Genomic DNA, 115,343 nt, shown 5'->3' with positions numbered 1-115,343 from the left:
GCCATCGCTGTACGTAAACAGTACACTTCACCGATCCGACGAAGCCCAAAAATCCATCGACTCCGTTTTATCCATCGCCGAAGCGGCCCGTCAGGCGGGTACTACCATTTTTGTTACGAATCCGAGCCCGATCCAATGGGGTACTGAGAAAGACAAAACCGATGCGGATCTGACCGAACAGGCCAAAAATCTTGACCGATTAGGCGCTGAACTTCGTAAGCGCGGTATCACGCTAGCGTACCATACCCATGCCCCCGAGCATCGACAGGCTGCCCGCGAATTTCACCATATGCTACTGGCAACAGACCCAAAAAACGTGTCGCTCTGTTTAGATGCCCATTGGGTGTATCGTGGTTCTGGCAATTCGCAGGTAGCACTTTTTGATGTAGTCAAATTATATGGAAAGCGAATTGTAGAAATCCACATCCGGCAATCGCGCGATGGCATCTGGCAGGAAACGTTTGGTGATGGCGATATTGATTACCGGCGTCTGACTGCCGATCTCAAAGCCTTGAATGTTCGCCCACTGCTGGTGCTGGAGCAATGTCTGGAAAAAGGCTCGCCTAACACCATGGGCCCCGTTGATGCACACAAACAGGATATGGTTTATGCCAAAGAGGTATTCTCGGGATTGATCGGATAATGAAACAAAGAGGTTAATTGACGGTTATTCATGCTGATAGCTGCCCAACAGCTACTCTGTAACTACCAACATAATTAAACTCACGTTAGCATTATGCAACCCAATATTGGCCTCGAAGAAGATGTGCTGAAACAGGACAACACCTTACTTAATGATTTCCTGTCGGACTTGCACGTCCTATATATCAAAACCCGAAAATATCACTGGAATGTGGCTGGGCCGAATTTCATGGAATATCACAAATTCTTTGAAAGTCAGTATAAAGCCATTGAAGCCGAAATCGACGAAGTAGCTGAACGTATTCGTCAGTTAGGCGGAAAGCCCCTGGCTACGATGGCCGAATTCCTGCATAACACCAGCCTGAAAGAAGATACGGGTACACCCAAGAGCACGGCTGACATGTTCAAAAACCTGCTCTCCGACCACGAGCAAATTATCCGTGAACTTCGCGACGATGTCGATAAATGCGCCGATGAACTAAACGACGCAGGTACGGCTGACTTTCTAACTAAATCCATGGAAGATCACGAAGCCATGGCCTGGATGCTACGGAAGTACCTTTCGTAATGAATAATTGACAATGTATAATGCCTAATTGAGGAGTTCTGCTTTTTTCATTATACATTGTACATTGTCAATTATTTTTACTCGTGCCCAAATCGCTTTCTCTCCGCTCTGGTCTTGGTAGTGTTCTGTTCTGGTCGGTTATTTCAGCCGCATTCATTGGCCCTGGAACCGTAACCACTTGTGCCATGGCGGGTTCTCGTTTTGGCTTAAACCTTCTTTGGGCGCTTACATTCTCTACGGTTGGCACCATTCTTTTGCAGGAAGCTGCTGCCCGAATCACAATTGCCTCAGGTCTGAGTCTGGGCGAATTAATAACGCAGACCTATGGTGCTCAGGTTCGATGGCTTATGCTATTGCTGTTTGGTGCAGTGGCCCTTGGCTGTGCTGCCTATCAGGCAGGCAACATCCTTGGAGCAGTATCAGGGTTAGTCATGCTGACCAGGGGTTCTGCCCAACTGATGACCGCTCTGGTTGGCCTGGTATGTATTCTCTTACTTTGGCAGGGCTCAACCCGACTTATTGCGAATGTACTTGGGCTAATTGTTTTTGCCATGGGGGCAGCATTCGTCTATGTGGCACTGAATTCAGCAAACAGTGTCGACATCGTGGCCAAAGCACTCCTTACCCCAACACTTCCTCCGCAATCCACAGTTCTCGTCATTGGATTGATTGGTACGACGATTGTTCCCTATAATTTATTTCTTGGTTCAGGTCTTGGGCAACGTCAGTCGCTGGTCGAAATGCGATTAGGCATCAGCTTAGCCGTACTGATTGGCGGAATCATTTCAATGGCCATTTTAATAGCCGGCACTTTAGTAACCGGCGATTTTTCGTTTCAGGTAGTTGCTCAGGAACTTGGCAGTCGGTTAGGAAAATGGGCAGGTCTCTTATTCGCGTTTGGGTTATTTGCTGCGGGGTTTACCTCATGCCTTACGGCTCCTCTGGCAGCAGCGGTTACTGCCAAAAGTCTGCTTGGCTGGTCAGAATCGTCGTTATCCTACCGAATTGTGTGGTTAACGGTTATGGCAGTTGGCTTAACATTTGGCTTATTAGGTGTTAAACCAGTTCCCGTCATTATTCTGGCTCAGGCGGCAAATGGTCTGTTGTTACCTATCGTTACGACCTTCTTATTGATTGCGGTTAATAATAAAACTATACTTTCGCCCCAATACCGTAATGCTCTATGGCAAAATATAGCCATGCTCATCGTCGTTGCAGTGACTACATTTCTGGGTATTCGTAATCTCTGGCTAGCCTTTCAATAGCAAAGGGGAAAGGGTCAGGGGCATAGGGTAAAATTATCTTTACCTATGCCCCTGACCCTTTCCCCTTTGCTATTCTATTACTTTTTCTTCTTCACCTCACGCTCCAACTGCTCGATTCGCTTTTGCTGCTCAATCAGCCGGAGAGTCATTTCTTCGTTTTGCTTCACCAGCGTAGAAAGTAAGGTGGTCAGATCAACACCTTGTTTGACCATTTCAGTAGCACTGGGTACACCCGGTAGATGCTTGTTCTGCTGAATGTATTTTTCTACCTCGGTCAATGAGGGGAGTTTATATGATGGGGCAAACACATAATCGGCCCATTGGTTTTCCGACGACGGTTGTACGCGCATCGCCGTAGCCGACAAATGCGCCCCTAAGGTCACATCTCCTTTATCGTCAACTGTCAGGAACTTAGCCGCCGTTGCATTAGTAACAGGCGAGTTGGCCGTCATATTCGTTAACCGGAGCCCACTACGTCCATCAGTACCCGCCGTTAACTCCAGCCGGTTTTGTGGTGTCGAAGTGCCAATACCGACATTGACGTTATTTCCCAATACCATGGCATTGCTGGTCAGCACACGGGCGTTAGCGCCTATGGCCGTAGCATTCGATAAGCCAACGCCTACCCCAACGGCATTAGCGCCGATCAATGTATTGTCCTGACCATTGATAGCATCAACACCCGAATTGGGGCCAATAAACAGGTTGCGATTACCCCGCTGGCTACCCTGACCGGAATTATACCCGATGAATACATTATCGCTTCCGTCGGTATTGAGTTTACCCGCTTCGTAGCCGACAAACGTATTGTGACTACCGACTGTATTGGGAAAACCCGCTTTATAACCAAAGTAGGTGTTATACGAACCTGTCGTATTGCCCTGCCCTGCCTGACTACCCATAAACGTGTTATACGTGCCTGACCCACCAACAACGGCAGACGTACTTTGCCCGATGATCAGATTATAGGTACCATTTGGCGATTGAAAACTAACAACCTGGTTGTCAGGCGTAACTACCTGACTCTGAGCATAACCATCTGTCAAAAGGCCAGACGTGATCAGGAATAAAGCGAGTGTAGAAAATTTCATAGTAAAAATGGCTACGGAAATACGGAGTAAATATAGCAAAAATCATTCCGAATTATTGCAACCAATTCCCTATAAATGAATGCTTTAAAGGGGCCAAAATCTACTATTCGGTCGTTAAGTGACTACTTTCAAAATTGGGCCTTTAGTTAGCAGGATTAGATTTATCCAATGATGCGTTGGCAAAGAAGTATAGGCCAGTCAGTTGGCTTTGTAATAGAGCGTTTTCTTTGCGGTTTTCAGATCCGTAATCAATACCTTCCCATTCTCCACATAATACCTAGCAGAGGGGACGTCCTGCATCTGTCCGTTTACCTTCAGCCGAAGACAGAACAGATTCCCTTTGGTAAACCACCGTGCTCCAGCCGCTGCCAGTTGAGCGTATACCTGTGAGTTGCCACTACCTGATGATTGCACGGAAACACCAGACCCACTCGCATATCCTGACGAGCCTCCATCGCCCAATGTACCGTCGGCGTTTAATAGTACTGTCGATGAAGTACTGCCATAAAACCCGCCATCGGTAATCCCTCCTCCATAATTTGTTTCCAAACGCCAGGCGCCAATCAGATTAGGATCGCGGTAGAGTCCATCGGCTTTCCCGACTGGAGTTGGCATGGCTGGCTTTGGTGAACTCGATGATAAACCTGCTTTGACATTACTATCTGTACGCGTAAGCATTCCAGACATCAATGCTGTACCATTCTGGCCTACGGCAAACAAAAGCTGATTGTCCTGGAGCTGAGTTTCGAACTGGAATATGGTACCATCGGTCGGATACGTAGCCGTTCCCTGAGCCTGTACTCCTTCAACGGTTCCTTTTAGTACATATTGATCCTGCTTACCACCCGACTGTACACGCAGTTCACCCGTTAGTTGCTTAGCCAAAATGCGAAATGTAATAACGCTTTGCAAATTGGCCGATGGCGCATTGGGTGACGACAATACGCCCGACCAGTTACCCGCAAGGGTCTGACTCAGCACCAGATGACTGATCAACAACATTGATCCAAGAACTCCCAAAGCAAAAACGCGCATGGTATTGAACAGAATTAAGCCTTTCTGAATGTAACGAATTTGCGGTTTTTAATTCAATCACTTAGAAGTACTTACGGGTGTTTTATCTAACGGCAACAATTCGAAAACAATAACTTCGACAAACAAAAATGCATCAGGTTGCCCTAATGCATTTTTTAATCAGAATTAGCATCATCCTTATTCGGTTCGTAAGCTTTTGACCGGATTTACCAAGGCCGCTTTAATTGCCTGATAACTGACCGTCAGAACAGCCACGGCTATGGCCAGTCCACCCGCCAGCGCAAAGAACCACCATTCCACCTCAATCTTGTAGGCAAAGTCCCGAAGCCATTGACTCATGACATATCCGGCAATAGGCGATGCAATCAGCAGAGCGAGTAAAATTAGCTTCAGGTAATTAGTCAGTAACAGCGTAACAATGCTGGTGACGGAAGCACCCAGCACTTTTCTGACCCCAATTTCCTTGGTACGCTGATGGGTCGTAAAAGCCGCCAGCCCGAACAGCCCCAGACAGGCAATAAACACCGCCAAACCCGCAAAAATACTAACTAACTGCCCAATCCGCTGATCAGCCTGATACATCGTATTAAATCGTTCGTTCAAGAAAGAGTACGCAAACGGATTGTCAGTCTCGGCCTTCCACCGCTGTTCAACGGTCGATAGCAGGCTCGGTATGTCGTCTGTTCGGATGCGTAAGGCCAACTGGCCATTGTCGCCACCGTAAAACAACAGTAACGGAGCTATACGCTGGTGCATGGATTCGAAATGAAAGTCTTTCACCACACCAATGACCGTGTATGTCCGTTTACTTCCTTCGGTACCATCGCCCACCGTCGAAAGCTGTTTTCCAATAGGCGAGCTTTTAAATCCATATTCCCGGACGGCAGCCTCATTCAGCAGAACGGCCGATTTATCGGATGGATAGGCTTTCGAAAAGTTGCGTCCCTGCGCCAAACGAATACCTAACGTAGACAGGTAATCGTCATCAACGAAATAGCTTTTTGTACGATACGTTCCACTTCGTGTTCCATCCTGAATCTGAATCCCGTCTACACTCTGACTCGACGATCCGGCGGGCAAAAATCCGGCCTTCGATACCTGCACAACGGACGACAATTTGGCCAGTTCATCTTTAAAGGCATTGATCTTTGGGCCGAGAACCTGGGTATCGTGCAACACCAGCACCTGCTCTTTGTCGAAACCCACCTTCTTATTTTGCATAAATCGCAGTTGCTGGTTAGCGACAATGGTAGCAATAATCATTGCTATCGACACCACAAACTGAAGGATCACTAACGCATTGCGCAGCCACCCGCTCCGTAAGCTAACCTGCATTCTGCCATTGAGCACCGTAATGGGCTTAAATGAAGACAGCACAAAAGCCGGGTAGCTACCGGCCAACAGACCAATCACCAGACAGGCCAGTACCGCTCCACCAAGCATCTTTACATTGGCAATGGCACCAAGCGTAAACTGTTTCCCTGCCAGTTCATTGAAACCCGGCAATAACAGCAACACAAGTCCCATCGCCAAGACCAGTGCCAGAAAGGTAAGCAGCACCGATTCGGACAGGAACTGACTAACTAACTGCTTTCGAATGGAACCCAGTACTTTACGAATACCCACCTCTTTGGAGCGCCCCGCCGACCCGACGGTGGATAGATTCATGAAATTGATACAGGCCAGCAATAGGATAAATAACGCGATCACCGAAAAGATATAAACGTATTTGATGTCGCTGTTGGCCTCTAATTCATCATCCAGGTTGGAGTGCAAATGAATGGACGTGATGGGCTGAAAGATAAAGCCAAACTGGTTTCCCTTTTGCAGGAACTCGGAAAGTGTCATCCCAAAGAACTCCTTAATTTCGGAGGCCATGTATTTGCTGACAAACCCCCGACTAATGGCTTCCACCTGTTGGATCGAGTACCCTTCCCGAAGTCGCACATAGGTGTAGGCACCGCTGGCTAACCACTTAGGGCCTGTTTTGACAGACTGTAACGAGCCAAACATGTCGTAATGAAAATGCGTGTTTGACGGAACATCTTCACATACACCTGTTATCCGAAAAACGCCCAGGTTACCCATCGACAGTGTTTTCCCGATGGGATCGGTTTGACCGAAATACTTTCGGGCGATGGTTTCCGTCAGGACGAGTGTATTGGGTTCAGTGAGTGTACTGGCCCGATGGCCTTTGAGCATAGGAAGGTTGAAAACGGAGAAGAAATTCGAGTCAACGAAGGCCACATTTCCTTCTTTAATGATGGTATTGCCGTGCTTGACCAGGAACGCCCCTTCCCTTCGCATACGAGTGACGGCCTCTACACCTGGGCAGTCGCGCAGGAGAGCTTGCCCGGCGGGTCCGCATGCATAAGCCAGTTTAATATCCTTATCATCCATTCGGCCGTACAAAGTCATTCGGTATAGTCGATCGGCATGGTTATGGTAGCGGTCATAGCTCAGCTCGTGCACTACGAACAAAACAATCAGCAGACACGTTGCCAGCCCGACCGCTAAGCCGACAATATTAATAGCCGTAAACGCCTTGTGCCGCCATAAGTTGCGGAATGCGATGGTCAGATAGTTTGAGAGCATATCAGTAAGCAGAGGTTTAGGATACTCATTGTAATGGGTTCTGGAAGGACTGGGAGATTGTCGTTTCGCGAAAAAAGGTGTTAAGCAATTCAGTACCCCCCAGATATAGGCGCGTCGGGCGCGGGCAAGACCGATCTGGGCTACCTGTTTATGAAAGGTTTCGTGTAAGTCGCCCTGCACATACTCCAGCAAGTGGGGAGCGACAAACCATTCCAACAATTTATCTACCCAACGGGGCGGTGAGTGTCGGTCAGGTTTTTGGGGAATAGGCTTTCTACGCATGGGTTTACAAAAAGCTTACAGTCCCAGAAGTTGGAGTTTACCTTGAGGAATAGCCTCCCAAAGTCGGGTTCGCATCTGCTGAATCTCCAGCAATACCCTTCCTCCCTCGGCTGTCAGGCTAAACAACCGTTTGCTGCGCCCCCCTCGCTCGGCTGTTGCTCCACCCACTGAGGAAATGAGAAACCCTTTTTCTTCGAGCCGATACAGAGTTGTATGCACCGCACTGATGGTAAAGCTTCGACCGGTTTGTTGCTGGAGTTGCTCCATAACCGGCACACCATACACATCCTCAGCACTGGCGGCTACCACCAGAAGCACCAATTCTTCCAACTCGCCTAATACAGTCTTTTTCATACAGTACCTTTATAATACCATTAGATACAATATCTTAAATCAAATATAGGGCCAGAGTCCAAAAAGACCATTTTGACAACGTAGAAGCATATTGAGTTAAAAACTGTTGTCCAGAAACGGACGAATACGTGTCCATGACTGGACATGGACTACGGGCAGCATCACAACAACGGTAACCAGAATAAGCCGTTTGTCAAAAAACTAATTGTGTTTTAACGATAACAAATTAGCTTCATCTGTATTTTTACAGCAACCAATGCTTTACCTGGGTTTAATCACGTACCCCTATGAAGCCACTCTACATAATCCGCACTCAGTACATTGTTGTCCTGGGCTTATTGGCTGCCGTTTTAAGCAGTTGTTCGCCAACCCTGACAACCACCTATCAGCTTGAACCTGTATCCGGTGAGGTGGCCCGAATCGATGGGCGGCTGGTAACAAAAGCCGAGCAAAATGGCGTAAGCGTGGTCGCTTCGTTCGAAAAGGAGGATTTAGAGTACGTAGCCCTCGACATCGAACTTAAAAATCATACCGATCATCCGATTGATATCAATCCAGCCGATTTTCATTTTACAGCAATGAACTCGGTGAAGGATACGCTAACGGATCCGCTTAATCCTGCTATACTCCTGGCCCGCTCGGCCGCCGATCCGTCTTATGAAGTAGGGCGCATGAATTACAAGCGCAAAGAAGAAACGAAGCGACTGAAACGTGCCAAACTCGTCAACACGCTCCTGATGGTAGCAGTCATTGCGGCCGATGCGTCATCGTCCAGCAACAGCCGTAGCTATAGTGAATACCTCAGAAATCGAACGCTCAGCAATCTGGCTTACCAATCGCTGGCCGTGAAGCGGGTAATAAACTACGGTAACTTCGCAAACCGGATGCAGCGCTATGATTATGAGGAATATCGTTGGCGCGAACTAGCTTTACGGGCCGGTACCCTTCCCGCTGGTGAATCAGTTAGGGGTTTTGTCTATCTCCCCAAAGTGCCAAACGCCAGTTATCTGGCCATCAATTACACTATTCCCGATCAATCAACAGTGCCCTTACTCTTCAAACAAGAACTCGTCCAGCAACGGAAAAGTCCCAGGAGAAGGTAAAAACGGTTTTCGGTTTTACTATCACAGTAACTATGCTTACCTACGAAGAAGCCAGGGAGATAGCCTCAGCTTACATCCAAACGCTTAATGAGAACCAGGTAGACTATGATCCAGTATATATAGCCTATCTTCAACGAAATGATCCTGACTATACGCAACCAAAACCTATTGCAGTCTTAACGCGTAGTCAGGAAGAATCATTTGGTTGGATATTCTTCTATCAGTCAAAGGAGTTTATCGAAACCGGGAATATTCGCTACGCGTTCGGAGGAAACTCGCCTATTATTGTCAATAAACAGACGGGCGAGCTATCGAAAACAGGAACAGCCCATCCTATAGAATACTATATCGAACAATATAAGATCAAAAATGGCCTTGATTAACACATTAGTAGCAGGTGACAGCTTTTTCCCGTAAAGCAATCAACCTGTGTCATACCGTTTTTACCAATCATCGTCGTCGTCTTCAAACGCTTGTTGAGCCCGCTTTAGCTCCTGAAGGGCTTTTTGATTTTGTTGTTTCTGAGCCAGGGCAATGCCTTTTTCGTATAATTCAGCCGCGTAGTCACGCTCATCCCGCTCGGCGTATAACGCTGCTGCATGGTAGTAAGTAGGCAGGTACTCCGGGTGATTCGCCAGCAGTTGATCGAAATAAACACGAGCTTCGTCGGGCCGATCATTCAGATATTCCATGGCCAGTGCATAAACATTGAACGGCTCGTCCGGTTCTTCTGCTATAAATTGCTTTAATTGCTCAATACGTATGTCATTCATCCGTTCAAGAAAAATAGTATGCAAGCATACTATTTTTTAAGGTTAGATTAGTATTTTTGAACCGTAAAAGTAGTCAGGATTGCCCGTCGGTGTTATCAAAATAGCACTTGACGACTAACAACGAACGACGATTCACTCTTAAAACCCCAGAAAGCATGAAAATACTAGTGTGTGTGACGAGTGTCCCCGACACCACTACCAAGATTGCCTTCACCGATAACAACACAAAATTAAACAAGGCAGGCGTCACCTTCATTACCGGCCCTTACGACGATTACGCGCTGGCGCGGGCGGTTGAACTGAAAGAGAAAACCGGTGCTACGATCACGGTTTTGAATGTTGGTGAAGCCGACGCAGAGCCCGTTATCCGTAAATGCCTGGCCATTGGTGCCGACGATGCCATCCGGGTCAATGCCGAGCCAACCGATGCCTATTTTGTCGCCGAACAAATTGCAGCTATCGCTAAAGATGCCAACTACGACCTGATTCTGATGGGTCGTGAATCTATCGACTTCAATGGTGGTCAGGTGCATGGTATCGTAGGTGAAATGCTGGGTATTCCTTCCATTTCGCCGGTCATGTTGCTCGACCTGGACGGTGACACCGCTAAAATCACCCGCGAGATCGAAGGTGGGAAAGAAAGTCTGGAAGCCAAATTACCCCTTGTGCTCGGCTGTCAGGAGCCAATTGCCGAATGGAAAATCCCAAACATGCGGGGTATTATGACCGCCCGCACCAAACCACTTAAAGTAGTCGAGCCATCCGGTACCGACAAACTCACAACCGTGGCCAGTTACGAACTTCCCGCCCCTCGCGGAGCTGTCAAGATGATTCCTGCCGAAGAGGCCGAAAAACTCATCCAACTGCTACACACCGAAGCCAAAGTAATTTAATTGTCATTACTAGTCATTAGTTGGTCAGAAGTAGTCATTTGATTGCTTTTACCTCCAACTTAATGACAATGAATGGCTATGTATGACCCTTTAATGACGTTCAAATTATGTCAGTCCTCATATTTGCAGAATTAGACGAAGGTAAAATCAAGAAATCCGCCCTGGAAGCCATCTTTTACGGCGCTAAAGTCGCTCAAATGCTGGGCACATCAGCAACCGCTATTGTGATTGGTCAGGCAAGCGACGATGAACTGGCTACGGCTGGTCGTTTTGGGGCTACTACTGTCCTGTATGCCAGTAATGCCAAGCTGATCGAACCCAATGGGATGGCCTATGCTACGGTCGTTGCTCAGGCTGCCCAGCAGGAAGGCAGTAAAGTGATTGTATTAGCCAAGTCATCACTGGGCGATGCCATGACCGCCCGGCTGGCTGGTAAATTGAAAGCTGGACTAGCCGCCAATGTGGTTGAGCTTCCCGATCTGTCGAACGGTTTTCGGGTAAAAAGCAGTATCTACACCGGGAAAGCCTTTGCGTATAACGATCTAAAAGCCGACGTTAAAATTCTGGCGATCAAGAAAAATACGATCACTCCTGAAGAAACGGACGCTTCGGCAGCGGTGAAAGCATTTGCACCAGCGTTGAATGATGCCGACTTCGCCATTTCGACCAAAGGCACCGATAAATCCTCGGGCGACATCCTGCTACCCGAAGCTGATCTGGTGGTTTCGGCAGGCCGGGGAATGAAAGGTCCGGAAAACTGGGGCATTGTTGAAGACCTGGCCAACGCCCTTCATGCCGCTACGGCCTGTTCAAAACCGGTTTCAGATCTGGACTGGCGGCCTCACTCAGAGCACGTCGGACAAACAGGACTTAAGATCAGCCCAAATCTGTATATCGCCTGTGGTATATCCGGTGCTATACAACATCTTGCGGGTGTAAACTCCTCGAAGGTAATTGTTGTTATCAACAAGGACCCAGATGCCCCGTTCTTCAAATCGGCAGATTACGGGATTGTCGGCGATGTATTCGACATTATCCCCCGCCTTACGAAGGCCGTGCAGGCTCTGTAGTCATCAGGTTATTAGTCAATAGTCGTCAGTAAATAAGAAAAACAATTATTACTGGCGACTATTGACTAATAACTGACGACTAAAATTTGTTAAATTTACGCCGTGGATAAGATTAAGCTGGAAATATTAGGACTCTCGCCCAGTCAGTCGCAATCGGGCTCGTTTGCGCTGGTCTTAGGTGAAGAATATGGCAATCGGCGGTTGCCTATAATCATTGGCATGTTCGAAGCACAGGCCATTGCTATTGAAATTGAAAAGATCGTTCCGAACCGTCCTATGACGCATGATTTGTTCAAGCAGTTTGCTGAACAATTTAAGTTTACGGTTCGTGAGATCGTCATTTCAGATTTACGGGAAGGAATATTCTTCGCGAAAATCGTTTGCTTCGATGGTGTACGTGAGTCGGTTATTGACGCCCGTCCTTCTGATGCCATCGCCATCGGGATTCGATTCGATGTACCCATTTATACCAACGAATCGATCTTATCGGAAGCGGGTATTACGGCCAGCGGCAATGATGAAGAGGAAGAGCAGGAAGAGCTGGTGCGTTCATCGAACCGCCCTTCTACCCGGTCGTTTGGCGATCAGTTGAAAAATGCCTCTTCGGAAGAATTACAGCGTATGCTGGAAGAAGCGCTTGGCAACGAAGAATATGAGCGCGCTGCCAAAATTCGCGACGAAATGAGTAAGCGCAATTAAGTAAGTTATTCACCAATATAACGGCCATCCGAAACGAAAAGGAATTGGCTACCAATAAAAAAGGTTCGGCCAGCAGCATATACTACTGGCCGAACCTTTTTCCATTAACATTTCTCTATCGCTTTTAAATTCAGCTAATCCAATCCCGTGTCAGTGAGAACACAGACACCTGTGCGACAGCAATGATCACCCTCCGGGTAGGTGTCTGTGAGGACACAGACATTGGAAATGATCAATCGTTAAATTGGTAACACACCGGGCTATTGGCCTTGTATGATTAATTGGAAACGAGTTTCAGAATTTTACCACCACTGTGATCACAGAGGTAAAGTTCGGATTTCTGATCTTCGCCAAAGGCTGAGATCGATCCCGCTTTGGAAACGAGTTCCTGATTGTCGGTTGCTTTGTTACCATTCATGGTCAACGCCCAAACACGCCCACTTGCGTAATCAGCATAAATATATTTGCCCTTTAACGCTGTATTAGTGGGTCCTCGATACACGTATCCTCCCGTGATTGATACGTCGCCTTTATCCCGACCATACTGGTATACAGGGGGAATCAGTTCAGCCGGATCGACATTATTTCCAGCAGCTTTATAATCTTTACCAGCCTCTTTGACTCGCCAGCCATAGTTTCCTCCTTTCGTCACGAGGTCAATTTCTTCGTAGGTATTCTGGCCAACATCACCAACCCATAAGCGCCCCTGATCGTCGAAGCTGATTCGCCAAGGGTTCCGCAGCCCATAGGCATAAATTTCTTCCCGGTAGCCACTACTGTTACCTGTAAATGGATTATCCGCCGGAATACCATAAGTCCCTTTGGCAGTACCATTGACATCTACGCGAAGGATTTTCCCTAACCAGCTAGTCCGATTCTGTGCATTATTATGCGGGTCGCCCCCACTACCTCCATCACCCGTAGAAACATACAAATAACCATCAGGGCCGAACAGCACTTTTCCGCCATTGTGATTATCGTAGGGTTGCGAAAACCGGAACAGAATCACTTCAGAAGCGGGGTCGACTTCTGAGGCATTGGCCGATGAAGCTTTAAACCGACTAACAATCGTTTCGAGGGGATTTCGTTTGGTGTAGTTGACGAAGAAATAACCGTTTTCCTTAAACTTCGGATGAAAGGCCAACCCTAGCAGCCCCATTTCACCACCAGAAGATACTTTCGAACGAATGTCGAGGTAAGTTCCTGCTGTAGTGGCATTTGGGTCGTTGTCGAAAACACGAATGCGACCTTCCTGTTCAATCACAAACACCCGGTTTGTCCCATCATTCGCATGGGTGAATTCAACCGGAGAATTGAAGGTAATTTTTGGAAAAGCGTTAACGACTTTGGCAGCCACTACCCCGGTTCCGGTTAAACCAGAATCGGACGCTAATGCGTCAACTTCCCGAGCAGGTTGGCAGGCAGAGGCTATCAGCCAGGCAACACCTGATGTAGCCACCAATGAGATCATTAACGCGATGATTGCTTTGCTTATCATTAAAATCCATTCCATTTATTTAGAGATTTAGCTTGCAAAAAAGGGTCCAACTAATGGAGTTGGATTTTCCGGCCCGTATTTTGTGCAAAAGCAGGTATATACCTATGCTTGAATCACTCCCTATAGCGTTCAAGAGTAAACACCTTGTGAAGTCTTTCCCCACTATGGGGCACAGATTCTACTTATTTTTTAAAGTAAAGTAAACCGAATCCCATAAATTGCCAATAAATTTTGCTCGTTTCGACGCGAACGTCTAGAACTTCTGAATGGTTTTACAGCTAAAGACAACCTCATGACTACGGCAACAAATACCTTTCTCGATCATTTACATGCCCAACGTTCTCAGTACCGCTACAAACTCCCGTCACGACCCGACGCCGGTCGGTTTATTGACCAGTTAATGCGGCTATTGTTTCCCGTTACGCAGGATTGCAAGTCGGTTTCTCAACATGTTGAAGAGACATATCAGGCGTTGCATGACCAACTGATCAAGTTATTATGCCCGCTGGAAAAGAACTTATCGGCCAGCCCGGAAGCCATTACCGACCAATTTTTCGATCGGTTACCCGCTATTTACGACGACTTATTGCTCGATGCCCATTCCATTGCCGATAACGATCCTGCTTCGATTGGAGTTGAAGAAGTAGTAGCTGTTTACCCTGGTTTTTATGCGATTGCCGTTTACCGAATTGCCCATGAACTACTGAAACAAGAGGTTCCCTTACTACCCCGAATGCTCACCGAATACGCCCATGGCCAAACGGGAATCGACATTCATCCTGGTGCTCAGATCGGTCGGTCATTCTTCATTGATCATGGCACGGGGGTCGTTATTGGCGAAACAACAGTGATTGGGGATAATGTAAAAATCTATCAGGGGGTTACGCTGGGGGCAACCTACGTGGCCAAAAACATGGCGCAGAAAAAACGGCATCCAACTATCCAGAACAACGTGGTGATTTATGCCAATGCCACCATTCTGGGTGGACATACTGTGGTCGGCCACGATTCGGTTATTGGTGGTAACGTCTGGCTTACCAGTAGCGTCGAACCGCACTCGCTCGTGTTTCACCAACATCAAACCGAAGTCCGCCTGAAATCGCTGGAAACACACGAACCGATCAATTTTGTGATTTAACTGCCTATGAAAGCTACTACCATCCTCGATACCATTGGTCAAACGCCCCACGTTCGGATTAATCGCCTGTTTCCGGGCTATGAAGTATGGACAAAACTGGAACGGGCCAATCCCGGTGCCAGCATAAAAGACCGGATTGCACTGGCCATGATCGAGGATGCCGAAGCACAGGGGCTACTCAGAAGTGGCAGTACGATCATTGAACCGACTTCGGGTAATACGGGTATTGGTCTGGCTATGGTGGCGGCCGTGAAAGGCTATAAGATCATTCTGGTCATGCCCGAATCGATGAGTATCGAACGGCGGAAAATTATGGCGGCTTATGGCGCTGAGTTTGATCTAACCCCCCGCGAAAAAGGCATGCGCGGAGCCATTGAACGAGCCCACGATCTGGTAGCTCTAACACCCGGTGCCTGGATGCCGCAACAGTTCGAGAACCCAGCCAATATTGATGTCCACGTGCGTACAACAGCCCAGGAAATACTGGCCGATTTCCCAGCCGGTTTCGATGTATTGATTACCGGCGTGGGTACGGGTGGGCATATTACAGCGGTAGGTGAGGTTTTGAAACAAAAATTCCCATCCCTGAAAGTCTACGCCGTTGAACCCGAACTGTCGCCCGTTATCAGTGGAGGAGCCCCTGGCCCCCACCCTATTCAGGGGATTGGTGCGGGGTTTATTCCGCAAAATCTGCACCCTGAAGTGCTGGATGGAACCATTCAGGTAAGTAAAGACGAAGCCTTCGAGATGGCCCGTCGGTCGGCCAGAGAAGAAGGTGTTTTTGTTGGTATTTCGTCGGGAGCATCGCTGGCGGCTGTTGCTAAAAAACTTCCCGATATTCCTACAGGGAGCCGTATTTTGACTTTTTGTTACGATACCGGGGAACGGTATCTGTCTATCGAAGGGTTGTATTAGTGGGATGGATTCAGTATATTACTGTTTTCTCAACTCCATTTACTACACCTTTTATGACTCAACAATCGTCTTCTTTTCGACTGATTAAAGATTCTATTTTTATTATAGCCGGGGTACTCAGTGCCGGACTAGGTATCAAAGGCTTTCTTACGTCAAGCCATTTTATCGACGGAGGGGTTACTGGTATTTCGATGCTCCTGGCTACCTTATTCAAGGTTCCTTTACCCATCTGGCTGCTCTTAATCAATCTGCCTTTTATTGGATTAGCCTACCGACAGTTTGGCCGACAGTTTGCCTTCAGAAGCATACTTGCGATTGCGGGGCTATCGATAAGTCTGGCTGTTATTCCTTTTCCCGACGTCACCCCTGATCTTCTTCTGACCGCCGTTTTTGGGGGGTTCTTCATTGGGGCTGGCATCGGCCTGACCATTCGGGGTGGTGCTGTTCTGGACGGTACTGAAATAGCCGCTCTTCTCATCAGCCGAGGTAGCCCCATACTGAAGGTCAGCGATGTTATTCTGGTTCTTAATGTGCTCATATTCGGAGCAGCCGCTTTCTTTTTAGGTGTTAGCCCAGCCCTGTATTCGATGATCACCTATTTTGCGGCTTCCAAAACTGTTGACTTTGTTATTCACGGTATTGAAGAATACACGGCCGTACTGATTGTTTCCAAACAGTATGAGCCCATTCGGATGCGAATTATTGAAAAAGGGTGGGGAATAACCATACTGAAAGGGCAGGGAGGCTATGGTAAACATGGTAGTCACTTACATACCGATAGTGTATTATATACGGTAGTGACCCGCCTGGAAATTAGCCGGTTACGTTCTATAATTCTAGAAATTGACCCAAACGCCTTTATTATTCAGCACAGCGTCGACGACGTAGCGGGTGGAAAAGTAAAAAGTCTGCCACTGCATTAGTCAAAAACGCCTTCACCATTAATACCCATTTTAGGCCGCTTGTGGAGTATTGCCTTGTTGGTTGAGCATTTTCCGATCTTTTTATCAAATCGGATTATCTCAGCAACCTAAACAATCTTCATCATGGCGTTTTATGTACGCGCTTGCTTATTTTTCATTGTACTTCTGGGCGGAAATTATATCGCCCTGGCCAAAAAAGATCCTGTATTGACGGGAATCGTACGCGACCCGGCGGGGTCAACAGTCGAATTTGCTACAGTTGCCTTACACCGGGCTGCTGATTCGGTCGTTGTCAAAACCGAATTCAGCGATGCATCGGGCTCTTTTCATTTCGATCACTTACCCGCCGGAACCTATTTCGTATCGGCTTCACAGGTTGGTTTCGACCGGGCTCAAACGGCCTCTTTTGTCATTGCCTCTGACGATAAATCGCTTGCCCCACTCCTACTGAAGCCCAGCAGCAAAACCCAAATTAAAGAAGTAACCGTACAGGCTCGTAAACCACTTTTTGAGCGGGAAACCGACCGAATTATCGTTAACGTCGATGGCAGCCCTTTGAGTGCCGGAGCTACTTCCCTCGAAGTTCTTAGTCGTTCGCCGGGTGTTACAGTCGATCAGAACGATAACCTGTCCTTACGGGGCAAACAGGGTGTACTGGTGTTGATTGATGGGAAACGTGTACCCATGACCGGCACCGAACTGGCCGAAATGTTACGGGGCCTACCCGCCAATTCGGTCGATAAAATTGAGCTGATTACCAATCCTCCTGCCAAATACGATGCGGCTGGTAGCGCCGGTATCATTTCCATTAAACTGAAGAAAGATAGCCGTCAAGGCACCAACGGAAGTGTGAATGTCAGCTATGGCTATGGCCAATACGGCAAACTAACGAGTGGTATTTCGCTCAATCACCGCCACAAAAAAGTGAACCTGTTTGGCAGTTTCAACCATAATGATCGGTATGTCTATACTCGCCTGACTGTCCATCGTGACTTCTTTCAGAACAACTTGTTTGCTGGCAGCAGCGATCAGGACAACATCGGCAAAACGCGCTATATCTCGGATACCTACCGGGCTGGGATGGATTATACGCTGTCGAAGCGGACACTAATGGGCGTAGTCGTTAATGGGCTGATCATGAACGCCGAAGCGCATATCCCGAACGTCACTCAGACGTATGATGAGCGGGCTAATCTACAATCCAGCTACCAGTCGGCCAATCGCCGGACCCTGTCGACACCCAATACAGCGGTGAACATGAACCTGAAACACAGCTTTGATTCAACGGGTCGCCGGGAGTTAACTGCTGATGCTGATTTTGCCCATTACGAAACGCATCGACTGCAAAATCTGGCCACCACGTTTACTATTCCTATACGACCAGCCACTATCCTCGATGGCAATCTGAACGGCGACCTCAACATCAGTTCGGCTAAAGTTGATTATATCCATACTCTCAAAAACAAGACCCGTCTGGAAGCGGGCATCAAAACGAGCTGGGTTCACTCGGATAATAATGTGCTATTCACAAATACCAGCGAAGGCAAGAGCGTTATCGATACGGGCAAGAGCAACCAGTTCCGCTACGACGAAAACATCAATGCAGCGTATATTAACTTCAGCCGCACCATCAAAAAGACCTCTATCCAGGCTGGCCTACGGGGTGAACAAACCAATGCAACTGGCTTGCAATTGGTTGGCAACGATGGTTTTGAGCGGAATTATTTTCAACTGTTTCCTAGTGTATTTATTAAACAGACGCTATCGAAAAGTCACGACCTGGGCATTTCGCTCAGCCGCCGAATCGACCGGCCAACCTATAACCAGTTGAATCCGTTCCGGGCCTATATCGATGCCACGACTTATTTCTCCGGCAATCCATCGCTGTATCCTCAGTCGAGCTATAACATTGAACTGACGCATACCTTTAAGCAGAAATTTATCACCTCATTCAGCTATAGCCGCACCGATCAACCCATTATCAGCGTGGTTCAACCAGCGCCAGAGGGTAATCGGCAAGTTGTTTCCACGTTTCAAAATTTAACCCGTTCGGATTATTACGGCCTTACGTTAACCATTCCTGTCCAGCCAACGAGCTGGTGGACTATGGACAATAACATAGTGGCCTATTACAACAAGTTTGTGGGTGATCTGGCAGGTACTTCGCTCAATACAGGCCTACCGGCTTACAGCATCAATGTGGCGAATACCTTAACGCTCGGAAAAGGCTGGACGGCCGATCTAGGCGGTTTCTATCAGTCGCACCAATTATATGGCTTCTTTGATATTCGTCCGCAGGGACAACTCAATGTCGGTCTGCAAAAAGCCATGTGGGGTAAAAAGGGAATCCTGAAGATGAACATGACGGATATTTTCTACACCAGTCCATTCCGGGCCACATCGACCTACAACAACTATATTGAGTTGATCAACCAGCGTCAGGATACACGGGTCGCTACTATCTCGTTCTCGTATCGTTTCGGCAGCGATACAGTAGCCCCATCTCGTCGTCGGACGGGCGGTGCAGAAGACGAAAAACGTCGGGCAGGAAGCGCATCCTAATTGTTTTCGGTTTACAGTTTCAGGGTTCAAGTTTTAGAGCATACTTGCACTGAAAACTTGAACCCTGAAACTGTAAACTTGAAATAGCTTTTATAAACTACTGGCAAATTGCTCAATGGTAGTTGTTGGTTTACCCAACTCATCCCAGGTTTTTTGAGCCTCAAACACTTCAGGATAGTGATTCAGCGCTTCTGTAATGTGCCAGCCATAATCAGCCTGTGCTGAAAAGTGGCGTCCAAGTTTCATTAAGAAAGAGGGGGTAGTTAACACGCTGAGTTTTTCTTTTTTGTATGCCTGCACAAAACGTTCAGCCGCTTCGTCCTGTGTGATTGCTTCCGGCCCCTGAATTATATATTCCTGATTCTGACCATCCTGTGCGATCTGAAATGCGCTGGCTACCTGTTCACCATAATCGCTGGCGGCTATGTACATGGGCTTCACCGAAGATCGCCCAACCAACAGGATAAACCGTCTCGCCCGCTGGGTTTCGTTCAGCGAATCCATGAAGCAGGATGGATAGAAAATACTATAGGGGATTCCCGAAGCTTTGATCAGTTCAACCGCTTTCTGCTTTATGTCAAATACCCACCAGCGAAACCCATTTATACCCTGATAGCGAATGATGATCGACGAGAGGTACCCAATACGTCGAACTCCTGCCGATTGAGCAGCCTGAATCAGATTACGTAGTCCTTCAGCTTCGGTATGAAAATCGGCTTGTTTTTCGGTCTGCCTGATGGATAGATTTAAATAAACGGCATCCATGCCCAATAACGCGTCACGCAGCGCATCCACGTTTCGTAAATCGCCCGAAACGACATCGGTATGTGGGAATAAAGCTTTGGCTTTGGCAACATGGCGGGCAATTAGCCGAACAACAAAACCCATACGAATCAGTTCATGCGTGACCGGCTGGCCCAGCATGCCGGTAGCACCCACAATGGCAATGCGCATATATTCTCAGGCGGGCAAAAACTCGCTAGTGTTATCCAGGAAATTGGCCATCCACTGCTTCGTGCCCCCGCACCACAGTGAATCTGTTTACTTACCGTAAATCACGCACAAACCGGCGCATCGTTTCGCGATACACCTGTTCCGACTGCTCAAGAGGCTGTTCATTTTTCAGCAGCATCGCCAGAGTAATCATCCCGTGCGAAACCGACCACCACTGAAAATAAAGCCGCCGGATGCTCTCCTCAGATTTGGGAATAAATGAAAAGATCGTTTTGCATACAATGCGACTGACTGCCTGCATGGCTTCGGACTGGCAAACGGGCAATGAGCACAAAGCTCCGTCCAGGTTGTACATCACCTGATAGATTTCGGGCTGCTGCCGGGCAAACTCCCACTGCACAAGCGATATTTCGAACAGACGTTTTTCGGGATCTCGATAGAGGGTCAGGATGCGGTCGTACTCCTGATACAAGTGGCGGAAACCTTCGTTGCGGATTTCATCCAACAGCACATCTTTGCTGTCGAAGTACTCATAAACTATGGGGGCACTGTACTCAATGGCGTCGGCGATTTTTCGAATCGAAACAGCTTGCCACCCTTCCCGACGTGCGATAGCTTTAGCCGTTTTCAAAATGCCGGAGCGCGTCTGCTCACGGCTACGCGGCTTACGCTCAATTATTTCCATAAAAGCAGGTTAGTAAAAGTAATCTCAGTTAACGGTGTTAATTGATTGAAAACTACGGATTAATGTTGGTAATGTCTAACATTAATTAATATTTTCTAAAAAAACACCGTTATTCTTCAAATTCAGCGAAAAAGCTATCAAGATCTCCCCTCTAACAATTATTAGTAACTTAGTATAAACAATAATTCATTTTAGAGCTATTCATGTCTACTTTTCAGCTAATAACCATACAGCTTCATCGCCAAGGGCAAACGGCTCCCCTGTTACGGTTCCGTAACATGCCAGTATACTGAAGCCTGCTTCTGTAAACAAATGTTGTAGTTGAGCGAGCGTGTAGATATAATGTTGCGCCAACCGGGTTTGTATAGTTCCCCCTTTTACATAGGTCAGATGTGAATCGATTCGGCTCTCCAGTGGTACATATTCATTATCGGCCAGAAACAGGATTGGTTCGCCATCGGCAGTCTCAACGGGCAGCCAGTTTCGGCTCTGATAATCGGGTAATACAGACTCAGCGACCATTTCAGAATGAGCCAGAAAACGCCCACCTGGTTTCAGCGAATTGGCGATCCGGGTTAGAAAAGTCACCATATCAGCCTGGTTGAAAAAGCTAAAACTATTGCCCAGACAATACGCAGCATCAACTGTATTTGCGTTACCCAACCTGCTCTCTGGTACTGTCAAAAAGTCATCCGCGATTGCTGTAACAGGCAGTTTTTCTGCTTTAGCCATCGCGTTTAGTTCGGCGATATACTCCTGCGAAATATCGACGCCGGTAATGTGAGCCCCCATACGAGCAAGTGGCAAGGCATGACGGCCATAGCCGCAAAACACATCCAGGAGACGATCGCCAGGCCCAAATTCCAACGTGTCGACCAATAGTTCGAGGTCAAGCTGTGTTTGTTCATCGGTTTGTGCTGCTTTCCAGGCTTCCTGAGGTAATCCGTGAAAAAAGTTATGGTACCAGGCCATGTAATGAATGATGAATGATGAATTATTCAGTAGTCCGATTTTAAAATTGAGGCAAATCAAAATAGACCAAATGCCATCTATAATCAAAGAGGCTGTTTAAAGTCTATTTTACCGCTAGATAATATAATAACAGACAACTTCTTGAGTATGAGAAGAAGATTATAATTATTATTTAATTGCGGCAAAGCTACTTTAACTCGTACTTAGTAGCTTACAATTTGTTTTATGTTTCAGGTTTAACCTGAAACCACCTATTAAGCTCAACTACTTTTACCTTAACACTAAACCCTTCTATGAAATCATACTGGGGCATCGACCTTGGCGGAACTAAAATTGAAGGTGTAGTCTTATCTGCACCTTCGCCCGACGCTGTTCTCATTCGAAAGCGTATTGATACCGAAGCACAGCACGGGTATGATCATATCCTGAATCAGGTCGTTGGCCTTATTGATATGCTCAAAGCCGAAACCGGATTACAACCCGAACGAATCGGTTTCTCTACACCCGGCACATTCGATCCGGCGCGGCAGGCTATGAAAAACTGCAATACGACGTCGCTGAATGGCAAGCCGATGAAGCAGGATTTATCCCGCCTGCTCGGTTTGCCGATCGAAATAGCCAACGACGCCAACTGCCTGGCCCTGGCCGAAGCTACTATGGGCATTGTACCCGAAGTTGTGCCTAATTACCAAAGTGTGTTCGGAGTCATTATGGGAACGGGCGTTGGCGGGGGCATCGTGGTGCGTAGCAAGCATAGTAAACCCTACGGGCGCCCGTTTGTCCTCAATGGCTTTCAGGGGCTGGGTGGCGAATGGGGACACAATACGCTCGAAGAAAAAGGATATAACTGCTACTGCGGTAAGCGGGGGTGTGTCGAACAGGTAATTTCGGGGCCAGCTCTTCAGCATTATTACCAGCAGATTAGTGGCGAGCAACGAACCATGCAGGAAATCATGGAGCGGTATCAACAGGGCAATGACCTGGTAGCGAGCCAAACCATCAACCGCCTGCTCGAATATTTTGGCCGTGCCATTTCGGTCATTGTCAACGTCATCGACCCCGATGTCATTGTGATTGGCGGTGGCGTCGGCAATGTAGATTTACTCTATACGCAAGGGGTGGAGCGTGCCCGTAAATATGTGTTCAACAGCGGAGACCTGAACACGCATTTCCTGAAACCCAAACTAGGCGACAGCGCCGGCGTTTTCGGTGCAGCGATGTTATAGAAGCAAAGGGGTAAGGGCCTTGGGCAGAGGGTTAATTAAAAAGCTAACCCTCTGCCCAAGGCCCTTACCCCTTTGCTAGTTTATCTCGGCCTTCCACCACCCCGGTTTCCGCCCTGAGCTGGTTGTTGCTGCTGTTGGCCAGCGTCACCGCCTTCGCCTGCTTTCAGGTCGTCATTGTCGACGGAGCGGCCGCGCTTACGCTGTGGCTGATCGAAGCTCAGCTTGCCGAACTTATAGCTGAAATTAGCCCGAATACCGGCGTTGTACAGACTAGTGGTACTGCTCTGCGCAAACAGGGGCGATGAGGATTCAGACCGGATCGTAAACGGCATGTTGAAGAAATTCTCTGCCGCAATACCGAAGCTTCCTCGTTTATCTTTCAGGTCTTTCTTCACGCCAAGGCTGTAGAAAGCAAACCCGCCCTGATACCCCTGCAGTTGAATTTGCTTACCTCGTATAAATCCAAACCCTTGCATTCCCCAGCCATTTTTCAGTGTCACACTCGTAAAGAAACGACCCGTCACAACCCAGCCCGAGTTGGTTGCATTGTAGGCAGGCAGTGAGTTGTTGTTGGTCAGGTAGGCGTAATACAGATCAACCCCACCCCCAAGCTGCCATTTTGAAAAAAGGGTTGCATTTCCAAAAATGTTCGTCCCATAGGCAGATTCGCGCCCGATGTTCAGGTACGTTGTCTGAATCGCCTGCGAGAGCGTTGGGTTCGTCACCTGCCCTAAGCCTGTTGTAATCGTATCCCGAACGCTGGTAATCGAGTTGTTGGTCTGGCGAGCAAATAAGGCCACATTCAGGTAAACACTTTTCACGTACGCACTCCCGCTCAACTCCAAATTATCGGTCAACTCCGGCGACAGGTACGGGTTCCCTTTGGTGATGTTGGTCGGGTTGGACGTATTGACGTTTGGGTTCAGAAACTGAATACCGGGCCGCTGCAATCGCCGGTTATAGGCCAGTTTAATGGTCTTCCCCCCTTTCAGGCTCTTCGAGATATTTACACTGGGGACAAAATTATTATAGCTCGGTATGCCCAGGTCCTGTCCGGCTTTCACGCTCTGATCACCCGTCTGATTCTGGCTGTAGTTGGCGTTGATGGTTGTATGCTCGTAACGCGTTCCGGCCTTGATGGTATACTTGTTTTTGGTCGTTATTGTGTACGACACGTAGCCTGCTCCAATGGTCTGATCGTAGTTCAGCGTATTGGCCGTGCGGGTTGGATCAGGAACGAAACCGCCCGAACCGGCTGCGACATTGTAGCTATAAGCGCTTTCGACCTGCCGGAAAATACCCTTACCGCCAAACTCGATCAGTTGATTTTTGCCGATAGGCGTCTGATAATCGCCCTGCACCGTACTCTCCTGATTATAACTATTGTTCAGGTTTTGCAGCCGGGAGGCAATGGTCGAAAAATCCGGCGAACTCATAATATCGGCCGTAAAATCGTTGTTCCGGTTATTCCGACTGTATTGGGTCGAAAAGCTAAGCTCCTGCTGTGGTTTAAATGTTTTCGTATAATCGATGTTGGCGTCGACTGTACCGGATAAATCTTTGGTCAGTACATTCCGATCCGACACGACGGGGAAGTAGGCCGTTGGCGAAACCGTGCGGGTGATAAAGTTATCCTGATTGATGTAGTTGTTGCGGGCACCGTACCGTAGGCTGGCCGTAATCGCACTGTTTTTGCTGATGTCGTAATCCCAACCCAACGTATACTGCCCAAACAAGCCGTGGTTGCGGGTGTCGGCCGATTGTTCGGTTGTCGTCGTGCCGTTACTGCCGAACGTTTTCTGTGAATTCGCGAAACTCCCGACCACATTGTAATTGGCCCGTCCGAAGCCGCTCAGGCTGAATCCCATTTTGCCCGTCCGCAAATTCCCATTCAATCCCAGGTTGGCTCCCCGGTTACCAGCACCCGTATCCAGATTGAGCGTAAAGCCCTGAAGCGTATTTTTCTTGGTGATGATATTGATAATACCCGCCGATCCTTCAGCATCATACTTGGCTGAGGGAGAGGTAATAACTTCAACGGTCTTGATCATATCAGCTGGAATCTGCTTCAACGCATCGGCTACGCTGCTGGCAACAATTGTACTCGGCTTGTTATTGATCAATACTCGCACGTTGCTGCTTCCCCGCAGACTCACGTTTCCATCCAGATCGACCGATAGCAGGGGTACTTTCCGCATCACATCGGTCGCGTCGCCCCCTTTGGCCGTAATGTCCTTATCAGCATTATACACCAGCCGATCTACTTTTTCCTCAACCAGCGATGCCTGCCCAACCACTTCCACTTCCTTCAGTGTCCGCACATCGGGCGATAATTTTACGGCTCCCAGATCGACATCGCCTTTGCGGTTTAGTTTGACGCTGGACAGGGTTTTGTTGCGATACCCTACGAACGAAATCAGGAGTTGAAAGTCGCCTTCCGGCAGTTTGTTGAGCGTAAATTTCCCCTTATCGTCGGCCACAGTCCCGTCGATGGTCTTTTTAGACTTTGAATCGATCAGCGCTATACTGGCAAATTCAACCGGCTTACCCGTTGTAGAATCAGTAATGACGCCAGTTAATTTGGCATTGCCTCGTGGTGAGGTATCGCTCGATGTGCCTGGGATGGCGGCTGGTCGTTGTTGTTGGCCACCGCCGGGTAAAGCCGGAAACTGAGCCCTGGCACCGGCTGACAGCGTAAGTAAAGTAACACTTACAAAAAGAGAACGTAATACGTTTTTCATAGACAGATTGTATTCGAGTAACTAATAAAGCAGATGAGTGTATAGTAGGCTCCGTTTCAAAACCGGCCCCAAAGACAACCCGATTGAGCAAATTGGCCGCAAAATTCCTGAAAAAATCTAATTTCCACCAATACACCGCTCAGTTGACAAGTGCCCGTGATCTATGCCGCAAACAATTCAGGATGATTTTTCAATTCTGAATAAGTACTAGGCGCAAGCACTTCCGGTACATCACTTGGCTCTGTACGGGATGTGATTCGTTTGCTGATGCTATAGCTATGCAGGTTACTAACCGGATACTGTTTGTTCAGCAACGCCAGGGCTTCCCGTTCGGTCAAGTCATCATGCAACCATATCTGTTCGTCTTTGGCCGACAACAAACAGGGCATCCGTTTTTTTGAGTTATGAATAGCCGCCAGTAAGGGATTGGCATCGGTCGTTAGCAGCGTATATGTGCGGATGAGTTCGCCCGTTTCGGGGTCGGGCCATTCGTCCCAAAGGCCCGCTATGGAGACGATTTTCTGTGCCGTCGAGTTGATGTAAAACGGAAATTTCTTACTGCCGATCGTATGCCATTCATAAAACCCTGTTACGGGAATCAGGCATCGTTTTCCAGACTGAGCTGCCGAACGGAACGACGGTTTTTCATAAACCGTTTCGGAGCGGGCGTTTAATGTTCGTGTGCGAATTTCATCGGCATCATCTGGCGTTTTGGTCCAGTGCGGTACCAACCCCCAACGCATCGATTGAAACCGTTCCGGCTCCTGATGGGTCAGGATAGGCCAGTCGGGAAACTGGTAGGCGTTGGCATGATAAACAGGCTGGAAGTCAGAAGCCTGGGGCAATTTCGCTTCGTACCGTTCTTCCAGTTCAGGCCCTTTTACAATCAGCGATTTATGGTAACACATCGGTTCGTCGGGTTTATCAAAAAACGGCTATCAGTATTCAAAAGAATCAAATCGATCGAATAAAGCTCTTATTAAATGTCCGTATCAGATAAACAAATAAATTGACGTTCAGGTTACCTCAATGCGAACAGATTCCGTGATTTCTTTAGATTCTGAGGATTGAGGACTTGTTTCGTTAAACCAACCTTCTCAGACCACTGAATTAATAGCCTTGCCAACTTATGAGTCAAGCTCCTGACGCCGACAAAACCGTACAACCTATTACGTCGAATAACCTTACCGATCTTGAAAATGCCTGCTGGCATCAGCTTGCCTCTGGTGCTGACCAGGAACAGGATGGCTTTAAAACAATGACCGTGGCTACCTGTACGAATCGGGGAGCCGATGCGCGGGTTGTCGTGCTTCGCCGGGTCGACACCACTCATAAGTATGTCTGGTTTCATACCGATGCCCGAACTGAAAAAGTCCTTCAGCTCGAAGCCTTTCCAACAGCTACGCTACTTTTTTGGGATAAAAAGCGTCATGTGCAACTTCGCCTGGCGGTAGAAACCCGGCTCCATACCGACGACTACATAGCGGATGAACAATGGGAGTCGGCCACTGAGCGTGAACGAAAACTTTACTTTTCCGAGCACGTTCCGGGTACAGAGTTGTCAGAACCATACCCCGGCTATCCCGATGATGTTTCTGAAAAGGTACTTTCGGAAGAAGCCAGCCAGGCCGCCCGTAAAAATTTCGCGGTTATCGAATGCCGGACCCTGGCGATGGAGTACCTGTACCTAAGCCCTGAAGGCCAGATACGGGCTCGTTTTCAGTACGAACCCGAATCCAGAATGACCTGGCTGGCTCCCTGAGGTTTAGTAAGCAACTGCCAGCCCAGGTACGCAATCGGAATAAAAAGTAACAAATCGGCTACGTGTGCAATGACGTCAATCCGCGAAATGCGGCTGACCGGAAATGCGATTGCACCAGCGCATAGTAACAAACCGACCCACACAGGCACGAGCCTCTTTCGCGTAAGTTGGATACCAAGCACCAATAAACTTAGTGGGAATAGCGGCCCCGCCATAAACATGGTTATGTTGAAGCTTACCGAATGAATAGCGGCTTCGCGAAGCAATGTCTCCTTCGAAATCCCAAAAACCTGGGCGTAAATGCCCCGCATGCCAAAATTATTACCGCTGATTGCGCCGAATTGAGCAATCAGCGCCCCCCAACTGGCATAGGTCGGCATCGTGTGCTTCAATTTCGCAAATAGCCCCGTTAACGCGGGTATCCAGAACACTGTGGCGACAACCAGCAGTGTGCCCCCGATAATGGTGTATTCGCCATCCTGCCAGTAAAAAGTCGATACCAGAAATAACAGGGGAGCCAGAATCATCGAAATTCCCCAAACGCGCTGCTCCGACGGCGTTCCATTTGTGTGTGTCATCCTTTGTTCTATTTAGTCGTTGTTACAATGCGGTAATAAACCAGAAAGCCCAGTGCCGCCGACACCATGATGACCCCATAATTCAGGCTCGACTCGGGTGGAACGGGTAGAAAATGAACGACGATCAGCCCAATACCTGAGAATAATAGAATCAGCCCCCATTTAAGGCTTTCGGATGGCGCGTCGTGTTCCTGTTCCATTTGTTTGTGCGTTTGTTCGGTCCACTGCCCTAACTCAAGCAGCCGCCGTCGTAACAGATAGGTAGTGAGTGGGCGTAAGGTCAGGTAAATACCAATTGCCATTGAGAGAATGACGTAAGCAGCCTGCAAACCATATTCTTTTTCCATTGGAGCGTCGGTAATGTTTGCCCATGTGACAGCACGACGTTTCGGAATGTTGCAGTTGCTGAAAAATTTTTTGAAACTGCAACATTTCCTGGAAAGGCGTTGTCTCATAGGCCAATGAATGACGAACAGGCATTAGTACGGCAGATTTTGCAAGGCAACGTGCGAGCCTACCAAACGTTGGTCGAGCGGTATCAGCGGCTGGTGCTGCATATGGTTCGTCGTATTGTTCAGCAACCGGCCGATGTAGAGGATGTCTGTCAGGAGGTGTTCACCAAAGTCTATCAGCACCTACCGAGTTATCAATTTGATGCGAAGCTTTCGACCTGGATTGCCACCATCGCGTACCGAACTGGCATTAATTATTTGAAGAAGTATAAGAAAGAAGGGCTTTATTCGGTCGATGACCTGTCGGCAGAGTTGGACGTCGATTCAGGCTTACCCACGCCGGAAGAACTGCTGCTCCACGACGATTGGCGAACGTTTCTGCACCGTCAGATCGACAAGTTGCCGGTGCATTACCGAACCATCCTGACGTTGTATCACCTGGATGAGCTTTCGTACGAAGAAATCGGCCAGGTGACTAACCTACCCGAGGGAACGGTCAAAAACTACCTGTTTCGAGCTCGAAAGCTGTTAAAAATTGCCTTAGAACAGTATCAAATCCGCGAATCAAACCAATGAATTCGTTAACCGACCAGCAACTTCAGGAACTTCTCGACGCACAGTTTCGCCGACGCGACAAAACCACGCCCTTACCAGCGGATGAGGAAGATGTTCGGATTTACCAACGACTGTTCGAGGAATTGGCCAGTGAACCCCCTCAACTATCGCTGAGCTATTCATTTGCTGCCAACGTAACGCGACAAATTCAGAAGCAGGCATTGGATCGTAGCGAACGACGTACTTTTGTCCTATACGGCCTAAGTGTCTTATTCCTTATCGGTGCCGCAATTGGCGTATTAACGGCCGCTTCTGATCATGCCGTCCGTGAATTAACAGGAACATTCGCCCGGCTTGGCCTGCCCATGCTGCTAACTTTATTGGGACTCGGTCTGATCCAATGGGCTGATTATCGTCTGGTTAAGCGAGAAAGAACGTCGACACTGATTTTTTCGAAGGAGCGAACAAGCTAGTGCCAACTGTCGTTATATTTGCGACAACTGACGCGACCCTGTATGAGTACAACGACCATCAATCACTATTTTGGCGCTAAAAATGCTCCTCCCATTCAATCTATTTTTGATTTGATCGAATTGAGTCGGCGCGGATTGTCCAAAAAAGCCGTCGCTACGATGGCTCGCCATCTGGGGCTTACCCAATCTGACTTATTTATCATTCTCCATATTTCGGCCCGTACCTGGCAACGCTACACCGATGAAAAACTCCTCCCGCAGGACGTCACCGAAAAAGCGTTACAACTGGCCAATCTCTATAAATACGGGGAAGAGATATTTGGAGCCACCTGGAAATTTAACGGGTGGATGAACCATCCCAGTCCATTTTTTGGCGGCAAAAAACCAATCGAGCTACTCGATACGCAGTTTGGTTTCCAGGCCGTTCGTGACGAGCTTACCCGAATCGACTGGGGGGTATTGGCCTGATGGAGGTTTATCGATTAGCCAACGCCCGACGTGCCGACGACCTGACCGGAACAGGGGCTCGCTTAACGGGTGGACGCTGGAATTTTGTCGGAACCCCGGTTTTGTATACAGCAAGTTCCAGAGCTTTAGCCACGTTAGAAGTGCTGGTCCATAGCCCGGTATCCTACGTTCCCGACCAGTATCAAATGCTCACCCTGCTGGTTCCTGAAGATTCGCTGCAAAGTGTTCCGCTGGATAGCCTTCCCGAGGGCTGGAACGGACTGACGCCACCCGATGCCATCAAAACGATCACGCAAAACTGGATACTCGACCATCGCTTTCTGCTGCTCAAAGTCCCTTCGGCCGTTGTAGCCGGGGAATACAATATCCTGATTAATCCAACTCACCTACGTGCATCAGAAGTGGTCATTTTGGATAAGCGCCCTTATCAATTTGACCACTTCTGATGCGCCCATAGCCATTATACCTCATTAGTTGTTATAGCTACAGTACTACAAAAACGAGAGCTATGGCATCAACAAATCGCGCATTCAATTACGACCTCGACTACCGAACCCTGAATCTGCGGGAACATCCTGAGCATTACCGCGTGGGCAAAGGCGAGCAGGGCGTTTTGCTGGTTAGGCCATACAAGGAAGAAATATTACCCTTCTGGAAATTCAAAACGCCTGATATCGCCCGTGAGTCGTCGGAAAAGATCTACCAGCTTTTTCTGGGCTATAAGCAAAACGGGGACTTCATCGGTATGGACATGGCTCGCAAGTTTCTACAGATGGGCTATACCCGATCAAGGCGTTACGCTAACCACGCCAGCGGACAAAAATACGACGGTCCCGTACCCGATGATCAGAAAGGGCGGTCGGGCGCTCATGGCCGTGCACAGCTACCCCGCGATGAAGACCCCGTGAAAGCCGAATCAGCCCGAATATTTTACGGAAAATATCTGGAAGCCCGCGAAGACCCCGACTACAAAAAGCTAAAAAAAGAGTGGCAGGAAAAGTATGGGTAGACGTTTACTTCACCAGTTCTTTCTGATAAAGTCCCACTAAGGTGTCGACAGCATAGTCGATTTCGTCGGCTGTATTATACTTACCGAACGAAAAGCGGACATAGCCGCGATCGGGGTCTATTCCCGGTAAAGCGGCCAACACATGCGAACCTACGTTGGAGCCGCTCGAACAGGCAGAACCACCCGAAGCCGAAATCCGGGCAATATCCAGGCTAAACAGAAGCATATCGCTGATGTCAGATGCAGGCAGGCTAACGTTCAACACCGTATACAAACTGTTGTCAACATCGCCCGAATCGCCATTAAACTGTACCTCAGGCATTTGGGTTCGCAGCCGTTCAATCATCCGGCGTTTCAGGCCCGTAATGTGCTGTTTATGAGCATCCATATCCCGATAGGCAATCTCCAGCGCTTTGGCCAGCCCCACAATACCATAGACATTCTCGGTGCCCCCCCGCATGTTGCGCTCCTGCGCTCCTCCGTACACAAATGGATGGATTTTCACCCGGTCGGCATTTACATACAGAAAGCCTACGCCTTTGGGTCCGTGGAACTTATGTCCCGCTCCAACGATAAAATCGACAGGTAGTTGTTGCAGGTCATGCCGGAAATGGCCCATTGTCTGAACCGTATCGGAGTGAAAAATAGCATCGTATTGCCGACACAACTCTCCTACCCGATTCAAATTCAACAGATTGCCAATTTCATTATTGCCATGCATCAGCGAAACCAGAGAGCGAGAATTTGACCGCAACAGTTCATTCAGATGGTCCAGATCAATATGTCCTTGGGCATCAATATTGACCAGGCTAAGCTGAATAGTCCCCTGTTCGTCCAGGTGTTGTAAGGTATGCAAAACGGCGTGATGCTCCAGGGGCGAGGTGATGGCATGTTTCAGGCCATAGGTTTCGATACTGCTTCGGATAGCCGTGTTATCGGCTTCGGTTCCACCCGACGTAAAGAAAATTTCTGCGGGCGATGTGTTCAACAAGGATGCTACCGTTTTACGCGCTTTCTCAATGGCTGTCCGTACGGTACGTCCGTGACTATGAATGGATGAGGGATTACCAAACTGCTCGGTCATCAGGGGCAACATGGCCTCAAGCACTTCAGGATCAAGCCGGGTAGTAGCAGCATTATCTAAATAAACAGCAGTGGTGGGTGTCATTGGTAAGCTTGTTTGTCGATTCTGCAAAGGTACGGGTTTTTAATGATCGAATGAGTGAAAGAGTGTACTTAGGGAGATTCGCTCTTTCACTCATTCATTCTTTCGCTCTTTAATAACTGCGTTATTTGTATCGTTCTGTAATTACCACTATTTGCATACCTATGGATATTTCACAGGCTGCCGGGCTTATGTATGCCGAATTATCGACCTGGATACGTACGGCCATCCGCTATATGCCCAAACTGGCTGTTGCCATTTTACTGTTGGTATTTTTCACATTTCTATCCCGCTGGATGAGTCGGTGGGTAGTCCGTGGACTGGACCGAGTCAGCAACAACGTATCGCTCATTAACCTAACCGGTGCCGTTATGCGAGTCATCGTCATGGCTGTTGGGTTGTTTGTGGCGTTGGGAGTGTTAGGACTGGATAAAACCGTAACCTCATTACTGGCGGGTGCGGGTGTCATTGCCTTGGCCATTGGGTTCGCCTTTCAGGACCTGACTACCAATTTTATATCGGGCGCCATGATTGCGCTGGCCCGACCCATCCAGGTTGGCGATAAGGTCGAAACGAACGGTTATACTGGCAAAGTGCTGGACATTAAACTGCGCTCTATAGTAATTGACAATGGCGAAGGGCAAACGGTCGAGATACCGAGTAAAGATGTTTTTCAAAAACCGATCACCAATTTTTCACGGATCGGTCTTCGACGAGTTGAAGTAGCAGCCGGTATCTCCTACCTCGATGACATGACGAAAGCGCAACAATTGGCTAAGTCAGCCGTTTCGGCCCTTCCATTCATCTTGTCGTCGCATCCGGTCGAATTCCATTATCGTCATTTTGCCGATGCCAACATTCAGTTTGTGGTTTGGTTCTGGATTAATCCTGCTCTAACAAACCCGCAGACGGCTATAAGTGAAGCAATGATTGCCGTCAAACGCGAATTTGATAAGAACCATATCCTGATGGTATTTGCCGCTCAAACCTTCGATTTGAAGCAGAAGCTAGCACAACTTGATACAGCAAACCGATCAGATGGACCAGCCTAAGCAGACTTAAAACACTTCTCCCAGATTCAGAAATACGCCCTGCGAACCGCCGATACCGAAGCCATAGTCGAAGGCAAAATTGAGGTTTGAATGCTTGTTCACTTTTATGCGTAATCCAACGCCCCAACCGGGCAGGAGCTTTCCAAACTGAGCTGTATTCGGGTAATCGCTGTAGGTCTGCATATTGGCAAAGACTACACCACCCAGTAAACCATTATTCAGAAGAACAGCCCGGTATTCGGTTTCCAGGTAGATTAGATTTCGGCCTCTGAAACGCCCTTGTGCGTACCCACGGCCCAGATTCGCATGGGTATCCCAGCCGCTACTGGGCAGATCCAGATACGGAGCCTGTCCCCCAAAGCTTAGCCAGTCTACATTCCAGAACGCCAGAATATGCCGCGCATCCGATGTTAGGGGGATATATTTCCGAAAATCGGCCAGCACCGATTGCCAGTTTTGATCACTGCCTAACAAGCGTAGGTTGGGGCGAACCGTCAGACTGGCAAATAATCCATTCTGCGGATTATTGGGATTTCGTCGGTTCGTGTATTGCAGCGTAAACGTCGGCCCCGACGACACCGACCGGCCTGTATTTCCATATTGCTGAAAATCATTATTCAATTGGGGCGTTTTGTTCTCCTCCTTTATGTTCCAGTGATAATCAAGTGCATAGCCAATACCCACCGAAAAATTAGGCACTACCTGACGCAAAACTGATTGATATAGACGCAGATACGAGTACTCAAGATGGTCGTCCACATCCGAACGGGAGTCGTCGCCCAATCCGAAATTATCGGCGGAGTAATTGTAGTATCGCCAGTCAGTCAGAATGTTGTAGCGATTGTCTTTCGTCCACAGATTCGCTTCAATAGGAATGATTACCTGCTGATACTGGGTGTACTGAGGTGTTGAATAAATGACCGAAACGTTTTGCTGAGGATCGGCACTGGTAAACGACAGATTGGCATTCAGACCAACCGCAAAACCCGTTTGCAGGGCATACGCTAGTTCAGGAAAAAAAGATGGGTGAAAACCTGGTTTCTGACTTTCGGCTGACCGATGACCTTTTCTATTGATAAACCCGTAATAGACATCCCATATATCTGCCGATGAGTCGGGTTTTGAAACTACTTGTCGATTAGCGGAGTCAGCACGAACATAATCCGCCTGAGCGTTACTGGTAAGTTGCAAGCCTAAGATCCATAACGAACTTAAGCAAAGCGAACGCAGGTAAAAAAGTCTAGGGCTGCCAATCGGCTTGGTCATATTGTCAAACAGGTTAATCATCACTAGTAACGTGTTGACTAACCCATTCGCTTAGCATTCCGTTCATTTATTCCGCTGGAGACTTAGCCCGGACGATTACAGGACTGTCGACAATACCTGTTTTAGTTTATCGAAGCTTCCGGCACCTTGCAGATTCGCCACGACTTTCCCGGTTTTGTCTATGACCACAAACGTTGGTATAGTTGTGATGTGGTATTTGTTATGAAAGCCATACGCATTTGCGATCGGCTTAAAGGGGAGTGATTTGCTCAGCGAACTATCTTCCCCTCGTTGTTCGCTGTTCAAAACCCCTAAAACTACCGGTTTCGTCTTTGCTTGAAACAATTGTAGGGCTTCCGCAAAATCAGTCGCCTGCTTATCATTCCAGACAGATTTGTCCAGACTGACCCAAAAACTCAACACGACCACGTTGCCCTGCAAATCACCTGATCGGTAGGTTTTTCCATCCGTATCGGTCATCACAAAGGGGGCAATGACCTGACCGGCTTTGGGTTGTTTGGCCGGGTCACGATCGCGGAACCGATGCGTTTCATGTTCTTCGGGCGTAGCTGGTCGCATCGTATAGGTGCTCGGCTGACCATACTCATCATAATTGGGCACCAGATGATACGCAAACGGATCGGCTTTAGCCAATTCATTGTATTCGCTGATGGTCATACGCTGACCCGTCTCCTGATTGGTAATGGGTGTAGGCTCGTTCTGTGACTTATTCAGCCGGATAATCTTTTTTTGAACGCCTACCTGAGCCTGGCAGATTGTACTTAGAGTTAACAGGCTAGCAGCCAGAAGAGCTTGTTTGCAAAGAGCCATATGAATTAGAGCTAAAAACTACATCTCTAATGGAGTATCCATGAGGCAATAGCTCCCGATTTTTTGAGACGTTACCTACAAACTATCAAATTTCGGGCCACTATAAACTCATGATCCATTTCCTGTACTTACTCATCATTACGAATTAGAAGCAACCTAATAATCAACCGGTTAAAAGTGTGTTAAATCATATTAACACAACCACATGTAACGTTTTAAAAAGACAATCTAATCTGCACACTTATGAAACTCTGGATCATTACGGGTATCCTGCTTGTATCAATCTATAGCTCTTACGGACAAGCCAATCGGCCAGCATCTTATCCGCGTAGCTATCCGGTGATTGTCGCTCATCCACCGGCCTATATTATTCCGATTGTTTACCAGCTTCACGATGGTATTGGGCGGTTAGGCGATGGTTCGTTGCTGCAAGGCCGGTTTCTCTATAACAGAGGCAGCATGTTTACATTCTACCAGAACGGCCACACCAAAGGGGTTAAAATACCCTTCTTTCAGTTTGAGGAATTAACACTGGCTGGTGCCGATACATCGGTTCTGCCCCGATCGGACTCAACAACCTTTGCCCGGGTTAAGACCCGCTTATATCGGCGACTGACGATTGGCAAAATTGCCCTTTATGATCAGATATATGCGATCAACGAAGATAAAGGCAAGATTGGCGATTACTTATTTGTGTGGGATGAAAACGGCAAACTTAAACGGTTGCGAAATCTGGAAGCTGTTAATCAATGGTTTTATAACACCTGCCAGCAAAATCACTGGCCTAACCCGGATGTTTTTCTGAGCAAAACCGAAATCATCAAGCGGCTGGCTGTGCTTGACCCAAAACCATAATAAGGATAGAACGCTGATTCTTATGACGATTATGATTCATACAGATCATAACCATCATAAGAATCAGCGTTCTATCATGAAATCAATCCTTTTTGTACTGCTGAATAATTTTGTACAACGCTTTCTGCTTTTCCAGTTCCGGGAAAAATTCAAACAGTTGAACGTGCCCGTCGTAGTCGAGCGATAAGGCCGCTTCGAGTTGAATAAGCGCTTCACGATAATGGCCTGCATGAATCAGATACACCGCTGATCGGTAATACAGATCGGGCTCGGTGGGCATGTCGTTGATGCCCGACTGAATAATATCGTTGGCCCGAAGGAAATCGCCCTGATCAAACGGCACCAGCGACCAGGTTAAATAAACATCCGGATTTTCAGAATCGACTTCGGCCGCTTTTTCAAACGCTTCGACGCTCGAAATCACATTCCCAACTTTGTATTCGGTCTCGGCCACGGCAATGTAATACTCACCGTTCTGATCATTCAGTTTAATCGCCTTTTGCAGGAACGGCAACGCTTCGTACCACTTACCCGATTCGCTCAGACAAACGCCGATACCGTACCAGGCTTCATCCCACATAGCATCGAGCTTTATGGCCTCCCGATACTCCTTGATGGCTTCGGGCAACCGATCCTGTTTTTCCAGACTGGCGCCCAGATGGCAGAAGGTATCAGCCGTTGGCTCTTCGTATTTTAGTGTCTCCCGATAGCAGTGTTCAGCCTTTTCGAATAAGCCCAGATTCATGTACGTATTACCCAGATTGAAATGGGCCGACGCAAAATCGTCCTTGATCAGAACGGCATAATCGTAGGCTTCGGCCGCATCGACATAACGCCCCAGTTTGCTGTAGGCAATGCCCATATTATACCAGGCATTGTACGAATAGGGATCAGTGTCGATCAATTGCTGATAATAGCTCAGGCTATTTTCCAGTTCGCCGGTCACGTCCAGGCAAAAGGCCAGTTCGTAGAGGGCGTTTTCGTTGTTGATGTTAAGGGCGATCGACTTTTTGTACTGCTTGATGGCTTCGTCGTATTTCCCCCAGTTCTGGTAGCTCTGGCCCAACTGAAACAGGATGTCGTCCTTATCTTCAGCCCGGTCGAGTAGTTCTTCCAGTACCTGGATCGACTCTTCGTACCGTCCCGCCATGTTGAGGACTGAGCCCTGCATGAACGGCACATCTAGGTCGCCGGGATTAAACAACGAAGCCCGTTCCAGTAACTCCAGCGATTCATCGAATCGTTGGTAATTAGCCAGAATCTGGGCTTTATCGAGCATCAACTCCAGCGCATAGGGAAAGTTCTCCAGACCTGATTCGGCAGCTTTAAATGCCTTGTCTAAATCGCCCTGATTGAGGTAGTGCTCAATCATTTGCTCATAGACATCCAGATCGAAAAACAGGCTTTGCTGTTGGTCCAGCATCTGCTCAAAACGCCGGATAGATTCTTTTATATCGCCTTCTCGTTCTTCGAACTCTTGCTCCATGTATAAATAATTTACGACCGGGCAGCCGGTGCTGGTTTGATTTACGAGTTGCGATGTATAAATCATGATAAAATCACAATTCGTAAATCGTACACCATAAATCAGGATAGGGGCCGCATCAACCAGTGCGATTTATCCTTTGGCAGTGAAATATATATCCAAAAAAGCGAAACTGCAACCCCCTGGCAGAGAAATTTAGCAGCTACTCAGGGTGTGTTAAAAGCATCTGCCACACGCTTCAACGTCTCACTTAATGGTCTATATTGAAAACGAAGCACTTGCTCAATTTTCCGTCCATCATACTGGTAATGCGAACTCGCCGACCGTGCTGTTTCGCGTGTAATCAACGGGCTTTTTCCCGTCAGCCACGCCCGCACAGCCTCTAACGGCCAGAGCACACGGGTCAACGCGGGTGGCACTCGCAGGGTTGGCGGACGCTTACCCAGTACGGCAGCTATCTGTTCTAACAACGAACGATACGGAATGGTGCCTGCATTGAGAATGAAACGCTCGGCAGCTATATCAGACTGCATCAACTGGACCAACGAATTAGCCACATCCAGCACGTCGACGTAATTTACCAGACCAGCCGGATAAAACGGTTTCTCGTCATATACGTATTTGATGAGCTGCAAACTACTCCGGCTCCAGTCACCGGCTCCCAATACGACCGACGGATTCACCATAACGGCCGTTAGCCCTTCGGCAACACCCCGCCAAACCTCCAGTTCGGCTCGGTATTTGGTTTTAGCATAGACTGAATTGTTCGGCGAATCTTCCCATTTCTGGCTTTCATTAATCAATAACGGAACCTGTGAATTGTCACTATGCGTAATGGGCCGTCCGATAGCGGCCACCGAGCTTACATACCCCAGTTTGCGCACACCTGCCTTCAGACAGACATTCACGATGTTGGCCGTGCCCTCAACATTAATACGCTCCATCTGATCCCGATCTTTCGGAACAAAGGAGACAATGGCAGCCGCATGAATTACATCTAAATCACCGGATTCTACCCCGGACAGAATAGCCGCTTCAAGCGACGGAATATCCAGCACATCGCCTTCGTGCCAGGTAAGTTGGTCGGCGACATCGGCCAGCATGCCATACCCGCTCGATGGTCGGTACAGGACCGAAACCTTATACCCATCGGCCAGATAACGCCGGACAATGTGCGAGCCAATAAAGCCGGTGGCACCGGTAACAAAGACAGGATTAGGTAACGATGAATTCATTCAGGATGCGTTCAAGTGTCAGAAAGCCGGGTGCTTTTTGAGCGTGAAGGTCGGCAAGAAGTTGGAGGTAGTTGGGATCTGTTTCGATAGCTTGACTTTTCAGTTTTACTCCCAATTGCTTAATATCAGTACTAAATCCATAATCAGTTACCCGTATTTTTACCTGAACGGCATTCCAAAGCAGGAAAGTTTCAATGGCTTTATCAATGATAATCAAGTATTGATTTGACCCAGGTTTCTGTTTTAAACAGACTTTGTTACCTTCTTCTAACGTCTCAAACGCCCGCAAATATCTCGGTTTATGTTTGTCATTGTCCACAATTCCCAACAAAAGAGTAGCGTCAGACTTTACATTTTCCAGAGACTTTGACACCTCATTTATACCAGCGGAATGCTCAATCAGTTGGCTATTCTGAACAAAATAATTAATGAGTGTGGTGTCTGCATGGCATTCAGGATACAGTCGAATTCGCTCAGGCATTGGTTTCAAACCTTCTAAGGTTGAAGAAAACGTTTGTGCTATAATCCAGGATGTCGGTAAATTCCTCCTCTGTCAATGGCCGCACATACGTCTGGTAATCTTTATAATAGGTGATAAAGACGTTCAGGTCTTTATAATCCATCTTTTCGATAAACGGATGAAGCATATAGGGACTATGGGTTGAGATAAAATACTGATTATCCTCATCATAAATCATTCGATAAGCCATTTCCTGTGTGTACGGCGGAAACGAATGGACTTCGGGTTCTTCAAAAACAATTACTGAGTTTTTATTGGATTCAATGGCGGTAATGTAAAACATGAACCGCCGGAAGGTATCAGCAATGGAGAAGTAAGGATATTGTTTTACACGGGGGCCTTCTTTTTTTTGAAGTACAAAATTCTGGTCATGGTCTGATAATACAAACTCTAAATTCTGATCTTGAAAGAGCGAAGCAAATTCTTGCCATAAATCAGAATCTCGGTTAATTACAGCATAGAGATTACCACCATGAGGAGGAAGCAAGTATTGGCTGAATGTACTTTTAAAACTGTCTAATTGCTTAAAATCATACTTCTTTATTGGACTAGTTCGATAAGTCTCAAATTGATCTCTTTCGCCACGATTATTAAATATGCCTGCAGACAAGGTACGAACACTACCATTGTTATTTAAATAGAAACTCCTATAGTTTGAATTTCCACTCTCTCTCCTCAAATCATATCCATCTTCAGTAGTATTTTCCCCCAAATCAAAGCGATCAAGCAAAGCATTAATCTTATCTGTGAGTATCGCGATTGATTCCTCTGAATTATTATCTCTAAATAAATCCCTTATCTCATTATAGCGAAGAGCTCCATTCAAATATTTTTCATCATCATAGCTAGCACCCAGTAGCCCCAACGCTTCCAAAATATTCGACTTACCTACGTTGGGTTTACCGATAAAAACATTTACCCGCTTGCAATCGAACCGCAGATCTTTGATGGACTTGAAGTTTTTGATTTCGACCCAGTTGAGGAAATTATTCGTATTAGGGGTATTGTTATCCATAATAGTTCGGCTGTACTGATTGTGTAAACATAACAACGTTCGGACCTGAATTGCTAATTTTGCGAAAATTAGTCGATAGTCGATAACTACTGTTGACTGACGACAATTGACTGACGACTCTATAATGCTAGAAAATCCACAACGCTATACCGTTACGGCGGCCCTGATTTACGCCAACGGTCCGATTCATATCGGTCATATTGCCGGTTGCTACCTGCCCGCCGACATTTATGTGCGCTACTTACGCTCAACGGGGAAAGATGTCGCCTTTATCAGCGGCACCGACGAACACGGCGTCCCCATCACTATTAAGGCGAAAAAAGAAGGTATTACGCCCCAGGAAGTAGTCGACAAGTACTATGTCCAGATCAAGAAAGCATTTGAGGACTTTGGGATCTCGTTCGACATTTATTCGCGCACTTCGAATCAGATTCATCACGAAACCTCGCAGGAAATCTTCCTGAATATTTACAACAACGGTGATTTTGATGAGGAAGTAACGGAACAGTACTATGATGAAGTTGCCGGGCAGTTTCTGGCCGACCGATACATTGTGGGTACTTGTCCTGTTTGCGGGAATCCCAATGCCTATGGCGACCAGTGCGAACGTTGCGGCACAGCCCTCAGCCCTACCGAACTGATTGAACCGCACTCGATGCTTTCCGGCTCAAAGCCAATCTTAAAGGCCACTAAAAACTGGTTTCTGCCTTTAGATCGGATGCAGCCGACGATTGAGGAATACGTCAATAGCCATACCGAGTGGAAAACCAATGTATTCGGCCAATGTCAGTCGTGGCTGAAAGAAGGATTGCGTCCCCGCGCCATGACCCGTGATCTCGACTGGGGTATCAAAGTCCCTCTTCCTGATTCGGAAGGAAAAGTGTTGTATGTGTGGTTCGATGCACCCATCGGCTACATTTCCATGACGAAGGAATGGGCCACCGAACAGGGTCGCGACTGGGAACTGTACTGGCGCGACAAAGACACCAAACTGGTTCATTTCATCGGCAAGGACAACATTGTATTCCACTGCATCATTTTCCCGGCGATGCTGATGGCCGAGGGCAGCTACATTCTGGCGGACAACGTACCGGCTAACGAGTTTATGAACCTCGAAGGCGACAAAATCAGTACATCGCGGAACTGGGCCGTGTGGCTGCACGAGTACCTGGAAGAGCTGCCAGGCAAGCAGGATGTACTTCGGTACGTACTGGCAGCCAATGCCCCCGAAACCAAAGACAGTGAGTTTACCTGGAAAGATTTTCAGGCCCGTAACAACTCCGAACTGGTTGGTATTCTGGGCAACTTCGTGAACCGGGCAGTCGTGTTGACGCACAAAATGGCTGATGGACGTGTGCCGGTATTGGGTTCTCTCACAGAATACGATCAGCAAGTGTTGGATGAACTGGCTCAGTTCCCGGATCGCATTGGCCAGTCGATATGCAATTACCGATTCCGGGAAGCGCTGGGATACCTAATGGATTTGGCCCGGTTAGGTAATAAATACCTGGCTGAAACCGAACCATGGAAAGCTATCAAAACGGACCAACAGCGTGCCCATACCATTTTGAACATTGCCCTTCAGATTACCGCCAATCTGAGTATTGTTTGTGAACCGTTTCTGCCATTTACAGCTGAAAAAATTCGCAGTCAACTGGCTATTACCGATGATTTTACCTGGATAAATGCCGGACGGGCTGATTTGCTGGTTGAAGGGCATGCCCTCGGACAGGCTCCGGCTGGCCCTGCCGATCTGCTCTTTGCCAAAATCGAAGACGACGAGATCAATAAACAAATTCAAAAGTTACTGAATGCCAAACGCATGAATGAATTAGCAACAAAAGAAGTCCCACAGCTCCGGTCCGAAATCACGTACGATGACTTTGCCAAAATGGACATCCGAATTGGCACCATCACTGAAGCGGAGCGGGTTCCCAAAAGCGATAAACTGCTGAAACTGAAAGTTGATGATGGGTTGGGCGGACGCCAGATTCTGAGCGGTATTGCCAAACATTTTACCCCGGAAGAAGTCATTGGCAAGCAGGTGACATTTCTGGCCAATCTGGTTCCCCGTAAAATGATGGGGCTGGAGTCGCAGGGAATGATCCTGATGGCCGAAGACCGCGATGGTAAACTGTCGCTTATTACACCGGGAGAAGCTGTCTGGAATGGCGGCACGGTGAGCTAATCGTTAACCCGTTATACTAAAGTCTTATAAAAGCCGGAAAAAATTCATTTTCCGGCTTTTTTTTATAAACCATTTGTTAATTCACCTGTTGCAATAAAGCCTACACATAATACATTTGTTAAAATAGCCACCATCTATGGAAACCCCCGAGAAGCGGACTACCCCCGAACAGGCACTTTTCTGGTTCTTAAAACGGCAGGAGCGAAAGAAACAAAAGCAGGAACAATTTCAGAAAGATTGTGAATCAGGCAAAATAGACGAAGTACTACAGAATGGAAAACCGGTCAATTAGTGAGTATACGTTCTATCAGGGCGACGACACGACCTATTATTTCATTACAGACGATGGGCGACGGTATTCGGTAGCCTTTGAGTTACAGCCTTTTTTCGAAGATTCCGATTTCCTATTTGCCGAACGCACGTACGAGGTCTTTCTGACCATGCAAAAGTCAGGTCCACCGTACAACACCGATCCTAAAATTGGGGCAACGTTTACGGCTATCGTTCGGAGCTTTACGAAAAAAGACCCTTTTCGGCTTGTATTTTTCACCTGTGACACGGCCGATAAACGACATCTGGCCCGTTACAAACGTCTGAATGCCTGGCTTCGCGATTACAACCAGGGCAATTATCTCAAACTAGAAGACAGTATCTCCTACCCAGTTATCCACAAGCTCTTTCTGATCACGCTTTTACTGCGCAACGACAATTCATACGGGGGCGATGTATTGGCCGCCTTCGTACGACTAAATGCTCACCTACGCACTCAGAAGTAGTTTATTCGGAACTTTACGCAGAAAAAGGCTGTGCCAAGGTTTGAAACCGTGGCACAGCCTTTTTCTGCGTAAAGCCAACCCAGTTTACCCTTTAATAGCGTGATCGGTTTTAACATCCTGGCCCGACCATATCTTTTTGGCGGTCCAGTCTGTTGACGGTGATGACCAGAAGGAATCAGATGCCGGTAAGCCCAGTGGTAAAAACGCTACTGAGCAGAGATACAGGCTTCCCGTTGAAATATAGGTTTCACCGATACCTGGCTGATGTCCGCAGAGGCCAATTTGCAACCATCCTTTGGCGTCGAAGGTGTTGGGCGCATCCATGGTCCGTTTAATGACTGCCGTCAGCGCCGAACGTACTTGCGCAGGTGTCAGTTCGGACGGTAAATTTTTCTGCAAGGCAATCTGGGCCAGCAACTGAAAAGCGCCACATCGATAGGCCAGCGAACGGCCAAACGCAGCAAACGAACCATCGGAGGCAATGAGTCGCTCCTGCACGATAGCGTATCGTTGCGCTCTGACCAGTAGCGATTCATACAGCGGCTTCTCTGCTTTACCGGCGTTAACAAGTACCTGTACGGCGTCGAGCAACATGGGCTGTATTACATAGCTGTTGTAATAATCCCAGTGAAAATCAGGCCCATCGCCGTAGGTTCCATCGCCTTTGTACCAGGCCTGATGCTGCCGAATGGCATAATCCATCCGCAATTCATCGCCCGAACCGGTGTATTTCAACAGAGCGGCTTCGACCATTGCGCTGAACAGTAACCAGTTGTTATACCCCGGCTTAATAACCCGACTGGCTTGTAACGCCTTTATAACATTGGCCTGTTCATCGGCACTTAATGCCTTCCAAAGTTTCGGAGAACGCACGAGTCCGTGGGCCAGAAATGCCGCATCCACCAGAGGTTGACCGCCTTTGGTAAAATTGAGGTAATCGGGCGATTGAGGATTAACCCCGTTGGCAATGGCTTTTTTGGCCAGTTCCAGATAGCGTAGCCGAAGCTTACCTTCCGCTGAATCATCGGCATCTAGTTCCAGCCACGGAGCCAGTCCGGTTAGAGTTCGCCCGAGCGCTTCCAGATGTGATACGGCCTTCCGTCCTTCTTCCTGCCCCGGTGCCGATTCGACAGGCATTATCGCTTTTAGTCGATTCTGCGCCAAAGCTGACAGTACCGGTTCCGCCACTTTCAACAGGGTTTGCAGCCAATAAGTACGGTCGTCGGTAGCGCTGACTTCTGATGAATGAGTGCGTTTAGTGAAGCGATCAAAGGGTAGACTAATTGGGAAAGCAGCCGCTAACTGGGCAAAGGTCCGTCGATTCATTGAATTAACTGGTCAGGGGTAGTCAGGAATGGTCAGATGTTGTCAGGCGTTGTCAAGTGTGATCAGGATTTGTAAAGCCATACCTGACCATTCTTGACTACCCCTGACCACAAATTTATACTATCGGTTTCCACCCTTTCTCGTATTCGCGGCCCCATAATTTCTGAGCTTCTTTATCGTGCAGAATATGGCCGTTGGTCGGGTCAGTATGGATAATGCTTCCTGTACGCTGGGCAATATTGGCTAAGTGACACAGCAACACAGATTTATGTCCCTGCGCAATATCGGCATTAGGCTTGGCTTTACCCCGGATACTTTCCAGGAAATTGTCCAGATGATAGGCATCCAGCCGCTCCCCACCGGGGCTCACTGCATTGGTCGATGAACCGCTCGTCGGCGCATCCCCTTTTACATCTTTCACCACTTTACCCGCCAAATCCAGTATCTGATAATCTGGCCCACTTTCTGGAGCCGACAATACGCCTTTATCGCCGTAGATGGTAAACCCTCGACCGCTTTTTTCGGGGCCAAATGCCTGACAACTTAGCCCTTCCCAGGTAATGGTGGCTTTATCGCCAAACTCAAACGTGGCCAGCTGGGTATCCGGCGTTTGCCAATCATCGCCTGTATAGGCATATCGCCCACCCGCCGAGGTTACTTTTGTTGGGAAGTCCAGGCCCATCAACCATCGACAGCAATCAATTTCGTGGGTACCGTTATTGCAGGCTTCGCCCGTTCCCCAGTTCCAGAACCAGTGCCAGTTGTAATGAACGAGATTATCCTGATAGTCTTTTCGGGGAGCTGGCCCCTGCCATAAATCCCAGTTGAGAGTCGATGGCACTTGAATCACTTTCCCTTTCCCGATGGGTTTCCGGTTGTTGTAATACCAGGCGCGGGCAAAATAAGGTCGTCCGATGGCGCCATCACGAATATCTTGGGCAGCCTGTTGGAGCGTTGGCCACGACCGACGCTGGCTACCCATCTGCACGATCCGATTATGGTTACGGGCTGCTTCGAGGAGCCACTCCCCTTCCTGCGGGTTATGTCCACATGGTTTTTCGACGTACACATGCTTCCCTGCCGAACAGGCCAGAATACCCGCCGGAGCATGCCAATGATCGGGCGCAGCAATGGCTACGGCATCCAGATCTTTCTGTTCCAGTAATTTTCGAAGGTCTTTAATCACCGTAGGCTTACGGGTCTGACCCGCTTTTTCAACGGCTTTCAATCCATTGGCGATGGCACCATCTTCGACATCGCAGATATAGCCCACTTCGGCACCCGGCAATTTTGAAAAAATACCCGCCAGCCAGCTCCCCCGCGAGTGGACACCAATCAGGCCAATGTTAATTTTCTCGCTGGGTGCATTACGGCCAAAAATAGGAAATGGCAAAATCTGTGTCGCCAATCCGGCCACAGCGGTATTCTGAACAAATCGTCGGCGGTTCATGATAAGAGAGCTTCTGGTTTAGTACCGTAAAGCGATGGAGTGTCCTGGTTTTACTGATTCCTGCTTTTAGGATTCAATTTGGGAAACGTTCATCCAGAAATTCCTGTTACTTCTTTTAAACTCGCCTTTTTCATTTTCCTGTGAACGAAGAACAAAAGAGCGGTCGGATTTTCGACTGGGTTATTCTCCGACGTTTGTACGCATTTGTTAAGCCGTATCAAGCTCGATTTTACTTTCTGATTGGCATCATTATGACGGCAGCTTGTCTGTCTCCGCTGATTCCGTTGCTGATCCGCTATACAATCGACAATATCATTGCTGTTGGCAACTACCACCGACTCAATCAGATGCTTTTCGTGATGATTGGCGTATTGATTATGCAGGCTATTGTGCAGTTCTCCAATACGTATCTGTCGGGCTGGCTGGGGCAATATGTGATTCGGGATATTCGGACGCAGCTTTACCGAAAAATCCTTCATCTCCGCCTGAAGTTCTTCGACAACACTCCCATTGGCCGACTCGTCACCCGCGCTATTTCGGACGTTGAAACCCTGGCCGATGTGTTTAGCGAAGGCATGGCCGCCATTGCGGGCGACATATTACAGTTGATCCTCATAATTGGCGTCATGTTCTATACAGATTGGCGGCTGGCAGCTATTAGTCTGTCAACTATCCCGCTGATGTTGTTCAGTACCTACGTTTTTAAGGAAAAGATCAAAAAGTCGTTCAATGAAGTACGTACGGCGGTGGCTAACCTGAACTCATTTGTTCAGGAGCACATTACAGGGATGAACATCGTTCAGATTTTCGGTAGCGAAAAAATTGAAGCCGAAAAGTTTCGCGCCATCAATGCCGAACACCGGAATGCCAATATCCGATCAATCCTGTACTACTCAATCTATTACCCCGTTGCCGATATTATCTCGGCGGTAGCGGTTGGGCTGGTGGTTTGGTACGGGGCTACGCAGATTATCCATTCCGATGTTACGTTTGGCACCGTCACGGCCTTTGTAATGTTCATCAACCTGTTTTTCCGCCCTATCCGCATGTTGGCCGACCGTTTCAACACACTTCAGATGGGTATCGTCAGCACCGACCGGATTCTGAAACTGCTGGATAGCGACGAGTTTACGGCGAACGACGGTACGTATGCACCTGACACGATTCGGGGGGATGTTGAATTCAGAAACGTCTGGTTCGCTTACAACAACGAGGACTGGGTGTTGCGCGACATTTCTTTCCGGGTTAAAGCGGGCGAAACGGTTGCTTTTGTTGGTGCAACCGGTGCCGGTAAGTCGTCCATCATTAACCTGCTCAGTCGCTTTTACGACATAAACAAGGGCGAGATCACCGTTGATGGCATTGATGTTCATAGCTACGAACTTGGTCATCTTCGCCGGAATATTGGGGTCGTATTACAGGATGTCTTCCTGTTTTCCGATACCATCGAAAACAACATCACGCTGGGCGATAAATCGATCAGCCACGAAAAAATAGTGGAAGCGGCCAAACTGGTTGGGGTTCATGAATTCATCGAACGACTGCCGGGCGGGTATCAGTACAATGTGATGGAACGCGGCTCAACGCTTTCGGTTGGTCAGCGGCAATTGATTTCGTTTGTGCGCGCCATGGTGCAAGACCCCAGAATTATTGTTCTTGATGAAGCCACCTCGTCGGTCGACACCGAAACCGAAGAAATGATTCAGAATGCAATTAGCAAACTGATGAAGGGCCGAACCGCCATCGTCATTGCCCACCGCCTGTCGACCATCCAGAAGGCCAACAACATTATCGTTGTCGATAAAGGTCGGATTGTTGAACAGGGTAATCACGAAGAGTTGCTCCAGCACGAAGGTTTTTATGCCAACCTGTACCGAATGCAATACAAGGAAGTTGTGTAGTACGTTTGCGTTTTTTGTGTAGTTGAGAAAAGCTACTTAACGTATTCCAACGCCTGTTACAACCAAAACTACTCCAAAACGGAAACGGAAAATACCAGATTATCTGGTCTATGAGGTTATGGACGGGAAGCCCATTTATTATCGGGGCTACCAGTCTGTACTCAACAAAACCAAAACCTTGGAGGACATTACAGGTTGCAGCTCCCTTCAGGCTGAATTAGTCAGCTATTTGCTGTCAATTATCTATCCATTTATTGATCGCAAAAAATATCGGGTTTATACCAACGAAATTGGTAGTCATATCGATACCGGAAATAACCTATCGAACGACATTGCCATCTACGACTAAACTGTATTGACAGCCGATAAAGTCAATAAAAAGTACCCTAATGTACCACCCAAAATTGCGATTGAAATCGACACCGAAGCGGATGTTTCTGAGTTGACAGAATTTGGCTACATCTATAAGAAGTCAAAAAAACTACTCGACTTTGGCGTAGAACGTATCACCTGGATTATGATTGGCACGAAAACCGTCATCGTAATGGAGCCAAATCGTGACTGGCAGGTACGCGAATGGGATACCGACATCGAATTGATGGACGGGCATACATTCAACATTGCCCGCTACCTGGACGAAGAAGGCATTGTGGTTGACGAGTAAGCCAGTGATTTAGTTTTCAAAAAGGGCCTTTTCTTCGTCAGGTCCTGTTCCTGCGCTCCCTTCCGTAATAACGTCATGGCCTGAAACATTGGGCTTAGCTCCAGTCGGGCCGGGGCCACTTCCATCCAGCGCATAAGCAATAGAGTCCGCTAAATCATCAGGAGCAATTTTCGCCGACTGAGTGGTTTCTGACGTAGCCTGATCGGTTTCAACAGGTTTTGGATAGTCCTCACCAGTCTGTTGATTGATAATTTCCTCATCGGCGTTAGGATCGTTGTCCATTACCGAAGGCACCGTGTTAACGGGCCGCTGACTCGAAGCACCGCCGTTCAGGTCACTGGAATTTGGCATGAAGTGTCGCATAGTTGTCGATGAGTTCAGTTCTCACCTATAACCTGCAAACAGGCTCATCTGTTTATTAAATCAGCTATTCTTCGCCTAATTTACTCACCAGAATCTTATCGATCCGGCTTTTGTCCATATCCATAATCTCGAATCGGTAACCGTGCCAGACAAACGATTCTCCCGTTTTGGGAATATCTTTCAGGATATGTAGCGCAAACCCACCGAGCGTATCAAAACCGGTCAGTTCCCGTTTGGTTTGGGCATTGATGTTGATTGAGAAATACGATAGAAAATCCTCAAAAGGCAACTGCGCATCGATCAGAAAGGTCCCGTCTTCGCGTTTCCGAATTTCGTAATCGGAATTAACATCGTCATTGATGTCGCCCACCAGTACATCCAGAATATCATTCAGGGTGATAACACCAAGAACCCCACCGTATTCATCGACAATGATGCCAACATACTGCCGTCGTTCGCGGAAGCGTTCCAGCACCTGATACGCCCGGTTGTTTTCGGGTACAAACAGGGCGTCCCGTTTGATGTCGTTCAGGTGCATCAGTTCGGTATCCAGATCTTTCCCCAAAAAATCTTTGGAATAAATCAGACCAACTACATCATCGACACCGCCATTACAAAGCGGATATACCGAGTGTTTGTATTCCAGAACTTTCGCCCTGTTTTCGGCCAGTTCGTCTTCCAGATCAAGGTAAACAATTTCCTGCCGATTTGTCATCAGTGAGGTAATTTTACGGTCGCCAAGCTGGAATACGTTCTGAACAATTTCCTGTTCGATTTCTTCGATAGCTCCCCCGGAGGTCCCTTCCTGAATCAGGCTTTTGATTTCCTCCTCCGTAACAGCACTCTCATTCGGCTTGATGTTCAACAGCTTAAGCAACAAATCGCTGGAAACTGTGAGGAGTGCAATAAATGGAGAGGTCAGCTTCGACAGCAGTATCATCGGTCCAGCCATCGTTTTGGCAATCCCTTCCGGATTTGACAGGCCAATGCGTTTGGGAACCAGCTCACCAAATACCAGCGACAGATAGGTTAGCAACAGTAGCACCAGCACCACGGCAATGGAATGTGCATAGGGCACTAAAAATGGGACCTGAACCACAAAATTCTGAACATCATCCGTCAGTTTGTCGCCCGAAAAAATACCAAGTAAAATACCGATCAGTGTAATCCCAATCTGCACCGTCGACAAAAATCGATTGGGAGAGTTCGACAGATCGAGCGCCACCTGCGCCCGACGATCACCGTTTTTGGCAGCGGTTTCTAATTTAGACTTGCGCGAAGAAACTAAGGCAATTTCCGACATCGAGAACACACCGTTCAGGATGGTCAGTAGCAGAATTATAAGGAGTTCCACGAAGGAAGAAGGTTGTCCTGTTGCAAAAATATAGAAACTGAACTGGTTTGCAACTGTTTCACCCATACGACGGACCGTCCATTTTACTACTTTTACGGTTTGAACCGCCTATGCTCTGATGATTGTTTTCATTAATGACCAACCTATTCGGCTCATCGGCCCCAAAGCCGCTGCTCATTTAACCGGCTCAACGTCGGCTTCCCAACCGGCTTTTACGGATTATGACGAGATCGTCGATGCTCGTTTAGAGGTACTTAAAGCCGATGCCCTTCATGGACACCTGTTGGTACTAAACGCCAATCCAGCAACGGTAAGTAAGCTTCTGTCACTGCTCCAGCGATCAGAAACCAGTAATTTGCTGTCTGTCACGCTGGGTTGTCTGGACAAAGATGCCTGTGAAGAAGCGATGAAAAAACCGTTTAAAGTGATTAAAGCAGCCGGTGGCGTTGTCTACAAAGACGATAAAATACTGCTGATGTTCCGGCGGGGTGTCTGGGATTTACCGAAAGGAAAACTAGACCCAGGCGAATCATCGAAAGAAGGGGCCGTTCGTGAGGTAGAAGAAGAAACCGGCGTGGAGGTAGCCGTTGGCGAACGGATCTGCACCACCTGGCACACCTACACGCTAAATGGTAGCCGGATTCTGAAACGTACCCGCTGGTATCGGATGGTCGCTCTCGACGATAGCCGCATGACGCCCCAGGAAGATGAAGACATCGAAAAATTAGCCTGGCTCAACTGGCGCGAAACCAAACTGGCCCTCACCAACTCGTTTAGCTCCATCCGCTACGTCATCGACGAAGCCGGGAAAGGGCAAAAAGTAGAGTAAGTAAAAGGAGCGAGGAGTTAGGAGTGAGAATGGCTGGCGCATCAAGATAGAGTATGCGCCAGCCATTCTCACTCCTAACTCCTCGCTCCTTTTACTTACTCTACTTTACCAGATGAAGGTCATCCAGCGGGTAGGGTAAAAATTCATTTACATGCTGCCCGTAGCGATGCAGATCCCGAATAATGCTTGAACTGATGGGAGCCAAATGGGGAGATGTAATCAGGAAAACCGTTTCAACTCCTTCGTAAACGTATCGGTTTACCTGAGAGATGCCATTTTCGTATTCGAAGTCGGTTGTATTGCGGAGGCCACGAAGCAAAAATCGAGCGCCAACGTCACGAGCTACATGGGCCGTTAGACCGTCATAGCTGATCACTCGTACAGCCGGTTCGCTCGAAAATGCTCCCTCAATCAGGCGAATCATCTGATCAAGCGGGAAATAGCGATCCTTGTGGGCGTTACGACCAATCCCAATCACAATCTCATCGAACAATCGTAAGCCACGCAGTACAATATCTTCATGGCCTTTTGTGAATGGGTCAAACGAGCCTGGAAATAAAGCGATTCGTTTCATAAAGAGCGAAAGAGCGAAAGAGCGAAAGAATGAAAACTGCTCCGAGCTTTTATTCGCTCTACCGCTCTTTCACTCTTTCGCTCTTTCATTCACTTAGTAAACCTAATCCGTATAAACTTAGATAGCGGTGATTGGGTAAGTCGTCAAATTCGTTGACCAGGGTTAATCCAGGTGGCACCTGTCCAAACGTAAGGTTAGGTAGAAAACGGCTCAGCTCCGTATAGGCTTCTGAAAAAGGAGTAATCTCGCCATATAACGATAAATTACTTACATCGGTAGGTAATTCCTGTTCATCAAGTACATAAAGGATATAATACGCCAGGTCCTGCACATTTTTATACCCGAATCGATTGCAATACCGCAACTGATGGTCTTTTCGGCATAGTATAGTCACAAACTCGTCTTCGAAATACAGGTAAACCGTATTAGGTGTCAGCGAATGTCGATCCAGATCGGCAGTAGCCTGCACCAGCGCACTAGTTTGATGCACGAACGTTAACGGCTGAAGCGGGTACATTTCTGAAAAAAAATCGGCCAGTGGATGCTCCAGGCTAAAGACGGTTAAAAATCCTTCGCTCGCATGCAGATAAGCCTGGGCAAATTCGTGAGCAGGCAATTCGCTCCCCCGCATCAATGCCAGATAACTACTCGCGTATTCTTTCCGGTACAACTGCTGGGGCACCAGGGTAAACGATGGCGAATTAATCCCAATCCGAATCTCCTGCCACGGACTTCCCGACAGGACGTTATGGTCCCGAAAAATATCAGGCAACACATTGGTCAGCAGGCGGTCTGTCAACAAGGATGGGAACGTATAATCTTCAAGGTACAATACCTGTCCCCGGCCATTTTGTACCAATACCTGAAATCGGTCTCTCCCAACCTCCAGGCATAGTATGGACTGGTCGGTACGTCGGGGGTCGAACGAATCGGCACGAATAGTTACAGTTGGCGCAAGGGTCACAGTAAGTTGCACAAATTCAGAAAACTAAGCGGTAAAAAATGAATCAATAAATTGTTAACGCTATTAACTAGCAGAATTCAGCAGTCATTGTAAATACCCCCTTAATTGGAATACGTCGTCCATTGACTGGCAATATTGGAATAATTGATGAACCTCTTCAGCCCGATACTGTTTTATTTCGTCAAAGGTCATCCATTTCACTTCGTCAATAATCTGTTCGTCCGGACTCATTTCGGGATCAAGTCCTTGCTGGAGGGTGCCTCCTTTAACCGTAACGTCGAAAAACAACTCAACCGCATGAAGGGGTGGCTGCAGAAATTCGTTAACAAAGAGCATGCCGCCAATGTCAGCATCGAGCCCTGTTTCTTCCAAAATTTCCCGAACCAGGGCTTCAGGAGCCGTTTCATTAAACTGTACTCCCCCTCCCGGAGGACACCAGAACATATTGGCTGGTCCAATGCCCCGATGACGAACCATCAGCAAACGATCGCCTTCGCGGCATAGTCCACAAACCCGAAACCGAAGTTGATTCCCATATAACGTCTGCACCTCCTGGCGGGACAATTCTACCTGCGTCATCCTCTGTTTACTATTTGGGGACGCAAAGGTAGAAATTTTTAAGTATTAGGAGTTAGGAGTTAGGAGTGAGAATGGCGGACGCAAACTATTGCTTTCGCGTCAGCCATTCTCGCTCCTAACTCCTCGCTCCTAATACTATCTTCAATACGTTCCCGATATATAGCTTTCCAGAGAATCAATCCGGGTTTTCTGATCCCGAATAATGGCCGTCACCACGTCGTTGATGGATATAATTCCTATCAGCTCATCCTGATCCATAACGGGCAGGTGACGAATATGCTTGTCCGACATGATTTGCATACACTGCTCTAAACTCTGATCGGGACCAATGGTGATCACATTGGCCGTCATTACGTCGGCAATGGTGGTATCATCCGAATGGCGACCTTTCAGGATGATCTTACGGGCATAATCCCGTTCCGAAAATATTCCGGTAAGCGCCCCTTTATCGACAACCAGCACAGCCCCGATGTTCTTCTCGGCCATGAGCTCCAATGCGGACAGTACTGTTTGATCTGAGGAAACGGAATAAAGGGCGTTGATTGACTTACCCTGAAGAATTTGACGTATTTTCATTTGAGTTAGAAGGATTTAGTGGTGGGTGAAGATAAAAAAAAAGGCGGAAGGAGAAAAGGCGGGAGGGCTTAAGAATTAAAAAATGATAAAAATCAGTTACTCTTTCCTTTTTTTCTCTCCTTCCTTTCCTCCCTTTTCACCGCTCTTATCGCTTTCTTCTTTCCTCCTTTTTTTGTAACTTAGAAGCATGAACGAAACCCAAACAGCCGCTCAGTTACTGGCTAAACGTTTCCCTTTTAAGCCCACTGCTGGCCAGCTCCAGTTTTTCGAACAGATTGGTGCATTCATTGCCAAAGAAGAATACGAACATTATCGCGACTGTTTTTTGCTACGTGGTTACGCCGGTACGGGTAAGACAACGCTGGTCGGAACGCTCATTAAAGTACTCCCCCGATTTGGCTATAAATCTGTTCTATTAGCCCCGACCGGGCGAGCAGCTAAAGTGATGACCAACTATGCCAAGAAACCAGCCCAAACCATCCACCGGAAAATCTACCGGCAGGTAGCTGATCCGGGATCGGGTGTACTGGCCTTTCAGCGGCAGAAAAATTATCACGAAGACACGCTCTTCATTGTCGATGAGGCCTCTATGATTTCGGATGAAGCTGAATTTGGTGGTAAAGGGCTTCTGACCGATCTGATCGATTTTGTTTTTGAAAGCCCCGGCAATAAGCTGATGCTGGTCGGCGACACTGCTCAGTTGCCTCCCATTGGTCAGGAATTAAGCCCCGCCCTCGACCGCAGTTTTTTGTCCAGTTCCTTCGACATGACGGTATATGAACAGGAATTAACGGAGGTAATGCGACAGGACGAAGAATCGGGCATTCTCTACAATGCTACGAACCTCCGAATGCTTCTCGACGGTACCCTTTCACCTACACCAAAGGCGGTTGGTTTCGATGCTTTATTAAGCGATAAACCAACCAATTCATCAACCGAAATACCCGCTATTCAACTGAACGTTCGCTCGTTTAGCGACATTTACAAAATGCCGTTGACCAAGCTGGAAGATGGCGTTCGGTATGCCTATGATAAGTACGGACGGGAAAATACCGCCATTATTTGCCGGTCGAACAAAACAGCGGTCCAGTATAACCAGTTTGTAAGACGGATGATCGACCAATGCGAAGAAGAGCTGGATGCAGGGGATATGCTTATGATTGCCCGAAACAACTACACCATTCTGGACGAAGACTCACCCGCCGGGTTTCTGGCCAATGGGGAGTTTGTCGAGGTGCAAAAGATTCGGAATAAAGAAGAGATTCACGGCTTTCGATTCGCTACGGTTTCGCTACACATGGTTGACTATGAAGACCAGCCCGATTTTGAAGCCAAAATCATACTCGATACCCTCTATTCGCCATCACCGTCGCTCTCCTCCGAGCAGTACAAAAGTTTGTATGAAAGTGTGATGAAGGATTATTTTTATATCAAAAGCAAAAAAGAGCGGACCGAAGCCATCCGGCGCGACCCGTATCTGAATGCGTTGCAGGTAAAATTTGCCTATGCCCTCACCTGCCATAAAGCGCAGGGCGGTCAATGGAGTGCGGTATTTATCGATCAGGGCTTTTTACCCGATGGTCAGGTCAATGACGATTTCGTTCGGTGGCTGTACACAGGTTTAACCCGAGCAACCGATGAAGCGTTTCTGATGAATTTTAGTCCACAGTTTTTTACATAAATGAGAAAGGAAGGAAAGGAGAAGACGAATGGTATATTAATAGCCGCTTTTTCCTTCTCGCCCCCTTCCTCCCTCTCCTCCTTTTCCTATGTCCCTCGAATGGATCATGAGCGCCTGTATTGGCGTTGGTTTGGCGGCTTGTTGTGGTTTTCGGGTCTTTGTTCCGCTACTGATTGCCAGTATTGGCACAAAGTTTGGGCTTGTTGGCACCGTACATGGCTTTGAGTGGATCGGCCAGTGGCCTGCCTTACTCGGCTTGACCGTAGCTACCGTGTTTGAAATAGGAGCCTATTATATTCCCTGGCTCGACAATGCCCTCGACACCCTCGCAACGCCCACATCGATCATTGCTGGCACGCTGCTTAGTACGTCATTTTTGCACATCGACAATCCAGTGCTGCACTGGGGACTTGGCCTGATGCTTGGCGGTAGTTCGGCCGGTATTATTCAGGCTGGAACCAGCTTACTCCGTCTTGGCTCTACGGCTACTACGGGGGGTGTTGCCAATCCGTTGGTGGCAACGGGTGAGAATGTAGCCTCTGTGGGACTATCATTATTCACGATCTTCCTGCCCCTTATTGCCATTGTTCTTATTGGCGTCGTGTTGCTGTTTGTGCTTGGCCGGTTAATTGCGCGTCGTAAAATATGGCTTACGCGTCCTGCTAAACAGGGTAGTAACTCAATTACCAAGATGCCTCGCAGTAGTAACGGACGGGTATAAACTAGTTTAGGGTTTATCGGTAGCTGACGCTTCATTGGCCACCGGTAAACCCTAAACTGTAAATTACCGACTGTATTACAAACCAGCTACAGTACGTTTCACAAACGCAGTCAGTTCAGCGCCTGTGAGCATATTTTGCGACAGTAGCGCCAGATCATAGACCTGTTTCACCAGTGCTTTCTGGGCATCGGCATCGGTCTCTGCCAATATCCTCGAGGTAATCGGATGGTTTGCATTCACAACGACATTATAGGTCACCGGCAGGTTTCCGTAGAACGACTGTTCGCCCGACAGAGCCGCCATATCTTTCATACGACGCATAAATTCGGGGAAGGTAATCGTAACCGGCAGTTCATCAACGGGCTGGGCTTCGACACTCACATTGAGCATTTTATTGTTCAGCACCTCATCGAACGTTTCCTTTAATTTCGTCTGATCGGCTTCCGACAGAACACTTTCGTTGTTCAATCCTTTGTCGATCAGTTTGTCGAGCGTATCGGCATCCACGCGTTGGAAATGAACTTTTTCGAGTTTCTGCTCCAGCGCATTGATGAAGTGTGCATCGATCACGTTGTCCAATTGCAGCACATCATAGCCCCGACGTGTAGCCGACTCAACGTAGGCATGCTGTTGCTTGGTATCGGTCGTGTACAGCATCACCAACGTTCCGTTCTTGTCGGTCTGGTTAGCCTGAATTTTCTCCCGATATTCGTCCAGGGTGGCATACGCACCTTCTGTATTCTTCAGCAGAACGAACGACTTGGCTTTGTCCCAGAACTTATCGTCGCTTAGAATACCATATTTGATAAACAGGCCAATGTCATCGAATTTCTCCTCGAACGCTGTCCGGTCGTTATTGAACAACTCGTTCAGCTTATCAGCGACTTTACGCGTGATATAACCGTTGATTTTCTTCACATTGGCATCGGCCTGAAGGAAGCTTCGCGACACGTTGAGCGGAATATCCGGCGAGTCGATAACGCCGTGCAGCATCATCAGGAAGTCGGGCACCACGTCCTTCACCTCATCGGTAATAAACACCTGACGGCTGTAGAGCTGGATTTTTTCGCGCTGGAACCGCAGTTCGTTCTTGATTCGTGGGAAGTACAGAATCCCGGTCAGGTTGAACGGATAGTCGACATTCAAATGAATCCAGAATAGGGGTTCTTCGCTCATTGGGTACAATTCGCGGTAGAACGATTTGTAATCCTCGTCGGTCAGTTCCGAAGGTGATTTTGTCCAGATCGGAGCCGTGTTGTTGACAACTTTTTCGTCGAACTCAACTGAAATAGGCAGGAATCGGGCGTATTTATCCAGAATGCCCTGCAACCGGCCTTTACTCAAAAACTCTTCCGAATCGGGGGCAATGTGCAGGATGATGTCGGTGCCACGTTCAGCCCGTTCGGCAGGGGTCAGTTCAAACTCGGTTGAGCCATCGCATACCCAGCGAGCCGCTTCAGACCCGTCGCGGTATGATTTGGTAACGATCTCAACTTTCTCCGCCACCATAAAGGCCGAATAAAACCCTAATCCAAAATGGCCGATGATTTGCCCTTTGTCGTCGGTTTTATCTTTGTATTTTTCCAGGAAATCCGTCGCCCCAGAGAACGCAATCTGGTTGATATACTTTTTGATTTCATCGGCCGTCATACCGATACCGTTATCGCTGACGGTGATGGTTTTGGCTTCTTCATCCAGCGAGACCGTCACTTTCAAATCGCCCAGTTCACCGCCAAATTCACCAAATGACGCCAACTGACGCAGTTTTTGGGTTGCATCAACGGCGTTGGAAACAAGCTCGCGCAGGAAAATTTCGTGGTCGGAATAAAGGAATTTCTTGATAATCGGGAAGATATTCTCTGTATGTATTGAAATCTGCCCTTTCTCGCTTTGTACGGCTTCCATAAATAGATAGTTAGCTATGAATATGGTCTTATAATCTAGCTGCCCAATCTTCAAATCCTGTTCCAGTCTGGCCAACTCTGACAGATTGACAGATTTTACAGACTATGTTGCAACGCTTTCCGACTTTATGGAATCCATTCTGTAGTCACACGAACGTTTTATGAAAGTCGTTACCTTCTTGCTACTCCTTCTTTTCTTTAGCTGTCGTTCAGATGATACCCCACCGGAACCTGAACGCATTGAGACAGCCGATCTCTACGAAAATCAACTGTTTGTTGACGGCTGTGATAGCCACGTTCGTATCTATAGTTATTCCTCCCAGGCAACAGCCAGTTGGTTTAAGCCAAGTTTGGCTACTCAATTTATTCTCGATAAAGCCCTGAAAGATCTCCCTGCCAACCCAACTTCATCGGATCGTGCGGCCATCGTCCGTTTTATCGAAACAGGGAAGCAGGTTGAGCTAGAATGTGGCTGGGGAAACCGCTATAAAGTGAGCGAAATACACCTTTTGTTGATCAAGAAACTATAGACAGCTTCGGAACAGCTCAGGAATATTGATTGTTAAGCCGGTATATGGGTACACATGCCTACACCGACATTACCTTATCTGACCTGGAGACATTGCGTCATCAACCCAACACTGTTGTACTAGACGTTCGTGATGAGTGGGAGTTTGATGAATTCAATATCGGCGGGCTAAACATTCCTCTTCCCGATATACGCGCCCGCAAAGCGGAGTTGCTCCCGTACGATTCACTCATTGTGATCTGTACAAACGGTGTTCGCAGCCGGGTAGCTGCCAAAGACCTACTGCGTCAACCCGAACTTCAGAACAAAACCATTTATCACCTGCACGGAGGAATCATTGAGGATGTATGAGTAAGATGTATAATGTATAAACAGACTGCCTTTCCTACATCATACATTATACATTATACATTATACATTCTTTACGTCATGATCGTAAAGCCAGGGCGGGCTGCCTGCTTTTCAACGTGCGGTAAATAAATCTGTAGAATATCATGCACGTTTACCCGAATCAATTGACTTAACTGATTCAGGGGCAAATCGTTACGCTCTAACCCGAAGGGTTCTTCAATTTCTTCGCCGATCATTTCCAGTCCAACCAGAATGTATGACGTAAGCAGTACAGCCGGAATGGTTAGGTAACCATATACAGCTACAACCGTAAACGGCAGCAGCAAGACATACAGCATAATAAATAGCTTGATGAACAGCATGTACGAAAACGGAATGGGCGTACTTTTGATCCGTTCACAAACACCACACACATCCATTAGCGTAGTCAAGTGCTGATTCACATTGATATGTTGAGACTCCGACAGATGCCCTTCCCGATAGAGCGCTTCGGTTTTCACCCAAAGTTGATTAGAAACACCAGCCGGTTTGTGATCAAAATTGCTTATATCCCATCGTTCCCCTTCTTCAACCACATCCAATTCACTCATTCCTGGAATTTCCCGCAGATGATTCTTGAGCGCAAATGGAAAGTTGGAAATAGCTTTTGCAAAGAATGCACGGCTCTCAGAATCCCCTTCCGGCAAAACGGCGTTGAAAAATATAGCCAGGTTCCGGCAGTTATTCACCAGCGTACCCCAGGCCTGCCTCCCTTCGTAAAACCGGTCATAAGCCGTGTTGGTACGAAAAATGAGCAGTAAGCTCAACAGAATCCCCATGGCACTCAGAAATGGCCCTGGTGTGTCTTTTAAAATTAGGTCCGTGTAGTGCATCTCGCCAATCGTAACAATAGTTACATAGATTGCTACAATCACGAGTCGGCGCAGCAACGCTTTGGCCGTTGGGCCTGTATGAAAATGCCAGATGGAGGAAAGTAACCCTTTGTTTTTATAGAGAATCATTAAGTTGGTGTTCGTACGTATGTGTCAGGACAACGACTTACTTAACTACGTATACCTCTAAACAGTTATGATTCCGGTAAAAACACGTTTGGCTGGGCCAATCAAATAAATATTCTCAAACTGCATTGATCCCTTCGGATTAAACGACACCCGTAGATTCCCACCCAATGTCCGAATAGATACCGGACTAGTCATACCTAACTGCTGGTGCGCTACTAAAGCAACGGCTGTTACACCCGTTCCACACGAGTACGTTTCATCCTCTACCCCGCGCTCATACGTTCTGACAAACAATGTATTGCCGTCAATCACCTGCGCAAAGTTGACGTTGGTACCGCCGGGCTGAAAGCGGGAATCATACCGAATAGCACGTCCTTCTGCCACAACATCGAGCGACTCCAGATCATCGACAAACCGAACAACGTGTGGAGAACCTGTATTCAGGAAGGTTAACCCGCCCCGGTCTTCAATGCCCGATACATTGCTCATTTTCAAAGAAATTTCTTCTTCGCTGACGGCTCTGTGCTCCCCATCGACTGCCAGGAAGCGAGTTTCCTTTTCGAATACGCCAAGGTCGTTTGCAAACCGGACAATACACCGTCCACCGTTGCCACACATACTCCCTTCGGCTCCATCGGCATTGAAGTAAACCATCCGAAAGTCGTATTCAGGGTCATTCTGAAGCAGAATAAGCCCATCGGCCCCAACACCGAACCGCCGGTGGCAGATACGCTCGACCAACGCCTGGTCAGTAGCCGGGAAAGTCTGATTCCGGTCATCGATCATCACGAAGTCGTTGCCGGTACCCTGGTATTTATAAAAATCGAACGTCATGGCATCAAGTTTTAATCATAAAAAAAGCCACCCTTGCAGGCAGCTTTTGATCTTTTAGGCAAACAAAACAGGAAATTAAGCTGCCACTGCTTTAGGCTTGCGCTCTTTCACACGAGCCGCCTTACCTTGACGACCGCGCAGATAGAACAACCGAGCCCGACGAACTTTACCCAACCGAACAACTTCGATTTTGTCGATATTGGGTGACAGCAGTGGGAAAATACGCTCAACGCCTACGCCATTCGATACTTTGCGGACGGTGAATGTTTCGCCACCGCTGCTTGGGTTCCGGCGTTGAATAACCGTACCCGTAAATACCTGAATGCGTTCTTTATTTCCTTCGCGGATTTTAACGTGTACGTTCACCGTATCACCCGCCCGGAATGTGGGCAACTCGGTGCGACGCTGCGCGTTGTCTGCCTCCACTAATTTGATTAAGTCGCTCATGACTGTATATAATCGCCAGATAAGTATTTGCGAATTGAGCCGCAAAGATAGTGAAAATCTTGGTTGCAGAAAATACTTTTGTAAAATTACGCTGTGTTTGTGACACCGATCTTATGAAAATTCTCAATGTTGACCAAATCCGAGCCCTCGATCAATCCACTATTGAACATGAACCGATTGCCCCCATCAATCTCATGGAACGGGCATCGCTTGCCTTTGTCGACTGGTTTGCTCATCGGTTTTCGGATACCACACCCACCAAACTATTCTGTGGATTAGGCAATAATGGCGGAGATGGATTGGCCATTGCCCGGTTGCTTCTGGAACGTAATTACCCCATTGAGGTGTACGTAGTTCGCTATGCACCACGCGAGTCGGATGATTTTATGCACAATCATCGTCGGCTCAAATTACTCGTCGAAACCATCCATTACATTGAACGAACGCAGGATATTCCAGCCTTACGGCATAACGAAGTCATTATCGACGCTATCCTTGGCTCAGGATTATCACGACCGACAGAGGGCATCGTTAAGAGCGTTGTTGAGTCTATTAATCGTTCACCAGCTACGGTTGTTGCTGTCGATATTGCCAGTGGACTGTTTGCCGATCAACCCAATGACTCAACGGATACGATTATTGAGCCCGATTATACCATCACGTTTCAGTTGCCCAAACTAGCATTTATGCTTCCGTCGAATGGCCGATTTGTAGGCGACTGGCACATCGTCGACATCCGGCTTCGCAAACGCTATATCGATCTGGCGCCAACGCCTTACTATTTCACCCAGCCTCAGGATGCCCGCCTGCTGCTTCGCAAGCGGGATCGCTACTCGAATAAAGGGTCGTTCGGGCATGCGTTGCTTGTGGTGGGCAGTTATGGAAAAATTGGGGCCGCTGTGCTGGCAGCAAAAGCCTGTCTGCGTTCTGGAGTTGGTCTATTGACTGTTCAGATTCCACGCTGTGGGTATGATGTGTTGCAAACGGCAGTGCCCGAAGCTATGTGCCGCCCCGACGGGGGCGCTAATGTCCTGACAGGCACCCTTGACCGGGGCATTAGCGAGATTGGTAGCCTGACACCTGCCGACTACGCTACAGTTGGTATTGGACCCGGTATTGGCAAAGCACCTGAAACGCTGGACATGCTCAAAGGGCTCTTAAAAACGCTGAAAAAGCCAATCGTTCTGGATGCAGATGCCCTGAACCTGATCTCCGAAAATCGGGAATTGCTCAAATACATTCCGCAGAACAGCATTCTAACTCCTCATCCGAAGGAGTTTGAGCGATTGACCCAAAAGTGGGAAAACGACTATCAGAAACTGGACATTCTGCGGGATTTCGCCAAAAAACACCGGATTGTAGTCGTCTTAAAAGGAGCCTTCTCGGCCATTGCCACACCCGATGGCGACATTCATTTCAACTCGACAGGTAATCCAGGTTTAAGCACCGGTGGTACAGGCGATGTGCTGACTGGGGTTCTAACGGCGTTGCTGGCTCAAAACTACGATTCGGTAGAAGCCGCTGTTTTAGGGGTTTTTGCGCATGGACTGGCTGGTGACCGGGTAGCCGAGCAACGCGGCCCTATCGGCATGACCGCTTCGGATGTGATTGATGCTCTCCGCTGGGAATAATTAAAAAACTGATAAAACTATACATAAGCCGTTACTTTATGCAGCCAGTGGTGTCTTATGAACCAACTGCCGCTGCCAGCCTCTGTAACGTCGATCGGTGATTGTCAGAACAGGTAGTTATACGCAGTAAAAAACGGGGTTTTTGCGGTGTTTTTAGAATTAGCAAGCTCCCAACTTTGTACCACTATAACTTCACACTGACACACCAGTGAAACAGCTAACTCATCGGGGTAGTCGCCCCACACGAAAAGATCGTCTTGGTTTCGACCACACAACTGCTTTAGGGAGCCTTACAGTTGCCCTATTGATCTACATTATTTACCATGTCTACCCGCTCATTGCGAATGGGGTACTTTGGTAGCTAGTTTAAAGTATCAGGTTTCAAGTTAGCTGACGCGAAAGCTACTAGGCGTCAGTTAACTTGAAACCTGATACTTTAAACCTGAAATATTAACCGGTTACCAAAGTAAACCGTTTTATTTCAAAAACTGATAAGTTGCAAAAGCAGCCACGTACGCCAGACTCATCATATAAACTAGCTGAACAGCAGGCCATTTCCAGCTTTTGGTTTCCCGTTGGGTAGCGGCCAGTGTGCTCATGCACATCATGGCAAACACATAAAAAATCAGCAACGACCAGGCTAGCGCAGGTGTATACATCGGCCCGCCTGTTTTCGGATTACGCTCCTGCTGTAGGCGCTCACGGATGGTAACTCCTTCGTCGTCAGCTCCATCACCAATACTATAGATCGTAGACATTGTTCCGACAAAGACCTCGCGGGCAGCAAACGAACTCAAGAGGGCAATACCGATTTTCCAGTCGTAGCCAAGTGGTCTGATAACCGGCTCGATAAAATGTCCAAAGACGCCAGCATAGGAAGCCTCGAGTCGTTCGGAAGCTATTCGGTTCTGTAGCTGATCAGCCGCCAGGGTTGAATCGTTTTGCCGAACGCGTGCTTCGACCTGATCCATAGAATCGCCCGGTCCGTAGCTGGCCAGTACCCATAGAACAATTGAAATGGCCAGAATGACCCGACCGGCTTCCCAAACAAACGACCGAACACTTTCCCAGACCGTAAGTCCAACGTGATTCCAACGGGGAAGCTTAAACGTCGGCAGTTCCATGATGAAATAGCTGCGTTCTTTGGTGCGAAGAAATAACTTCAGAACGTAAGCCGCCAGTAATGCGCTCAACAGCCCCAGCAGGTATAAGGCCATCAACGCCAGTCCCTGCAAATTAAAAATACCCAGCACGCGTCGACTCGGAACCACCAGGGCTATCAGAATGGTATAGATCGGTAACCGGGCGGAGCAGCTCATCAACGGTGTGACCAGAATGGTAATCAGTCGGTCGCGCCGGGTGCCAATACTGCGCGTGGCCATAATAGCGGGAACCGCACAGGCCACGCCCGAAATCAGGGGGACTACACTGCGACCATTCAGGCCGAACTTCCGCATGATCCGGTCCATGATGACCATCACCCGCGACATATAACCTGATTCTTCAAGCAGCGATACCAGTAGAAACAAAAAAGCGATCTGTGGAATAAAAACCAGAATCCCGCCAACTCCAGCCAACACACCGTCGGTCAGGAGATCCGTCAGCGGTCCGGCCGGCATACTTTCTTTTAACTGCCCATTCAGCCAGGCCACACCCGCATCAATAGCATCCATAAACGGTTGCGCCCAGGCGAAAATAGCCTGAAAGATCAGGAGCAGGATAAATCCGAAAATGGCGTACCCCCAAATAGGATGCAACAATACCCGGTCCAGTTTCTGACTCCAGGTTGGCTGCCCAATTGGCCGCTGGTTAGTCATTGTTTCGGTAACAATGGCCGCAATGCGTTTATACCTCGTTATGGTTTCGCCTGCCTGAAACGTTTGCTCATTGAACTGATGCTTCTCGATGATGGCATCCAGCCCGATCTGCTGTTGGCGGGTCAGAAACGTAAAACCGTCGTGTTGAATAATATATTGTAGTGCCAGGTAATTGTTCTCAAGCCCATATTGCCCTTTCGTATCAGCAATCAGGTCTCGGGCTTCATCAGCAGGGTCGAAAAATAATTTGCCGGGTAAGGTTGGCTCTTCAATCTGACCAGTAACTGCTTTTTTTAGTTGCTCAAGCCCTTCGCCTGTTCGGGCGTTGATCCGTACAACGGGTACACCCAATCGCATGGCCAGCTTAACGGCATTGACCTCCTTGGATTGCTTCTGGGCGACATCCAGCATATTCAGCGCCAGAATGACCGGCACCCCCAGATCGGCGACCTGGGTAAAGAGTAATAAATTTCGGTGTAGGTTTGACGCATCGACTACAACAATCGCTACATCAGGATAATCAGCATGAGCAGGGTTAGCCAGAATATCCGTAACCAGCTGTTCGTCTAACGACTTTGGATAGATTGAGTAAACGCCGGGAAGGTCAACAACAGTGGCAACCGTTTGTGAATCGAGCGACCAGGTTCCAAATTTTTTATCAACCGTAACTCCTGGGAAATTCCCAGTTTTTTGACGAAGGCCGGTTAGTTGGTTAAATAAGGAAGATTTTCCGGCATTGGGGTTGCCAACCAGGGCGATTACGGGGGAACTCAACTCGGTACAGTTTGTAGGCTATGTGGCAGGGTGAGGATAAGGCTCACCCAATGACCATAGACTTTAGTCAACAAAAATGGTAGCAGCTTCCGATTTACGTAGCGCCAGGCAATAGCCCGATACATCCAGACAGATTGGATCGCCAAGCGGAGCTTTCCCACATAAACATACCTCGGCACCGGGTAAACAGCCCATTTCGAGCAGTTTAAGCGACATCACCTGGTTTCCGAACGACTGAATGGTGGCACGTTCGCCAATTTTCAAATCAGCAACACTACGCTTACTCATGGTGGGTACTGCTAATGTTTATTTAGATTCAGTTTAATTAACGCAAGATTACAACGGAAAGTTGTAGAATGCAAGGAACGGACTTACAAAATCCATATAGTCCCAATTTATAGGTTTTCCTATACCCCAAATGTAGGGGTTTGTAGATGGTTCGTCAATGAGCGGGATATGACCTTTGTCATGTCGTTAATCATCAAAAATCATATGCAACACGCTCTGCCTACCCCCGCTGCTCACGCATTCACCAGCGTTGACTCGAAATCCGAAGACGAAGGTTTCTTCACTGTCCTGTACGAAATTATTCGTCGGCACCCCGTCCTGTTTACGGTGTTGTTCATGATTCCCTTTGTGGCTTTGTTGATATCGCTGGGTTTCAAGTGGTTCTACGTCTTCAACGATTCAACCCATTATCTGTCTAATTTTCAGGTTAATCCCAAAACGGGTGCCTGGTCAGATCAGCAAATGTACTTCAGCCCTGGCATTGACCGCTACATTCGCGAGCTTGACATCGCCGGTCTGCTGGGTGGTATCGTCGGGATTTTTATCGGTCTGTTCGTAACGGTTTCAACCGAGAAAGCGAACCGGCAGAAAGAGAAGCTCAATCAGCAGGAAATGGAGCATATAAAAACCCAAACCAACCTGCTGGTTCAGGCAACGCAGTCGCTCAATACGCTCATGGTCGACGTCAGTGGGAAAGTCAACGAGAAAGTCCAGTTGATGGAAGGCGCTGACGAACTGCTGGCAGGTATTGGCAAGGTTGTCGAGTCGGCCCAATCGCAGGGAAATGATTTGCTGGTACTATCCAACACGGCTCGTATTGAAGGCATTGCTCCGTACCGGATGGAATATGTCGCCAAGCACGCTAATCTAAAACCCCACGAACTGCGCAACGCCACGCAATTCGATTACGCCCGCAAAGCCGAAGCCCTCCAGCGCGACCGCACCGATATTGAAAACAAACTGAAAGGAGCGGCCCTCTATTTGCAAAATATGGGAAGCGACGCCCATGTGGAGTTCGTCACCCTCAACGATCAGAACGAAGGGGCTACGCATGCTTTCCTGAAATACCTCGGCAAAGTGGTTAACGAACATATTTCGGTTGAAGCATACCGGCCCGGCAGCAACGCTGTTCTGAACAGCCGGGAAGACGTACCCCATCACAACCGCTTTCTGGTAGCCTCGTCGGCGGAAGATACTGCCGACCCCAAGGGCTTACTGGTCAGTCAATTATACAAAGATCACTCGCAGGCCATTCAGGAAATGCAGGAACTGGGTATTCGGGTTTCGAAGGTTAATAAAACGCTGCCCGTTCAACTGTTCATCAGCGCTCCCCGCGAAAACAAACCGGGCATTTTTCGTGGGCTTTGTGTCTGCATTCTGGGTAGCGGCTCCAGTGCCAGCGGCCGGGCTACCAAGCTGACTGCCTTCCTGACCGAAGACCCGCACATCGTAGCCTCTATGACCGAACTCTTCTACGATTATCAGACCGATGGCCGGATGAATACACAGGAGTTTGTGGGCCACATCTCGATGAAATAATCCAGCTACTACGGATCGACTTTAACCTCAGCTACGCTCATGTCTACCTGGTTACTCATTCAAAAACTCTGGCCTTTCATCCGTTCCTACCGGGGTAGCCTGGTGCTGGCCCTACTCCTGACAACCGTCGGGGCACTGTTGGCTCAGGTTACTCCCCTGGTAATGGAATACACGGTCAACACCGTACAGGGGCTACTGAAACGCTCGATCGACAAAGGCGAAGTAACCTGGGTAGTAGGCACGCTGGTAGCAATCTTACTCACCAAAGAACTACTGAGCCTGCTGGTCCAGCTCGGTCAGAAATTCCTGAGTGATCGCATCCGCTTTCGAATGGCCGCCGACCTCTACGACTATACCATTCGCCGGATTGTTTCCTACCACTTATCGTTCTTTGCACTCAACCAGAATCAAACCGGTAAGCTCGAAAAGCGGATCGATAAAGGCATCGAAAACCTGACCAAAACCGTCAAAAACCTGTTTGTCGATATAGTACCCATGCTGGCCAATGCTGTTTTTGCGCTGGTGCTGATCTACAACAAGAATATTGGGGTTGGGCTTGTGGCTACGCTGGTGCTACCCGTATATGCGTACATCAGTCGGGAACAAACCAACCGCCAGAAGCAGATTCGACGAAATATACAGGAGGTTCGGGAAAACAAGGCCAACTCGCTGTTCGGGTTGCTGGAGTCTATTTTCGTCGTAAAATCCTTTGTCCGGGAAGGCTATGAGCAGCAACGTCAGCACGACATCAACCGGAACTTGTGCGAAAACGAAATCCGCCACCACCGTACCAATTATCTGTTTGATGGTCTCAAGAGCGTGGCCGAACAGGTTGGCATCGTGCTCGTCTTTGTGGTCACCATTTATTTTGTGTTGAACCGCCAAATGACCGTTGGGGCCATTCTGTTGCACATTATGCTGTTCAATAACGTGTCGGCTCCGGTTCGGCATCTGCACCGGATCTACGACGAATACACCGAAGCTTTGGTCTATGCGGAAGGTTTCTTCGATATGATCGAGAACAACGCTTACCTCCCTCAAACGGGTTCACTCACTACCTCAACCTGGAAAGGACATTTTTCGCTGCAAAACGTGGATTTTGTCTATCCCAATGGCAAACTGGCACTTCGCAACGTTACGATTGATCTGGAACCTGGAAAAGTTACGGCTCTGGTTGGGCTTTCTGGGGCAGGGAAAAGTTCAGCGCTCAATCTGCTGGCCGGCTTCTACGGACCCACCCATGGGCAGGTGTTACTGGATGGACAACCGCTTTCGGCCTATGACAGCGAGTTTGTACGGGAGAACGTCGGGCTAGTGCTCCAGAAGAATCACATTTTTGCCGGGACGATCGAAGAAAACATCCGATACGGTCGTTTGGAAGCCACAAATGATGAGGTGATAGAAGCCGCCCGGAAAGCCTGTCTGCATGAACAGGTACTCAAATTACCTAATGGATATAAAACCGAAGCCCGGTCATTGTCGGGTGGACAGCAGCAACGCATTGCCATTGCCCGACTGTTTCTGAAAAACCCACCGGTTCTGCTCCTCGACGAACCGACTGCCAGTCTGGATGCTATTACGACCGAACAAATCAAGGAAAGCCTGGATGCGATCAAGAAAGATCGTACAGTACTGATCATCTCTCACAACATCAGCCAGATTATGGATGCCGACAAAATCTATGTACTGGAAGAAGGCGAAGTGATTGGCCAGGGGAATCATGAATCACTCTACCAGGTAAAAGGGCTCTATCGGGATATCATCGACTCGAACGCTCGCACATTAAATATTAGCCGGTTAGCTGCTACAGTGCTGGGCTAAAAAGTTTATCCGTTCACAGTTTAGAGTCTTCTGTTGACCACAGCAAAAGTCGACTTCATAAAAGAGACTGTTGAGTAGACAGTTTGCCTGCGCCAGCCAACAGAAGACTCTAAACTGTGAACAGCAAACTAAAAAATACCATGAATCAGACTATTCGAGGATATACGTTAGTACAGTGGCTCGGCTCGGGTGGTATGGGCGAGGTGTATCAGGCCATTCACGATACCACACAGCGTACCGTCGCGATTAAGCTATTAAGTCGACTGGAACAGGCCGAGCGGTTTCGGAACGAAGCGGCTTTACAGGCATCCGTTCGTCATCCACACGTTGCCTTAATCTATGAGTTTTTTGTCGATGGGCAACTTCCCTGTCTGGTCATGGAATATGTAGAAGGGCCAACAATTCAGCAGGTTCTCCGTCGAAATGGCCCCCTATCAGAACATGTTGCCTGGAAGGTACTGGGTCAGATCGCATCTGCGCTGGATTATCTGCACAGCCGGGATATTGTTCACCGTGATTTGAAAGCTGGCAATATAAAACTCACTAAAGAAGGCACACCAAAGTTGTTGGACTTCGGACTAGCCCGGCAGGCCAACACCCCTCGTCTAACCCGCCAGGGGCATGTGGTTGGAACGATGGCGTCGATGGCCCCCGAGCAGTTTTCGGGAGCGAGCAATGCCGCTTCCGACTGCTGGGCGCTTGGCGTCCTGTTCTATGAAATGCTGACTGGCTATACTCCTTTTGGAGGAAGCACAGAATCTGAGATTGGGCGTCTGATCCAGAAAGCTGATTACCTTTCACCGGTCAAATTAAACCCCAGCCTATCTAAAGCCAGTGAACGTCTGATCCATAAACTCCTCACCGTATCGCCCGACCGCCGGTTGACCGCTTTACAAGTGCTGGAAATCATACAGGACCCATCCCGGCTGGATGTTCCCGACTGGATTGAACCGATGCAAAAGTGGTGGAAGAAGATTAAGCCATAACTAGTCAGGGGTAGCGAAGAATGGTCAAAGGTGGTCAAGAGTGGTCAGGTGTAGTCAGGAATAGTTAGGGATTTTTCCGAAACCGAACCATTCTTGACTATACCTGACCACTCTTGACCACCTTTGACTATACTTGACCAAATAAATCCCAGGCAAAACGTAGAATGGTAGCGGCTATCACAAGCAAGAAAAATATGCGGATGAATTGGTTACCTTTCAGAATTGCCAGTCGAGCTCCCAGAAACGCGCCAGTAAGATTTGCCACCGCCATTGGCATAGCTGCTGCATACAGAATAAAGCCTTTTTGCGCAAAAAATAAGACACAGGCCAGATTGGTCGATGCATTCACCAGCTTGGCATGCGCACTCGCTTTCAGAAAATCGAATCCGATCAGCGCAATGAAGCCTAGTACCAGAAAACTTCCCGTACCGGGCCCAAAGAATCCATCGTAGAAGCCGATAATCACTCCCATCGCCCACATACGGATGCGTTGTTGGCGTTCTGTAACCACGCCCTGGGGCACCTGCCCAAAGTCTTTTTTGGTAAACGTGTAGATGAAAACAGCGATCAGGATAACCAAGGCCAATGGTTTCATAAAGCTGTTGGGCACCCGCGTCAGGGTCATGGCACCCAGCCACGAAGCCCCAAAGGCTATGGCCATCATCGGCCCAATAAATCGACCAGCTACAGCAGCTACCCGTCGACTATACTGAAACGCTCCCATCAGGCTACCCGATAAGGAAGGTATTTTCGTTGTACCAATCAGCGTGGGGACAGGATATTGAGGAAGCGTAAACAAAATGGCAGGGGTTTGAATCAGCCCTCCTCCTCCAATGATTGCATCAATAAAACCAGCCAGAAACGAGAAAAAGCAAAGCGTACCGATTGAACTGTAATCCATGCATGAACGAATGAACCGCAAAGATCACCATTTGAAATAGATTATTAGGCACTTCAAACCTTTTCTCCTAATCTCTTTTCCTGCTTTCCTTCGCCTACTGTACCTTTGTAGGATTAATTAGCACAAGATGGCAGAATCGATCAGGCAGATGGGCGCGTTGATGCGGAAGGAATTTCTGCTCGAGTGGCGGCAGCGCTACGCACTCAATGGTATGCTGCTTTATATTGTGAGCGCCGTATTTGTCTGTTATTTGAGCTTTAATGCCCGGCGCGGTCAGCTGACACCCATTGTCTGGAATACGTTGTTCTGGATTATTCTGCTGTTCACGGCCATCAACGCCATTGCGAAAAGCTTTGTACAGGAACGGGCGAGTCGGCAGCTCTACTACTACACGCTTGCAAGCCCCCAGCAGATCATTCTCTCAAAAATTCTGTACAATACCATTCTGATGCTGGTATTGGCTTTTCTGGGATTTGGTGTCTATGCGTTTGTGATGGGCAATCCGGTCGCCGACGTACCTTTGTATTTGTTAGCGTTGCTGCTGGGAGCTATTGGGTTTGCCTCGTCGCTGACGCTGGTATCCGGTATTGCGAGTAAAGCCGAAAATCCGGCTACATTGATGGCCGTGATGAGTTTTCCGATTATTCTACCGCTGTTGTTGACGCTGCTAAAAATTGCCAAAAATGCCCTCGACGGGCTCGACCGGAGTGTAAGCTGGAGTGAAGTGGTTACGGTCGTGGCGATCGACGCCATTGTGTTGACCGTATCGTGGTTATTATTTCCGTTTTTATGGCGGAGTTGAGTAACGCGGACATCCTGTCCGCATAGAAAAAATGCTAAATGCGGACAGGATGTCCGCGTTACCGATATGAACAAAAACTGGTGGAAGGCCCTGGCCGTCCTGATTCTGACCTACGTAATTTTACAAGGTATGCTGGGAGTCGTTCCCCGGCAACCGATCCTGAACGAGAGTATTCGGAATGTCTATTTCCACGTTCCGCTCTGGTTTGGCATGATTACCTTACTACTGACATCGGCGATCTACTCTATCCGTTACCTCCGCAACGGCCGGTTCGACGATGATATTATTGCCGTTGAATTTGCCAACACAGCCATCGTTTTTGGCATTTTAGGTTGTGCAACCGGGTCCATATGGGCCAATTTCACCTGGGGAGAGCCCTGGCCTAATGACCCGAAACTTAACTGCATTGCAGTGGGTATGCTCATGTATCTGGCCTATCTGATCCTACGCGGCTCGTTCGATGATGAGCAACGTCGGGCCCGTATTTCGGCGGTCTACAACATCTTTGCCTTTGCGGTTTTTGTTCCCCTGATTTTCGTAGTGCCGCGCTTAACCGACTCGTTGCATCCGGGCAATGGTGGCAACCCGGCTTTCGGCAAATATGACATGGATAATCGGCTTCGGATGGTGTTTTATCCGGCCATTATCGGATTTACCCTACTGGGCGTCTGGATTACCGAATTGCGTATTCGCTACCGGCGAATAAAAGCGGCTTTAGATGAGTAAACTCATTTACTGTTCTGAATGATTCGGTGTATTTTTGTGTTATTTTTCTAACTATTTCGTACTCAAATGCGATTGTCATTTTTACGAAAAGCACCCCTGGCCGCTTTTCTGTTACTTAGTCAGCATCTATTTGCCCAGCAACCCGTTGCCGATGGTGTCGAAATGGCGGATCGCCTTCGGGCCGACGGCAAAATTTGGGTAGTAGTTGCAGTCATTGCCGCTGTATTTGCTGGCATCGTCATCTATCTGGTTCGACTGGATAGCCAGATCAGTAAACTGGAGAAGGACGTGAAGAAAAAATCTTCGTCCGTAGTTAGTCGTTAAGCCATCTACCTAATCAGGCAAAACCACAGTTAACAAGTACTAATTATATGAAAATCTCTCACATTATCGGCATTATCGTGATCGCCATCGCAATTGGCGTGATTGCCAGCACGGCAGGTGACGCCAGTGTATACACTACCTTCGGTAAGGCCGAACAAATGGCGCATGACGGTGACGACAACATGATTCACGTAGTCGGTAAATTGAAAAAGAACACGAACGGGCAAATTGCCGATATGTTTTACAACCCGGCTATCGATCCCAATCATTTTGAGTTTACGCTGGTCGATAAAGATAACCGGGCTCAGAAGGTGATTTATAACAGTCCCAAGCCGCAGGATTTCGACCGTTCCGAGCAAGTAGTTGTTATTGGCGCCATGCAGGGTGATCATTTTCAGTGTAAGAAAATTCTGCTGAAGTGTCCGTCGAAATACCAGAACAACAAGCTCGAAACGACTGAACACGAAGCAAAAACGGCACAACTATAAAAAGAGTGAAAGAGCGAATGAGTGAAAGAGCTGAAAAAAATCCGGCATCAGTTCACTCATTCGCTCTTTCGCTCTTTCACTCTTTTTAAGTTATGATACACACAACCGTCGGGAACCTCGGCCACTTTTTCGTTATCCTGTCCTTTGTCACGGCTTTGGTGGCAACGGTAGGGTATTTTTTGTCAGCCCTTGGACGAACCTCTACCGTTCAGCCTAAAGCTGTCGAGGAGCCTCAGTTAGCCTATGCGGGCGAGTCCACGCCGGGCGAATCCAATTTTGGTGGTAAAACGGCAAAACGGAAAGCGAAGCCACCCGTTCAGACTACAGAACCTCCGGCTCGTGACGATTGGAAGAAGCTAGCGCGCTGGACATTCTACATTCACGGTGCTGCTGTTGTGGGGGTTGCGGCCTGCCTGTTCTACATCATCTTTAATCATTATTTCGAATATCACTACGCCTGGAGCCACTCCTCGCGAGCGCTGCCGGTCAAGTACATGATTGCTTGTTTCTGGGAAAGCCAGGAAGGGTCGTTTCTGCTCTGGCTCTTCTGGAATGCGGTGCTGGGTGCTGTATTGATTCGTACGGCCGGGTCGAAGTGGGAAGCCCCTATGATGACCATTTTTGCGCTGGTGCAGGCATTTCTGGCGTCTATGATTCTGGGCGTTGTGTTTGGCGATTCGTTCAAAATTGGCTCATCGCCCTTCCTGCTGCTCCAGGATGCCATGCCCGATGCCCCGATCTTTGCGACCGACCCTAATTTTATCCCGAAAGATGGTAACGGCCTAAATCCATTACTCCAGAACTATTGGATGGTCATTCACCCGCCAACTTTGTTTCTGGGTTTTGCCTTAACGCTGGTTCCGTTTGCGTTCTGCGTAGCAGGTCTTTGGCGAAATCAACCCTCTGAGTGGATTCGGCCAGCTTTGCCCTGGGCTCTCTTCGGCGCTATGATCTTGGGCGTTGGTATCATGATGGGTGGTTACTGGGCTTATGAAACGCTGAACTTTGGCGGTTACTGGAACTGGGATCCCGTCGAAAATGCGGTGTATGTTCCCTGGCTAGTGATGATTGCCTCCATTCATGGTATGCTGATTGGCAAACGCAGTTCCACCGGCCTCAAAACAGCTATCATCCTGGCCATCAGCACATTCCTGCTGGTGCTTTATGCTACTTTCCTGACTCGCAGTGGTATTCTGGGGAACGCATCGGTTCACTCCTTTACTGATTTAGGGCTATCGGGTCAATTATTGATCTACCTACTGGTGTTTGTTGCCGTCTCAATTGTGTTGGCTACTGTCAAATGGAAGTACATTCCCAGCGATGAAAAGGAAGCGTCGGTCTATACCAAGGAGTTCTGGCTCTTTATGGGTGCCACCGTTCTTTGTCTGGCTGCCTTCCAGGTGATTGCCACTACGTCGATTCCGGTGTATACCAAGATCCTGGAATCGTTTGGCAAAATCTCGAATCTGGCTCTCCCGGCCGATCAGATTGCCCATTACAACAAATTTCAAATCTGGTTCTTCGTTGCGATCTGCCTGCTAACCGGCGTAGGGCAATTTATGTGGTGGCGAAAAATTGAGGCTAAAAAATGGGACGCCCTCACGACTCCCGGTATCATCACGCTGCTCATTAGCGCCGGGCTGATTGCATTCGGCTCGATGAAGAATCCGGTTTACATGGCTCTGCTGGTGGCTTCGGTCTTTGCGCTTGTTACCAACGGGACTATTCTTATCGGTATTATCCGGGGGAGTTATCGGTTTTCGGGCGGGGCCATAGCTCACATCGGTATGGCGCTGATGTTGTTAGGAATTTTGTATTCGGCAGGCTATTCTAAAGTCATTTCACTGAATAATAGCGGTTTACTTATTTCCAAGCAGGATGAGTTTACCAAAAACGATAACAAAGAAAATAAGGAGAATACCTTGCTTTGGCTAAACCAGCCCGAACGGATGGGGCCTTATCAGTTAACCTACCGGGGTCAACGCATTGAAGCCCGCGATATACCGGGTTATCTTCCCCGTAAGGATGTGATGGTCATTGAGGGTGATTTTCATGGTATTGCCCAACGGGATATTGAGCAGAACGGTAAAGTCTACTACAAAAAAGGCGATACACTGGCGCTCTATCCTGAAAATACCTATTACGAGGTCGAATACCGGGAGCCAGGTGGTAAAGTATTTAGCCTGTACCCTCGGGCTCAGGTAAACGAACGTATGGGTCTGCTGGCCTCTCCCGATATTCGTCATAAAGCCGACCGGGATATGTACACCTACGTGTCGTCGGTGCCCGACCCGAATGCCGAAAACAAGTGGGAGAAAACCGAAACCTATTCTGTAGCCATTAAAGACACGTTCTTCCTGAACGACTATGTGGCTATTCTGGACGATGTTGTGCGAACGGCTGAAGTTGACGGAATCGAAGTAGGGCCAGAGGATGCAGCCGTTCGGGCAAATGTACGTGTACTCGACAAAAACGGTGTGCATGTACTTACACCGGCTTTCGTGATCAAAAATCGGATGGTGGCCCATCCAGCCGAAGTAAGCGATGAGCTTGGTGTACGCATCCAGCTCAACGAAATTGATCCGCGCTCTGGTAAATTTACGTTTGCCGTTAACCGAACCCAGCGCGACTATGTTGTCATGAAAGCGGTTGAAAAACCACTCATCAATATCCTCTGGATCGGCACACTGGTGGTCGTTCTTGGTCTAAGCATTTCGACTGTCCGTCGATATCGGGAATTCAAAAAAAGTCGTTAGCCGAAAGTCAGCAGGAGTCAGTATCTAGTTCAACTGACTAACAACTGCTGGCTAGCGACTATTGACTAGTTCATCATGAAGCTAAAACTTTCTGAGATTTTACTCCTGTCGGCGGCTGCCGGTTTCCTTATTCTCTGGATTGCCGAGTATCAGCGGACAACCTTTGCCGAAAGCTATTGGTTACTCATGTTATGCCTGGGCTTTCTGCTGGCTTTTCAGTATTTTAAAAACAAACGACTCGAACGAGAAAAAGCCGTCTCTCCTACCATTAAACAAATGATAGACGAACGGAAGAAGAAAAAGAAATGACGAAAGTCAATGATGAATTATGAATGATGAGTTGGCTATTCAGGTAAGCGTTTATCATTCATAATTCATCATTTTTTATCGCCTATGGAATCATACGCCCTTTTGTTTGGTGCTTTACTTGCTCTGGTGCTGGCCGGTTTTTTTTCGGCCGTCGAAATGGCGTATGTATCGGTGAACCGGCTCTATTTTGAACTCCACAGCAAACAGGGGCCGCTGGGCGAGAAATTAGTATCGGGCTTCCTGAAAAATCCTATTCTATTCATTGGGACAACGCTAACGGGAAACACCCTTTTTCTGGTTCTGTATACCGTGTTAGGGGTCATGGCGCTGAACCCTTTACTGATGCTCGTACTCCCCCCAGCCTGGACGACGCACGAGTTTATCATCATTGTCGTTGAGACCCTACTCCTCACCATTATTTTCCTGCCGTTTGCCGATTACATTCCTAAAAGCCTGGCCCTGATCCATCCCGACCGCTTTCTGGAAGGTTTAGCTGTTCCTTTATGGATCATCTATAAGGCCATTGCCCCTGTTGTTCGGGTACTGGTCGGAACTGCCCGCTTTTTTATTCGATATATACTCGGAAAACGAAATCCCGAAATTCGGCCGGTTTTTGGCTTAACCGACCTGAACCAATACCTTCAGCAACTGAACCAAAAAGCCGACGCGGAGAAAGATGTCGAGGTCGATACCGAAATCTTTAACAACGCCATTGAGTTTCGGGATGTGCGCGTCCGCGACTGCCTGGTCCCTCGTACTGAAATTGCGGCAATTGCTGTCGACGATTCGGTTGAAGAGCTTCGGCAGGCGTTTCAGGAGAGCGGTCATTCAAAAATTGTGGTTTACCGCGATACAATCGACGACGTAATCGGGTACTGCCACGCACTGGCGCTATTCAAAAAGCCAGCTACTGTTGAAGAAATCATTACACCCATCATTACGGTGCCTCAAACCATGCCTGCACAGGATTTACTACTCCGGTTTCTGTCGGAGCGGAAAAGCCTGGCTTTGGTAGTCGATGAATTTGGAGGAACGGCGGGCATTGTCAGCGTAGAGGATATGGTCGAGCAGATTTTCGGCGAAATCCAGGACGAATACGATACCAATGAAGATTGGGTTGAACAGCAAATCGACGACCGAACCTGGCTACTAAGCGCCCGCCATGAAATCGACAGCCTGAACGAAACTTATGGCTGGAACATCCCCGAAGGCAGCTACGATACGCTGGGCGGGCTAATTCTGGCTACTCACGAAGATGTTCCACAAGTGGGCGAGGTAATCGAATTGTCGCCCTTTACGTTTACCATTGTCTCGATGGATGGCACTCGAATCGATACGGTTAAAGTCCATTTGAGACCCGAATAATATCCGACTTAAGTAGTTAGTCGCACTAATTAAACTGCCTGTCAGATTATAAAGGGGTATTCGCTAATCGATATATCGTTTATACGTTGGCCGAAAGCCAAACAGGTAGGCCAGGGGTGTTAACGCGGTAAACACTGCCTTCTGAACCGCAAATGGAGGCTTCGGGAGCCGATAAACAGTAGAAAATCGATTTAATAGAAGAACGGCCTGCAAAACGGTCGGTACCCCATCGTCATTAGTTTTACCCTCGTTTGCCAAGCCCGTTGCTGTTTCTAAAAAATACTCTGTTAACAAGGCTGGCCGAACCTGCCAGTTTACCACTGCCTTTTGGTCGCCTTCATTCCACATCGAATGCACAGTATTTTTCGGTATGCGAAAAGACTCCCCCTGTTTATAAATTGCAGGTTGACCATCGATCCGAACGGTTAATTCACCCGAAAGCACCCTAAATTCTTCAACCTGCGCTGGGTGATAATGCGGGGCAGGCTCCTTCGAGTGCGCTTTGAAGGTTGCCTCCATATCCAGCAGTTCCCCATCGGTATCTTCACTGGTTTTCAGAAAGCGAATCTCCTGTCCGGTTACTGCATTGTGGATAATTTTATTTGTGTAGGCCATAGTTATTTTGGGTGGTAGCTTATTCAGGTAATTGAACTTCCAATTCGATCCGATAACGACTAACTCCAACCAAATTGAAATTGGCAGTAGCCGAAGAAGCATACGCCTGATTCGCGTTGCGTACTCGTACCCGCATTGATTTACCCGTTGGCGCGTGACGTGCCGTGATAGTATACTGTCCTACCGGAATATCGTCTAAACCATCATCTCCACCTGCCAGAGCGCTCAATTTCTGCTTTATGGCTCGCCCTGCACTCCCATCAACCAATCGGACTGGCGACAGTGTTAGCTCAACGTCCTCCATCTCAAAATCAAAGCTGGCACGCATAACCGCTACCATCCCGCCATAATAGCCTTCATCACCAAATTCGCCTGTCCGAGTACCACTTAGTTTCCAGGTGAAATTACAGATGGCCCCGTCTGACCCAGCAAACGCTTTCGTATTATCGGGGGCAAGATCGAACTGGCAGGTTTTTCCATTGTACGTCGACTTCACCGACGCACGCATATACCAGGAGCCGGGCGTTACCTGTAGTTTGTAATTCCCGTTAGCGTCCGTTCGACCAACGATGTTGCTGTTATAAAACTGCGTGTTATTAACGACAACTTCGGCGTTGGCAATGGGATTGCCCTGGCTGTCGATAGCCCGACCACTTACCACGCCTTGTCTGGGTTGAGGGGTTTCCTCGGCTGATTTTTCAGGTTCCGTACAGGCAGTCACTTGCAGACTCACGGCCACCATGAGCATATACAACGGTTTCATGTGTAAATTAGAGTGTTAGTCGTCTTTGTTGCGTATCGACGGGAAGGTGATTTCAAATAGTCCTTATCGTCGGAACAAATTTGTGCTTTCTAACCCCCTCTATTCAATATGAGATCCGTTGAAACGGAAGATACGATAGGCGAACTACCGTCTATTGTCCGTGAAATTTATTTGCGGATTCAGTAAAAGCCTGGAGCTAAGCGAATGATAGAGCCCGAATCTAAATTGATTTGATCGAAGAGTTAAGGAGTTTGCTTACTTTTGAGTCCTTACTTTTTTATGACTCTGTGGATTCTTCACTCATTCAAAAAACGGTAGCCCAGTACTTATTGGCTGTCCAGGCCGTTCGGCTCCGCCCTACTGAACCCTTTACCTGGAGTTCAGGTTGGAAATCACCCATTTATTGCGACAACCGGATTACACTAGCCCATCCCGAGGTTCGGAGTTACATCAAAAATGCGCTGGCCGATGCTATACGCCAGCAATTCCCAACGGCTGAGGTCATTGCCGGGGTAGCAACGGCGGGTATTCCACAAGGCGTTCTCGTAGCCGATGTCCTGAACTTACCATACTGTTACGTCCGGCCTGAACCCAAAGCTCACGGTATGGGCAAGCAAATCGAAGGTCATCTGGCGGCTGGTCAACGGGTAGTCGTCATTGAAGACCTAATCTCGACCGGTGGTAGTTCGCTCAAAGTCGTTGACGCGTTACGAGCTGCCGGAGCTGAGGTGTTGGGCATGGCGGCTATCTTCACCTATGGTTTTCCGGTGGCTGACCAGAATTTTGACAACAAAGGTGTCTCTCTAGTTTGCCTAAGCAATTACGACGCACTCCTGAGCGAAGCGCAGTCTCTTAATTACATTCCGTCAGAAGCGATGGAATCACTGGCAGCGTGGCGCCAAAATCCTGCTGAATGGGGTAAATAAACACGATTTTCGGTATGCGGTTTTCGGTAGACAGACGCGGCTTCAACTGATGACTGTATACCGAAAACTGAAACCGTAAACCAATAGACCGTTATGAGCCAATCTGAACATACACCCACACCCAACATTACCAAAACCTACACCAATGGTGAGATCACGGTGGTCTGGAAACCAGCCGTCTGCATCCATTCCAAAATTTGCTGGACACAATTAGTCGAAGTGTTTAACCCCAGAAAACGGCCTTGGGTTACGATAGAAGGCGCTTCCAGCGAACGAATAGCTGAACAGATTGACCGCTGTCCGTCGAAAGCGCTCAGCTATTACCGGAATGAGGAGCCAATCAATCCCTATGATATTCAGGCTGAGAGTATTGTAGAACCGTTGCCCAATGGACCGCTTCTAGTATATGGCAATTTACGGGTGAAAGATGCCAATGGCCACGAAACACAAAAGAATAAGGTGACGGCCTTCTGTCGATGCGGAGGCAGCAGCAACAAGCCCTACTGCGACGGTACACACGTTAAAATTGGCTTTGTCGGCTGAAATAGAGAAACCTACAAATCGGTCTACTTACCATCTTTATGATTGGCAAAAAGATAGCAGAGCGGATCGGCCGACCCGATTTGATCGACATCCTGACGAACGAACTGTCGGGTTCTGAACTCACCTCGTTGTTACTGGACGTATTTGATCGAAAAGCGGCACAACTATCCCCGGCCGATCTGCTACGTGCCTACCAAAGCAATCGATTTGTTCAACCAGCCGATATTGACATTATTGGGAACCGGGCACTGGAAGATCAGGCCCTTGCGCTCTTTACTAACTATGGCTTTACGCCACTGGAGTTATCGCCCGTAGCCCCGCTCGGAAGCTGTTCGGTTGTGGCCACCGCCGATCAGAAAAAAGTTCTTTCGGCTTCCCGGCAAACCGAAGTAGTTGCGGATGCGACTAATTTGCTCGCGCTCCACATTGCCGATTGCAAACGCACTCAGTCACAGCAAACGACAGACAATCTACGGTTTAGCACCCTACATCGTCATCTTCGGACGCCACCCGTACCAAACATACCGGGCTTTCGTCCGCATTTCAAAATAGCCTGTTTCGCTACTGCCGGACGAGACACGGGCAACTACCAGTTTGAAAAAGAAGCCTTAGCCGAGCAGATCGCCATGATGACAGTTTTCTTTCGGGATACTCTCCAGGTCGATCAGTTAGTCTTTCGGCTCTATCCCCGCAATGGCTACCGTGATCCGATTTCATTTGTTACCATGCTTGGCGACTATCTGCGTCAACAACCGACCGCCGTTCCTATTGACGTAATGACCGACGGCCTGAACGGCAACAATTACTACAAAGGCCTGCAATATAAAATGGTCATTACCTTACATGGTCAGACCGTCGACATTGGTGATGGCGGTTTTGTAGACTGGACACAGCAGCTTTTACAGAACAAGAAGGAACGCCTGCTCACCTCCGGCATCGGCATTGAATTACTGTACCGACTGCTCCATCCGTGATCTTTATACCTGATTTTGTACCGGACTAGTTAGAAGCCAGGTGGCGATCATAGCCTGCTTCGACCAAGGCTTCATAAGTTGCCCACACATCGGCTGGAATGGGCTGGGGTATCTGAAAACCCTTTTCGGGATACAGTTTTATACGCTGTAAATCACCAACCATAATACTGATCACGTCGTCAGGAGTCAGAGCAGGATTCGTATACCGACTTAAATACGTGTCAAAAGAATCCTGCGGTGAGGTAACAATCAGTTCCTTTTCAGGCCATACTTTTTTAAAGGTAGCAAAGCTCCGACGCTCCATGTAAGGCTTTTGCACAACGATAAACCGTTCCACATCCATCTGTCGCTCGTCTAGCAATCGCTTGGTAAACAAGACATTTTCACCTGTATTGCTGGATTGATTTTCGATCAGGATATGTTCCGCCGGTACGCCCATTTCCAGGGCAATTCGCGCAAACAGGTCAGCTTCGGGTTCAGACCACATGTGCCGGGTAATGACGCCCAGCCCACCGGAGAAAATCAGCAAGGGTGCCCAGCCCTCTAAATAAAGGTCTGCAGCCCGTTGCGCTACCCGAAGATCGTGACTACATAACACTAAAATTGCATCCGCTTTGGCTAGTGCATGATTCATGTGATGATAGTCCCAAAGTTTGATAGCCAGCTTACGTATAGACTCAGTCATTTCATTGGTAAAGTATATGAAAAGGGAGTCAACCTATTGGCCAACTCCCTTCCTTGTCAAATCAGTCAGTTAAACATTTAAGCACCAGCGTCATAGAGCCTTTCACCTTATGTTTTTTACACGCTTATAGACGATAAACTCTCATCAGTCAGCGAGGTCTAATCATTTTTCCTCTTCGCCTAATTGCATAAACACATCTACAATTCGGCCGATATGAGGATGTCGGCGACTTAGAATCAGCGATAAATAGATGATCGTGTCGCCGTCAATCACCATTCGGTCAAACTTGGCTAAGTCAGTTGAATGAACGGATCGTTGATAAAACCAATTACTAAATTTACGAAACCTAGCCTGTTCGCGTCCATCGGATGAATCACAAATAAAAACGAGGGCATATCGTTGTGGTAGAAAGAAGTTTTCGAAGATACTGAAGATGGTAGCAGCGATACGCCCATCGGCCGGAATACGTCCACCCAGCGGGTTATCAACCACGGATATAACCATCTCAAAAACTTCTGCCTCTAAGTTCGTATAAGCCTCGAAATAGTCGCTAGAAGGCACAAATTTCACTTCGTATCGTATTTCGTTATTTGTTACGAAACGATATAGATACTGGCCTTCACTGCTTAACTCATATTCATACGTCTTACTTTGCTCCAAGCCGACTTTCTTTATTCTTTTGAGTCAATCGTTCATAAATAGCCCTTACTTCAGGATCGGTTCGGTAGTTTTCCACAGCTTCCTGCTGTGCCTGTCTTTTCACCGCCAGAAGCTGCCGAATAACATCTATGCCGCGCAAAGGTTTAGCTGACGTTTCCATAAATACAGATAGTTATTTCCTAAAGCATTTACAATCAACGAATAATCATTCTTCTTAAGCCACTGCTTCGTATAACCCTTCACGCTGCGCTTTTACGCGATCATCGGCGATAAATTCATCGTAGGTCATCAGTTTATCGATGATACCGGCAGGAGTGATCTCGATGATTCGACTAGCGATCGTCTGCACAAACTGGTGGTCGTGCGAGGTAAACAGAATGGGACCTTTGAAGTCGATCAGACCGTTGTTGAGCGATTCGATGGATTCAAGGTCGAGGTGGTTGGTCGGTTCATCGAGGAGCAGTACGTTAGCGCCCGACAGCATCATTTTCGACAGCATACACCGCACTTTTTCGCCCCCACTCAATACGCTGGCTTTCTTCAATGACTCTTCGCCTGAGAACAGCATCCGGCCCAGGAATCCCCGGATAAAGCTTTCGTCTTTTTCCGTCGAATACTGCCGCAGCCAGTCAACCAGATTCAGGTCGGTTTGGAAGAATTTATCTTTCTCCGCATCCGTCGGGAAGTACGACATGGTAATCGTTATGCCCCATTTAAACGTACCCGAATCGGCTTTACGCTCACCCGCCAGAATATCCATTAAGGCTGAAACGGCCAGACCATCGCGACTATAGAGAAAAATCTTGTCTTTCCGATTGACCGTAAATGACAGGTTTTCAAACAGTTTCGTACCATCTTCGGCCGTATAGGTCAGGTTTTCAACTGTTAGAATCTGATCGCCAGGCTCGCGTTCAGATTTGAAGTTCACGTATGGATACTTCCGCGAAGACGGCTGAATGTCATCAATAGTGAGCTTTTCGAGCAGTTTAGCCCGGCTGGTAGCCTGCTTGGATTTAGAGGCATTGGCAGAGAAGCGTCGAATAAATTCCTCGAGTTCTTTCCGTTTGTCTTCCGTTTTCTTGTTCTGATCCTGCCGTTGTTTCAGCGCCAGTTGGCTCGATTCGTACCAAAACGAATAGTTTCCGGCAAAGAGCTTGACCTTGCTGAAATCAATATCGACAATTTGCGTACACACCTGATCTAGGAAGTGGCGGTCGTGCGATACCACAATCACCGTATTGTCAAAATTGGCCAGGAAGTTTTCGAGCCAAATACTCGATTCTACGTCGAGGTTGTTGGTCGGCTCGTCAAGCAGCAGGATGTCGGGGTTACCGAACAAGGCCTGCGCCAACAGCACCCGCACTTTCTCCGAACCGTTCAGATCCGACATCTGGGCGTAATGCATACTTTCTTTGATACCCAGGCCCGATAACAGTTGTGCAGCGTCCGATTCGGCATCCCAGCCATTCATTTCAGCGAATTCGGCTTCGAGTTCAGCCGCTTTTTCGCCATCGGCATCGGTGAAGTCCGTCTTGGCGTAGAGCACGTCTTTTTCCTGCATGATGTCGTACAGGCGTTGATTGCCCATAATGACCGTCTGCAAAACCGGAAATTCATCGTAGGCCGACTGATTCTGTTTTAGCACCGACATCCGTTCACCAGGCGTAATGGATACTCCACCCGTTTGCGGTTCGATTTCACCCGACAGAATTTTCAAAAACGTTGATTTACCCGCTCCGTTAGCCCCAATGACGCCATAACAGTTGCCGGAAGTGAATTTTATATTAACATCGTCGAATAATACCCGCTTACCATAGCGAAGTGAGACGTTTTGTACCGATAGCATGTCCTGATTCTCTGTTCAAATTGAGCCGCAAAGGTACGACTTTTTAGCGGAATTTCGGGGGTAAGATGGAACGCTGATCATTATGATTACTATGATTTACACGGATTTTCGTCTGCGTAAATCATACCAATCTGCGTTCTATCTTTTACTTATCGCGTACGCAACGGAAACCCAGATTATTACTCCCGCTGGTCACTTCTCCCTTGCCTCGACTACCCGCTTTGTAACGAATACAATATTCATCGCTGCACAAAAACGAACCACCACGCTGAACGCGCTTCACCGCACCGGGTTCGTCGGGGTCGTAACTGTCTGATGGGCCCTGCGGGTTGTCTTTCACCAGTTTTGCGTAATAATCAGGCCGATAAAAATCCTGGCACCATTCCCATACATTGCCATCCATATCGTACAGACCGTATGGATTGGGTGGAAACGATTTTATCGGAGCCACGCCCGTGAATCCATCTTCTGACGTATTATGGTCGGGGAAGCTGCCTTGATAGATGTTTGCTACCCATTTGCCAGCGGGTTTCAATTCGGTACCCCAATAGTAGGTTCGACTCCCTTTGCCTCCCTGCGCTGCAAATTCCCATTCAGCTTCGGTAGGCAATCGCTTTCCAGCCCATTTAGCATAAGCCAGGGCGTCTTCGTAGCTCACATGCACTACGGGTTCGTTCTCATGCCCTTTCAAGGTACTGGACGGCCCATTAGGATGCTGCCAACTGGCTCCTTTCACGTACTGCCACCAGCGCAATGGATTTTCGAGCGATACTTTCTGAGTAGTCGGGGTAAATACAGCAGAACCGGGTACAAGTTGTTCGGCCGGAACACTGGGGTAATCGGCCGGATTGAGTGGTCGCTCGGCAATGGTTTTATAGCCCGTAGCGGCTACAAATTGAGCAAACTCAGCATTGGTCACTTCATGCTCGTCCATCCAGAATCCCTTTACCGTGACCGGATGTACCGGCCGCGCATCGACAAACTCATCGGCTCCCATCAGGAAATTACCACCGGGTATCCATTTCATACCAGTCGTAGTTCCCGTACCCGATTCAGGCCCGGAAGCCGCCTGTCGGATAGCTGCCGCCCGCGAAGGCATTCCCTTAGCAATACAGGCAGCGGCCGAATCCGCGGATGCCTGTGCTTTTTCTTCCGCCGATTGATTGGAAGAGGAGCAGCTAACGAGGGTGATTAGAAACGTGATTGTCAGGAGGCTACCCCACCCCAACCCCTCCCCTGGTTTCAGGGGAGGGACTAAGGAAAGCCCCTCCCTCTCTTCATTTACAAAATCCGAGATAAACTCTCCGCTGCCCCCCTCTCCTTTTTTAAGGAGAGGGGTTGGGGCGGTCCGACGTATCGGTGAGGTAATTTGTTTACGCTTTACTGTCAACCAGTTTAAGAGCCTCATCGTCCTTATACTTCTTTATCTGCTCCGTTAATTTCTTTTTCAAATCGGCCGTGATGGCTTCGTACCCTTTTTGGCCGTACAAATTATGCAGATTGTGCGGATCTTTTTTGATGTCGTACAATTCCCATAAATCCTTGGGTCCATAAAACCGCGCCAATGTGTATTGTTCCGTTCGAATGCCAAAGTGTGGCGATACATGGTGCGGCTGCGGAAACTCATAATAATGATAATACGCTTCTTTGCGCCAATTCGTCTTTTCGCCTTTCAATAATGGCAGAAACGATTCCCCCTGAATATAACTCGGAATGGCGGTGCCGGTCAGGTTAAGCATCGTAGGCGCCCAGTCGATATTCGAGACCAATTGATTGATGTGCGTATGCGGTTTAATCACACCTGGATACCGGATGACGAAGGGCGTTTTGAGCGATTCTTCATAAATCCAGCGTTTGTCGAACCAACCATGCTCGCCCAGGTAAAAACCCTGATCCGACGCATAGACGACCACCGTATTTTTGGCCAGTCCCGTTTTATCCAGGTAATCCAGCAACTCGCCAATATTGCGGTCCAGCGAATTGGCCACCGACAGATAGTCTTTGAGGTACCGCTGGTATTTCCACTCGACTAATGCTTTTCCCGTCAGATTCTTCTCATCAAATTCTTTGCTGATTTTATCATAGTAGGCCTGAAAGGGTTTTCGTTGTTCGGGCGTAAACCGATTGTAGCCATTGAAAGCGCCCTTATTATCGTAATCGATGTGTACTTTCAGATCTTCTTTCAGGCGCATCGTTTTGTCGATGGTCATATCCTGATCCTGAGCGGCCAACCGTCCTTTGTAATCATCATAAAAAGTCGGTGGGATCGGGAACGTTTTGTTGTCGTAAGCGCCCAAATCCGGAATATCAGGCAGCCACTCGCGGTGGGTAGCTTTGTGACCAACGACCAGAAAAAACGGTTTCGATGCATCGCGCTGCTTCAGCCAGTCGAGCGAAAGCTTGGTGATCACATTGGTCACATAACCCGGATAGCGCACTGTTTCATTCTTTGAATTCACAAAGTCAGAGTTGTAGTAGTGCCCATGTCCTGGCAACACGTTCAGGTAATCGAATCCGTGAGGCAGGGCACCTAGGTGCATTTTACCAACCCATGCCGTCTGATACCCGTTTTTCTGCAATTCTTCTGGAAACACCGACTGCTGAACATCAAATACTTTCTCATTGAGCTTATAGCCATTCACATGACTGAACTGACCCGTGAGCAAGGTAGCCCGGCTAGGCCCGCAAATCGAATTGGTGACGATGTTGGTGTGTAGTATTGCACCTTCGTTCGCAATTCGGTCGATATTAGGCGTTTTGGCCAGCTTACTTCCATACGCACTAATTGCCTGATGAGTATGGTCGTCGGAGAAAATAAAGATGATGTTGGGACGAGATGCCGGAGGGGGTACAGCATTCTGGCGGTTTGTCGGAACGTCCGCCCATTCTATATCGGGTCGAGCGGAGATTGTCAGCCCGACCAAGGCAAAAAGCGAGACAGCCAGTAAATAGAATCGTTTTGTTGTCATAGGTTTGGAAAAGGCAAGAAGCTGCAAGAACGCCATTTCAGGCTATTTCTCCATAGCTAAGCACCCTCAACCCTATTTTTACTTTCCAATACAGTCGTAAAATATGGTTATGAATCATAGCTTATTTCCCCGCAAGCACCTGCCCACCTTTATAATCCAGCGTCGAGGCTTTATAGCCAATACGCATGGCATTGACATGCAGCGTGTCCCCTACACCAAGTGGAATTACCTCGCCGTCATAAACGTCCCAAACAGGATCAGCCGGTTTTTGACCACCCGATTTACCTCCCGTTAAAATAATCAGATCCCAGCTTTGAACGGTATGCATCGCAGGTTTGTCATCGGCCCCTGCCTTCACAATCCGATACCCAATCGACGCTCCATTAGTCGCACAGGATAGCTTCACCCCGCCCTGAGCCGGAGTAACCTGTGGAGTAGCCGTAGTCGGCGCTTCGTCCTGCCCATTCCACATCTGCCGGATCATGTCTCGCTCGGGTGTGGTGGCCATATCGCCTACCGTGTTCGTCCAGTTTTGAAAAACGGAACGGAGTTCGATTAATTTCTTTGCATGTTTAGGGTCAGTGGCCAAATTATGAAGCTCATACGGGTCGTTGTCCATATCGTAGAGTTCCTCAACCGGTTTGGTCTTAAACCAGCCCATCTGAGTAGAATCCAGCTTGCCCTCATCGCGCAACTTCACAAGCTCCTGCATCATCGGAATGCTCATTCGATACCGTAGATTCTGGTAATAGGGTTTTTCAGGCATGTAGTTGTACAGATACCGATACCGCTTATCCCGCACCATGCGCACACGGTCATACTCGGAATCCATTCGGTCGCGGGCGGCAAATACATACTGACGGGGCGTCTTTGCCTTTTGTTTTCCTAAGAAGGCTTGCCCCTGCATGTAAGCTGGAATGGGCACACCCGCCAGCGAAAGCACGGTTGGTGCAAAATCAACAGCACTAATCAACTCATTGTTAACCGTACCCGCATTGGCAGCCCCCGGAAAACGGATGATGAAGGGTATGTGCGTTCCCCGTTCCAGCACTTCACGTTTGGTCCAGGGTATATTACCGCCATGATCACTGTAAAAAAAGATAATGGTATTGTCGTACAAGCCATCTGCTTTCAATAGCTGAATCAACTCCCCTACCTGACTATCCATTCGTTCAATATTTGTCAGCATGCGGGCAATGTCCTGGCGCACAATTTTCGTATCAGGATAGATGGGCGGTACAGTTACCTGGCTTCCTTGGATCAATAAGCTATCTTTCCGGCTAAACAGTTGTGATTCATGGGTAATCATGAAGTTGAAAACCGCAAAGAAAGGTTTGTCTTTTCCGTCTCCACGGCGGTCGTCTCCACGGCGGGGTCGATTTCGGAACGATGCGGCCGGGCCGTTCTCATCCCAGACCGTTACGGGAGCCACAAACTGGTAGTCCTGCTTTTCATTATTGGTGCAGTAATACCCAGCTTTTCGTAAGTATTCGGGAAAGCATTTCACCTGTTCAGGAACCACAGCCGAATACAGAGGTACGGGCTGATATTTGGCATCTCCGGTGGTACGCATGTGTTGTGCCCCAATGGATTGCTGATACATCCCCGTGATAATGGCGGCCCGACTAGGCGCACAAACCCCAGCGGTCGTATAAGCACGGGTATACCGCACCCCTTCTTTCGCCAATTGGTCGATATTGGGCGTTTTAACCAGTTTATCTCCGTAGGCACCAATATATGGCGATGTGTCTTCGCAGGTGATCCAGATAATATTAGGTTGTCCCGAGGTTGCTGCTTTGGAAGCCTGTTGGCCATAGGCAACCACGGTAGACATACCGACGAGGAGAAGAAAGAGGTGAACGAGCCGCTTCATCGTTGTAAAACGTTTATTGTGGATTACTCTCGAATAGCTTGAGCGCTTCGTCATCGTTGTTTTTGATGATCTGTGCCTTTAGCTGGGCTTTCAACGTTGCCGTGATTTTTTCGTAACCCTTTTGACCATAGATGTTCTTCAGATTTTTAGGGTCTTTCTGAATATCATACAGCTCCCAAAAGTTATCAGGGCCGTAGAAACGCGCAAGGGTATACCGATCCGTCCGCAGACCAAAATGGGGTGAAACGTGGTGAGGTTCGGGGAATTCGTAATAGTGGTAATAAGCCTGATCCTGCCAGTTGGCCTTCTGATTAGTCAAGACGGGCAGGAACGACTTCCCTTGAAAGTCTTTGGGAACGTTGGTGCCTGTAATGTTCAGTAGCGTCGGTGCCCAGTCGACATTCGAGACGACATTCCGAACCTGCGTGCCGGGTTTAATCACCCCCGGATAGCGGATGACGAAGGGGGTTTTCAGCGACTCTTCATAAATCCAGCGTTTATCGAACCAACCGTGTTCGCCCAGGTAAAAACCCTGGTCAGAGGTATAAACGACTACCGTGTTTTTAGCCAGCCCCGTTTTGTCGAGGTAGTTGAGCAGTTTACCGATGTTGCGATCCAGTGAGTTGGCCGTAGACAAATAATCGCGCATATACCGCTGGTACTTCCATTCCACCAGCGCTTTGCCGCTCAGTTTCTGCTCCTCAAACTCTCGGCTGATACGCTTATAATAATCGGAAAAGGCTTTTTTCTGCGCTGGGTCGAGCCGCTTGTAGGAGCCATTCCGCACAAAATTTTCCAGTTGCTTATCCAGCTCAGGAGTCATGGGCTGATTTCCGAAATAGGCTTTGTTCAGTTCGGCTTTTTCCTGAGCTACCCGACTTTCGTCCAAATCGTACGCTACGTTGATCTTCAGGTCTTCCTTCAACCGCATCGTTTTTTCGATGCTCATGTCCTGCTTCTGGGCAGCCAGGCGACCTTCATAGGTGTCGTAAAACGTAGGAGGTATTGGAAAGGTGACGTTGTCGTAGGCACCCAGGTCTTCAATGGCGGGCATCCATTCGCGGTGGGTGGCCTTGTGCCCAACCACCATAAAAAATGGCTTGTTCGGGTCGCGTTTGTCCAGCCACTCGGTCGACAGTTGGGTAACTACATCGGTCACGTAGCCAGGGTAACGTTTGGTCTGATTTTGGGAATTGACAAAATCAGAATTGTAGTAACTACCATGACCGGGCAAGATATTCAGGTAATCAAATCCGTGAGGAAGGCTACCCAGGTGCATTTTACCGACCCAGGCGGTCTGATAACCATTCTTTTGGAGTTCCTCAGGAAAAACTGGCTGGTTAATATCGAAGACCTTTTCGTTCAGCTTATAGCCGTTGGTATGGCTGTACTTACCCGTCAACAACGTTGCCCGACTAGGGCCACAGATGGAGTTGGACACCACGTTGTTGTACAGAATTGCCCCCTCGCGGGCAATCCGGTCAATGTTCGGCGTTTTGGCCAGTTTGCTCCCATACGCACTAATGGCCTGCCAGGTATGATCGTCGGAGATAATAAAGATGACGTTGGGTTTGGCAGGAGGTGGCGGGGTAGCGTTATTTACTTCCGGCGCAAATGCCGATGCGACGAACGTAAATACCCCCAGCAAAGCCATCCCTATAAACCAGTTGGACTTCGAGGTTAAAAACATAATTGGGTAGGGTTATAAATTAATTGCTCACACACCGAAAACCTGCATGCGCAAGTCCGGTGTCGGGGCTGGATTTCATGCGGGCCGACGTTCGGTAACTGCTGCAATACGACTCATTACAAAGAAAAGAACCGCCCCTTTGTACTCGTTTGGGTACAGTGGGTTCGTCGGGATCGTAGCTCTGGACAGGACCTTTGGGGTTTCTGGTCGTACCTGCTTTGGTCAGGCTTTGGTAGTAATCCGGGCGATACCAGTCACTGCACCACTCCCACACATTCCCGGCCATATCGTATAAACCGTATCCGTTGGCGGGGAACGATTTTACTGGGCTCGTGGTGTAATAGCCATCGCGACGCGTGTTGGAAACCGGAAAACGCCCCTGCCAGGTATTGGCTTTGGGCTTACCTTTTTCGACAAATTCGTTGCCCCAGGGGTACAGAACATTTCCCTTTCCACCCCGGGCTGCCCATTCCCATTCGGCTTCGGTGGGTAGTCGTTTACCGGCCCATTTGGCATAAGATGTCGCATCTTCCCAGGAGACTTGTACCACCGGATGATTTTCCTTACCGACAATCGAACTGCCGGGGCCATCAGGATGCCGCCAATCGGCCCCAGCCACCCACTGCCACCACTGGCTATAGTCCGTTAAGGATACGGGATGATCAGGAGCTTTAAAGACCAGCGAACTGGCCACCATTACCTCATCCGGTGGTCTGGGCGTGCCGGGCGGAAGCTGTTTCCGAAGTTCTTCCCAGCTTGGTTTTCGTTCGGCGGTGGTGATGTAGCCCGTTGCATTGACAAACCGAGCAAACTGAGCGTTAGTTACTTCGGTGACATCGATCCAGAACGCATTGACCTGAACGGAGTGCTTCGGGTATTCGTCGGCCCGGCCCTGCTCATTATCGGCTCCCATGGAGTACGTCCCGGCTGGGATCGCTATCATCCCTTCATGGCTTGCCGAGGTATGATTAGCCATGGCACCCGTCTTGGTTATACCGGCAAATCGACTCGGTAAGTTGGCGTGGCAGCTTACCGGCGTTACTGACTCAGGTTTCGTCGATACCTGAACAGCCCGGTTCACCGTGGATTCCGAACGGCCAGGGTAGAACGCAGCAAGTGCCCACCCTACTGACAGGATGCTACATCCGACCCATAACAAACGTACAGACATATTATTTGGATCATTAATGACCTAAACCCATGTACGGCGCCGTTTACCAGCACCGTCATGAGTTTAGGCCTGTATCTTACGGATTGGGCTTGTTCGCTATTACCTTGTCGAGTTCGCCGGGAGCCGGTGTAATGCTATTTTTCTGTTTTTCGAATTCCTTCGTTAGCTCGGCTACAATCTCTGGGTAATCTTTCGCGACATCGTATTTTTCGCCTGGGTCATTCTCAATGTTATACAGCAATGGCGTTGTCAGCACCTTAGGCGGCTCAGGAGAATAGGACGGATGGGTAATAAAATGAATTTTCCATGGGCCTTTCCGAATGGCATACAACGTTTCGTTATAATAATAGGGTAACTGTTCTCGCACACTCTCTTTCTGGCCAAACAGCAGACTCGACAAACTCGTACCGTCTAATTCCCGATCTTTTGGCAGTGAGGCACCCGTCAGTTGCCCAACGGTTGGAAAAAGGTCAATAGCGCTCACGACTGATTCATTAGTCACATTGGCTTTGATTTTACCGGGCCACCAGGCAATGGCCGGTACGCGTAAACCACCCTCATAGGTCGAGGCTTTTCCTTCGAACAACGGCCCTGCCGAACCCGCATGGTCCTTCATGGGCAGCCAGGGGCCGTTATCGCTGGTGAAGACGACCAGGGTATTTTTATCCAGTTTTAACTCTTTCAACGTTTTCAGCACCTGTCCCACACTCCAGTCCAGTTCCGCCACCACATCGCCATACAGGCCACGCTTGCTTTTTCCCTCAAATTGGGGCGATGCATAGAGGGGTGTATGCGGGAAGTTGTTGGCGTAATACATGAAAAACGGCTTATCTTTATTTTTCCGGATATAGCCCGTCACCTCTTCGGTGTAGCGTTTGGTCAGGAAGTGCTGATCGGGTTCTTCTTCAATCACTTTCTCATTCTGATAAAGCGGCAAAGCGGGAGCATTGGCCCGAGGTCCCGGCGGTATGCCATAGGCACCATCCTTATGAGTTGTGAAAACCTTGCCCATATCATTGGAGTAGGGAATACCAAACCAGTAGTCGAATCCCTGACGAGTCGGCAAAAATTCGGTCAGGTGGCCCAGGTGCCATTTCCCAACAATAGCCGTCGCATAGCCTTTGCTTTTCAGCATTTCGGCCATGGTTATCTCGCTGAGGGGCAGGCCACTGGCCGAGTTCTGCCGAAACACACCCGCCTTCCCATAGATTCCATTCCGTACCGGTAGTCGACCGGTGAGCATAGCCGCCCGGCTAGGGGTACAAACAACGGCACCCGAGTAAAACTGCGTAAAGCGCATGCCTTCCGCTGCCATCTGGTCCAGGTTTGGGGTTTGAATGGTGGGGTGACCATAGCAGCCAAGATCCCCCCAGCCCAGATCATCGGCCAGAATAACAATAATGTTTGGCGTTTTACTGGTTTGGGCCATCCCCTGCCCACTCAACAGAAGCAGGGCTATAAGCCAGACAAATGGAGTCAATCGATGCGTAAGAAGCTTTGTCATAAAATTTAGGTTAATTGGTTGACTGGCTGAGTAGTTAATTGGTTCATTTGTTGGTAGTCTTCAACGTTTCAACCAGGCTCGACTGCCATTCCTGCGTTTTTGTAAAGTATGGCCTGGCACCCACCTGCTGATACCATTCGTCGTATTTCGCCAGCATCGTTTTTAGTAGCTCCGGTTTTTGGGATGAAAGGTCGTGCAATTCAGTACGGTCGGCCTGCATGTTGTACAGTTGCCAGGGTTCGTTCAGGTTAGAGACGGCTTTCCAGTCGCCGATTCGTATGGCCCGGTTTCCTTCGTGTTCCCAGAAAAGGGGAGTAGTCCGGTTTAGAGGCTTCCCTTCCAGCACAGGCCGAAGACTGATCCCTCTGGCTGCTTTAATCGTATTTCCCTGGTATGTTGTCGGGTAGGTTCCTGCTCCAAGATCGAGAAGGGTGGGCATAATATCGACCAGATGGGCTGGGCTGTTCAGGACTTTTCCATGCAACTTTGGCGAGATACCCTTAGGCCAATAGGCAATAAAGGGTGAAGCAATGCCGCCTTCGCTGGTATTGTGTTTGTATAACCAGAAGGGGGTATTATTGACCTCGGCCCAGCATTGCCCCAAAAACACGTTCGACTGGCTACTTCCCAGCGGTGCTCCCTGGGTGATCCCCTTTACGCCCGACTCGGCATTGCCCCCGTTGTCGGAAAAGAAGAGGATCAGGGTATTGTCCAATTGCCCCCGTTGCTTAAGCCCTTCGATCAATCGACCGACACTAGCGTCCAGATGCGTGACCATGGCCGCGTAGATGGCCATCATGGTATCGTAGCGTTCTTTTTCTGTCGATGACAGACTTTCCCAGGCCGGTATCTTGGGATTCATCGGCGGTAACGCGTAGGGCTTCCCCAACAGATTCATCGCCAGTTGCCGTTTGTACCGTTCCGCTCGCATTTTTTCCCAGTCCTGGGTGTACTTTCCCCGAAACCGAGCGATGTCTTCTTCGGGAGCCTGAAGTGGAAAGTGCGGAGCGTAATGTGCCAGGTACAGCAGAAAAGGCTTTTGAACCATTTTAGATTCGTCAATGAATTTCAGGCCGTAGTCGGTGATCAGGTCGGTGGTATAATATGCAGTAGGAATGTCTTCGCCGGGTTTGGCGGGCTTACCGTCCAGAAATAGCTTGGCCTTTGGGTGATCTGCGTACATAAAACCGCCATCGGCTGAGTTTAACGACCGCATAAAGCCTCGGTCAGAGGGGCGCTGTCCGGGCTGATGCCCTACGTGCCATTTGCCACAAATAGCCGTAAAATAACCCGCGTCTTTCATGGCTTCGGCGAAGGTTACGGTTTCCCGGTTCAAAAACCCCTGATACGCAGGATTCTTCTCCGTCGGCACCTCACCCAGGCCAGCCACCATAAACCCTACTCCGGCCTCATGGGGATAAACACCCGTCAGTAAACTGGCCCGCGACGGGCAGCAACGACCCGTATTGTAAAAGTTATTGAGCCGAATGCCTTTAGCCGCCAGCCGATCGAGGTTGGGCGTTGGGATTTCGCCCCCAAAACAGCCAATGTCGGAGAAACCCATGTCGTCGGCCATGATGATGATAACATTGGGCCGTTGTGACTGTGCGTAACCTATATTCGACAGCAAAAAGGCTACGATGCAAGGAATAAGTCGTTTCATTTGCCTGTTCTCAACTTTCTGGTTAATTTTTATCAGCCTGTTTTTGCGCCTGACCTGGCCCCGGTCCTTTACCTAACCCCCTTGGCGTTAAACCCATGTAAGCCCCCACCGACTTGCGCCAGGCATTGAGTTGCTCGGTGAGTTTTCGGGTCAATTCGGGATTTTCGGCGGCTATGTTTTTGCTTTCGTCTTCGTCATGTTGCAGGTTATATAGCTCCTGTCGTTTTTCGTCGCCAAACAGGTCAACCAGCTTATACTGTCCCGTTCGAATAACGCTTGAATAGATGTCGCCGGTAGCATAGGGACGCGGAGCGGGATTATGCCAGTACAGTGGTCGGTCCAAATCCGGTTTGCCCCCTTTCAGCACGGGCAGATAGCTTTTCCCGTCGGTAATTTGTCCCTGCGGTACGTTTCCACCGGCCATCTCCAGAAACGTCAGAAAGTGGTCGGTTCCCTGAACGAACGAATGAGTTATCGAACCTGCCTTTACCACACCGTTCCATTTCACGACCATCGGCACCCGCAGGCCGCCTTCGTACAGGTGTCCTTTTCCGGCCCGAAGCGGTCGGTTGGTCGTAGCCAGTTCGCGTTTGTTCATCCCCCGTGCCGACAGACCGCCGTGATCGGACGTCAGGACAATGATCGTATTGTCGGCAATCCCTAATTCATCCAGCGTCTTCATGATGTTGCCGATGCCATCGTCCACCGTTTTGATCATGGCCGCATAAACAGGATGGTCCTGGGCGAGTTTATTTTCGCCAGCACTTTCCTTCTCAAACTCGGGCCCAACAACCGGATTTTTGCGAAGTTTTGCTTTGAAATACTCGATGTATTCCTGCTTACCCTGAATGGGTGTATGAACGGCATAATGGGCCAGCACGCCAAAGAACGGCTGTTTCTTCCCGGCAAATTCACGAAGCATTCGTATCGTTTCGTTCGTCAGGCGGTCTTCCAGACATTCGCCTTTGGGGGCGTTTTCCACATTATCGATGGGCGCTACTTCGGCTTCGGGTACACCACCCAGGCCCTCAAACCCCTCGTTGTACGGAGCAAAATGCGAAGCGACTCCACCCGCTGCACCGGCCGCAAAGGTTTGGTCGAAACCTTTATGGATGGGCGCGTCATTGCCACCGCCCAAGTGCCATTTACCCAGGTAAAACGTATTGTAACCGCTGTTTTTCATGGCCTGGCCGATACTCACATTCGGAGCCAGCACGTGAAACCCCTTTACGCCCGAATCGTCCTGACCCTGCCGGGCCGGATGCGAGCCCGTCATGATCGAATAGCGGGAAGGAACACAGCGCGGATAGGATGCATACGCCTGGGTAAATCGCATTCCCTGAGCGATCAGCTTGTCCATGTTGGGGGTTTCGTAAAAGGAGGAACCCGTCCCAGACAAGTCACGCCAGCCATAATCATCCACGAGAATGAACAGGATATTCGGCTTTTGGCCTTGCGATGTCGTTTTTGATCCGGTGGGTCTGGCACTATGGCACCCCAAAAAAACCAGCACAGCAATAGCCAGAGAAAGCGTTTTTTTAATAGCCATATCAGTTTTGTTTTTGACCAGTCGGGATTCCTTATTTCTTAAGCCGCACGATGTCGCTTTTGCCGTAGCCAATTCGATGGGCAACGACCAGTAGCGAATCACCGGGAGCCAAGGCTATCGGTCTAGTATATACGTTCCAGGTTTTGTCCGATGCGTGTTTTTTGTAACCGATAGAAGCACCCGTCGTCGGACATTGAATGGTAGCACTATTGCCTTTGAGACTGACGGAAGGTTGCTGGGTTTTGGGCGCCTGCTCCTGGCCATTCCACCAGGTTGTCCGTATGTCTTTTTCAGACAATGCCCCCAAATCACCGTATTGTTTTAGCCACGCTTCGTGCTGGGCTCTCAACTCCTGCAGTTTGGCTGCGTACTTAGGGTTGTCGGCAATGTTGGTTACTTCATAGGGATCATTCTGCGTATCAAAAAGCTCTTCAACAGGCTTGTTCGGCCGGAACCAATGCAGTTGCAACCCAGTCAATTTACCCTCATCCCGCAGTTTGATAAGCTCCGCCATGCCCTTCATTTGCATGCGATAACGCAGATCCTGGTAGTAAGGCAATTCGGGCATGTAGTTGCGGAGGTATTTGAAACGGCCATCGCTTACAGCGCGTACCCGATCGACCTTCGCATCCATGCGGTCGCGGGCGGCAAAAATGTATTTTCGGGCTGTTTTGGCTTTTTCGGAACCCAGAAAAGCTTGCCCCTGCATGATGGCCGGAATCGGAATAGTTGCCAGTGAAAGGATGGTCGGCGCAAAATCCACAAAACTTACCAGTTCGTCATTTTTGGTTCCGCCATTCCGGGCGTTGGGATAGCGGATAATGAGCGGCACTTTTAGCCCACGGTCATACAACTCACGTTTGACGTAGGGTAGACAATCACCGTGGTCGCTGTAATAGAAGATAATGGTGTTGTCATATAGACCGTCGTCTTTGAGCTTTTTGATGATCTCGCCTACCTTTCGGTCCATGTCTTCGATGTTGCTCAAATGACGCGCGACATCGGTTCGCATGGTGGGCGTATCCTGATAAAAGGGTAGCAGATTTACATCTTCGGGCTTAACCGTGAGCGGTAAGTTATCTCTCGAAAAAATCTGACTTTCGTGAGTATCCTCTAGATTAATAACCGAGAAAAACGGTTGGTTTTTACTGGGTCGGCCACGCCAGTCAGCCGTGCTACTGTTCTCGTCCCAAACCGTTTCGGGGGCTTCAAACTGGTAATCTTGTTTAAAATTATTGGTACAGTAGTAACCCGCTTTACGCAGATACTCTGGAAAGCTTCGAACGCCGTCAGGAGGTAGAATCGAATACGAAGGGAATGGCGCACCGCTTTTGAAATTGGCGGTATTAAAGCTCCCCGGCATGTAATTCCGCATATTATGCCCGCCGATCGATGTTTGATACATGCCCGTAATCAGGGCGCAGCGGCTGGGCGCACATACACCGGCCGTCGAATAGGCATGGGTATAAAGCACACCTTCCCGCGCCAGTTGGTCGATGTTAGGCGTTTTAGCAATTTTCCCACCGTAACAGCCCAGATGCTCGGGCGACATGTCTTCGACCGTAATCCAGAGAATATTGGGATGTTGAGAAGGCTGTGCTTCCGGGGCTACGATAAAACCCGTAATGAGACTAAAGCCAAACAGAAATAGAACTATTAGAATTTTCATTTTGACTTTTTTTAACAAAAATAGATGTACCGTAGCACTGCCTTGTTAAAAAATCGGTCAAAATGGTTGAACCCTACGTCAATGAACTATACGTTTTATCTTTTCTGTGCTGAGCCATATATTCCGTGGGTGTACTGTGGTAAAACTTGCGAAAACAGGTCGAAAAATACTTGGGATCCGAAAAACCTACCCGGTATGCTATGTCCGAAACATTGAGGTCACTAGTCTTCAGCAGTTCAACTGAGCGTTTGAGCCGCACGGTTCGGATAAACTCATTACCCGCCAAATCCGTAAGACTCTTAAGTTTCCGATAAAACGTGGATTCCGACATGCCTAACTCATCGGAGATATGGCCAATCTCCAGGTCCGTTTTGTCCAGTCGGGCATCGATAATGGCAATCACCTTCTCCAGGAACACTTTATCCGAATTGTTCTGGGTGACTTCAGTAGCACTGCTGATGGAAGAATTTAAAAATGCCTGCTTCAATTTTTTGCGGGAAGCCAATAGATTTTGCACCGTTGCCCGCAGCAAATTTGCCGGAAACGGTTTGGCTATATAGGCGTCGGCGCCGGTTTTCAGGCCTTCTATTTCGTGATCGGTCGAGTTAAGCGCCGTTAACAAAACGATCGGAATATGACCCAGCATAAAATCGGACTTCGCAAATGAGCAAAGCTCGAAACCAGTCATCTCCGGCATCATGACATCGCTGACGATGAGGTCGGGCAGTTCAGTCCGGGCAATATCCAGCGCTTTCTGGCCTGATTCGGCGGCAAAAACCTGGTAATCATTCTCAAAAATAGCCTCCAGAAACAATAGCAGATCTGGTTCATCATCCACGATGAGAATTTTCGCGGATGGGGCCGGTTTTTCTACGGGAGAAGCCTCCTGTGGTATATTCCATTCAAACTCCCGAGAAACACCGGGCTTGATGGGCTCCTCGTTCATCAGGTCTAAGTCGGCCTTAGGAAATGACAGCAGAAACCGGGTTCCCTGGTTCAGCTCGGAGGCCACCTCGATGGTACCCCGATGCAAATGAGTAAGCTCTTTCACGATTTTCAGGCCCAGTCCTGATCCTACCGGATGATTGTCGCGCTTTTCCTGAAAAAATGAGTCAAAAATATGCTTGATATTCTCTGGTTTAATACCTTGCCCAGTATCGGTAATCTCGATAAAATAGTGTGAAGCAGCCGCTACTTCTTCAGGTTCAAAAACGTTCAGGCGAATACTTCCCTGCTGGGTAAACTTCACGGCATTGGCAATCAGGTTGACCAGAATTTTTTCAATGATGTCTTTATCAAAAAGTACGTAAGGGTACTTTTCCATGTTGGTTTCAAACGTCAATTCAATACCTTTTTTCTCTGTGAGCTTCAGAAAACTATATAAAATCTCTTCGGCGAAAGAGACGATATTTCCTTTTTTAGCAAATACTTTCATGTCTGAATTTTCTATTTTTCTAAAATCTAATAGTTGGTTCACCGTTAATAAGAGCTTCTGCGTATTTCGGTGGATAATTTTAAGCAGGCTATTTTCTGAAGGAGAAGCATTCCGCCGAATCATCTCTTCCAGTGGACTGATGATTAACGTCAGTGGCGTTCGAAGTTCGTGGGTGATCTGGGTAAAGAAATTGATCTTAAACTGATACAGCTCCTCCATTTTCTCACTTTGGAACCGTTGCATTTCAAGTTCCTGGCGCATTTTCCGTTTGTTGGTGCGATAGAGATAAAACTGCCTGATCAGCAAAAAAATCAGCGCAGAATACACTAAATAGGCCCACCAGGACTGCCACCAAACCGCCGGGATCAAGACCGCTATCTGTGTAATTTCATCAGAGTGCGCACCAGCTTGTGGCAGGTATTTAACCTGAAAGGTATAGGTACCGGCCGGTAAGTCCCGGTAGGTAGCAAACCGTCTGTTTCCTACGCTGTTCCATTCTTTGTCATAAGGCACCAGTTTATAAGCATATTCGCCCCTGGAAGGATTATGATAGTCAAGCGCGGTATATTCAAACGTCAGTAGGTTCTGATACCTGGGCAACTTAATCTGTTTCACATTTTCCAGATCGCCCGGCACTTTAAATCCCTCACTATCTGAGCTGAATACCGATTTATTCAATACCATAAAATCAATCAGACGGACCTTGGTATTGAAACTCTTTGATGAATAAAAACCAGAGGGAAAAAACGAATAAAACCCGGCATTTCCACCGACCAGAATCTCATCATTGGCAATAGTCAGGATTGAGTTTTGCGTGAAATAACTCGGATTGAACCCGTCATTGGCATCAAAGATTTTTTTAATGTTGAAATCGCTGGTAATGTTCACTAACCCTTTATTGGTCGTACTCCAGTAACCCCCGTTTTTGTCTTCGCAAAGCCCCATAAAAATCAGTCGCTCTCCAGCGGAAGGGTTGGGGATGACCTCAGCATTGGTAAATTTCCGATTGAATCGGAAGATTCCCTGATTTTCCGTCCCGATGACCAGCCGATTTTTTTGGTCAAGCAAAAGGCACCGGATGCGTTCGGGAATAAGTATGTTTTTGCTGTTTACTTTAAAAATTTTCTTGCTTTTTTTCTCAAACACCCAAAGCCCGTTCTGACGGGTACCGATATAAATATAAGTAGAGTCCTGAACCAGCGTTGTTAACTGTCGCTGTGGAAAATCGTAATTTAGGATATCATTAGTTTGGTAATTATAAACGGCTAGTCCGTTCAGCGTAGATAAAAATAATTCATCTTTATCCTGAACCATTGAAATAATATATCCACCTTTTAATGCTTGGGGGTTCAGGGTCTTATGAGAGTAAAAAAGCCATTTTTTAGTCTGAATAGAGTAATCAAAAAAGCCGGTCAGTGTCCCGATGAACAGGTGCCGTTGATCTTTTGAAAGTAGCAGGCTGAGGATATATAAATTTTCTTTCAGTTCAGCGTTTGTTTTGAAAATGCCCTGAGGTTTTATGTTCAGAAATCGTCGTTTTTTTAGATCAAAATACAATAAGCCTTCTTCACCGACACCAATCCAGATATTCCCCTCTTTTTCTGCGGCAAACGAAGTAATATAATTGCTGGAGATACCATTGATCTGCCCTTTTGAATAATAGAGATTGAATTTGAGCTGATGCTGGTAGTAATATAACAACCCATTGTTAAACGTCCCTAGCCAGATACCCCCCATGGCATCGCCATATATACACGAAATCGAATTGGACGTCAGGTTGCTTTCAGGCATATCGGCATATTTAATGACGTCGATCTGCCCCGTTTGGGGATGATAGATATTTAAACCGTTTCTGCCGGTACAAATCCAGATATTACTATCAATATCCTCAAAAATACCGTTAATGTAGCGCGAACTGACATTGTCGATCGTATGCCATTTTTTTTCAGCAAACGAATAATATTTTACCCCACTCCCCCGCAACCCGATCCAAAGATTTTGGTGGCTATCGAAATAAATGACCGAAAAAAAATCGGCGGTGGTGATCGTCGCGTCGATCAGATCCGACAATGGGTTCGTCAGTTTCCGACTGTTTCTATTAAATAACCGAACGCCTTTGTTCGTACTAATCCACAAATTCCCTTGTGCGTCTAATTTAGCCGTACTAAAAGCCGTCAGACCCTTTTCAGAAACAATATCTTTTAAAACGTACTTCTGTTTAACCCGAAACTGTGCATCGATCAAGACCAATTCGAGTGAGGTCAATGCCCAATTTTCACCCGTTGCATTCCCGGTGATGGCCAGAATTTTTTTCGTTTGCAGCGAGGTATCGCTGAATCGTTTGAATGTAGCATTGCTTCGGTTATACACGGCCAGCCCGGATTGCGTACCAACCCACATGTTTTCGGCCGGATCTTCGTACAGGCAACTCACGAAATCGTTGGGCAGACTCAACGAATCTGTCGGTTCGGCGTAAAAGGTTTTGAATTTTTGGCTATCGTATTTGTTCAGCCCGACTTCTGTTCCAACCCAAATGAACCCTTTCTTATCCTGCAAGACACAGTTGATGGCTGGATAAGACAAACCGTCCTTCACAGAAATGTTCTTAAAGTGTATCTTGTTGCTGTTTTGAGAAAGAGCAACTACCGGATACAGCACGAACAGAAAGGCTATTTTTCGTAGACAATTCAACGATAAACTAGTTATTTCCCTCTAATCTAAAGAAAAAATGCGACTCTAAAGTATGAGTCGCATTTACTGTCCAACCTATCTTTTACTCAATATCCTTCGTTTTGAACCAGCGCTTTATTGGCATCCAGTTCTACCTGTGGGATCGGGTATAACACATGATATGCCTTTGCGTTTTTGCCCCGTTTTACGGCTTCCGATATAAATTTCCCCTGCCGGAGGTAATCTTCCCGGCTTTTCATTTCCAGGAAAAACTCCTTACCCCGTTCAGCCAACAGGAAATCACGCAGGCTCTCTTTTGTATAATCGCTCAGTTTAATTTCCGAAACACCCGCGCGGGTTCTTACCTGATTGATCAGCGCAATCACTTCAGCTGAGGGCCCGGACAGTTCGTTCAGTGCTTCAGCTCTGGAAAGCAGAATATCGGCATATCTAACAACGGGCAGATCATTTCCGGCATTCGCTCCTACTGCGCTAGGGTCCCATTCGTACTTAAACGGCAAGGTTTGATTGACGCCATAGCCTTTCACCTCTTTTCCGGCCTGAACAAACGAGCGAACCATCATTTTGCCACGGCTATCGCTGGCGTCAAAGGAATCGACAAATTTATCGAACAGATACACCCGGGCGGCAAACGCCGAATTATTCGGATATGGAAACGGATAAGCAGGTGGAAAAATCAGAGCATTAAGGTTTTGAGCCGTATTGGGATCAGCCGCATTCTTTGCCAGCGACCAAAGAATCTCCGCATTATTCTCATTGGTGAGCGCAAAGATATCTTTGAAGTTTTTCAGCAGCGAATACGTATTCGCATCCATAATCTGCTTGGCCAGATCAGCTGCTTTTTGCCATTGTTTGGTGTTCAGGTAAAATTTACACAATACCCCCTGAGCCGCTCCTTTGGTAGCCCGGCCAAACGCCGATGCTTTCACCGGCAACTTGGGGATAGCCGCCAGCAACTCCTGCTCAATAAAGGCTTTGGTATCTTCCTCAGATGCTCTGGCCTGAAGCAGGTCGTCGGTCGTTGATTTATAGAGCGGTAATTTCCCAAACAAGTAATATAGTTCGGAGTAATTCCACCCGCGTATAAAATGAACTTCAGCGGTGGCCAACTCTTTGAACGTCTGGCTGAAAGCTCCTTTATCGATATTGTCCAGAACGATATTGGCATCCCGAATGCCATTGTAGTGCACATTCCAGACTGGCGCCAGCTGACCATGGTTCGAATTCCAGGTAAATTCGGTAAGTGGTGTCCACAAGGCTTCAATGGACCCACCGATCCCATACGCTTCGCCGGTAGGCATACTGCTGAGCCAGTAGGGAGACCAGCTTTCGGTTACCCCAGCTCGTTGTGAATAGGCATAGGCTGCGTTCAGCGACGAAGAAATACCGGCTTCGGTCGTAAACAGGGTGGAAGGAGCTAACGACGAAAAGATTTTTTCTTCTAAAGGCTTTTCGCAGGAGGTAGCCACCAAACAAGCCAGGACAAAAAATGACTTATGTATAGTTTTCATGGTTAATTTCATTTGTAGGATTTAGCCGATCAATCAACACGCCTAGAAGCCAGCATTCAAGCCAAACAGGTACGTTCTTGCCAGAGGATAGCTGCTGTAATCAAGCCGGACATTGCTGCTGCCGTAGGAGTTGGCTTCCGGGTCAAATCCTAAATACTTCGTCCAGGTATACAAATTCTGACCGGTGGTATAAATGCGCAGCGATTTGATGAATTTTGTATTTTTCAACGGTACCTGGTAGGCCAGTTGAATGCTTTTCAGGCGCACGTACGAAGCATCCTGCATCACCATACTGTTCACTTTACTCCCGCCATACGCACTGGTGTTGATGCCCGCTGGCCACTTGGTGTCGGGGTTAGCGGTCGTCCAGCGTTCCAGCGCAATTTCGGTCAGGGCATTCCGTCTGAAATTGGCAGGGTACACACTTTCAATCACGTTGATGTTCAGCAGGTTTGCCCCCTGAGATCCCTGAAAAAAGATGTCCAGTTTGAAATCTTTATACGAGAAGGAGTTCTGCATCCCAAACGTATACTTCGGAAATGGCGTACCAATAACCGTTTGGTCGGCGGTGGTAATTTTACCGTCGCCATTCAGGTCTTTAATTTTCGGATAACCTGGCTTGGCATTTGGCTCTGCCGACGTTTTTATTTCCTCAGCCGTTTTATAGATTCCGTCGACCACATACCCGTAGTACGAAGCCAGCGGCTCGCCCTTTTTGATGATCACCGTGTTGCCGCCGATCGCCTGGTTATCGCCCGTAACAATCTGTTCGATTCGTCCCAGATCCAGTACTTTATTCCGGATGGACGTAAAGTTGAGCGTAGTGGTCCATTTGAACGATTTCTGGTGCATGTTGACCGATGTCAGGAACAGTTCAAATCCTTTGTTTTCGACACTACCCACGTTCGACAGGATCGACGCGTAGCCAGAAGCTCTCGGCAGCGGCAGATTGAACAACAGATCGGTCGTCTTTTTGTGGAAATAATCGATCGTCCCACTAAGCCGGCCGTTCAGAATGCTTCCGTCGAGACCGACGTTGAACTGCGTTGTGGTTTCCCATTTCAAATCCGGGTTGGCAATGCGCTGGGGGATCACCGAGGTTGTAATTGCGTTGTTATACACCACACTCGGGCCGCTGCCAAACGTTAGCTGCGACGCATAGTTGGCAATTTCCTGATTACCGGTTTGTCCCCAACTGGCCCGGAACTTCAGCTCATCGAACACTTTCGGTAAAAAGCCTTCCTCCGTCAACTTATAGCCAAAGGCAACTGACGGGAAGTAACCAAACTTATTATTCTCCCCAAAGCGTGACGATCCATCGGCCCGGACCGAAGCCGTAAACAGGAATTTATCCAGCAGATTGTAGTTTACCCGGCCCAGATACGACAACAGGGTATTTTCTTCGTGGCTGCTTCTGAGGGCATCATTATTGGTGTTACCGAGTCCGAAGTTATCCGTTCCAATGGCATCCGTTGGAAAGCCGGTAATACTCCCCCCAAACATTCTGGTCTGGAACTTCTGGTAGGTGACCCCTCCTAAGATCGTAAACACATTGGCTTTATTCAATGACTTGTTGTACGTCATCGTATACTCGGCCAACTGACTATTCCTGTTGAAGGTCGTAATATCACCAGCACCACCCACAGGCCCGCCCCGGCGCGTTAGCGTAGAGTTGTAAATATCTCTTCGGGATTGCTGACGGTCGGAGCCAAGGTTTAATTTAGCCGAAAGCCCTTTTATAATTTCCCAGTTTATGTAGGCATTGCCCAACGTCCGGTTGGTTTCCATTTTACTCGAAACGCCCACTATCAAACTGACCGGGTTGTTGATCGTGTTGTTGGGAGAAACCGTCAAAACACCATTGGCATCGTATATTTTCTCGGTCGGATCATACAGAAGGGACGAATAAACAGGGCCCCCGTTTTCGTTGGTATTCACCCCGTCCGTCGTATTACGGTCCTGGATCAGGCTGGCATTAATATTAAAACCGACCTTAACGTTATCGCTGAGGGCCGACTCCAGATTGATGCGACCGATGTATTTGTTAATACCCGTATTCTTGACGATACCTTCCTGATTAAAGTAGTTTAAGGACGTAAATACGGATGTTTTTTTGGTACCACCGCTCAGTGAGATATTATGGTCCATAACAGGAGCCGATTGAAAGACCTGTGCCTGCCAATCCGTACCAGCTCCGATAGCCGCCATATCCGCACTACTGAAAATAGGATTTTGCCCTAAATCGGCCGAAATATCGTTCATGTACTTCATGTACTGCGGTGCCGTCAGCACATTCATTTTTTTGGCAATGGATTGAGTCCCGTAATAAGCGCTGTAATTCACGCTCATTTTCTCGCCACTCCCTTTTTTTGTCGTAATCAAAACAACTCCGTTCGCTCCTCTGGCGCCGTATATGGCTGTAGCGGAGGCATCTTTCAGCACCTCAATCGATTGAATATCAGCCGGATTTATGGAGTTTAGCGGATTTTTGGGTGTGTTATTCGTTCCCGTATTAACGGTTGATAACGTACTGGCATCACCAGCCGACAGGTTGGAATTGTTGTCAATTGGAAAACCGTCAATCACATACAACGGCTCATTGCTCGCGTTGATCGAGGCCGAACCACGAATCCGAATCGAAAGCCCGCCACCGGGTTCCGAACTGCTTTGCGTAATCTGTACCCCAGCAGCACGACCCTGCATCATCTGATCGACCGAAACATTGGCTCCCGGATTCAATTGTTCGGCTTTCAGCGAGGAGACAGCCCCTGTCAGATCGCTTTTCTTGACAGTCCCATAGCCTACTACAACGACCTCATCAAGCGTAGAGCTTTCTTCTAGCACAATCTTAAGGTCGGTGGCGTTGCCTACATCAACGGTAGTCGTTGTATAGCCAATGAAACTCACTTTGAGTTGCGGCTTGACTGCGTTCGTGGCAAGGCTGAACCGACCATCCACGTCGGCTACTGTACCGGTCGTAGTGCCTACTACTAAAATGGCAGCTCCAATCAGTGGCTCACCATTTTTTGCGCTAACGCTTCCTTTTATTTGGATGGTCTGTGCTTGCCCGGCTAATGCGCAGAGTACAAATACGAGCAAACTACAATACGTTCGTAGTGTTTTTGACATGATTAGATTGGCCTTATTAGTTTAGTATAGTCAAAAAAAATCATCACAAAATTATATCGCTCACCAAAGACAGGAGTTTTCATATCCTTCAAAAAGGTTGAAAATCAAAGCAGCCCAAAAATCACAGTGAATTTTGCTATACGTATAAATACTTAAACGACCAGCAGAAAATCGTTTCTACACAAAGCCAGATCAATAAACCTATTGATGTTGGAGCCCCAAAGGCCATTCAGAAGAAACGGTGATGGCCACTCACCAGCCCCACCAACTTGGGTATAGCTTTTGCGCCTTGTTCTCACTCCCTTTCAGGAAGTTGAGGACAAAGCGCAAAACGTAGAACCTGTTTAAACTTTCTATTCGGAAGAGATTTTGCGGGGTTAGGTCATGCCGAACCGCTCGGGCAGCATGACCGCAGAGAGGGCCTTTGGTAAAAAGTTTAAATAGCCTCGTAGTTAAATTCAACCTAAGTACGTATGGACCTGCTTATAGCTAATGAGTGAGTTTAAAAAGCAGCTCTACCTATTTCTGAACCTGATAATCTAGCGTCCCGTATCCTGGTTGACCGGCGGGACTAATCCCTTCTGCTACAGCCCGAACATGGGTTGTCTTGTCGGAATTGTAGAATGTTACCGTTGCTTTGCCTGTCGCGTCAGTCCGTATGGACGGATTCCAGTAGAGTGTTGCCCGATTGTCGGGCATATTCGTTGTTGACTGGCTGGTGTATTGTGGTGAATAAAACTCCCGACTGACGGCATAACCAACGACCTGGCTAATGACCTGATTAATTTTTTTGTCTGGATCAAGTCCGCGCCGGGTAAGAATATTTATAACCCCATATTGTGCGTTTAATCCATAAATACCATATGTAGCCGGGTTTTTCAGAATATCAATTGCCTCAATGTCGTTAGGGTTAATTGTCGGTAATACAGCGTTACTGACCATCACACCATCTACAAGAGCCAGAGCCGTCCATCCTCCTCCCCGCAATGTAAACGCCTGGTTTCCATGAACATCGACTCCTATTCCAACACCGGCTTCCTGCCCGGTCATCATTTGGAAAATGGTTGGCACAGAGCGCATTTGGTCGGTAGCGACTACGGTGGCATCAGCAGTTCCATAGCTCTGCCGACGATAATCAATCCGACCGGCATCAGATCGTTTGGCTTTTACATTCACAGTCTGAAGCATTCGTCCCCCGTTTACACGTAGTTGCCTCGACACCTCTTGCTGTTCCAGCGCCTGATTGATCAGCTGCTGCCTGTTGGATAGGTTATTGACTGACAGAGAAGGCAATGCCACAAAATCAGGCAATGTGTTCGGTAACCAATAAAGCTGTACAGGATGGTTCATTTTCTCGTGGACAATGATGGTTGCAGTATCAGCAAACAACAGGTTCTTCAAAACAAACTGGCCTTCCTTATCAGGTTCAATAGTTAGTGGAACCAGATTCCGGTCAGTCTTCAACATGGCCGTCAGACCATCTGCTCCAACCGGCTTTTCAGTATCGATGCGCCCCCGTAAACTAATTCCTCTTTCTACATCAAATGCAGCCTGATGCACGCTATCACTCAAAATAGCCCGCCAGGCAAACCGTCGCCAGCCGTGTGTCAGCATTACGTAATCCAGATACTGTTTAACGTGGGCCCGTGTTGAGTCAAAATAAAACTCCGGCTCTTCAATATAGCCTCGCAAATCAGAAGTCAGCAACAGATAACTCCGCAACGTAGCGGCCTTCGGTTCCAAATTCAATGCCAGCGTTTGATCCGTTACAGCCAACGATAATTGGGCAGACACAGGTTTACCCGCACCGTCGGTGGTCGATACAGTTAGTGTAACCGGCTGGCGAGGCTGATAGGTTGGTTTATCCATTTGCATTCGAATACCCAATTGCCGATTCTGATTGATAAAAACCAACCGCTCCGCTATTGGCTGATTGTCAATATCAAACAACGTCAGGTGTAAAATGCCATCCTGTCGGATGGAATCATAGGGAATAGCCAGCAACATATCCGTCTTATTCGCATCTACCTTAGCCTGATAACAAACCTGCCCCCGCATGTGAGCAAATAAAGTTAGATAGCCTAGTTGTGGCTGACTATTGCGAATCTGTACACGTATCTGGCTTGGGTTAGTTACATTATCGACCGCCAGTTGATAACCTGTGGGCAAGGCATTGGGCAAGTCTACCGACGTTTGCTGACCATCTGTTGTCGTAGCCATTGCTTTGTAGTGTTGCCCCGGTTGAGGAGTCACAGAAAACATCCCCATGCCCAGGTGTAAGCTTCGAAAATCTGTCAGCGTATCGCCACGCTGGTTCGTCAGAACACCCGTTACACTCAAACTATGCCCCTGACTGTCAATCGCTTTAAAAGCTACCCGGCCGGGTAAGCCTATAACCAACTGCCCTCCTTCCGGGAAGACTTCCAGGTGCACCCCATCCGACTCATTCACCATACCTTTTACGGAACGACTGTTCCGGGGTTCGATCCAAATGCGTTTGCGAAAAAGAAACGCAGGATCGGTATTACGCATCCAATTTGTATAGGCCACCAGTTGGTAGGTTCCATTGGGTAATGAGTCTGACAACGTAATGTCGCCGGGAGCGTGGCCTGTACTATCGATATGTAAAATTCTACTTGCCATAAGCTTCCCTGTCGAGTCAAGCAGATTTACGTAAAGTGTTTGACTTAGCTGGCTGGGTGTATGCTGTGTCGCATCGAGCAAATAGGCATTAAACCAGAGCGTATCGCCAGCCACATACAGAGCACGATCGGTTTGAACATAGGCCTTCTCGGTGGTGTATAACATCGAACGTTCGGGCAGCGCATGCACAGGCACTGCATTATTGCTACTGGTCGCGCCTTCCGCCTGAATCGCTTTCCAATCGACGGGAAGCAGCGTCGACAGTCGATCATTGGCCAGTGAACCCTTCATTACTACACCATTAGGCACCGTGATCCACCCATCTGTCAACACCTGAATAGGCCCGTTTGGAAACGTAAGCTGTGTATAGGCATAACGAGCATCTGTATAGGGCGAGAAAAGCGATTTGGATTTCGTATAAAAAACTACCAGTGGTTTTGTTGATCCCAGCAGATGTTCAAAGGGCAGGACGCCAGGCTGTATCAATGTCGCTCGGTTTAGCGGGAGCAACCGATGGCCAATGGCTCGTTGTAAGGTGTTTGTATCGCTCGAAACAGGCATGGCTACCGTCGTATCTTCTTCAAATACCCGGAAACCTTCCTGCTCATAATCACCGGCAACCAGCGATGCCATCAAGTGTCGGACTGACCCTAAATAGGCGCGCATCTGATTTCGACGAAATCGAGCCGCCTGGTGTTCATTTGCAGCTTTGAGTTCCTGAAAATGAGCTGAACCACCATAATACACCTGTTTCGCTTCGCCATCGAAATAAGCCAGATCAAACCAGATTCGATACCCTAACGCCTGATTGTCGATCACCAGAGGCTCAGAAGCAGTAGCCTTTAAATGACCGGCTTCTTCAGTAAACTGAAGCACATCAGGATTCGTCAACACACATTGACTACCAAAGTATTCGCCAAACAATTGCTGTTGAAACTGCCGAAGTTGCTGTTGCCATTTCTTCTCATTCCGCTTGGCTTTCACCGTAACGCCTACTAAAGTTTGATCACTCGGTTTCAGACGAAACGTCAGGGGTGAATTTGTTCCCCGATTAATACGGATCGTCTGCCGGGTTGTTTGGTAGCCGACAAACGAAGCCACAACATCTACTGTTCCAACTGGTATATTGGTAAGTACGAAATGTCCTTTTTCGTCGCTAAGGGTTCCCTTAGTACTGTTGTTAAGATAGACATTCGCAAACGGCATGGGTTTATTTGTAGCCGCATCTATGACTGAGCCAGAGAGTGTAATTGCATTCTGCGCAAATACGCCAGGTAAATAACTTAGTAATAGCCCTAAAAGGGCCAGGCTTTTATAAGCTTGACGATGTGTGGACATACCTCCTTTCTAAATTATCAGCAATAGGTTAACACCCTTCAAATATACAATACTCACATGTAAGCATACTACGAGAAAGCCATTAAGTCTAACCGTTCATTAAGCGAAAACAAGGCACATCTATATCATTTCAAATTATTTGTCAGTGATACTTCTTAAAAGGGATTTGATTTGATGGCTAATAGTGGCCTATCCGCTTATGTGGCAAGATAGATCGCCAGTGTGTGAGCCATCAATTTGTTAATGACACGGCACATTAATCCCCAATTGGATTTAGTCCGAGTGTATTCTATATGGAACTAGCTAGCACTACTGGTTTAGTATACACTAAAAACAAGAAAAACGAAGTAAGAGGCTAAAAATCTTTAGTCCTCTTACTTCGTTTAACGAATTCAGCAAGTTTGATTAGTACCCCGGATTTTGCGGGAACTTAGGACCATCTACTACACGGTCAATTTGCGTTTGCGGGATAGGCCGTAGCATATGGAAATCCTGAATGTAGGGAGCCGCTTCCGGGTTCCAGGCTTTCACACGGCGTACCAGCGAGCGCGTACGAACCAGATCGTGCCACCGCTGCCATTCGCCGAAGAATTCGCGACTGCGCTCATCCAGAATAAAGTCGACGGTTACGTCGTCGGCTGTGATAGTCATGGCTGTCGCAGCCGCAGCGTTCTGAGCAGCCGTGTTCGTTTTTCGGTAAGCGGCCCGTTGCCGGACAACATTGATCAGAGAAGCCGCTTTAGCCGCATCGCCAGCTTTCAGATAAGCTTCGGCACCCGTCAAGTACACATCCGAAAAACGATATAGTACACAGGGGCGGGTCGATGGGTCGTTGAAGTTAGCACCCCGGCTGGGGTCCATGAATTTCTTCAGGGCCGGAAAAATGCCATTGTCCCACATGCTGGGGGGTACAACAAGGCCCTTAAATGGGCGCGTACCAATAAATTGTGGTGCCCCTTCAACTTCAAAGTCGGGGATCCAAACAGCGGTATCCGCCCCTGCTACCGTCGTATAGCTAATACCTCGTTTGTTATTGGCTGCTGTAGCACTGTTTGTAACCGAGATATTGGCAATATAAACCGTATAGAACGAATTCAGGAATCGGGAATCATTTGTTCGGTTCGTAAACGCCTGATCCAGAAAGTAATTCTTACCGGCGTTTGCACCTGTAGTCCATTTGTAGCTGTTCGGGCGCATCCGTACATAAGGACGCCCATACTGTGAATCCCGAGTCATCAGCGACGTACCACTATTAACGTATCCGCCTGTGGCACTTTTGAAGGAGTTGATTCCGCTATTATTCGGATAATTCCAGTTTGTAAACCAGGGGCTCAGGTTTTGGGCCGCCCCGCCACTGGCCGCTCCACCAACGGTATAGTAGCCATATTTGGGGTCGAGCACGTGGTCGCTGACAAACATGGTTTCTTTCCCATAATCATTGGCCGGTACGAACGCATCACCATAGTCCTGCCATAAATCAAGGCCGTACGTCGATTTATTGGCAATGATGTCTGCACAAATGGCAGCAGCCTGCGAAAAATCAGCCACTGTGTTGTTGAGCCAGCCACGCGTTAGGTATGCTTTTGCCAGCAGCAACTGAGCTACCGGTTTGGTAGCCGCTTTCCCCAGAAACGGAGCGGTTGGTGTATTGGGCAAATCGGCAGCGGCTTCCGTCAAATCCTGGATGATCAGCTTATAGACGTCGGCCACCGGCTGGCGCGATGCAGCCTGCGAAGGAACGGTAATAAATTCCGTGTGGAGTGGAACATCACCCCATGTCTGCACCAGATAGAAGTACCAGAAGCCCCGTAGAAATTTGGCCTGGGCCAGGTATTGTTTGCGGGTAGCCTCGGCCACATCAATCGTCTTCCCGTATTGGAGCACGCCATTTAAGGTATTAATATCCTGGAAGGCAACGCCCCAGGCTGCACCAAAGTTACTCCCGTTGATGCCATTATAGGTGTAGGCAACGCCACCACCTGAGCTAGCTCCCTGCAAAAACTCGTCGGTGCCAGCCTGCATTTCAACGGTGAATCCTTCCGTACCCCACTGAGATCGAATGTCATTGTATACCCCAGCAATACCTCCCAGCACCCCGGCAGCGCTATTGAAATAAGACGGAACGATTTGTGACTGTGGATTCTCCTCCAATATCTTTTCGCAGCCAGTGCTCATCAGAGCGGTAAGGCTAACGATGAATCCAATTTTTATTGCTTTCATAGAATGTCGACAGTTAGAATTTAAGATTGACACCGAACGTGAATTGCCGAACGGGCGGATTGTTGAGGTTTATGGCAATCTGACGCTGCTGCGTTGCTGTATCTGCATTCTGAGCGCTTACGGTAGAGCTAGCATACCCATTCCCTTCTGGATCAACAGTCAGTTTATCGCGAACCAACGGCGAATACAGAATAAGTGGATTGGTGACGTTCAGATACAGCCGGGCTGAGTTCATGCCCACTTTTCTAAGAAACTGCCCCGAAACGGTGTAGCCCAGGTTAATACTTCTGACTTTGATGAATGAACCGTCGTAATAACCCAGCGTCGAGGCAAAGTAGGAAACCGCACTCCCCGCATCAGGAGCCGGGAAGGCATTGGTCGGATTGGTTTCGGTCCAGTAATCAACTTTCACCTGATTGGAACGCGCTTGGTTGAAGAAGGCAAATCCACCGCCACCGCCCGAATTACCCGTCAGGTACGGCACAACTACTTTCATCCCCATGCGGGCAAACGTAACAATAGACAGATCGAAGTTTTTGTAGTTGAACCGGTTGGTCAGACCTGCTTCAAACTTGGGCTGGAAGTTACCCAGAATCTGACGGTCGGAGGGGTCAATCTTACCGTCGCCATTGACATCCTCAACCCGAATCTGGCCGGGGAATTGAACCGGAGAGGTTTGTTTGGCCAGCGTTCCATTTTCTTTATCGGAGGTTTGCCAGATACCGATCTTCTTGTAATCGTAAATGACCGACAGGGGCTGCCCAACAAACCAACCTGCGCCCACGTTTGACAGCTCGGTTGGGGTGGTGAGCTGGGTGATTTTTTCGCGGTTGAAATAATAAACGGCATCTACGCTCCAGTTAAAGCCTTTAGGATTTCGGAAGATGTCGACTGTCAGCGAAGTTTCCAGACCTTTCCCTTCGGTTCTGCCCAGGTTTTTGAGGGTCGACCCGGCCCCATTACTAGCGGGTAGGGGTACCGACAACAGAATGTCCTTCGTTTTCTGATGATAGTAATCAATCGACCCCGTA

At 48.2% G+C, this 115,343-nt stretch carries 103 protein-coding genes (2 of these 103 cut by a window edge); 47 read left to right on the top strand and 56 right to left on the bottom strand.

What is annotated here, in order from left to right; all coding sequences use genetic code 11:
* From ACYVFD_RS26550 to ACYVFD_RS26540, 3 genes are all read left to right on the top strand, one after another.
* Window positions 1-643, top strand: partial view of a sugar phosphate isomerase/epimerase family protein gene (locus ACYVFD_RS26550; RefSeq protein WP_461093542.1) — the 3' portion only. Its footprint begins 296 nt before the window's first position; the window shows 643 of its 939 coding nt (coding positions 297-939); the start codon falls outside the window, past its left edge; it ends in the stop codon at window positions 641-643.
* 93 nt (window positions 644-736) lie between these two features.
* A complete protein-coding gene (locus ACYVFD_RS26545; RefSeq protein WP_020595466.1) occupies window positions 737-1,210 on the top strand; it encodes a Dps family protein in 474 nt (157 codons plus the stop codon).
* Window positions 1,211-1,293: 83 nt separating this feature from the next.
* Window positions 1,294-2,475, top strand: coding sequence for an Nramp family divalent metal transporter (locus ACYVFD_RS26540; protein ID WP_461093541.1), 1,182 nt, complete (start codon window positions 1,294-1,296; stop codon window positions 2,473-2,475).
* Window positions 2,476-2,552: 77 nt separating this feature from the next.
* On the opposite strand, the gene ACYVFD_RS26535 is transcribed toward ACYVFD_RS26540, so the two are convergent.
* The 4 genes from ACYVFD_RS26535 to ACYVFD_RS26520 form a co-directional block, all read right to left on the bottom strand.
* Entirely contained in the window at window positions 2,553-3,566 is a 1,014-nt protein-coding gene (locus tag ACYVFD_RS26535) for a hypothetical protein (protein ID WP_461093540.1), read from the bottom strand.
* Between the two features lie 198 nt (window positions 3,567-3,764).
* Window positions 3,765-4,601 (bottom strand): hypothetical protein, encoded by an 837-nt coding sequence (locus ACYVFD_RS26530; RefSeq protein ID WP_461093539.1) that lies wholly within the window; start codon window positions 4,599-4,601, stop codon window positions 3,765-3,767.
* A gap of 177 nt (window positions 4,602-4,778) precedes the next feature.
* The gene (locus ACYVFD_RS26525; protein ID WP_461093538.1) at window positions 4,779-7,478 is read right to left on the bottom strand and encodes an ABC transporter permease; all 2,700 of its coding nucleotides are present in this window, start codon (window positions 7,476-7,478) and stop codon (window positions 4,779-4,781) included.
* Window positions 7,479-7,493: 15 nt separating this feature from the next.
* A complete protein-coding gene (locus tag ACYVFD_RS26520) occupies window positions 7,494-7,832 on the bottom strand; it encodes a PadR family transcriptional regulator (RefSeq protein ID WP_461093537.1) in 339 nt (112 codons plus the stop codon).
* 287 nt (window positions 7,833-8,119) lie between these two features.
* On the opposite strand from ACYVFD_RS26520, the gene ACYVFD_RS26515 reads away from it, so the two are divergent.
* Window positions 8,120-8,935, top strand: coding sequence for a hypothetical protein (locus ACYVFD_RS26515; RefSeq protein WP_461093536.1), 816 nt, complete (start codon window positions 8,120-8,122; stop codon window positions 8,933-8,935).
* 32 nt (window positions 8,936-8,967) lie between these two features.
* Window positions 8,968-9,318, top strand: a complete 351-nt coding sequence (locus ACYVFD_RS26510) for a YrhB domain-containing protein (protein WP_461093535.1) — start codon at window positions 8,968-8,970, stop codon at window positions 9,316-9,318.
* A gap of 60 nt (window positions 9,319-9,378) precedes the next feature.
* Here ACYVFD_RS26510 and ACYVFD_RS26505 read toward each other — a convergent pair whose 3' ends face one another.
* The gene (locus tag ACYVFD_RS26505; RefSeq protein WP_461093534.1) at window positions 9,379-9,708 is read right to left on the bottom strand and encodes a tetratricopeptide repeat protein; all 330 of its coding nucleotides are present in this window, start codon (window positions 9,706-9,708) and stop codon (window positions 9,379-9,381) included.
* A 155-nt stretch (window positions 9,709-9,863) separates the two neighbouring features.
* On the opposite strand from ACYVFD_RS26505, the gene ACYVFD_RS26500 reads away from it, so the two are divergent.
* The 3 genes from ACYVFD_RS26500 to ACYVFD_RS26490 all read left to right on the top strand — a co-directional run bounded on the left by ACYVFD_RS26500 (window position 9,864) and on the right by ACYVFD_RS26490 (window position 12,370).
* Window positions 9,864-10,601, top strand: a complete 738-nt coding sequence (locus ACYVFD_RS26500) for an electron transfer flavoprotein subunit beta/FixA family protein (protein ID WP_461093533.1) — start codon at window positions 9,864-9,866, stop codon at window positions 10,599-10,601.
* A 107-nt stretch (window positions 10,602-10,708) separates the two neighbouring features.
* Entirely contained in the window at window positions 10,709-11,671 is a 963-nt protein-coding gene (locus ACYVFD_RS26495) for an electron transfer flavoprotein subunit alpha/FixB family protein (RefSeq protein ID WP_461093532.1), read from the top strand.
* Window positions 11,672-11,773: 102 nt separating this feature from the next.
* Window positions 11,774-12,370, top strand: a complete 597-nt coding sequence (locus ACYVFD_RS26490; protein WP_461093531.1) for a bifunctional nuclease family protein — start codon at window positions 11,774-11,776, stop codon at window positions 12,368-12,370.
* A gap of 277 nt (window positions 12,371-12,647) precedes the next feature.
* On the opposite strand, the gene ACYVFD_RS26485 is transcribed toward ACYVFD_RS26490, so the two are convergent.
* Window positions 12,648-13,883, bottom strand: a complete 1,236-nt coding sequence (locus tag ACYVFD_RS26485) for a PQQ-dependent sugar dehydrogenase (RefSeq protein WP_461093530.1) — start codon at window positions 13,881-13,883, stop codon at window positions 12,648-12,650.
* Between the two features lie 277 nt (window positions 13,884-14,160).
* On the opposite strand from ACYVFD_RS26485, the gene epsC reads away from it, so the two are divergent.
* The 4 genes from epsC (at window position 14,161) to ACYVFD_RS26465 (ending at window position 19,406) form a co-directional block, all read left to right on the top strand.
* Window positions 14,161-15,006, top strand: a complete 846-nt coding sequence (gene epsC / locus ACYVFD_RS26480; protein WP_461093529.1) for a serine O-acetyltransferase EpsC — start codon at window positions 14,161-14,163, stop codon at window positions 15,004-15,006.
* A gap of 6 nt (window positions 15,007-15,012) precedes the next feature.
* Entirely contained in the window at window positions 15,013-15,921 is a 909-nt protein-coding gene (cysK, locus tag ACYVFD_RS26475; RefSeq protein WP_461093528.1) for a cysteine synthase A, read from the top strand.
* 53 nt (window positions 15,922-15,974) lie between these two features.
* Complete coding sequence (locus ACYVFD_RS26470) at window positions 15,975-16,844, top strand: YitT family protein (RefSeq protein ID WP_461093527.1); 870 nt, start codon at window positions 15,975-15,977, stop codon at window positions 16,842-16,844.
* A 123-nt stretch (window positions 16,845-16,967) separates the two neighbouring features.
* Window positions 16,968-19,406 (top strand): outer membrane beta-barrel protein, encoded by a 2,439-nt coding sequence (locus ACYVFD_RS26465; RefSeq protein ID WP_461093526.1) that lies wholly within the window; start codon window positions 16,968-16,970, stop codon window positions 19,404-19,406.
* 90 nt (window positions 19,407-19,496) lie between these two features.
* On the opposite strand, the gene ACYVFD_RS26460 is transcribed toward ACYVFD_RS26465, so the two are convergent.
* The 3 genes from ACYVFD_RS26460 to ACYVFD_RS26450 all read right to left on the bottom strand — a co-directional run bounded on the left by ACYVFD_RS26460 (window position 19,497) and on the right by ACYVFD_RS26450 (window position 22,017).
* The gene (locus tag ACYVFD_RS26460; protein ID WP_461093525.1) at window positions 19,497-20,360 is read right to left on the bottom strand and encodes an SDR family oxidoreductase; all 864 of its coding nucleotides are present in this window, start codon (window positions 20,358-20,360) and stop codon (window positions 19,497-19,499) included.
* Between the two features lie 91 nt (window positions 20,361-20,451).
* A complete protein-coding gene (locus ACYVFD_RS26455) occupies window positions 20,452-21,045 on the bottom strand; it encodes a TetR/AcrR family transcriptional regulator (protein WP_461093524.1) in 594 nt (197 codons plus the stop codon).
* A gap of 207 nt (window positions 21,046-21,252) precedes the next feature.
* Window positions 21,253-22,017, bottom strand: coding sequence for an SAM-dependent methyltransferase (locus ACYVFD_RS26450; RefSeq protein ID WP_461093523.1), 765 nt, complete (start codon window positions 22,015-22,017; stop codon window positions 21,253-21,255).
* Between the two features lie 293 nt (window positions 22,018-22,310).
* Between ACYVFD_RS26450 and ACYVFD_RS26445 the strand changes: the two genes are divergently transcribed.
* Entirely contained in the window at window positions 22,311-23,243 is a 933-nt protein-coding gene (locus tag ACYVFD_RS26445; RefSeq protein WP_461093522.1) for an ROK family protein, read from the top strand.
* Window positions 23,244-23,323: 80 nt separating this feature from the next.
* Here the strand turns inward: ACYVFD_RS26445 and ACYVFD_RS26440 are convergent, their stop codons facing one another.
* Together ACYVFD_RS26440 and ACYVFD_RS26435 are read right to left on the bottom strand one after the other, a co-directional pair.
* The gene (locus ACYVFD_RS26440; protein ID WP_461093521.1) at window positions 23,324-25,984 is read right to left on the bottom strand and encodes a TonB-dependent receptor; all 2,661 of its coding nucleotides are present in this window, start codon (window positions 25,982-25,984) and stop codon (window positions 23,324-23,326) included.
* 161 nt (window positions 25,985-26,145) lie between these two features.
* The gene (locus ACYVFD_RS26435) at window positions 26,146-26,892 is read right to left on the bottom strand and encodes an SOS response-associated peptidase (RefSeq protein WP_461093520.1); all 747 of its coding nucleotides are present in this window, start codon (window positions 26,890-26,892) and stop codon (window positions 26,146-26,148) included.
* 221 nt (window positions 26,893-27,113) lie between these two features.
* Here ACYVFD_RS26435 and ACYVFD_RS26430 point away from each other — a divergent pair, with 221 nt between their 5' ends.
* On the top strand, window positions 27,114-27,746 hold the full coding sequence (locus tag ACYVFD_RS26430) for a pyridoxamine 5'-phosphate oxidase family protein (RefSeq protein WP_461093519.1): 633 nt from the start codon (window positions 27,114-27,116) through the stop codon (window positions 27,744-27,746).
* Here the strand turns inward: ACYVFD_RS26430 and ACYVFD_RS26425 are convergent.
* Both ACYVFD_RS26425 and ACYVFD_RS26420 read right to left on the bottom strand, forming a co-directional pair.
* Window positions 27,704-28,324, bottom strand: coding sequence for a hypothetical protein (locus ACYVFD_RS26425; RefSeq protein ID WP_461093518.1), 621 nt, complete (start codon window positions 28,322-28,324; stop codon window positions 27,704-27,706). The genes ACYVFD_RS26430 and ACYVFD_RS26425 overlap by 43 nt on opposite strands.
* An 8-nt stretch (window positions 28,325-28,332) precedes the next feature.
* Window positions 28,333-28,671: a DUF6249 domain-containing protein gene (locus ACYVFD_RS26420; protein WP_461093517.1), complete on the bottom strand. Its 339-nt coding sequence runs from the start codon at window positions 28,669-28,671 to the stop codon at window positions 28,333-28,335.
* 114 nt (window positions 28,672-28,785) lie between these two features.
* Here ACYVFD_RS26420 and ACYVFD_RS26415 point away from each other — a divergent pair, with 114 nt between their 5' ends.
* The 5 genes from ACYVFD_RS26415 to ACYVFD_RS26395 all read left to right on the top strand — a co-directional run bounded on the left by ACYVFD_RS26415 (window position 28,786) and on the right by ACYVFD_RS26395 (window position 31,281).
* Window positions 28,786-29,352, top strand: coding sequence for an RNA polymerase sigma factor (locus ACYVFD_RS26415; protein WP_461093516.1), 567 nt, complete (start codon window positions 28,786-28,788; stop codon window positions 29,350-29,352).
* Entirely contained in the window at window positions 29,349-29,804 is a 456-nt protein-coding gene (locus tag ACYVFD_RS26410; RefSeq protein ID WP_461093515.1) for a hypothetical protein, read from the top strand. The genes ACYVFD_RS26415 and ACYVFD_RS26410 overlap by 4 nt, the downstream gene beginning before the upstream one ends.
* Window positions 29,805-29,846: 42 nt before the next feature.
* Complete coding sequence (gene parS, locus ACYVFD_RS26405; protein WP_461093514.1) at window positions 29,847-30,272, top strand: type II RES/Xre toxin-antitoxin system antitoxin; 426 nt, start codon at window positions 29,847-29,849, stop codon at window positions 30,270-30,272.
* Window positions 30,272-30,718, top strand: coding sequence for an RES family NAD+ phosphorylase (locus ACYVFD_RS26400; RefSeq protein ID WP_461093513.1), 447 nt, complete (start codon window positions 30,272-30,274; stop codon window positions 30,716-30,718). The genes parS and ACYVFD_RS26400 overlap by 1 nt, the downstream gene beginning before the upstream one ends.
* Before the next feature lie 62 nt (window positions 30,719-30,780).
* Window positions 30,781-31,281 carry a DUF4385 domain-containing protein gene (locus ACYVFD_RS26395; RefSeq protein WP_461093512.1) on the top strand — a complete coding sequence of 167 codons (501 nt, stop codon included), beginning with the start codon at window positions 30,781-30,783 and terminating at the stop codon, window positions 31,279-31,281.
* 4 nt (window positions 31,282-31,285) lie between these two features.
* On the opposite strand, the gene ACYVFD_RS26390 is transcribed toward ACYVFD_RS26395, so the two are convergent.
* Complete coding sequence (locus ACYVFD_RS26390; RefSeq protein ID WP_461093511.1) at window positions 31,286-32,449, bottom strand: cysteine desulfurase family protein; 1,164 nt, start codon at window positions 32,447-32,449, stop codon at window positions 31,286-31,288.
* A gap of 161 nt (window positions 32,450-32,610) precedes the next feature.
* On the opposite strand from ACYVFD_RS26390, the gene ACYVFD_RS26385 reads away from it, so the two are divergent.
* On the top strand, window positions 32,611-33,498 hold the full coding sequence (locus ACYVFD_RS26385; RefSeq protein WP_461093510.1) for a mechanosensitive ion channel family protein: 888 nt from the start codon (window positions 32,611-32,613) through the stop codon (window positions 33,496-33,498).
* A gap of 6 nt (window positions 33,499-33,504) precedes the next feature.
* Here ACYVFD_RS26385 and ACYVFD_RS26380 read toward each other — a convergent pair whose 3' ends face one another.
* Window positions 33,505-34,785 (bottom strand): BamA/TamA family outer membrane protein, encoded by a 1,281-nt coding sequence (locus ACYVFD_RS26380; RefSeq protein ID WP_461093508.1) that lies wholly within the window; start codon window positions 34,783-34,785, stop codon window positions 33,505-33,507.
* A gap of 75 nt (window positions 34,786-34,860) precedes the next feature.
* Window positions 34,861-35,595, bottom strand: a complete 735-nt coding sequence (locus ACYVFD_RS26375) for a TlpA family protein disulfide reductase (protein ID WP_461093507.1) — start codon at window positions 35,593-35,595, stop codon at window positions 34,861-34,863.
* Between the two features lie 243 nt (window positions 35,596-35,838).
* On the opposite strand from ACYVFD_RS26375, the gene ACYVFD_RS26370 reads away from it, so the two are divergent.
* Window positions 35,839-36,450 carry a hypothetical protein gene (locus ACYVFD_RS26370; protein WP_461093506.1) on the top strand — a complete coding sequence of 204 codons (612 nt, stop codon included), beginning with the start codon at window positions 35,839-35,841 and terminating at the stop codon, window positions 36,448-36,450.
* 82 nt (window positions 36,451-36,532) lie between these two features.
* On the opposite strand, the gene ACYVFD_RS26365 is transcribed toward ACYVFD_RS26370, so the two are convergent.
* The 4 genes from ACYVFD_RS26365 to ACYVFD_RS26350 all read right to left on the bottom strand — a co-directional run bounded on the left by ACYVFD_RS26365 (window position 36,533) and on the right by ACYVFD_RS26350 (window position 40,706).
* Window positions 36,533-37,936, bottom strand: coding sequence for a tetratricopeptide repeat protein (locus tag ACYVFD_RS26365; protein ID WP_461093675.1), 1,404 nt, complete (start codon window positions 37,934-37,936; stop codon window positions 36,533-36,535).
* A 206-nt stretch (window positions 37,937-38,142) separates the two neighbouring features.
* Complete coding sequence (locus tag ACYVFD_RS26360) at window positions 38,143-39,171, bottom strand: NAD-dependent epimerase/dehydratase family protein (RefSeq protein WP_461093505.1); 1,029 nt, start codon at window positions 39,169-39,171, stop codon at window positions 38,143-38,145.
* Window positions 39,152-39,652 (bottom strand): hypothetical protein, encoded by a 501-nt coding sequence (locus ACYVFD_RS26355; protein ID WP_461093504.1) that lies wholly within the window; start codon window positions 39,650-39,652, stop codon window positions 39,152-39,154. Before ACYVFD_RS26355 ends, ACYVFD_RS26360 begins: the two co-directional genes overlap by 20 nt.
* The gene (locus tag ACYVFD_RS26350) at window positions 39,645-40,706 is read right to left on the bottom strand and encodes an AAA family ATPase (protein WP_461093503.1); all 1,062 of its coding nucleotides are present in this window, start codon (window positions 40,704-40,706) and stop codon (window positions 39,645-39,647) included. The genes ACYVFD_RS26355 and ACYVFD_RS26350 overlap by 8 nt, the downstream gene beginning before the upstream one ends.
* 124 nt (window positions 40,707-40,830) lie before the next feature.
* On the opposite strand from ACYVFD_RS26350, the gene metG reads away from it, so the two are divergent.
* The 3 genes from metG to ACYVFD_RS26335 all read left to right on the top strand — a co-directional run bounded on the left by metG (window position 40,831) and on the right by ACYVFD_RS26335 (window position 43,670).
* A complete protein-coding gene (metG, locus tag ACYVFD_RS26345; protein WP_461093501.1) occupies window positions 40,831-42,894 on the top strand; it encodes a methionine--tRNA ligase in 2,064 nt (687 codons plus the stop codon).
* A 136-nt stretch (window positions 42,895-43,030) separates the two neighbouring features.
* Complete coding sequence (locus ACYVFD_RS26340) at window positions 43,031-43,186, top strand: hypothetical protein (protein WP_461093500.1); 156 nt, start codon at window positions 43,031-43,033, stop codon at window positions 43,184-43,186.
* Complete coding sequence (locus tag ACYVFD_RS26335) at window positions 43,167-43,670, top strand: DUF6169 family protein (protein WP_461093499.1); 504 nt, start codon at window positions 43,167-43,169, stop codon at window positions 43,668-43,670. The genes ACYVFD_RS26340 and ACYVFD_RS26335 overlap by 20 nt, the downstream gene beginning before the upstream one ends.
* 84 nt (window positions 43,671-43,754) lie before the next feature.
* Here ACYVFD_RS26335 and ACYVFD_RS26330 read toward each other — a convergent pair whose 3' ends face one another.
* Together ACYVFD_RS26330 and ACYVFD_RS26325 are read right to left on the bottom strand one after the other, a co-directional pair.
* Window positions 43,755-44,996, bottom strand: coding sequence for a DUF2264 domain-containing protein (locus ACYVFD_RS26330; protein WP_461093498.1), 1,242 nt, complete (start codon window positions 44,994-44,996; stop codon window positions 43,755-43,757).
* Window positions 44,997-45,111: 115 nt separating this feature from the next.
* Window positions 45,112-46,446, bottom strand: a complete 1,335-nt coding sequence (locus tag ACYVFD_RS26325; RefSeq protein ID WP_461093497.1) for a Gfo/Idh/MocA family protein — start codon at window positions 46,444-46,446, stop codon at window positions 45,112-45,114.
* A gap of 140 nt (window positions 46,447-46,586) precedes the next feature.
* Here ACYVFD_RS26325 and ACYVFD_RS26320 point away from each other — a divergent pair, with 140 nt between their 5' ends.
* The 3 genes from ACYVFD_RS26320 to ACYVFD_RS26310 all read left to right on the top strand — a co-directional run bounded on the left by ACYVFD_RS26320 (window position 46,587) and on the right by ACYVFD_RS26310 (window position 49,011).
* Window positions 46,587-48,347, top strand: a complete 1,761-nt coding sequence (locus tag ACYVFD_RS26320; RefSeq protein WP_461093496.1) for an ABC transporter ATP-binding protein — start codon at window positions 46,587-46,589, stop codon at window positions 48,345-48,347.
* A gap of 118 nt (window positions 48,348-48,465) precedes the next feature.
* On the top strand, window positions 48,466-48,696 hold the full coding sequence (locus tag ACYVFD_RS26315) for a hypothetical protein (RefSeq protein WP_461093495.1): 231 nt from the start codon (window positions 48,466-48,468) through the stop codon (window positions 48,694-48,696).
* Window positions 48,697-48,702: 6 nt separating this feature from the next.
* Complete coding sequence (locus ACYVFD_RS26310) at window positions 48,703-49,011, top strand: hypothetical protein (protein WP_461093494.1); 309 nt, start codon at window positions 48,703-48,705, stop codon at window positions 49,009-49,011.
* A 9-nt stretch (window positions 49,012-49,020) separates the two neighbouring features.
* On the opposite strand, the gene ACYVFD_RS26305 is transcribed toward ACYVFD_RS26310, so the two are convergent.
* Together ACYVFD_RS26305 and ACYVFD_RS26300 are read right to left on the bottom strand one after the other, a co-directional pair.
* Window positions 49,021-49,374 (bottom strand): hypothetical protein, encoded by a 354-nt coding sequence (locus tag ACYVFD_RS26305; protein ID WP_461093493.1) that lies wholly within the window; start codon window positions 49,372-49,374, stop codon window positions 49,021-49,023.
* Between the two features lie 64 nt (window positions 49,375-49,438).
* Window positions 49,439-50,728, bottom strand: a complete 1,290-nt coding sequence (locus ACYVFD_RS26300) for a hemolysin family protein (protein ID WP_461093492.1) — start codon at window positions 50,726-50,728, stop codon at window positions 49,439-49,441.
* A 118-nt stretch (window positions 50,729-50,846) separates the two neighbouring features.
* Between ACYVFD_RS26300 and ACYVFD_RS26295 the strand changes: the two genes are divergently transcribed.
* Window positions 50,847-51,557 carry an NUDIX hydrolase gene (locus tag ACYVFD_RS26295; protein WP_461093491.1) on the top strand — a complete coding sequence of 237 codons (711 nt, stop codon included), beginning with the start codon at window positions 50,847-50,849 and terminating at the stop codon, window positions 51,555-51,557.
* A gap of 100 nt (window positions 51,558-51,657) precedes the next feature.
* Here ACYVFD_RS26295 and coaD read toward each other — a convergent pair whose 3' ends face one another.
* From coaD to ACYVFD_RS26275, 4 genes are all read right to left on the bottom strand, one after another.
* A complete protein-coding gene (coaD, locus tag ACYVFD_RS26290; protein ID WP_461093490.1) occupies window positions 51,658-52,131 on the bottom strand; it encodes a pantetheine-phosphate adenylyltransferase in 474 nt (157 codons plus the stop codon).
* Window positions 52,132-52,216: 85 nt separating this feature from the next.
* Window positions 52,217-53,107 (bottom strand): DUF3822 family protein, encoded by an 891-nt coding sequence (locus ACYVFD_RS26285; RefSeq protein ID WP_461093489.1) that lies wholly within the window; start codon window positions 53,105-53,107, stop codon window positions 52,217-52,219.
* Window positions 53,108-53,179: 72 nt separating this feature from the next.
* Window positions 53,180-53,674, bottom strand: coding sequence for an NUDIX domain-containing protein (locus ACYVFD_RS26280; protein WP_461093488.1), 495 nt, complete (start codon window positions 53,672-53,674; stop codon window positions 53,180-53,182).
* Between the two features lie 141 nt (window positions 53,675-53,815).
* Entirely contained in the window at window positions 53,816-54,250 is a 435-nt protein-coding gene (locus tag ACYVFD_RS26275; RefSeq protein ID WP_461093487.1) for a CBS domain-containing protein, read from the bottom strand.
* A 187-nt stretch (window positions 54,251-54,437) separates the two neighbouring features.
* On the opposite strand from ACYVFD_RS26275, the gene ACYVFD_RS26270 reads away from it, so the two are divergent.
* Window positions 54,438-55,931, top strand: a complete 1,494-nt coding sequence (locus tag ACYVFD_RS26270; RefSeq protein WP_461093486.1) for an ATP-dependent DNA helicase — start codon at window positions 54,438-54,440, stop codon at window positions 55,929-55,931.
* A gap of 88 nt (window positions 55,932-56,019) precedes the next feature.
* Window positions 56,020-56,652, top strand: a complete 633-nt coding sequence (locus ACYVFD_RS26265; RefSeq protein WP_461093485.1) for a DUF4126 domain-containing protein — start codon at window positions 56,020-56,022, stop codon at window positions 56,650-56,652.
* A 75-nt stretch (window positions 56,653-56,727) separates the two neighbouring features.
* On the opposite strand, the gene htpG is transcribed toward ACYVFD_RS26265, so the two are convergent.
* Window positions 56,728-58,557, bottom strand: coding sequence for a molecular chaperone HtpG (htpG, locus tag ACYVFD_RS26260; RefSeq protein ID WP_461093484.1), 1,830 nt, complete (start codon window positions 58,555-58,557; stop codon window positions 56,728-56,730).
* Window positions 58,558-58,717: 160 nt separating this feature from the next.
* On the opposite strand from htpG, the gene ACYVFD_RS26255 reads away from it, so the two are divergent.
* The gene (locus ACYVFD_RS26255; protein WP_461093483.1) at window positions 58,718-59,086 is read left to right on the top strand and encodes a hypothetical protein; all 369 of its coding nucleotides are present in this window, start codon (window positions 58,718-58,720) and stop codon (window positions 59,084-59,086) included.
* A gap of 44 nt (window positions 59,087-59,130) precedes the next feature.
* On the top strand, window positions 59,131-59,436 hold the full coding sequence (locus tag ACYVFD_RS26250) for a rhodanese-like domain-containing protein (RefSeq protein WP_461093482.1): 306 nt from the start codon (window positions 59,131-59,133) through the stop codon (window positions 59,434-59,436).
* A 71-nt stretch (window positions 59,437-59,507) separates the two neighbouring features.
* On the opposite strand, the gene ACYVFD_RS26245 is transcribed toward ACYVFD_RS26250, so the two are convergent.
* The 3 genes from ACYVFD_RS26245 to rplS all read right to left on the bottom strand — a co-directional run bounded on the left by ACYVFD_RS26245 (window position 59,508) and on the right by rplS (window position 61,718).
* The gene (locus ACYVFD_RS26245; RefSeq protein WP_461093481.1) at window positions 59,508-60,437 is read right to left on the bottom strand and encodes a bestrophin family protein; all 930 of its coding nucleotides are present in this window, start codon (window positions 60,435-60,437) and stop codon (window positions 59,508-59,510) included.
* Window positions 60,438-60,494: 57 nt separating this feature from the next.
* A complete protein-coding gene (gene dapF, locus ACYVFD_RS26240; RefSeq protein ID WP_461093480.1) occupies window positions 60,495-61,271 on the bottom strand; it encodes a diaminopimelate epimerase in 777 nt (258 codons plus the stop codon).
* Between the two features lie 75 nt (window positions 61,272-61,346).
* Window positions 61,347-61,718, bottom strand: coding sequence for a 50S ribosomal protein L19 (rplS, locus tag ACYVFD_RS26235; RefSeq protein WP_020595539.1), 372 nt, complete (start codon window positions 61,716-61,718; stop codon window positions 61,347-61,349).
* A gap of 113 nt (window positions 61,719-61,831) precedes the next feature.
* On the opposite strand from rplS, the gene ACYVFD_RS26230 reads away from it, so the two are divergent.
* Together ACYVFD_RS26230 and ACYVFD_RS26225 are read left to right on the top strand one after the other, a co-directional pair.
* Complete coding sequence (locus ACYVFD_RS26230) at window positions 61,832-63,349, top strand: NAD(P)H-hydrate dehydratase (RefSeq protein WP_461093479.1); 1,518 nt, start codon at window positions 61,832-61,834, stop codon at window positions 63,347-63,349.
* Between the two features lie 208 nt (window positions 63,350-63,557).
* On the top strand, window positions 63,558-63,710 hold the full coding sequence (locus ACYVFD_RS26225) for a hypothetical protein (RefSeq protein WP_461093478.1): 153 nt from the start codon (window positions 63,558-63,560) through the stop codon (window positions 63,708-63,710).
* Window positions 63,711-63,825: 115 nt separating this feature from the next.
* Here ACYVFD_RS26225 and feoB read toward each other — a convergent pair whose 3' ends face one another.
* Together feoB and ACYVFD_RS26215 are read right to left on the bottom strand one after the other, a co-directional pair.
* Window positions 63,826-65,940, bottom strand: a complete 2,115-nt coding sequence (gene feoB, locus ACYVFD_RS26220; protein ID WP_461093477.1) for a ferrous iron transport protein B — start codon at window positions 65,938-65,940, stop codon at window positions 63,826-63,828.
* 63 nt (window positions 65,941-66,003) lie between these two features.
* Window positions 66,004-66,228, bottom strand: a complete 225-nt coding sequence (locus ACYVFD_RS26215; protein ID WP_080057212.1) for a FeoA family protein — start codon at window positions 66,226-66,228, stop codon at window positions 66,004-66,006.
* 204 nt (window positions 66,229-66,432) lie between these two features.
* Between ACYVFD_RS26215 and ACYVFD_RS26210 the strand changes: the two genes are divergently transcribed.
* From ACYVFD_RS26210 to ACYVFD_RS26200, 3 genes are all read left to right on the top strand, one after another.
* On the top strand, window positions 66,433-67,767 hold the full coding sequence (locus ACYVFD_RS26210) for a hypothetical protein (RefSeq protein WP_461093475.1): 1,335 nt from the start codon (window positions 66,433-66,435) through the stop codon (window positions 67,765-67,767).
* Between the two features lie 39 nt (window positions 67,768-67,806).
* A complete protein-coding gene (locus tag ACYVFD_RS26205) occupies window positions 67,807-69,588 on the top strand; it encodes an ABC transporter ATP-binding protein (protein ID WP_461093474.1) in 1,782 nt (593 codons plus the stop codon).
* A 140-nt stretch (window positions 69,589-69,728) separates the two neighbouring features.
* Window positions 69,729-70,574 (top strand): serine/threonine-protein kinase, encoded by an 846-nt coding sequence (locus ACYVFD_RS26200; protein WP_461093473.1) that lies wholly within the window; start codon window positions 69,729-69,731, stop codon window positions 70,572-70,574.
* 127 nt (window positions 70,575-70,701) lie between these two features.
* On the opposite strand, the gene ACYVFD_RS26195 is transcribed toward ACYVFD_RS26200, so the two are convergent.
* Entirely contained in the window at window positions 70,702-71,475 is a 774-nt protein-coding gene (locus ACYVFD_RS26195) for a sulfite exporter TauE/SafE family protein (protein WP_461093472.1), read from the bottom strand.
* Window positions 71,476-71,602: 127 nt separating this feature from the next.
* On the opposite strand from ACYVFD_RS26195, the gene ACYVFD_RS26190 reads away from it, so the two are divergent.
* From ACYVFD_RS26190 to ACYVFD_RS26160, 7 genes are all read left to right on the top strand, one after another.
* On the top strand, window positions 71,603-72,277 hold the full coding sequence (locus tag ACYVFD_RS26190; RefSeq protein WP_461093471.1) for a heme exporter protein CcmB: 675 nt from the start codon (window positions 71,603-71,605) through the stop codon (window positions 72,275-72,277).
* A gap of 66 nt (window positions 72,278-72,343) precedes the next feature.
* On the top strand, window positions 72,344-73,003 hold the full coding sequence (ccsA, locus tag ACYVFD_RS26185; protein ID WP_461093470.1) for a cytochrome c biogenesis protein CcsA: 660 nt from the start codon (window positions 72,344-72,346) through the stop codon (window positions 73,001-73,003).
* A 66-nt stretch (window positions 73,004-73,069) separates the two neighbouring features.
* The gene (locus ACYVFD_RS26180) at window positions 73,070-73,327 is read left to right on the top strand and encodes a CcmD family protein (protein ID WP_461093469.1); all 258 of its coding nucleotides are present in this window, start codon (window positions 73,070-73,072) and stop codon (window positions 73,325-73,327) included.
* A gap of 47 nt (window positions 73,328-73,374) precedes the next feature.
* Window positions 73,375-73,815: a cytochrome c maturation protein CcmE domain-containing protein gene (locus ACYVFD_RS26175; protein WP_461093468.1), complete on the top strand. Its 441-nt coding sequence runs from the start codon at window positions 73,375-73,377 to the stop codon at window positions 73,813-73,815.
* A gap of 92 nt (window positions 73,816-73,907) precedes the next feature.
* Window positions 73,908-76,571: a cytochrome c biogenesis protein CcsA gene (ccsA, locus tag ACYVFD_RS26170; RefSeq protein ID WP_461093467.1), complete on the top strand. Its 2,664-nt coding sequence runs from the start codon at window positions 73,908-73,910 to the stop codon at window positions 76,569-76,571.
* A 75-nt stretch (window positions 76,572-76,646) separates the two neighbouring features.
* Window positions 76,647-76,880 carry a hypothetical protein gene (locus ACYVFD_RS26165; protein WP_461093466.1) on the top strand — a complete coding sequence of 78 codons (234 nt, stop codon included), beginning with the start codon at window positions 76,647-76,649 and terminating at the stop codon, window positions 76,878-76,880.
* Between the two features lie 84 nt (window positions 76,881-76,964).
* Window positions 76,965-78,245: a hemolysin family protein gene (locus ACYVFD_RS26160; protein WP_461093465.1), complete on the top strand. Its 1,281-nt coding sequence runs from the start codon at window positions 76,965-76,967 to the stop codon at window positions 78,243-78,245.
* Between the two features lie 63 nt (window positions 78,246-78,308).
* On the opposite strand, the gene ACYVFD_RS26155 is transcribed toward ACYVFD_RS26160, so the two are convergent.
* Together ACYVFD_RS26155 and ACYVFD_RS26150 are read right to left on the bottom strand one after the other, a co-directional pair.
* A complete protein-coding gene (locus ACYVFD_RS26155; RefSeq protein ID WP_461093464.1) occupies window positions 78,309-78,860 on the bottom strand; it encodes a cupin domain-containing protein in 552 nt (183 codons plus the stop codon).
* 19 nt (window positions 78,861-78,879) lie between these two features.
* Window positions 78,880-79,623, bottom strand: a complete 744-nt coding sequence (locus ACYVFD_RS26150; protein WP_461093463.1) for a carboxypeptidase-like regulatory domain-containing protein — start codon at window positions 79,621-79,623, stop codon at window positions 78,880-78,882.
* Window positions 79,624-79,910: 287 nt separating this feature from the next.
* Here ACYVFD_RS26150 and pyrE point away from each other — a divergent pair, with 287 nt between their 5' ends.
* The 3 genes from pyrE (at window position 79,911) to ACYVFD_RS26135 (ending at window position 82,066) form a co-directional block, all read left to right on the top strand.
* Window positions 79,911-80,549, top strand: a complete 639-nt coding sequence (pyrE, locus tag ACYVFD_RS26145) for an orotate phosphoribosyltransferase (RefSeq protein ID WP_461093462.1) — start codon at window positions 79,911-79,913, stop codon at window positions 80,547-80,549.
* A gap of 93 nt (window positions 80,550-80,642) precedes the next feature.
* The gene (locus tag ACYVFD_RS26140; RefSeq protein ID WP_461093461.1) at window positions 80,643-81,092 is read left to right on the top strand and encodes a (4Fe-4S)-binding protein; all 450 of its coding nucleotides are present in this window, start codon (window positions 80,643-80,645) and stop codon (window positions 81,090-81,092) included.
* A 38-nt stretch (window positions 81,093-81,130) separates the two neighbouring features.
* Window positions 81,131-82,066 (top strand): hypothetical protein, encoded by a 936-nt coding sequence (locus ACYVFD_RS26135; protein ID WP_461093460.1) that lies wholly within the window; start codon window positions 81,131-81,133, stop codon window positions 82,064-82,066.
* A gap of 25 nt (window positions 82,067-82,091) precedes the next feature.
* Here ACYVFD_RS26135 and ACYVFD_RS26130 read toward each other — a convergent pair whose 3' ends face one another.
* The 19 genes from ACYVFD_RS26130 to ACYVFD_RS26040 all read right to left on the bottom strand — a co-directional run.
* Window positions 82,092-82,700 carry a YdcF family protein gene (locus tag ACYVFD_RS26130; RefSeq protein WP_461093459.1) on the bottom strand — a complete coding sequence of 203 codons (609 nt, stop codon included), beginning with the start codon at window positions 82,698-82,700 and terminating at the stop codon, window positions 82,092-82,094.
* A 213-nt stretch (window positions 82,701-82,913) separates the two neighbouring features.
* Window positions 82,914-83,312, bottom strand: a complete 399-nt coding sequence (locus ACYVFD_RS26125) for a DUF6169 family protein (RefSeq protein WP_461093458.1) — start codon at window positions 83,310-83,312, stop codon at window positions 82,914-82,916.
* Window positions 83,313-83,397: 85 nt separating this feature from the next.
* Window positions 83,398-83,571, bottom strand: coding sequence for a hypothetical protein (locus ACYVFD_RS26120; RefSeq protein ID WP_461093457.1), 174 nt, complete (start codon window positions 83,569-83,571; stop codon window positions 83,398-83,400).
* A 54-nt stretch (window positions 83,572-83,625) separates the two neighbouring features.
* Window positions 83,626-85,257, bottom strand: coding sequence for an ABC-F family ATP-binding cassette domain-containing protein (locus tag ACYVFD_RS26115; RefSeq protein WP_461093456.1), 1,632 nt, complete (start codon window positions 85,255-85,257; stop codon window positions 83,626-83,628).
* A 145-nt stretch (window positions 85,258-85,402) separates the two neighbouring features.
* Complete coding sequence (locus ACYVFD_RS26110; RefSeq protein WP_461093455.1) at window positions 85,403-86,665, bottom strand: formylglycine-generating enzyme family protein; 1,263 nt, start codon at window positions 86,663-86,665, stop codon at window positions 85,403-85,405.
* Complete coding sequence (locus ACYVFD_RS26105; protein WP_461093454.1) at window positions 86,631-88,226, bottom strand: sulfatase family protein; 1,596 nt, start codon at window positions 88,224-88,226, stop codon at window positions 86,631-86,633. The genes ACYVFD_RS26110 and ACYVFD_RS26105 overlap by 35 nt, the downstream gene beginning before the upstream one ends.
* A 121-nt stretch (window positions 88,227-88,347) precedes the next feature.
* Window positions 88,348-90,099: a sulfatase family protein gene (locus ACYVFD_RS26100; RefSeq protein ID WP_461093453.1), complete on the bottom strand. Its 1,752-nt coding sequence runs from the start codon at window positions 90,097-90,099 to the stop codon at window positions 88,348-88,350.
* A gap of 13 nt (window positions 90,100-90,112) precedes the next feature.
* The gene (locus ACYVFD_RS26095; protein ID WP_461093452.1) at window positions 90,113-91,789 is read right to left on the bottom strand and encodes a sulfatase family protein; all 1,677 of its coding nucleotides are present in this window, start codon (window positions 91,787-91,789) and stop codon (window positions 90,113-90,115) included.
* Between the two features lie 19 nt (window positions 91,790-91,808).
* Complete coding sequence (locus tag ACYVFD_RS26090; protein ID WP_461093451.1) at window positions 91,809-92,960, bottom strand: formylglycine-generating enzyme family protein; 1,152 nt, start codon at window positions 92,958-92,960, stop codon at window positions 91,809-91,811.
* Window positions 92,961-93,036: 76 nt separating this feature from the next.
* Window positions 93,037-94,464: a sulfatase family protein gene (locus ACYVFD_RS26085; RefSeq protein WP_461093450.1), complete on the bottom strand. Its 1,428-nt coding sequence runs from the start codon at window positions 94,462-94,464 to the stop codon at window positions 93,037-93,039.
* A gap of 43 nt (window positions 94,465-94,507) precedes the next feature.
* Complete coding sequence (locus tag ACYVFD_RS26080) at window positions 94,508-96,127, bottom strand: arylsulfatase (protein ID WP_461093449.1); 1,620 nt, start codon at window positions 96,125-96,127, stop codon at window positions 94,508-94,510.
* A 22-nt stretch (window positions 96,128-96,149) separates the two neighbouring features.
* The gene (locus tag ACYVFD_RS26075) at window positions 96,150-97,676 is read right to left on the bottom strand and encodes a sulfatase (RefSeq protein ID WP_461093448.1); all 1,527 of its coding nucleotides are present in this window, start codon (window positions 97,674-97,676) and stop codon (window positions 96,150-96,152) included.
* 31 nt (window positions 97,677-97,707) lie between these two features.
* Window positions 97,708-99,345: a sulfatase family protein gene (locus ACYVFD_RS26070; protein WP_461093447.1), complete on the bottom strand. Its 1,638-nt coding sequence runs from the start codon at window positions 99,343-99,345 to the stop codon at window positions 97,708-97,710.
* A gap of 73 nt (window positions 99,346-99,418) precedes the next feature.
* On the bottom strand, window positions 99,419-103,375 hold the full coding sequence (locus ACYVFD_RS26065) for a two-component regulator propeller domain-containing protein (protein WP_461093446.1): 3,957 nt from the start codon (window positions 103,373-103,375) through the stop codon (window positions 99,419-99,421).
* A gap of 182 nt (window positions 103,376-103,557) precedes the next feature.
* Window positions 103,558-104,982 carry a RagB/SusD family nutrient uptake outer membrane protein gene (locus ACYVFD_RS26060; protein ID WP_461093445.1) on the bottom strand — a complete coding sequence of 475 codons (1,425 nt, stop codon included), beginning with the start codon at window positions 104,980-104,982 and terminating at the stop codon, window positions 103,558-103,560.
* 42 nt (window positions 104,983-105,024) lie between these two features.
* Window positions 105,025-108,111 carry a SusC/RagA family TonB-linked outer membrane protein gene (locus ACYVFD_RS26055; protein WP_461093444.1) on the bottom strand — a complete coding sequence of 1,029 codons (3,087 nt, stop codon included), beginning with the start codon at window positions 108,109-108,111 and terminating at the stop codon, window positions 105,025-105,027.
* A 519-nt stretch (window positions 108,112-108,630) separates the two neighbouring features.
* Complete coding sequence (locus tag ACYVFD_RS26050; protein WP_461093443.1) at window positions 108,631-112,092, bottom strand: carboxypeptidase-like regulatory domain-containing protein; 3,462 nt, start codon at window positions 112,090-112,092, stop codon at window positions 108,631-108,633.
* 405 nt (window positions 112,093-112,497) lie between these two features.
* The gene (locus ACYVFD_RS26045) at window positions 112,498-114,312 is read right to left on the bottom strand and encodes a RagB/SusD family nutrient uptake outer membrane protein (RefSeq protein ID WP_461093442.1); all 1,815 of its coding nucleotides are present in this window, start codon (window positions 114,310-114,312) and stop codon (window positions 112,498-112,500) included.
* Between the two features lie 13 nt (window positions 114,313-114,325).
* Window positions 114,326-115,343, bottom strand: the end of a protein-coding gene (locus ACYVFD_RS26040) for a TonB-dependent receptor (protein ID WP_461093441.1). Its footprint extends 2,444 nt past the window's final position; only the last 1,018 of its 3,462 coding nucleotides appear in the window; its start codon lies beyond the right edge, outside the window — the gene reads right to left on this strand; it ends in the stop codon at window positions 114,326-114,328.

The organism is Spirosoma gilvum, assembly GCF_054776815.1.
Note: the sequence above shows the minus strand (reverse complement) of the source record. Positions and strands in the feature narration are given on the sequence as shown.

Coding starts and splice junctions, on each gene's coding strand:
- ACYVFD_RS26545 (WP_020595466.1), top strand. CDS start 737: ATGCAACCCAATATTGGCCTCGAAGAAGATGTGCTGAAACAGGACAAC.
- ACYVFD_RS26535 (WP_461093540.1), bottom strand. CDS start 3,566: ATGAAATTTTCTACACTCGCTTTATTCCTGATCACGTCTGGCCTTTTG.
- ACYVFD_RS26530 (WP_461093539.1), bottom strand. CDS start 4,601: ATGCGCGTTTTTGCTTTGGGAGTTCTTGGATCAATGTTGTTGATCAGT.
- ACYVFD_RS26525 (WP_461093538.1), bottom strand. CDS start 7,478: ATGCGTAGAAAGCCTATTCCCCAAAAACCTGACCGACACTCACCGCCC.
- ACYVFD_RS26520 (WP_461093537.1), bottom strand. CDS start 7,832: ATGAAAAAGACTGTATTAGGCGAGTTGGAAGAATTGGTGCTTCTGGTG.
- ACYVFD_RS26515 (WP_461093536.1), top strand. CDS start 8,120: ATGAAGCCACTCTACATAATCCGCACTCAGTACATTGTTGTCCTGGGC.
- ACYVFD_RS26510 (WP_461093535.1), top strand. CDS start 8,968: ATGCTTACCTACGAAGAAGCCAGGGAGATAGCCTCAGCTTACATCCAA.
- ACYVFD_RS26505 (WP_461093534.1), bottom strand. CDS start 9,708: ATGAATGACATACGTATTGAGCAATTAAAGCAATTTATAGCAGAAGAA.
- ACYVFD_RS26500 (WP_461093533.1), top strand. CDS start 9,864: ATGAAAATACTAGTGTGTGTGACGAGTGTCCCCGACACCACTACCAAG.
- ACYVFD_RS26495 (WP_461093532.1), top strand. CDS start 10,709: ATGTCAGTCCTCATATTTGCAGAATTAGACGAAGGTAAAATCAAGAAA.
- ACYVFD_RS26485 (WP_461093530.1), bottom strand. CDS start 13,883: ATGGAATGGATTTTAATGATAAGCAAAGCAATCATCGCGTTAATGATC.
- epsC (WP_461093529.1), top strand. CDS start 14,161: ATGACTACGGCAACAAATACCTTTCTCGATCATTTACATGCCCAACGT.
- cysK (WP_461093528.1), top strand. CDS start 15,013: ATGAAAGCTACTACCATCCTCGATACCATTGGTCAAACGCCCCACGTT.
- ACYVFD_RS26470 (WP_461093527.1), top strand. CDS start 15,975: ATGACTCAACAATCGTCTTCTTTTCGACTGATTAAAGATTCTATTTTT.
- ACYVFD_RS26465 (WP_461093526.1), top strand. CDS start 16,968: ATGGCGTTTTATGTACGCGCTTGCTTATTTTTCATTGTACTTCTGGGC.
- ACYVFD_RS26460 (WP_461093525.1), bottom strand. CDS start 20,360: ATGCGCATTGCCATTGTGGGTGCTACCGGCATGCTGGGCCAGCCGGTC.
- ACYVFD_RS26455 (WP_461093524.1), bottom strand. CDS start 21,045: ATGGAAATAATTGAGCGTAAGCCGCGTAGCCGTGAGCAGACGCGCTCC.
- ACYVFD_RS26450 (WP_461093523.1), bottom strand. CDS start 22,017: ATGGCCTGGTACCATAACTTTTTTCACGGATTACCTCAGGAAGCCTGG.
- ACYVFD_RS26445 (WP_461093522.1), top strand. CDS start 22,311: ATGAAATCATACTGGGGCATCGACCTTGGCGGAACTAAAATTGAAGGT.
- ACYVFD_RS26440 (WP_461093521.1), bottom strand. CDS start 25,984: ATGAAAAACGTATTACGTTCTCTTTTTGTAAGTGTTACTTTACTTACG.
- ACYVFD_RS26435 (WP_461093520.1), bottom strand. CDS start 26,892: ATGTGTTACCATAAATCGCTGATTGTAAAAGGGCCTGAACTGGAAGAA.
- ACYVFD_RS26430 (WP_461093519.1), top strand. CDS start 27,114: ATGAGTCAAGCTCCTGACGCCGACAAAACCGTACAACCTATTACGTCG.
- ACYVFD_RS26425 (WP_461093518.1), bottom strand. CDS start 28,324: ATGACACACACAAATGGAACGCCGTCGGAGCAGCGCGTTTGGGGAATT.
- ACYVFD_RS26420 (WP_461093517.1), bottom strand. CDS start 28,671: ATGGAAAAAGAATATGGTTTGCAGGCTGCTTACGTCATTCTCTCAATG.
- ACYVFD_RS26415 (WP_461093516.1), top strand. CDS start 28,786: ATGAATGACGAACAGGCATTAGTACGGCAGATTTTGCAAGGCAACGTG.
- ACYVFD_RS26410 (WP_461093515.1), top strand. CDS start 29,349: ATGAATTCGTTAACCGACCAGCAACTTCAGGAACTTCTCGACGCACAG.
- parS (WP_461093514.1), top strand. CDS start 29,847: ATGAGTACAACGACCATCAATCACTATTTTGGCGCTAAAAATGCTCCT.
- ACYVFD_RS26400 (WP_461093513.1), top strand. CDS start 30,272: ATGGAGGTTTATCGATTAGCCAACGCCCGACGTGCCGACGACCTGACC.
- ACYVFD_RS26395 (WP_461093512.1), top strand. CDS start 30,781: ATGGCATCAACAAATCGCGCATTCAATTACGACCTCGACTACCGAACC.
- ACYVFD_RS26390 (WP_461093511.1), bottom strand. CDS start 32,449: ATGACACCCACCACTGCTGTTTATTTAGATAATGCTGCTACTACCCGG.
- ACYVFD_RS26385 (WP_461093510.1), top strand. CDS start 32,611: ATGGATATTTCACAGGCTGCCGGGCTTATGTATGCCGAATTATCGACC.
- ACYVFD_RS26380 (WP_461093508.1), bottom strand. CDS start 34,785: ATGATTAACCTGTTTGACAATATGACCAAGCCGATTGGCAGCCCTAGA.
- ACYVFD_RS26375 (WP_461093507.1), bottom strand. CDS start 35,595: ATGGCTCTTTGCAAACAAGCTCTTCTGGCTGCTAGCCTGTTAACTCTA.
- ACYVFD_RS26370 (WP_461093506.1), top strand. CDS start 35,839: ATGAAACTCTGGATCATTACGGGTATCCTGCTTGTATCAATCTATAGC.
- ACYVFD_RS26365 (WP_461093675.1), bottom strand. CDS start 37,936: ATGGAGCAAGAGTTCGAAGAACGAGAAGGCGATATAAAAGAATCTATC.
- ACYVFD_RS26360 (WP_461093505.1), bottom strand. CDS start 39,171: ATGAATTCATCGTTACCTAATCCTGTCTTTGTTACCGGTGCCACCGGC.
- ACYVFD_RS26355 (WP_461093504.1), bottom strand. CDS start 39,652: ATGCCTGAGCGAATTCGACTGTATCCTGAATGCCATGCAGACACCACA.
- ACYVFD_RS26350 (WP_461093503.1), bottom strand. CDS start 40,706: ATGGATAACAATACCCCTAATACGAATAATTTCCTCAACTGGGTCGAA.
- metG (WP_461093501.1), top strand. CDS start 40,831: ATGCTAGAAAATCCACAACGCTATACCGTTACGGCGGCCCTGATTTAC.
- ACYVFD_RS26340 (WP_461093500.1), top strand. CDS start 43,031: ATGGAAACCCCCGAGAAGCGGACTACCCCCGAACAGGCACTTTTCTGG.
- ACYVFD_RS26335 (WP_461093499.1), top strand. CDS start 43,167: ATGGAAAACCGGTCAATTAGTGAGTATACGTTCTATCAGGGCGACGAC.
- ACYVFD_RS26330 (WP_461093498.1), bottom strand. CDS start 44,996: ATGAATCGACGGACCTTTGCCCAGTTAGCGGCTGCTTTCCCAATTAGT.
- ACYVFD_RS26325 (WP_461093497.1), bottom strand. CDS start 46,446: ATGAACCGCCGACGATTTGTTCAGAATACCGCTGTGGCCGGATTGGCG.
- ACYVFD_RS26315 (WP_461093495.1), top strand. CDS start 48,466: ATGGACGGGAAGCCCATTTATTATCGGGGCTACCAGTCTGTACTCAAC.
- ACYVFD_RS26305 (WP_461093493.1), bottom strand. CDS start 49,374: ATGCGACACTTCATGCCAAATTCCAGTGACCTGAACGGCGGTGCTTCG.
- ACYVFD_RS26295 (WP_461093491.1), top strand. CDS start 50,847: ATGATTGTTTTCATTAATGACCAACCTATTCGGCTCATCGGCCCCAAA.
- coaD (WP_461093490.1), bottom strand. CDS start 52,131: ATGAAACGAATCGCTTTATTTCCAGGCTCGTTTGACCCATTCACAAAA.
- ACYVFD_RS26280 (WP_461093488.1), bottom strand. CDS start 53,674: ATGACGCAGGTAGAATTGTCCCGCCAGGAGGTGCAGACGTTATATGGG.
- ACYVFD_RS26275 (WP_461093487.1), bottom strand. CDS start 54,250: ATGAAAATACGTCAAATTCTTCAGGGTAAGTCAATCAACGCCCTTTAT.
- ACYVFD_RS26270 (WP_461093486.1), top strand. CDS start 54,438: ATGAACGAAACCCAAACAGCCGCTCAGTTACTGGCTAAACGTTTCCCT.
- ACYVFD_RS26265 (WP_461093485.1), top strand. CDS start 56,020: ATGTCCCTCGAATGGATCATGAGCGCCTGTATTGGCGTTGGTTTGGCG.
- htpG (WP_461093484.1), bottom strand. CDS start 58,557: ATGGAAGCCGTACAAAGCGAGAAAGGGCAGATTTCAATACATACAGAG.
- ACYVFD_RS26255 (WP_461093483.1), top strand. CDS start 58,718: ATGAAAGTCGTTACCTTCTTGCTACTCCTTCTTTTCTTTAGCTGTCGT.
- ACYVFD_RS26250 (WP_461093482.1), top strand. CDS start 59,131: ATGGGTACACATGCCTACACCGACATTACCTTATCTGACCTGGAGACA.
- ACYVFD_RS26245 (WP_461093481.1), bottom strand. CDS start 60,437: ATGATTCTCTATAAAAACAAAGGGTTACTTTCCTCCATCTGGCATTTT.
- dapF (WP_461093480.1), bottom strand. CDS start 61,271: ATGACGTTCGATTTTTATAAATACCAGGGTACCGGCAACGACTTCGTG.
- rplS (WP_020595539.1), bottom strand. CDS start 61,718: ATGAGCGACTTAATCAAATTAGTGGAGGCAGACAACGCGCAGCGTCGC.
- ACYVFD_RS26230 (WP_461093479.1), top strand. CDS start 61,832: ATGAAAATTCTCAATGTTGACCAAATCCGAGCCCTCGATCAATCCACT.
- ACYVFD_RS26215 (WP_080057212.1), bottom strand. CDS start 66,228: ATGAGTAAGCGTAGTGTTGCTGATTTGAAAATTGGCGAACGTGCCACC.
- ACYVFD_RS26210 (WP_461093475.1), top strand. CDS start 66,433: ATGCAACACGCTCTGCCTACCCCCGCTGCTCACGCATTCACCAGCGTT.
- ACYVFD_RS26205 (WP_461093474.1), top strand. CDS start 67,807: ATGTCTACCTGGTTACTCATTCAAAAACTCTGGCCTTTCATCCGTTCC.
- ACYVFD_RS26200 (WP_461093473.1), top strand. CDS start 69,729: ATGAATCAGACTATTCGAGGATATACGTTAGTACAGTGGCTCGGCTCG.
- ACYVFD_RS26195 (WP_461093472.1), bottom strand. CDS start 71,475: ATGGATTACAGTTCAATCGGTACGCTTTGCTTTTTCTCGTTTCTGGCT.
- ACYVFD_RS26190 (WP_461093471.1), top strand. CDS start 71,603: ATGGCAGAATCGATCAGGCAGATGGGCGCGTTGATGCGGAAGGAATTT.
- ccsA (WP_461093470.1), top strand. CDS start 72,344: ATGAACAAAAACTGGTGGAAGGCCCTGGCCGTCCTGATTCTGACCTAC.
- ACYVFD_RS26180 (WP_461093469.1), top strand. CDS start 73,070: ATGCGATTGTCATTTTTACGAAAAGCACCCCTGGCCGCTTTTCTGTTA.
- ACYVFD_RS26175 (WP_461093468.1), top strand. CDS start 73,375: ATGAAAATCTCTCACATTATCGGCATTATCGTGATCGCCATCGCAATT.
- ccsA (WP_461093467.1), top strand. CDS start 73,908: ATGATACACACAACCGTCGGGAACCTCGGCCACTTTTTCGTTATCCTG.
- ACYVFD_RS26165 (WP_461093466.1), top strand. CDS start 76,647: ATGAAGCTAAAACTTTCTGAGATTTTACTCCTGTCGGCGGCTGCCGGT.
- ACYVFD_RS26160 (WP_461093465.1), top strand. CDS start 76,965: ATGGAATCATACGCCCTTTTGTTTGGTGCTTTACTTGCTCTGGTGCTG.
- ACYVFD_RS26155 (WP_461093464.1), bottom strand. CDS start 78,860: ATGGCCTACACAAATAAAATTATCCACAATGCAGTAACCGGACAGGAG.
- ACYVFD_RS26150 (WP_461093463.1), bottom strand. CDS start 79,623: ATGAAACCGTTGTATATGCTCATGGTGGCCGTGAGTCTGCAAGTGACT.
- ACYVFD_RS26140 (WP_461093461.1), top strand. CDS start 80,643: ATGAGCCAATCTGAACATACACCCACACCCAACATTACCAAAACCTAC.
- ACYVFD_RS26135 (WP_461093460.1), top strand. CDS start 81,131: ATGATTGGCAAAAAGATAGCAGAGCGGATCGGCCGACCCGATTTGATC.
- ACYVFD_RS26130 (WP_461093459.1), bottom strand. CDS start 82,700: ATGAATCATGCACTAGCCAAAGCGGATGCAATTTTAGTGTTATGTAGT.
- ACYVFD_RS26120 (WP_461093457.1), bottom strand. CDS start 83,571: ATGGAAACGTCAGCTAAACCTTTGCGCGGCATAGATGTTATTCGGCAG.
- ACYVFD_RS26115 (WP_461093456.1), bottom strand. CDS start 85,257: ATGCTATCGGTACAAAACGTCTCACTTCGCTATGGTAAGCGGGTATTA.
- ACYVFD_RS26110 (WP_461093455.1), bottom strand. CDS start 86,665: ATGAGGCTCTTAAACTGGTTGACAGTAAAGCGTAAACAAATTACCTCA.
- ACYVFD_RS26105 (WP_461093454.1), bottom strand. CDS start 88,226: ATGACAACAAAACGATTCTATTTACTGGCTGTCTCGCTTTTTGCCTTG.
- ACYVFD_RS26100 (WP_461093453.1), bottom strand. CDS start 90,099: ATGAAGCGGCTCGTTCACCTCTTTCTTCTCCTCGTCGGTATGTCTACC.
- ACYVFD_RS26095 (WP_461093452.1), bottom strand. CDS start 91,789: ATGTTTTTAACCTCGAAGTCCAACTGGTTTATAGGGATGGCTTTGCTG.
- ACYVFD_RS26090 (WP_461093451.1), bottom strand. CDS start 92,960: ATGTCTGTACGTTTGTTATGGGTCGGATGTAGCATCCTGTCAGTAGGG.
- ACYVFD_RS26085 (WP_461093450.1), bottom strand. CDS start 94,464: ATGACAAAGCTTCTTACGCATCGATTGACTCCATTTGTCTGGCTTATA.
- ACYVFD_RS26080 (WP_461093449.1), bottom strand. CDS start 96,127: ATGAAACGACTTATTCCTTGCATCGTAGCCTTTTTGCTGTCGAATATA.
- ACYVFD_RS26075 (WP_461093448.1), bottom strand. CDS start 97,676: ATGGCTATTAAAAAAACGCTTTCTCTGGCTATTGCTGTGCTGGTTTTT.
- ACYVFD_RS26070 (WP_461093447.1), bottom strand. CDS start 99,345: ATGAAAATTCTAATAGTTCTATTTCTGTTTGGCTTTAGTCTCATTACG.
- ACYVFD_RS26060 (WP_461093445.1), bottom strand. CDS start 104,982: ATGAAAACTATACATAAGTCATTTTTTGTCCTGGCTTGTTTGGTGGCT.
- ACYVFD_RS26055 (WP_461093444.1), bottom strand. CDS start 108,111: ATGTCAAAAACACTACGAACGTATTGTAGTTTGCTCGTATTTGTACTC.
- ACYVFD_RS26050 (WP_461093443.1), bottom strand. CDS start 112,092: ATGTCCACACATCGTCAAGCTTATAAAAGCCTGGCCCTTTTAGGGCTA.
- ACYVFD_RS26045 (WP_461093442.1), bottom strand. CDS start 114,312: ATGAAAGCAATAAAAATTGGATTCATCGTTAGCCTTACCGCTCTGATG.